At 62.2% G+C, this 102,555-nt stretch carries 78 protein-coding genes, 1 other RNA gene and 2 pseudogenes (1 of these 81 running past the window's edge); 33 read left to right on the forward strand and 48 right to left on the reverse strand.

Going from position 1 to position 102,555, the window contains the following annotated elements:
* Positions 1-515: the start of an NCS2 family permease gene (locus ACFY68_RS13290; RefSeq protein ID WP_387527806.1), read on the reverse strand. It extends 835 nt beyond the left edge of the window; the window shows 515 of its 1,350 coding nt (coding positions 1-515); its start codon is at positions 513-515; its stop codon lies beyond the left edge, outside the window.
* Positions 516-797: 282 nt separating this feature from the next.
* On the opposite strand from ACFY68_RS13290, the gene ACFY68_RS13295 reads away from it, so the two are divergent.
* Together ACFY68_RS13295 and aqpZ are read left to right on the forward strand one after the other, a co-directional pair.
* A complete protein-coding gene (locus ACFY68_RS13295) occupies positions 798-1,553 on the forward strand; it encodes a GntR family transcriptional regulator (RefSeq protein WP_054899986.1) in 756 nt (251 codons plus the stop codon).
* 248 nt (positions 1,554-1,801) lie between these two features.
* Complete coding sequence (gene aqpZ, locus ACFY68_RS13300; protein WP_387527809.1) at positions 1,802-2,500, forward strand: aquaporin Z; 699 nt, start codon at positions 1,802-1,804, stop codon at positions 2,498-2,500.
* Here aqpZ and guaD read toward each other — a convergent pair.
* The 4 genes from guaD to xdhA form a co-directional block, all read right to left on the reverse strand.
* Positions 2,497-3,801: a guanine deaminase gene (gene guaD, locus ACFY68_RS13305; protein ID WP_387527811.1), complete on the reverse strand. Its 1,305-nt coding sequence runs from the start codon at positions 3,799-3,801 to the stop codon at positions 2,497-2,499. The two genes, aqpZ and guaD, sit on opposite strands and share 4 nt — an antisense overlap.
* 10 nt (positions 3,802-3,811) lie before the next feature.
* Positions 3,812-4,657: a xanthine dehydrogenase accessory protein XdhC gene (gene xdhC, locus ACFY68_RS13310; protein WP_387527814.1), complete on the reverse strand. Its 846-nt coding sequence runs from the start codon at positions 4,655-4,657 to the stop codon at positions 3,812-3,814.
* Between the two features lie 165 nt (positions 4,658-4,822).
* Positions 4,823-7,222, reverse strand: coding sequence for a xanthine dehydrogenase molybdopterin binding subunit (gene xdhB, locus ACFY68_RS13315; protein WP_387527817.1), 2,400 nt, complete (start codon positions 7,220-7,222; stop codon positions 4,823-4,825).
* A complete protein-coding gene (xdhA, locus tag ACFY68_RS13320; RefSeq protein WP_387527820.1) occupies positions 7,215-8,669 on the reverse strand; it encodes a xanthine dehydrogenase small subunit in 1,455 nt (484 codons plus the stop codon). Before xdhA ends, xdhB begins: the two co-directional genes overlap by 8 nt.
* 268 nt (positions 8,670-8,937) lie before the next feature.
* Between xdhA and ACFY68_RS13325 the strand changes: the two genes are divergently transcribed.
* The 7 genes from ACFY68_RS13325 to ACFY68_RS13355 all read left to right on the forward strand — a co-directional run bounded on the left by ACFY68_RS13325 (position 8,938) and on the right by ACFY68_RS13355 (position 19,007).
* Positions 8,938-9,597, forward strand: a complete 660-nt coding sequence (locus tag ACFY68_RS13325) for a GntR family transcriptional regulator (protein ID WP_387527822.1) — start codon at positions 8,938-8,940, stop codon at positions 9,595-9,597.
* Between the two features lie 3 nt (positions 9,598-9,600).
* Positions 9,601-13,089 carry a chromosome segregation protein SMC gene (gene smc / locus ACFY68_RS13330; protein ID WP_387527825.1) on the forward strand — a complete coding sequence of 1,163 codons (3,489 nt, stop codon included), beginning with the start codon at positions 9,601-9,603 and terminating at the stop codon, positions 13,087-13,089.
* Between the two features lie 204 nt (positions 13,090-13,293).
* Positions 13,294-14,187, forward strand: coding sequence for a cell division protein ZipA (gene zipA / locus ACFY68_RS13335; RefSeq protein WP_387527828.1), 894 nt, complete (start codon positions 13,294-13,296; stop codon positions 14,185-14,187).
* A gap of 100 nt (positions 14,188-14,287) precedes the next feature.
* A complete protein-coding gene (ligA, locus tag ACFY68_RS13340; RefSeq protein WP_387527831.1) occupies positions 14,288-16,618 on the forward strand; it encodes an NAD-dependent DNA ligase LigA in 2,331 nt (776 codons plus the stop codon).
* Between the two features lie 231 nt (positions 16,619-16,849).
* Positions 16,850-16,946, forward strand: an RNA gene (gene ffs / locus ACFY68_RS13345) — signal recognition particle sRNA small type.
* A gap of 340 nt (positions 16,947-17,286) precedes the next feature.
* The gene (locus ACFY68_RS13350; protein ID WP_387527834.1) at positions 17,287-18,096 is read left to right on the forward strand and encodes a hypothetical protein; all 810 of its coding nucleotides are present in this window, start codon (positions 17,287-17,289) and stop codon (positions 18,094-18,096) included.
* Between the two features lie 131 nt (positions 18,097-18,227).
* A complete protein-coding gene (locus ACFY68_RS13355; protein WP_387527837.1) occupies positions 18,228-19,007 on the forward strand; it encodes a hypothetical protein in 780 nt (259 codons plus the stop codon).
* Positions 19,008-19,251: 244 nt separating this feature from the next.
* Here the strand turns inward: ACFY68_RS13355 and ACFY68_RS13360 are convergent, their stop codons facing one another.
* From ACFY68_RS13360 to ACFY68_RS13385, 6 genes are all read right to left on the reverse strand, one after another.
* Entirely contained in the window at positions 19,252-19,806 is a 555-nt protein-coding gene (locus tag ACFY68_RS13360) for a hypothetical protein (RefSeq protein WP_387527839.1), read from the reverse strand.
* Between the two features lie 58 nt (positions 19,807-19,864).
* On the reverse strand, positions 19,865-20,593 hold the full coding sequence (locus tag ACFY68_RS13365) for a hypothetical protein (protein ID WP_387527841.1): 729 nt from the start codon (positions 20,591-20,593) through the stop codon (positions 19,865-19,867).
* A 52-nt stretch (positions 20,594-20,645) separates the two neighbouring features.
* Complete coding sequence (locus tag ACFY68_RS13370; protein ID WP_387527844.1) at positions 20,646-20,843, reverse strand: hypothetical protein; 198 nt, start codon at positions 20,841-20,843, stop codon at positions 20,646-20,648.
* 368 nt (positions 20,844-21,211) lie between these two features.
* On the reverse strand, positions 21,212-21,757 hold the full coding sequence (locus ACFY68_RS13375) for a recombinase family protein (protein WP_387527847.1): 546 nt from the start codon (positions 21,755-21,757) through the stop codon (positions 21,212-21,214).
* A gap of 159 nt (positions 21,758-21,916) precedes the next feature.
* Complete coding sequence (locus ACFY68_RS13380) at positions 21,917-22,120, reverse strand: hypothetical protein (RefSeq protein ID WP_387527850.1); 204 nt, start codon at positions 22,118-22,120, stop codon at positions 21,917-21,919.
* Between the two features lie 29 nt (positions 22,121-22,149).
* Positions 22,150-22,401 carry a helix-turn-helix domain-containing protein gene (locus ACFY68_RS13385; protein ID WP_387527853.1) on the reverse strand — a complete coding sequence of 84 codons (252 nt, stop codon included), beginning with the start codon at positions 22,399-22,401 and terminating at the stop codon, positions 22,150-22,152.
* Positions 22,402-22,516: 115 nt separating this feature from the next.
* Between ACFY68_RS13385 and ACFY68_RS13390 the strand changes: the two genes are divergently transcribed.
* Positions 22,517-22,831, forward strand: coding sequence for a hypothetical protein (locus ACFY68_RS13390; RefSeq protein ID WP_387527856.1), 315 nt, complete (start codon positions 22,517-22,519; stop codon positions 22,829-22,831).
* Positions 22,832-23,424: 593 nt separating this feature from the next.
* Here the strand turns inward: ACFY68_RS13390 and ACFY68_RS13395 are convergent.
* From ACFY68_RS13395 to ACFY68_RS13415, 5 genes are all read right to left on the reverse strand, one after another.
* Complete coding sequence (locus ACFY68_RS13395) at positions 23,425-24,087, reverse strand: hypothetical protein (protein WP_387527859.1); 663 nt, start codon at positions 24,085-24,087, stop codon at positions 23,425-23,427.
* Between the two features lie 119 nt (positions 24,088-24,206).
* Positions 24,207-24,908 carry a hypothetical protein gene (locus tag ACFY68_RS13400; RefSeq protein WP_387527862.1) on the reverse strand — a complete coding sequence of 234 codons (702 nt, stop codon included), beginning with the start codon at positions 24,906-24,908 and terminating at the stop codon, positions 24,207-24,209.
* A 547-nt stretch (positions 24,909-25,455) separates the two neighbouring features.
* Positions 25,456-26,748, reverse strand: coding sequence for a site-specific integrase (locus ACFY68_RS13405; protein WP_387527865.1), 1,293 nt, complete (start codon positions 26,746-26,748; stop codon positions 25,456-25,458).
* A gap of 317 nt (positions 26,749-27,065) precedes the next feature.
* Entirely contained in the window at positions 27,066-27,245 is a 180-nt protein-coding gene (locus tag ACFY68_RS13410; protein ID WP_387527867.1) for a hypothetical protein, read from the reverse strand.
* A 21-nt stretch (positions 27,246-27,266) separates the two neighbouring features.
* Complete coding sequence (locus ACFY68_RS13415; RefSeq protein WP_387527870.1) at positions 27,267-27,461, reverse strand: hypothetical protein; 195 nt, start codon at positions 27,459-27,461, stop codon at positions 27,267-27,269.
* A gap of 383 nt (positions 27,462-27,844) precedes the next feature.
* Between ACFY68_RS13415 and ACFY68_RS13420 the strand changes: the two genes are divergently transcribed.
* The gene (locus ACFY68_RS13420; protein WP_387527873.1) at positions 27,845-28,117 is read left to right on the forward strand and encodes a hypothetical protein; all 273 of its coding nucleotides are present in this window, start codon (positions 27,845-27,847) and stop codon (positions 28,115-28,117) included.
* Positions 28,118-28,192: 75 nt separating this feature from the next.
* Here the strand turns inward: ACFY68_RS13420 and ACFY68_RS13425 are convergent, their stop codons facing one another.
* Positions 28,193-28,615, reverse strand: coding sequence for a helix-turn-helix domain-containing protein (locus tag ACFY68_RS13425; RefSeq protein ID WP_387527876.1), 423 nt, complete (start codon positions 28,613-28,615; stop codon positions 28,193-28,195).
* A gap of 82 nt (positions 28,616-28,697) precedes the next feature.
* Here ACFY68_RS13425 and ACFY68_RS13430 point away from each other — a divergent pair, with 82 nt between their 5' ends.
* The 3 genes from ACFY68_RS13430 to ACFY68_RS13440 all read left to right on the forward strand — a co-directional run bounded on the left by ACFY68_RS13430 (position 28,698) and on the right by ACFY68_RS13440 (position 31,034).
* Positions 28,698-29,186: a DUF2938 domain-containing protein gene (locus ACFY68_RS13430; RefSeq protein WP_387527878.1), complete on the forward strand. Its 489-nt coding sequence runs from the start codon at positions 28,698-28,700 to the stop codon at positions 29,184-29,186.
* Between the two features lie 215 nt (positions 29,187-29,401).
* Positions 29,402-30,298 carry an EamA family transporter gene (locus tag ACFY68_RS13435; RefSeq protein WP_387527881.1) on the forward strand — a complete coding sequence of 299 codons (897 nt, stop codon included), beginning with the start codon at positions 29,402-29,404 and terminating at the stop codon, positions 30,296-30,298.
* Positions 30,299-30,332: 34 nt separating this feature from the next.
* Entirely contained in the window at positions 30,333-31,034 is a 702-nt protein-coding gene (locus tag ACFY68_RS13440) for a hypothetical protein (protein ID WP_387527884.1), read from the forward strand.
* A 140-nt stretch (positions 31,035-31,174) separates the two neighbouring features.
* Here the strand turns inward: ACFY68_RS13440 and ACFY68_RS13445 are convergent, their stop codons facing one another.
* Positions 31,175-31,942: a substrate-binding periplasmic protein gene (locus ACFY68_RS13445; RefSeq protein ID WP_387527887.1), complete on the reverse strand. Its 768-nt coding sequence runs from the start codon at positions 31,940-31,942 to the stop codon at positions 31,175-31,177.
* Positions 31,943-32,067: 125 nt separating this feature from the next.
* Between ACFY68_RS13445 and dnaX the strand changes: the two genes are divergently transcribed.
* Positions 32,068-34,110 (forward strand): DNA polymerase III subunit gamma/tau, encoded by a 2,043-nt coding sequence (gene dnaX / locus ACFY68_RS13450; protein WP_387527889.1) that lies wholly within the window; start codon positions 32,068-32,070, stop codon positions 34,108-34,110.
* A gap of 64 nt (positions 34,111-34,174) precedes the next feature.
* Entirely contained in the window at positions 34,175-34,510 is a 336-nt protein-coding gene (locus ACFY68_RS13455; RefSeq protein ID WP_008093501.1) for a YbaB/EbfC family nucleoid-associated protein, read from the forward strand.
* 90 nt (positions 34,511-34,600) lie between these two features.
* On the opposite strand, the gene proC is transcribed toward ACFY68_RS13455, so the two are convergent.
* The gene (proC, locus tag ACFY68_RS13460) at positions 34,601-35,395 is read right to left on the reverse strand and encodes a pyrroline-5-carboxylate reductase (protein ID WP_387527892.1); all 795 of its coding nucleotides are present in this window, start codon (positions 35,393-35,395) and stop codon (positions 34,601-34,603) included.
* Between the two features lie 347 nt (positions 35,396-35,742).
* On the opposite strand from proC, the gene ACFY68_RS13465 reads away from it, so the two are divergent.
* A complete protein-coding gene (locus tag ACFY68_RS13465) occupies positions 35,743-37,068 on the forward strand; it encodes an MFS transporter (RefSeq protein ID WP_387527895.1) in 1,326 nt (441 codons plus the stop codon).
* A 193-nt stretch (positions 37,069-37,261) separates the two neighbouring features.
* Complete coding sequence (recR, locus tag ACFY68_RS13470) at positions 37,262-37,864, forward strand: recombination mediator RecR (protein ID WP_346615961.1); 603 nt, start codon at positions 37,262-37,264, stop codon at positions 37,862-37,864.
* A gap of 115 nt (positions 37,865-37,979) precedes the next feature.
* On the opposite strand, the gene ACFY68_RS13475 is transcribed toward recR, so the two are convergent.
* The 16 genes from ACFY68_RS13475 to ccoN (ACFY68_RS13550) all read right to left on the reverse strand — a co-directional run bounded on the left by ACFY68_RS13475 (position 37,980) and on the right by ccoN (ACFY68_RS13550) (position 53,619).
* Entirely contained in the window at positions 37,980-38,528 is a 549-nt protein-coding gene (locus ACFY68_RS13475; RefSeq protein ID WP_003254303.1) for an adenine phosphoribosyltransferase, read from the reverse strand.
* A 56-nt stretch (positions 38,529-38,584) separates the two neighbouring features.
* A complete protein-coding gene (fnrA, locus tag ACFY68_RS13480) occupies positions 38,585-39,319 on the reverse strand; it encodes a Crp/Fnr family transcriptional regulator FnrA (protein ID WP_054884113.1) in 735 nt (244 codons plus the stop codon).
* 186 nt (positions 39,320-39,505) lie between these two features.
* A complete protein-coding gene (hemN, locus tag ACFY68_RS13485; RefSeq protein ID WP_387527900.1) occupies positions 39,506-40,888 on the reverse strand; it encodes an oxygen-independent coproporphyrinogen III oxidase in 1,383 nt (460 codons plus the stop codon).
* A gap of 204 nt (positions 40,889-41,092) precedes the next feature.
* Positions 41,093-41,776, reverse strand: coding sequence for a sulfite exporter TauE/SafE family protein (locus ACFY68_RS13490; RefSeq protein ID WP_346615963.1), 684 nt, complete (start codon positions 41,774-41,776; stop codon positions 41,093-41,095).
* On the reverse strand, positions 41,769-41,981 hold the full coding sequence (gene ccoS, locus ACFY68_RS13495) for a cbb3-type cytochrome oxidase assembly protein CcoS (RefSeq protein ID WP_387527903.1): 213 nt from the start codon (positions 41,979-41,981) through the stop codon (positions 41,769-41,771). The genes ACFY68_RS13490 and ccoS overlap by 8 nt, the downstream gene beginning before the upstream one ends.
* 13 nt (positions 41,982-41,994) lie before the next feature.
* Positions 41,995-44,439 carry a heavy metal translocating P-type ATPase gene (locus ACFY68_RS13500; RefSeq protein WP_387527906.1) on the reverse strand — a complete coding sequence of 815 codons (2,445 nt, stop codon included), beginning with the start codon at positions 44,437-44,439 and terminating at the stop codon, positions 41,995-41,997.
* A 58-nt stretch (positions 44,440-44,497) separates the two neighbouring features.
* Positions 44,498-45,025 (reverse strand): FixH family protein, encoded by a 528-nt coding sequence (locus ACFY68_RS13505; RefSeq protein ID WP_387527909.1) that lies wholly within the window; start codon positions 45,023-45,025, stop codon positions 44,498-44,500.
* Between the two features lie 15 nt (positions 45,026-45,040).
* Positions 45,041-46,456 carry a cytochrome c oxidase accessory protein CcoG gene (ccoG, locus tag ACFY68_RS13510; protein WP_387527912.1) on the reverse strand — a complete coding sequence of 472 codons (1,416 nt, stop codon included), beginning with the start codon at positions 46,454-46,456 and terminating at the stop codon, positions 45,041-45,043.
* Between the two features lie 291 nt (positions 46,457-46,747).
* Positions 46,748-47,728, reverse strand: a complete 981-nt coding sequence (gene ccoP / locus ACFY68_RS13515) for a cytochrome-c oxidase, cbb3-type subunit III (RefSeq protein WP_387527915.1) — start codon at positions 47,726-47,728, stop codon at positions 46,748-46,750.
* Entirely contained in the window at positions 47,725-47,922 is a 198-nt protein-coding gene (locus ACFY68_RS13520) for a cbb3-type cytochrome oxidase subunit 3 (RefSeq protein WP_387527918.1), read from the reverse strand. Before ACFY68_RS13520 ends, ccoP (ACFY68_RS13515) begins: the two co-directional genes overlap by 4 nt.
* 5 nt (positions 47,923-47,927) lie before the next feature.
* Positions 47,928-48,536, reverse strand: coding sequence for a cytochrome-c oxidase, cbb3-type subunit II (gene ccoO / locus ACFY68_RS13525; RefSeq protein ID WP_346615969.1), 609 nt, complete (start codon positions 48,534-48,536; stop codon positions 47,928-47,930).
* The gene (gene ccoN / locus ACFY68_RS13530) at positions 48,536-49,978 is read right to left on the reverse strand and encodes a cytochrome-c oxidase, cbb3-type subunit I (RefSeq protein ID WP_346615970.1); all 1,443 of its coding nucleotides are present in this window, start codon (positions 49,976-49,978) and stop codon (positions 48,536-48,538) included. Before ccoN (ACFY68_RS13530) ends, ccoO (ACFY68_RS13525) begins: the two co-directional genes overlap by 1 nt.
* Before the next feature lie 456 nt (positions 49,979-50,434).
* Entirely contained in the window at positions 50,435-51,376 is a 942-nt protein-coding gene (gene ccoP, locus ACFY68_RS13535) for a cytochrome-c oxidase, cbb3-type subunit III (protein ID WP_387527922.1), read from the reverse strand.
* Entirely contained in the window at positions 51,373-51,567 is a 195-nt protein-coding gene (locus ACFY68_RS13540; protein WP_346615984.1) for a CcoQ/FixQ family Cbb3-type cytochrome c oxidase assembly chaperone, read from the reverse strand. The genes ccoP (ACFY68_RS13535) and ACFY68_RS13540 overlap by 4 nt, the downstream gene beginning before the upstream one ends.
* Before the next feature lie 5 nt (positions 51,568-51,572).
* The gene (gene ccoO / locus ACFY68_RS13545) at positions 51,573-52,181 is read right to left on the reverse strand and encodes a cytochrome-c oxidase, cbb3-type subunit II (protein WP_346615972.1); all 609 of its coding nucleotides are present in this window, start codon (positions 52,179-52,181) and stop codon (positions 51,573-51,575) included.
* A 13-nt stretch (positions 52,182-52,194) separates the two neighbouring features.
* The gene (gene ccoN / locus ACFY68_RS13550; protein WP_387527926.1) at positions 52,195-53,619 is read right to left on the reverse strand and encodes a cytochrome-c oxidase, cbb3-type subunit I; all 1,425 of its coding nucleotides are present in this window, start codon (positions 53,617-53,619) and stop codon (positions 52,195-52,197) included.
* 49 nt (positions 53,620-53,668) lie between these two features.
* Between ccoN (ACFY68_RS13550) and ACFY68_RS13555 the strand changes: the two genes are divergently transcribed.
* A complete protein-coding gene (locus ACFY68_RS13555) occupies positions 53,669-54,361 on the forward strand; it encodes an alpha/beta family hydrolase (protein ID WP_387527929.1) in 693 nt (230 codons plus the stop codon).
* A 112-nt stretch (positions 54,362-54,473) separates the two neighbouring features.
* On the opposite strand, the gene ACFY68_RS13560 is transcribed toward ACFY68_RS13555, so the two are convergent.
* Positions 54,474-54,758 (reverse strand): pyrimidine/purine nucleoside phosphorylase, encoded by a 285-nt coding sequence (locus ACFY68_RS13560; RefSeq protein WP_012315400.1) that lies wholly within the window; start codon positions 54,756-54,758, stop codon positions 54,474-54,476.
* Positions 54,759-54,847: 89 nt separating this feature from the next.
* Positions 54,848-55,393, reverse strand: a complete 546-nt coding sequence (locus ACFY68_RS13565; RefSeq protein WP_346615975.1) for an exonuclease domain-containing protein — start codon at positions 55,391-55,393, stop codon at positions 54,848-54,850.
* A 164-nt stretch (positions 55,394-55,557) separates the two neighbouring features.
* Between ACFY68_RS13565 and ACFY68_RS13570 the strand changes: the two genes are divergently transcribed.
* Together ACFY68_RS13570 and ACFY68_RS13575 are read left to right on the forward strand one after the other, a co-directional pair.
* Positions 55,558-56,358, forward strand: coding sequence for a substrate-binding periplasmic protein (locus ACFY68_RS13570; RefSeq protein ID WP_387527988.1), 801 nt, complete (start codon positions 55,558-55,560; stop codon positions 56,356-56,358).
* Positions 56,359-56,421: 63 nt separating this feature from the next.
* Positions 56,422-57,435: a GNAT family N-acetyltransferase gene (locus ACFY68_RS13575; RefSeq protein WP_387527933.1), complete on the forward strand. Its 1,014-nt coding sequence runs from the start codon at positions 56,422-56,424 to the stop codon at positions 57,433-57,435.
* A 68-nt stretch (positions 57,436-57,503) separates the two neighbouring features.
* Here ACFY68_RS13575 and ACFY68_RS13580 read toward each other — a convergent pair whose 3' ends face one another.
* A complete protein-coding gene (locus tag ACFY68_RS13580) occupies positions 57,504-58,034 on the reverse strand; it encodes an RNA polymerase factor sigma-70 (RefSeq protein WP_387527936.1) in 531 nt (176 codons plus the stop codon).
* Positions 58,035-58,339: 305 nt separating this feature from the next.
* Here ACFY68_RS13580 and ACFY68_RS13585 point away from each other — a divergent pair, with 305 nt between their 5' ends.
* On the forward strand, positions 58,340-71,293 hold the full coding sequence (locus tag ACFY68_RS13585; RefSeq protein WP_387527939.1) for a non-ribosomal peptide synthetase: 12,954 nt from the start codon (positions 58,340-58,342) through the stop codon (positions 71,291-71,293).
* A gap of 44 nt (positions 71,294-71,337) precedes the next feature.
* Here ACFY68_RS13585 and ACFY68_RS13590 read toward each other — a convergent pair whose 3' ends face one another.
* Genes ACFY68_RS13590 through ACFY68_RS13610 form a run of 5 tightly spaced genes read right to left on the reverse strand, consistent with a single transcriptional unit; the run spans position 71,338 to position 75,656 of the window.
* The gene (locus ACFY68_RS13590; RefSeq protein ID WP_387527942.1) at positions 71,338-72,039 is read right to left on the reverse strand and encodes an ATP-binding cassette domain-containing protein; all 702 of its coding nucleotides are present in this window, start codon (positions 72,037-72,039) and stop codon (positions 71,338-71,340) included.
* On the reverse strand, positions 72,040-72,798 hold the full coding sequence (locus ACFY68_RS13595; RefSeq protein WP_387527945.1) for a hypothetical protein: 759 nt from the start codon (positions 72,796-72,798) through the stop codon (positions 72,040-72,042).
* Positions 72,795-73,997, reverse strand: coding sequence for a YcaO-like family protein (locus ACFY68_RS13600; protein ID WP_387527948.1), 1,203 nt, complete (start codon positions 73,995-73,997; stop codon positions 72,795-72,797). The genes ACFY68_RS13595 and ACFY68_RS13600 overlap by 4 nt, the downstream gene beginning before the upstream one ends.
* A 4-nt stretch (positions 73,998-74,001) precedes the next feature.
* The gene (locus ACFY68_RS13605) at positions 74,002-74,793 is read right to left on the reverse strand and encodes a SagB/ThcOx family dehydrogenase (RefSeq protein WP_346615982.1); all 792 of its coding nucleotides are present in this window, start codon (positions 74,791-74,793) and stop codon (positions 74,002-74,004) included.
* Positions 74,793-75,656, reverse strand: a complete 864-nt coding sequence (locus tag ACFY68_RS13610) for an McbB family protein (RefSeq protein ID WP_387527951.1) — start codon at positions 75,654-75,656, stop codon at positions 74,793-74,795. The genes ACFY68_RS13605 and ACFY68_RS13610 overlap by 1 nt, the downstream gene beginning before the upstream one ends.
* A 691-nt stretch (positions 75,657-76,347) precedes the next feature.
* Between ACFY68_RS13610 and ACFY68_RS13615 the strand changes: the two are divergent.
* A pseudogene (locus ACFY68_RS13615) lies at positions 76,348-76,545 on the forward strand (phosphopantetheine-binding protein); the annotation flags it as partial.
* Positions 76,546-76,890: 345 nt separating this feature from the next.
* Here ACFY68_RS13615 and dsbG read toward each other — a convergent pair.
* The 3 genes from dsbG to dsbD are packed head-to-tail and all read right to left on the reverse strand — an operon-like array spanning position 76,891 to position 80,202.
* On the reverse strand, positions 76,891-77,649 hold the full coding sequence (gene dsbG / locus ACFY68_RS13620; protein WP_387527954.1) for a thiol:disulfide interchange protein DsbG: 759 nt from the start codon (positions 77,647-77,649) through the stop codon (positions 76,891-76,893).
* A 1-nt stretch (position 77,650) separates the two neighbouring features.
* A complete protein-coding gene (locus ACFY68_RS13625) occupies positions 77,651-78,487 on the reverse strand; it encodes a prolipoprotein diacylglyceryl transferase family protein (protein WP_387527956.1) in 837 nt (278 codons plus the stop codon).
* Positions 78,487-80,202: a protein-disulfide reductase DsbD gene (gene dsbD, locus ACFY68_RS13630; RefSeq protein ID WP_387527959.1), complete on the reverse strand. Its 1,716-nt coding sequence runs from the start codon at positions 80,200-80,202 to the stop codon at positions 78,487-78,489. Before dsbD ends, ACFY68_RS13625 begins: the two co-directional genes overlap by 1 nt.
* A 278-nt stretch (positions 80,203-80,480) precedes the next feature.
* On the opposite strand from dsbD, the gene ACFY68_RS13635 reads away from it, so the two are divergent.
* The 8 genes from ACFY68_RS13635 to ACFY68_RS13670 all read left to right on the forward strand — a co-directional run bounded on the left by ACFY68_RS13635 (position 80,481) and on the right by ACFY68_RS13670 (position 90,542).
* Positions 80,481-83,312: a xanthine dehydrogenase family protein molybdopterin-binding subunit gene (locus ACFY68_RS13635; protein WP_387527962.1), complete on the forward strand. Its 2,832-nt coding sequence runs from the start codon at positions 80,481-80,483 to the stop codon at positions 83,310-83,312.
* On the forward strand, positions 83,305-83,841 hold the full coding sequence (locus ACFY68_RS13640; RefSeq protein WP_241804480.1) for a (2Fe-2S)-binding protein: 537 nt from the start codon (positions 83,305-83,307) through the stop codon (positions 83,839-83,841). The genes ACFY68_RS13635 and ACFY68_RS13640 overlap by 8 nt, the downstream gene beginning before the upstream one ends.
* A 2-nt stretch (positions 83,842-83,843) precedes the next feature.
* Positions 83,844-85,055, forward strand: coding sequence for a cytochrome c (locus ACFY68_RS13645; RefSeq protein WP_387527965.1), 1,212 nt, complete (start codon positions 83,844-83,846; stop codon positions 85,053-85,055).
* Positions 85,056-85,058: 3 nt separating this feature from the next.
* Positions 85,059-86,030 (forward strand): XdhC family protein, encoded by a 972-nt coding sequence (locus ACFY68_RS13650; RefSeq protein ID WP_387527968.1) that lies wholly within the window; start codon positions 85,059-85,061, stop codon positions 86,028-86,030.
* Positions 86,027-86,593 carry an NTP transferase domain-containing protein gene (locus ACFY68_RS13655; protein ID WP_387527971.1) on the forward strand — a complete coding sequence of 189 codons (567 nt, stop codon included), beginning with the start codon at positions 86,027-86,029 and terminating at the stop codon, positions 86,591-86,593. The genes ACFY68_RS13650 and ACFY68_RS13655 overlap by 4 nt, the downstream gene beginning before the upstream one ends.
* A 418-nt stretch (positions 86,594-87,011) precedes the next feature.
* Positions 87,012-87,695, forward strand: a complete 684-nt coding sequence (locus ACFY68_RS13660) for a response regulator transcription factor (protein ID WP_346615606.1) — start codon at positions 87,012-87,014, stop codon at positions 87,693-87,695.
* Positions 87,692-89,014 carry an ATP-binding protein gene (locus ACFY68_RS13665; protein ID WP_387527974.1) on the forward strand — a complete coding sequence of 441 codons (1,323 nt, stop codon included), beginning with the start codon at positions 87,692-87,694 and terminating at the stop codon, positions 89,012-89,014. Before ACFY68_RS13660 ends, ACFY68_RS13665 begins: the two co-directional genes overlap by 4 nt.
* A 136-nt stretch (positions 89,015-89,150) precedes the next feature.
* Positions 89,151-90,542 carry an aspartate aminotransferase family protein gene (locus ACFY68_RS13670; protein ID WP_387527977.1) on the forward strand — a complete coding sequence of 464 codons (1,392 nt, stop codon included), beginning with the start codon at positions 89,151-89,153 and terminating at the stop codon, positions 90,540-90,542.
* Between the two features lie 44 nt (positions 90,543-90,586).
* Here the strand turns inward: ACFY68_RS13670 and ACFY68_RS13675 are convergent, their stop codons facing one another.
* Complete coding sequence (locus ACFY68_RS13675) at positions 90,587-91,555, reverse strand: siderophore-interacting protein (protein ID WP_387527980.1); 969 nt, start codon at positions 91,553-91,555, stop codon at positions 90,587-90,589.
* Between the two features lie 80 nt (positions 91,556-91,635).
* Positions 91,636-92,766, reverse strand: coding sequence for a cupin-like domain-containing protein (locus tag ACFY68_RS13680; RefSeq protein WP_387527983.1), 1,131 nt, complete (start codon positions 92,764-92,766; stop codon positions 91,636-91,638).
* A gap of 192 nt (positions 92,767-92,958) precedes the next feature.
* On the opposite strand from ACFY68_RS13680, the pseudogene ACFY68_RS13685 reads away from it, so the two are divergent.
* Both ACFY68_RS13685 and ACFY68_RS13690 read left to right on the forward strand, forming a co-directional pair.
* A pseudogene (locus ACFY68_RS13685) lies at positions 92,959-100,623 on the forward strand (amino acid adenylation domain-containing protein); the annotation flags it as partial.
* Between the two features lie 76 nt (positions 100,624-100,699).
* Positions 100,700-102,555, forward strand: a 1,856-nt coding sequence (locus ACFY68_RS13690; RefSeq protein ID WP_387527986.1) for a condensation domain-containing protein, incomplete at its 3' end; no start/stop codon positions are given.

The raw sequence follows: 102,555 nt of genomic DNA on the forward strand, positions 1-102,555 counted from the left end.
CCAGCAGTCTTCAGGCCGATCAGCCCGAGAAACAATCCGACGCCAGCCCCCATTGCATGGCGCAGGCTGACTGGAATGCTGTTGAGCAGCCATTCGCGCACTTTCGACAAGGTCAGGAACATGAACAGCACGCCCGAGACGAACACCGCGCCCAGGGCTGTTTCCCAGTTGTAGCCCATGGTGCCGACCACGGTATAGGTGAAGAAGGCGTTCAGCCCCATGCCCGGCGCCAGGCCCACCGGCCAGTTGGCGTACAGGCCCATCAGCAGGCAGCCGAGCGCGGCGGCGATGCAGGTGGCGACGAACGCCGCGCCGTGATCGATGCCGGCGTCGGCCATGATGTTGGGGTTGACGAAGATGATGTAGGCCATGGTGATGAACGTGGTCACCCCGGCAATCAGTTCGGTTTTGACCGTGCTGCCGTGTTGCTTGAGTTTGAAAATCCGTTCCAGCCAACTCGTTTCGAGCGGTGGAGCGAGATCCAGCGTAGGTGCGTCGGATTTGCGGCTTTCCACAGCGATACTCCTCAAGTCTTTCTTGTTGTTCTTGGAGCCAGTGACCTGCGCAATGCACTTGGTGGCTCCGCGAGGGATGGCAGACGTCTGACGCGTTTGTTGACTCACGGGTCAAGATGTTGCTCGATGGATTATGCTTTTGTGTACAAAGAAAGCAAATAATGTTTTATGTTTTGTGCGCACAATCCGCCGCGCATCGGCTATATAGGTAAAAGCCCACCTGCAGAAACGGCTCAGCCTGTGTACAATGGCGCCATACTTTCCTTCGTGCTTCGAGAGCTCATGAACGAACAGCTGCAACCTCTGAAGAAACCTGCACGCGTCGGCAAGGCTGGCCGCAGTGGTACCCAGGACGACATCGTCTATGCGCATATCTTCGAGGCGATACTCGAGCAGCGCCTCGCGCCGGGCACCAAGTTGAGCGAGGAAGCGCTGGGCGAGATTTTTGGCGTCAGCCGCACCATCATTCGTCGTGCCTTGTCGCGCCTGGCGCATGAAAGCGTGGTGCTGCTGCGGCCCAATCGCGGGGCGGTGGTGGCAAGCCCCACGGTTGAAGAGGCGCGCCAGGTGTTCTTCTCGCGGCGTATGGTCGAGCGCGCCATCACCGAGCTGGCCGTGCAGCACGCCACACTGGAGCAGCTCAACGAACTGCGGCAGATGGTGCGTGAAGAGCGCGACAGCTTCTCGCGTGGCGACCGTGGCGCCGGCATCCGGCTTTCCGGCGAGTTCCACCTGAAGCTTGCCGAGGCGGCTGGCAACGCACCGCTGGTCAGCTTCCAGCGTAGCCTGGTCTCGCAAACGTCACTGATCATTGCCCAGTACGAAAGCGGCAACCGCTCGCACTGCTCGTACGACGAGCACATGCAATTGATCGATGCCATCGAGGCGCGTGACGCGGAGCAGGCGGTGAGCCTGATGATGCACCACATGGACCACATCGACAGCAAGCTGAACCTGGACGAGGAGAGCGCCTCGGACGACCTGCATGCGGTGTTCTCGCACCTGCTGAAAAAGCCGAAGGTGTCGGCCAAGGGTTGATCGTTTGCCTGGCTAAATAAGGGGCCGCTTCGCGCCCCATCGCCGGCAAGCCGGCTCCCACAAGTACCGCGCCGCCCATGAGGCTGGCGCTGTCCCTGTGGGAGCCGGCTTGCCGGCGATGGGGCGCGAAGCGGCCCTTCGTTATTACTGGCCATTGTTCCCGCGTCTGCTAAATTTTTGTGGGCAAACCTTCATCAAGTAGTTGGGCTTGCGCAGTCCCCTGCGTTCAACTACATGAGGAAAGGTTCATGTCGACGTCTTTGGGTGTGCGCATGGGTGCCGAGCTGGTCGGCACCTTCTGGTTGGTACTTGGCGGCTGCGGCAGTGCGGTAATCGCAGCGAGTTCCCCGCTCGGCATCGGCGTTCTCGGTGTCGCTTTCGCTTTCGGCCTCACTGTCCTGACCATGGCATTCGCCATCGGCCATATCTCCGGCTGCCATCTCAACCCTGCGGTCTCCTTCGGGTTGGTGGTAGGCGGGCGCTTCCCGGCCAAAGAGTTGCTGCCCTACGTCATCGCCCAAGTGATCGGCGCGGTCATTGCCGCAGCGGTGATCTACTTCATAGCCAGCGGCAAGGCGGGTTTCGAGTTGTCGGCGGGGTTGGCGTCCAACGGCTATGCCGACCATTCCCCCGGGGGCTATTCGCTGGGCGCCGGCTTTGTCAGTGAAGTGGTGATGACGGCGATGTTCCTGGTGGTGATCATGGGCGCCACCGACGCCCGTGCCCCGGCAGGCTTCGCGCCAATCGCCATTGGCCTGGCGCTGACGCTGATCCACCTGATCTCGATCCCGGTGACCAACACCTCGGTCAACCCCGCGCGCAGCACGGGGCCGGCATTGTTTGTCGGTGGCTGGGCGTTGCAGCAGCTTTGGCTATTCTGGCTGGCGCCGCTGATCGGGGCTGCGATCGGCGGCGCGCTGTACCGTGGCCTGGCGAAACAGCCTTAGCGCTGGTGCACGCAACGCCCGGCAGCGTAGGTTTCACGCACCGTGCGGTCGTCGCCCAAGGTGGTCAGCACGAACAGGGTCTCTTCGATGCTGCTGGACTGCTGGATGCGGTAGTCCAGCAGCGGCGTCGCCTTGTAGTCGAGGACCACGAAGTCGGCATCGTTGCCAGGGCGCAGGCTGCCGATGCGGTCGTCCAGGCGCAGTGCGCGGGCGCCACCGAGGGTGGCCAGGTACAGTGACTTGTACGGGTGCAGGCGTGCGCCCTGCAATTGCATCACCTTGTACGCTTCGTTCAGGGTGTTGAGCAGCGAGAAGCTGGTGCCGGCCCCCACGTCGGTGCCCAGGCCAACGTTGACCTTGAACTTCTCGGCTTGCGGCAGGTTGAACAGGCCGCTGCCGAGGAACAGGTTGGAGGTAGGGCAGAAGGCAATGGCCGAGCCGGTTTCCGACAGGCGCTGGCATTCGTCGTCACACAGGTGCACGCCGTGGGCGAACACCGAGCGCTCACCGAGCAGCTCGAAGTGGTCGTACACGTCCAGGTAACCCTTCTGCTCGGGGAACAGCTCCTTGACCCAGTCGATTTCCTTGAGGTTCTCGGACAGGTGGGTGTGCATGTACACGCCCGGGTGCTCCTTGAGCAGTTGGCCGGCCAGTGCCAGTTGCTCCGGGGTGCTGGTCGGCGCGAAGCGTGGGGTTACCGCATAGTGCAACCGGCCTTTGCCGTGCCAGCGCTCGATCAGCGCCTTGCTCTCGGTGTAGGAGGTTTCGGCAGTATCGGTCAGGTAGTCCGGTGCGTTGCGGTCCATCATCACTTTGCCGGCGATCAGGCGCAGGTCCAGGCGCTCGGCCTCTTCGAACAAGGCATTGACCGACTGCGGGTGCACGCTGCCGAACACCAGCGCAGTGGTGGTGCCGTTGCGCAGCAGTTCTTGCAAGAAGATCTTCGCCACCTTGTCGGCGTGATCCTTGTCGGCGAACTGCTTTTCGCAGGGGAAGGTGTAGGTATTGAGCCAATCCAGCAGCTGTTCGCCGTAGGAACCGATCATGCCGGTTTGCGGGAAGTGGATGTGGGTGTCGATGAAGCCTGGGGTGATCAGGGCGTCCTGATAATGCACCACGTCAATGTCGGCATCGAGGGTCGGCAGCAGCTCGCTGGCGTGGCCTAGGGCGCTGATGCGGCCGTTGTCGATCACCAGCAGGCCGTCCTCGTAGTACTCATGGGAAGCGTCCAGGCCCACCTCGGCCGGGTCGGCGATGCTGTGCAGGATGGCGGCACGGTAGGCTTTGCGGGTAACAGTCATAACTCACTCGTCAAATGGCTTGGCTGCGCCGGGAAGGCGGCAGCAACTGGGCAATGGGGCCGGCAGTTACGCCAGCGTCGTGCTGGCCGAAGCAGGCGTTGTAGGTGGCGATGATTTCGGCGGCGATGGACACGGCGATCTCGATCGGCAGCTTGCCCTTGACCTCGGCGAGGCCCATCGGGCAGCGCATGCGCGCCATCACGGCGTCATCGAAACCGCGCTCGCGCAGGCGGTGCTCGAATTTGACCCGTTTGGTCTTCGAGCCGATCAGCCCGAACCAGGTGAAATCGTTGCGCTTGAGAATGGCGGCGGTCAGCTCCAGGTCGAGCTGGTGGTTGTGGGTCATGACGATGCAGTAGCAACCGGCAGGCAGCTCGGCCACTTCGTCGACCGGCTCCTCGCTGACCACCTTGGTCACCCCGTTGGGGATGAGCTCGGGGAATTCCTGCTCACGCGAATCGATCCAGCGCACCCGGCAGGGCAGCGCGGCGAGCAAGGGTACCAGAGCCCGGCCGACATGGCCCGCGCCGAACACTGCGATCTGTGCCTGCACGGCAGTCATCGGCTCGAACAGCAGCACGGTCACGCCGCCACAGCACTGGCCCAGGCTGGCCCCGAGGCTGAAGCGCTCCAGGTGTGGGGTGGTGCGGTGTTCTTCCAGCATCTGCCTGGCGATGTGCAGCGCCTTGAACTCCAGGTGGCCACCGCCGATGGTGTCGTACAGGCCGCTGGTGCTGACGACCATTTTCGAGCCGGCGTTACGCGGGGTCGAGCCGCGTTCCTCGATGATGGTCACCAGCACGCAGGGTTCGCCGCGGGACTGGTGGTCGGCGAGGGCGTTGATCCATTGGTGCATGATTCAATTCCTCTTCAGGGCAGTGCAGTCCGTTTTTTGTGGAGGCGGCCTTGTGTCGCGAAAGGGCTGCTCAGCAGCCTTACAATCTTCTTTGCTGCACACATTCTGGGGCCGCTAGGCGACCCTTTCGCGACACAAGGCCGCTCCCTCGAACGGGCCCCGCTGTCAGTGAGTGACGGTTTCCAGTACCGGCGCAGGCGATTGCGCCGCAGCCACGTCCTTGCGCATCTGCTCACACCCCCACAACACCCGCTCCGGCGTCGCCGGGGCGTCGATGTTCGGCTGCACGCGGTAGTCGGCAATGCTGGCCACGGCATCCTTGATTGCACACCAGGCAGCGATGCCAAGCATGAACGGCGGCTCACCGACGGCCTTGGAGTGGAACACGGTGTCTTCCGGGTTCTTGCGGTTTTCCACCAGCTTCACCCGCAGGTCCAGCGGCATGTCGGCCACGGCCGGGATCTTGTAGCTGGCCGGGCCGTTGGTCATCAGCTTGCCCTTGGCGTTCCACACCAGCTCTTCGGTGGTCAGCCAACCCATGCCCTGAATGAAGCCGCCTTCCACCTGGCCGATATCGATGGCTGGGTTCAGCGAGTCGCCAACGTCATGCAGGATATCGGCGCGCAGCATCTTGTACTCGCCGGTCAGGGTGTCGACGATCACTTCCACGCAGGCGGCGCCGAATGCGTAGTAGTAGAACGGCCGGCCACGTGCCTGGCTACGGTCGTAGAAGATCTTCGGCGTGCGGTAGAAGCCGGTGGTCGACAGCGACACCTGGGCAAAATACGCCTGCTGCACCAACTGCTCGAAGCTGACGATCTGGTCGCGCACGCGCACATGGCCGTTGCGGAATTCGACGTCTTCTTCAGTCACCTGATAGTGCCGCGCGGCGAACTCGGTGAGGCGCTTCTTGAGAATCTCGGCCGCATTTTGCGCGGCCTTGCCGTTCAGGTCGGCACCGCTGGACGCTGCCGTTGGCGAGGTGTTGGGCACCTTGTCAGTATTGGTGGCGGTAATCTGGATGCGGTTGAAGTCGACCTGGAACACCTGCGCCACCACCTGCGCGACCTTGGTATTCAGGCCTTGGCCCATTTCGGTACCGCCATGGTTCAGGTGGATGCTGCCGTCGGTGTAGATATGGATCAGCGCACCGGCCTGGTTGAGGAAGGTGGCGGTGAACGAAATGCCGAACTTGACCGGGGTCAGCGCCAGGCCCTTCTTGAGCACCGGGCTGTTGGCGTTGAAGCGGCGGATCGACTCACGGCGCTCGGCGTAGTCGCTGCTGGCTTCCAGGTCTGCGGTCATTTCGTCGAGCATGTTGTGCTCGACGGTCTGGTAGTAGTGGGTGACGTTGCGCTCGGCCTTGCCGTAGTAGTTGGCCTTGCGCACAGCCAGCGGGTCACGGCCCAGATGGCGGGCGATGTGGTCCATGACCTGCTCGATGGCGACCATGCCCTGCGGGCCGCCAAAGCCACGGTAGGCGGTGTTGGAAGCGGTATTGGTCTTGCAGCGGTGGCCATGCACGGTGGCATCGCCCAGGTAGTAGGCGTTGTCGGAGTGGAACATTGCGCGGTCGACTATCGAACCCGACAGGTCGGGCGAGTAGCCGCAGTTGCCGGCCAGGTCGAAGTTGATGCCGTGCAGGCGGCCCGTGTCATCGAAACCAACGTCGTACTCGACATAGAACGGGTGACGTTTGCCGGTCATCATCATGTCTTCGACACGCGGCAGGCGCATCTTGGTCGGCTGGCCGGTCAGGCGTGCAACCACCGCGCACAGGCAGGCAGGGCTTGCGGCCTGGGTTTCCTTGCCACCAAAACCGCCGCCCATGCGGCGCATGTCCAGCACCACCTTGTTCATCGGCACGTCGAGCACTTCGGCGACCAGCTTCTGCACTTCAGTGGGGTTTTGCGTGGAGCAGAAGACGATCATGCCGCCATCTTCGGTGGGCATCACCGACGAGATCTGCGTCTCCAGGTAGAAGTGCTCCTGGCCACCGATGTGCAAGGTGCCTTGCAGCCGGTGTGGGGCGCTGGCCAGCGCTGCAGCGGAATCACCCCGCTGGTGGGTGTGGCTGTCGAGCACGAAGTGCTTCTTGCGCAACGCCTCGACCACGTCCAGTACCGGCTCCAGGTCTTCGTATTCGACGATTGCGGCCATCGCCGCACGGCGTGCGGTGTCGAGGTCGCGAGCGGCCACTGCGAGCACTGGCTGGCCGAAGAACTCGACCTTGTCGATGGCCAGCAGCGGGTCACCGGCGACCACTGGGCCGATGTCTTTCAGGCCTGGTATGTCTTCGTGGGTGATGGCGATACGCACACCGTCGAAGGCATAGCATGGCGTGGTGTCGATGCGCAGAATGCGCGCGTGGGCGCGGTCGGCGGTGCGCGCGTAGACATGCAGCTGGTTGGGGAAATCCAAGCGGTCGTCGATGTACACGGCCTCACCGGCCACGTGCTTGTCGGCGCTGTCGTGCTTGACGCTGCGGCCGACCCCGGTGGTCAGGTCCTGGCTGAACAATTCGGCCATCTCGGCCTGGCTCTTGACGGCGTGATGGTTAGACATAGTCGGTCACCCGGGTTTCGATGTGCGGCGTTTGCAGTTCGATGAAGTACTTGCGCAGCAGGTTCTGCGCGGTCAGCAGGCGGTATTCCTTGCTGGCGCGGAAGTCGCTGAGTGGGGTGAAGTCTTCGGCCAAGGCCTGGCAGGCACGCTCGATGCTGGCCTGGTTCCACGGTTTGCCGCGCAGGGCTGCTTCACAGGCGCGGGCACGTTTGGGGATGGCGGCCATGCCGCCGAAGGCGATGCGCACGCCGCTAACCACGCCGTCTTCGATGCTCAGGTTGAAGGCTGCACATACCGCGGAAATGTCGTCATCCAGGCGTTTGGACACCTTGTAGGCGCGGAAGGCCCAGTCGTTGCTGGCACGTGGCACGATGATCTTCTCGATGAACTCGCTGTCCTGGCGGGCAGTGATGCGGTAGTCGATGAAGTAATCCTCCAGCGCCATGCTGCGCTGGCGGTCGCCCTGGCGCAGGACGATCTGCGCATCCAGTGCGATCAGCAAGGGTGGCGAGTCGCCGATCGGCGAGGCGTTGCCGATGTTGCCGCCCAGAGTGCCCTGGTTGCGGATCTGCAGCGAGGCGAAGCGGTGCAGCAGGTCGCCGAAGTCGGGGTATTCCTCGTTCAGTGCGCCGTAGCAGTCGGTCAGCGGGGTGGCGGCGCCGATTTCCAGGTGGCTGGCGGTCTTGTCGATGCGCTTGAGTTCAGCCACATGCCCGACGTAGATCATCACCGGCAAGGTCTTGTGGAACTGCGTGACTTCCAGCGCCAGGTCAGTGCCCCCGGCCAGCAGGCGTGCCTCGGGGTGCGAGCTGTACAGGTCGGCCAGGTCGGCGACGGTCAGCGGTACCAGGCAGCGCTTGTCACCGCTGTTGAGTTCGCCGGTTTGGGTCGGTGCGATAGCCTTGAGGCGGCTGATGGTCTGCGCCTGCTGGGCGTCGAACTGGTCGCGGCAGGGCAGGCGGCAGCTCTGTTCGGCGGCGTCGAGAATCGGCCGATAGCCAGTGCAGCGGCACAGGTTGCCAGCAAGGGCTTCCTGCGCTTGGTGCAGGTCGTGGCCCTGGCTGTTCTTCTGCAGGGCGAACAGCGACATTACAAAACCTGGCGTGCAGAACCCGCATTGGGAGCCGTGGCAGTCGGCCATGGCTTGTTGCACGCTGTGCAGTGCACCCTGGTGCTTGAGGCCCTCGACACTGATCAGTTGCTTGCCGTGCAGTGACGAGACGAAGGTCAGGCAGGAGTTGAGGCTGCGGTAACGCAAGCTGTCCTGGCCGTCGTCATCCTGGGTCAGCTCGCCGACCACCACGGTGCAGGCGCCGCAGTCGCCGCTGGCGCAGCCTTCTTTGGTGCCGGGTTTGCCCAGGTGCTCGCGCAGGTACTGCAGCACCGTCATGTTCGGGTCCAGGGCGTGCTCGTTACGCAGCTCCTGGTTGACGAGAAACTGGATCACGGGGGATGGCCTCGCAATGGTTTTATTGTTGTTGGGCGGACAATAAGCAGAGCTGACACGCTGGTCAATAATTTTCTGACTTAAGGGTCAAGAAATTCTTCGTGGGTAAATCTGGCCGCCCAGGTTGCCCATATTCAAAGCATAGATCGGGCCGCGCACGCGGCTATCTGGCGAGTCAAATAAAGCCTGCTGCCCCTCTGCGCGTGGGCTGATCAAGTGCGCTACAATCGCCAACTTGTGCCCAGTTCAATGATTTTGAAGGAAAACCATGACGTTCAAGGCGCCGGACAGCCTCTCCGAGCAAATTGCCGACTACCTGGCCGAACGCATCATCCGCGGCGAGCTAGTGCCGGGTGAGCGCATCCAGGAGCAGAAGGTCACCCAGGCGCTGAACGTCAGCCGTGGGTCGGTGCGCGAGGCGCTGTTGATCCTCGAACGTCGCCATCTGGTCGCGATCTTGCCGCGCCGTGGCGCTCATGTGACCAGGCTGGACGAACGCAGCGTGCGCAGCCTGTGCACCCTGATGGGCGAGTTCTACATTCTATTGGGCAATGCCGTTGCGCAAAAATGGCGCACCGACAACGACCTGCGCCCGTTCCTGGACATCCAGCAGCGGCTGCAGCAGGCCCGCGAACAGGGGGACATCAAGGCGTTTGTCGGCGACAGTTTTGCGGTGATGCGCGCCGCCTATCCGTTCGCCGACAACCCCTACCTGCAGGAGACCGTCGAAAACCTGCAGCCGGCCATGAGCCGTGCCTACTACCTGGCCCTGGACCAGCGCCAGGCCAACATGCTCGATTACCTGGACCTGTTCGCCCGCCTGCTCGACGCCGTGGTCGCCCGCGACCTGCCGCGCATCCGCGAGGTACTCACCGCCTATTGCCAGCGCAGTTGCGAGCTGGTGCTGGCGGCGCTGGCCCGAGGCTGACCGATGCGCCTCAAGTGCATTCGCCTGGCTGGGTTCAAGTCGTTCGTCGACCCCACCACGGTCAACTTCCCCAGCAACATGGCGGCCGTGGTCGGCCCCAATGGCTGTGGCAAGTCCAACATCATCGATGCCGTGCGCTGGGTGATGGGCGAAAGCTCGGCCAAAAACCTGCGCGGCGAGTCGATGACCGACGTCATCTTCAACGGCTCTACAAGCCGCAAGCCAGTGAGCCAGGCCAGCATCGAGCTGGTCTTCGACAACAGCGAAACCACGCTGCTGGGCGAGTATGCCGCCTATGCGGAAATTTCCATCCGGCGCAAGGTCACCCGCGACGGGCAGAACACCTATTACCTCAACGGCACCAAGTGTCGCCGGCGTGACATCACCGACATCTTCCTCGGCACCGGCCTGGGGCCGCGCAGCTACTCGATCATCGAACAGGGCATGATCTCCAAGCTGATCGAAGCCAAGCCCGAAGAGCTGCGCAACTTCATCGAAGAGGCGGCGGGTATCTCCAAGTACAAGGAGCGCCGCCGCGAGACCGAGAACCGCATCCGCCGTACCCAAGAGAACCTGGCGCGCCTGACCGACCTGCGCGAAGAGCTGGAGCGCCAGCTCGAACGCCTGCACCGCCAGGCCCAGGCAGCCGAAAAATACCGTGAGTACAAGGCCCTGGAGCGCCAGCTGAAGGCGCGCTTGTCGGCCCTGCGCTGGCGCGACCTGGATGAGCGCGTGCGTCAACGCGAGTCGGTGATCGGCGACCAGGATGTCGCCCATGAGGCGCTGGTCGCCGAGCAGCGCAATGCCGATGCCAGCATCGAGCGCCTGCGGGATGGCCATCACGAACTGTCCGAACGTTTCAACCAGGTTCAAGGCCGCTTTTATTCGGTGGCCGGTGATATCGCGCGCGTCGAGCAGAGCATCCAGCACGGCCAGCAGCGCCTGCGCCAGTTGCAGGATGACCTCAAGGAAGCCGAACGCACGCGCCTCGAGACCGAGTCGCACCTGGGGCACGACCGTACCCTGCTGGCCACCCTTGGCGAAGAGCTGGCCATGCTCGAGCCGGAGCAGGAAATGACCCTGGCCGCTGCCGAAGAGGCCGCTGCCACCCTCGAAGAAGCGGAACTGAGCATGCACGGCTGGCAAGAGCAATGGGACAGCTTCAACACCCGCTCCGCTGAGCCGCGCCGCCAGGCCGAAGTGCAGCAATCGCGCCTGCAGCAGCTTGAAGCCAGCCTGGAGCGCATGGCCGAGCGCCAGCGCAAGCTTGGCGAGGAGCGCGACCAGCTCGGCGCCGGCCCGCAGGATGACGCGATGCTCGAGCTCTCCGAGCAGTTGGCCGCCAGCGAGATGCAGCTGGAGGCGTTGCAGCTGTCGGAAGAACAGGTGGTCGAGGGCCTTGAAGGCCTGCGCGCGCAGCTGCAGCAGGCGGCCCACGCGCAACAGCAACAGCAGGGCGACCTGCAGCGCCTCGGTGGCCGCCTGGCCTCGCTGGAGGCGCTTCAGCAAGCCGCGCTGGAGCCGGGCGCAGGTACCGCCGACTGGCTGCGCGGGCAAGGCCTGGAGCAACGGCCGCGGCTGGCTGAAGGGCTGCGGGTGGAGCCGGGTTGGGAGCTGGCAGTGGAAACGGTGCTGGGCGCCGACCTGCAGGCCGTGCTGGTGGATGAATTCAACAGTCTCGACTTTGCCGGCCTGGAACAGGGGGAATTGCGCTTGCTGCTGGCCGGCGGGGAAGGGCCGCGCCAGCCGGGCAGCCTGCTCGACAAGGTCGAGGGGCCTGTCGACCTGGCGCCGTGGCTGGCCCAAGTAAAACCGGTCGAAGACCTCGCCCAGGCGCTGGCCCTGCGCGCCGCGCTCGCCGATGGGCAGAGCTTGGTCAGCCGTGACGGCTATTGGGTGGGCCGGCATTTCCTGCGCGTTAGCCGTGGTGGCGACGCCCAGGGCGGCGTGCTGGCCCGCGGGCAGGAAATCGAGCGTCTTGGCCAGGAGCAGCTGGAGCTGGAGGCCGCGCTGGAGCAGCTGGAGCAACAGCTGCAGGTACTGCGCGAGCAGCAGTCGGGCCTTGAAGAGCAGCGCGAACAGCTGCGCCGGCGCACCCAGGACGAAAGCCGTCAGCATGGCGAACTCAAGGCCAGCCTCAGTGCCAGCCGTGCCCGCGCCGAGCAGGTCGAGCTGCGCCGCCGCCGTCTGCATGAAGAATTGAGCGAACTCCAGGAACAGCGCGCTCTTGAGCATGAACAGCTGGGCGAGGCGCGCCTGATATTGCAGGACGCCCTGGACCTGATGGCCCAGGACACCGAGCAGCGCGAGCAGTTGATGGCCCGGCGCGACACGTTGCGCGAAGGCCTCGACCGCATCCGCCAGGAAGCTCGCCAGCACAAAGATCACGCCCACCAGTTGGCGGTGCGCCTGGGCTCGCTGCGCGCCCAGCACGACTCCACGCGCCAGGCCCTGGAGCGCCTGGAGCAACAGGCCGCGCGCCTCAGCGAGCGTCAGGAGCAACTGAGCCTGAACCTGGAAGAGGGCGAGGCGCCGCAAGAAGAACTGCGCCTTAAGCTTGAAGAACTGCTGGAGCGGCGCATGAGCGTCGACGAGGAAATGCGCCTGGCCCGCCTGCACATGGACGAAGCCGACCGCGCGCTGCGCGAGGCCGAAAAGCGCCGCACCCAGGCCGAGCAACAGGCGCAACTGCTGCGCGGGCAACTGGAGCAGCTGCGCCTGGAAAACCAGGGGTTGGATGTGCGACGTAAAACCCTGCAAGAACAATTGCTGGCCGACGGCTACGATTTGCAAGGGGTACTCGCCACTGTCGAACCCGATGCCAGCGAGCAGGGCACCGAGCAGGAACTGGAGCAGATTGATGCGCGCATCCAGCGCCTCGGTGCTATCAACCTGGCGGCGATCGAGGAATACGAACAGCAGTCCGAGCGCAAGCGCTACCTCGACGCTCAGGATGCCGATCTGGTGGAGGCGCTGGACACCCTTGAAAACGTCATCCGCAAGATCGACAAGGAAACCCGAAACCGCTTCAAGGATACCTTTGATCAGATAAATGCCGGATTACAGGCACTTTTCCCAAAAGTTTTCGGTGGTGGCAGCGCTTATCTGGAACTGACGGGCGAAGATCTACTCGATACAGGGGTGACGATCATGGCGCGCCCGCCGGGCAAGAAGAACAGCACCATCCATTTGCTGTCCGGCGGCGAGAAAGCCCTGACCGCCTTGGCGCTGGTGTTTGCCATCTTCAAGCTGAACCCCGCACCGTTCTGCATGCTCGACGAGGTCGATGCTCCGCTGGACGATGCCAACGTCGGTCGTTACGCGCGGCTGGTGAAGGAAATGAGTGAAACGGTGCAGTTCATCTACATCACCCATAACAAGATCGCCATGGAGATGGCGGATCAGTTGATGGGGGTGACCATGCACGAGCCCGGTTGCTCACGTCTTGTTGCAGTTGATGTGGAGGAGGCCCTGGCCATGGTTGATGCCTGATGATGGAAGATTGGGCGGATTCTGTAGGTAAATGCCCCCGTCATGTGCGACAGACGGTGTAAAGTTGTCTTTGGTCGTGCTAGCTTAATGTCACTCGTTTTTTGCGTGGGTAAAACGCCTGTCAGAACATAGAGTTGGCGCCACGTGTTAAAGGGCTTTGAAGCCTTTGTTTTCAAGCATATTTTTATAGAGGCACGGGATTACATGGAAATCGGTCTGCGCGAGTGGCTGATCCTCATCGGCATCATTGTCATTGCCGGTATTCTTTTCGACGGCTGGCGGCGCATGCGCGGCGGGAAGGGCAAGTTGAAATTCCGTCTGGACCGCAGCTACGCCAACGTGCCCGACGAAGAGGGCAGCGCTGAAGTGCTCGGCCCGTCGCGGGTGCTGGATAACCACAAGGAGCCAGAGCTGGACGAAAGCGATCTGCCGTCGCTCAGTGCACCTGCGCGTGAACGCGAGCGCGAGCGCGAGCAAAAGCCGGCCAAAGCCAGCAAGCGAGCCAAGCGTGCCGCCGAAGTGCAGCCGCAGGGCGACCTGGACCTGGTGGCCGAGCAGCGTGAGCCAGACCTGTTCGCCGACAGCGATGAAAACTTTGCCGCCGACAACAACCGCAACAACGGTTTCACGGCCAATGGCAATGCCGCCGCCAAAGAGCTGCCGCCGGTCGAGGAAGTGCTGGTAATCAGCGTCATTTCCCGCGACGAAGGTGGCTTCAAGGGCCCAGCGCTGCTGCAGAACATTCTTGAAAGCGGCTTGCGTTTCGGGGAGATGGACATCTTCCACCGTCACGAGAGCATGGCCGGCCACGGCGAAGTGCTGTTCTCCATGGCCAACGCGGTCAAGCCGGGCATCTTCGACCTGGACGACATCGACCATTTCAGCACCCGTGCGGTGAGCTTCTTCCTCGGCCTGCCTGGCCCGCGTCATCCGAAGCAGGCCTTCGACGTGATGGTGGCCTCGGCACGCAAACTGGCGCACGAGCTCAATGGCGAGCTCAAGGACGACCAGCGCAGCGTGCTGACCGCCCAGACCATCGAGCATTACCGCCAGCGCATCGTTGAGTTCGAGCGCCGTGCGCTGACCCAGAAACGCTGATGTCATTGAGCGAGCGGACCTTGCCCCGGTCCTGCTCGCTTCGTTTCAAGCGCAAGAGCAGCCTAGGGCTGCTCTTTTGCTTTGCAAGAGAACCTGAAGAATGAACGCCGAATCCCGAATCCACGCCTTGCGTGCTGAGCTCGACCAGCACAACTACCGCTACTACGTGCTCGACGAGCCGAGTGTGCCGGACGCCGAATACGACCGCCTGTTCAACGAGCTCAAGGCCCTCGAAGCCGAGCACCCGCACCTGGTGACGCCAGACTCGCCGACCCAGCGTGTCGGCGGCGCCGCCTTGGCCGCCTTCAGCCAGGTGCGTCACGAAGTGCCCATGCTCAGCCTCGGTAACGCCTTCGAGGAAGCCGACCTGCGCGAGTTCGGCCGCCGTGTGGTGGAGGGGCTCGACCAACCCGGTGCGGTGGACTACAGCTGTGAGCCCAAGCTCGATGGCTTGGCGGTAAGCCTGCTGTACCGCGATGGCCAGTTGGTGCAGGGCGCCACCCGTGGCGATGGCACCACCGGCGAAGACATCAGCGCCAACGTGCGCACCGTGCGCAACATCCCGCTCAAGCTGCAAGGCGAGGGCTGGCCTGCGGTGCTCGAAGTGCGGGGTGAAGTATTCATGAGCAAGGCCGGTTTCGACCGCCTCAACGCCTCCCAGGCCGCAGCCGGTGGCAAGACGTTCGCCAACCCACGCAACGCCGCAGCTGGCAGCTTGCGCCAGCTGGACTCGAAGATCACCGCCAGCCGCCCGCTGGAATTCTGCTGCTACGGCGTAGGGCAGGTCTCGGCCAGCATCGGCGAAAGCCACATCGGTATCCTCGAACAGCTCAGGGCGTGGGGCCTGCCAATCAGTCGCGAGCTCAGGCACGCCGCCGGTATCGAAGAGTGCCTGGAGTACTACCGTGACATCGGCGAGCGGCGTAACAGCCTGCCGTACGAAATCGATGGCGTGGTGTTCAAGGTCAACAGCCTGGCGTCCCAGCGCGAATTGGGTTTCCGCGCCCGCGAACCGCGCTGGGCCATCGCCCACAAGTTCCCGGCCATGGAAGAACTCACCGAGGTGCTGGACGTCGAGTTCCAGGTCGGCCGCACCGGTGCGGTAACGCCGGTGGCGCGCCTCAAGCCGGTCAAGGTGGCGGGTGTGACTGTGTCCAACGCCACGTTGCACAACATGGACGAAATTGCCCGCCTGGGCCTGCGCATTGGCGATACGGTTATCATCCGTCGGGCCGGTGACGTGATCCCGCAGGTGATGCAGGTGGTGGTCGAGCGCCGCCCTGAAGCGGCCCGCCCGGTGCAGGTGCCAAGCGAATGCCCGGTGTGTGGCTCGCAAGTCGAGCGTACACAGCTGGTCAAGCGCAGCAAGGGCAAGGAGACCACCAGCGAAGGCGCGGTGTACCGCTGCGTCGGCCGCCTGGCCTGTGGCGCCCAACTCAAGCAGGCGATCATCCACTATGTGTCGCGCCGGGCCATGGACATCGACGGCCTGGGCGAGAAGAGCGTCGAGCAACTGGTGGACGAAGGCCTGATCCGTTCGCCGGCGGACCTCTACAAGCTGGAGTTCGATCAGATCGTCGGCCTGGAAGGCTTCGCCGAAGTCTCTAGCAAGAAACTGCTGGATGCCATCGAAACCAGCAAGCGCCCGAGCCTGGCGCGTTTCATCTACGCCCTGGGTATCCCGGATGTAGGCGAGGAGACCGCCAAGGTTCTGGCCCGCTCGTTGGGCAGCCTGGCGCGGGTGCAGCAAGCATTGCCGCAAGTACTGACCTACCTGCCGGACATCGGCCTGGAAGTGGCGTACGAGATCCACAATTTCTTCGAAGACGAGCACAACCAGCAGGTGATCGAGCAGTTGTTGGCCAGCGGCATGCAGCTGCAGGACGAAGGGGAGCTGGCCGCCGAATTTGCCGCCAGTGCCACCTTGGCCGGGATGATCGCCAAGCTCGACATTGCCTCGGTGGGGCCTACCGGTGCACAAAAGCTGGTGGCCAAGCTCGACAGCCTGGACAAGATCATCGCCGCCGACGGTATCGACTTGCGCCAGGCGCTGGCGGCCAAGCAGGCTGATGCGGTGCGTGAGTTCTTCAAGGACGAGGCCAACCAGAAGCTGGCCCGGGACATCGAGGCGCAGTTGCTGGCGTTCGGCATGCACTGGAACAGCGAAAAGAAAGTGGCCGAAGGTTTGCCGCTGGCCGGCCAGACCTGGGTGCTGACCGGCACCCTGGAACGCATGAGCCGCGACATCGCCAAGGAGAAGCTGGAAGGCCTGGGTGCCAAAGTGGCCGGTTCGGTGTCCGGCAAGACCCACTGCGTAGTCGCTGGCCCCGGTGCCGGCTCCAAGTTGGCGAAGGCGAGCGAGCTGGGGGTGAAGGTGCTGGACGAGGATGCGTTTGTGGTGTTCCTGGGCGAGCAGGGCATCACCGTCTGACAGTTCCGGCCTCATCGCCGGCAAGCCGGCTCCCACGGGTATTGCACTGCCCTCAGGCTCAGTGAGGTCCCTGTGGGAGCGGGCTTGCCCGCGAAGAGGCCGGCCCAGACACCCTCGATTTGGACAAGTCATTGAGAAATGATGACTTTTTCTCCCCCAGAGGTTGTATCTGCTCCCCAGACCGGTACAATGGCGCCACTCGCTGTTCAGCGAGCCGCGTAGTGGTGGCCCCACCGGTCCCCCCGCATTGATTACCCGTTAACCTGGTCAGGCCCGGAAGGGAGCAGCCATAGCGGGAACATCGAGTGCCGGGGTGTGGCTGGTGGGGCCGCCTCCATTTACGCAATTCCTTGAATTCTCAAGGATTTCTCTCTCAAAAATCTCGAAGTGTGACAGCGTTTAGGTACACCTGAGTGGTGCACTGAGCTGGGTATTCTAGTTCCCTTTACTCATTTTACCAAGACTGCTCCTGCGTCTTACGCCCTCGTATCGGTGGTGGGGTGTATGCTCGGGCTGCGCTATGGCTCAATCTCTGAAGCAATTTGAGAGATTTTTGCGCTTGTCCGGCTTTCGGCATGGCGACCAATGTACCTAGCAGCCGTGGGTGGCGTAGCATGACATTCGCGGCGGCGAGGGAATGATGCTTGCGAGCAACTTGGAGGTAAAGAATGCGCATGGTAGTGGATAGCAACCAGCTTCAAAGTCCTCGGCTGAGGGCATTCCTTCAAGCTTCGACCTCCAATCGAGCAGTGCTGACAGACTATTCAGCTATGGAAGCTCTTCAAGGCGATGCGGTAAAGAGTATCTGCAATGCCATGAAAATACTGGGGGACTATCCTGAGCAAGTCATTGTTCTTAGAAACACACAGTTGATCTGTCAGCTCAGCGGCAGGGCTGCTGGTTTGCAAAGACGCTTGATTCACGATGGTCAGACCTCTGGTTTCCCTGACTATATTCGAAAGATCAAAGAAGCCGAGCGTGGTCATGGTGCTTTGATAGGGGAAATTTTGAAGATGGCTGTGGATGCAAGATGGCAGCTAGAGAGGATGCTGACTGATGCGGCGGATTTAGCACAAATCTTTGATAGGCTAGCAATCGATTTCGACAAGGAGGAGCGTCGAAAGATAAGAGACGGTGAGTTTTTCACTGCAAAAATGGTAGATACCCTTATCAAGGCGGTCATGGAAGTCTCCATGAGATTGTTTAGAAGCCATCCACGATCCCCGAGAGTGCCAGTTTTCAGGGAGTTGCACAATACATTTATTTTTCGAAATTCCCTGTGCTGCTACCTTCTTGCCCTTGAGTGGATAGCTATTGGCGGGGCCAAGACTGCAAAGAATCATAAAATACGAAATGATATAGTGGATTCTCATTTTATTACCTATGCCACCTATTTTGATGGTCTGCTGACTGAGGATGCCAAAGCATTTCGGATCTACAAAAGAGCGAAGGAGATTTTGGTCGGAGCATTTGGTTGATTTGAATTGTTGAGGTAGAACCATTTTCGTGGGCTGAGGCTTATATTCATACTAGTGTATATGTGTATGCCGAATTATGGATGTTTTCCATGGGGTGAGCCAGTGGATAAATGAGGAGTGGTGGTCATAAAATGAAAAGGGACTGGTTGATTCTCATTGGTTGCGTTGGGTTGTTTTTTTCTGGATTCGTTTTTGCTGGGTTATTAGCGCAGTTTGGTGTTCTGCAAGCAGTGTTCATTGTCTGGGAAGAAAAGCTTGATATAGGAACAATTTTCAATATTGTGGCCGCAATCGCTACAGCGTTAGCAGCATATGCGGCCTTCAGGTCTGCTGATATCGCTCGGGCAGCAGCGATGGATAGCAGGTCCGCCACGCGCATTCAGGCGTATATTCAGCATCAGCAACAATTCGACAGACTGCTAGATGAATCCCAAGCGGAAATGGGCATAGCATTCTTTCGACGTATTGAACTATATGACAATTTGTTTCCTGAGAATCGATACGCTGACAAGCCTTTCACATTGAAAGCTGAGCCTGCTGTCGTTCTTGCGTGGGGCAATCGCTATGATCAACTCAAAGGTGTGGCTGAGAGCGAGTTGCCTCCGCTTGAGGAAGATTTTCCGAAGTGGATGATCGGTTGTATGGAACTCGCTAACAAGATGAACTTTACTCATAAGGAACCTGAGGTTGGACAGGTTTACATCAATGGAAGGAGCTACTCATATTTCGATAGTGATCCTGCGAAACCACTCCATAATCTAGCTGAAGTGATACATCGGTTGGCAAGATTTGGTTTGATAGATAGGAAGCCTGATATCTTATTCCATCGTCATATGCCGGGTTTTATAGTGGCGTACAATAACTTCTATTGTAATATTCAGCAGGGAAAGACCCCGCACAAAATTATATGATGTGGTTCGCCTGCTTGTGCCAGTAGTCACGTCTGCATTGCCACTCAAAGCCATTTCAGTGTGCGTCAGCTATGCGAGTAATGATGATTTTCCCTGTGATTGCTCTCGATCGTGGCCCAAAGACTATGATGTTGTGCATGCGCTGCAGGCGCTTTAAATTGATGTAGAGTATGGGGTGGGCAGTGCGTTGGGAGATATGCTCTTCCATGGCTTCTATAGTAGATGCCGCTTTGTTTATTACCGATCATGCTCTTCTTAGATTCTCTGGGTGGAGCACATACGAGCGTCCGTCAGCGGTCAAGTCCCAGAAGTAGTACCCAGCGGTATCCCTGCATTGATGTATCAGGGATGTGCCGTATATCTCGTCTAAGGCAGATTCTACCGCGAGCTTGGAGATGCTCAGATGCCTCAGAATCTCTTCGCTGCTGGGGTACTGATTGTTTTCAATAAACCCTGCAATAGTCATGACAACTCTGTGGGCATTGTCACTCAGCTTGAGCATAGATGGATTCTTCAGTTCTTGAATTTCAAGCAAAACTTTGACCAGTTGGTGCGAGTGTCGCACGTTCAAGCAGAAGAAAATAACTGCGAATAATGCCAGTGCACAAAGTTGCCAAAGTGGAGTCGGAATCTCTTCTCCTAGGAGGTCAGCAGCTGTTGATAAGGCACTCCAAATGGTGGAGAGGATCGAGAGATCAAAATACGAATCTAGCAATTTCGAGGCGAGCCAAGAAACGAAGAAGAGTAGCGAGGGCCATCCGAGTCTTTTGAGCATCGGTGCGTTTCCTTGAGGTTTCATTTGTTCTTCCTTTTCTGCGTTATTGAGTGCGACAGAAATATTGATTTCGTATCAGCGATCAAAATACTGGGTAGTTGATCTGATACCACTTGAACAGCGCCACACCGATGCTCACGCATCCCAGCAAAAAGGGCGTGATATGATCGAAGAACCAAGGGGAGACAATCGCACCACGGGCGAACACATACCACTTGACCAGCTTCGTTACCCAGATAGAAGGTGAAGTGACAAATCCCTGTCCGCCTTGTTGATGATGTTCGCTGCTACCCACGTTGTAGCGAACATAGAAGCCATAACCGATTTCATTTCTGTATGCGGGTGGCATGCTCCGAATGGCAGTTAGCCTATCTGGCGCCTCTCTGCCCGGGGGAGTAGGGCGTGTGAGATAGGTCATTCTCCCTTTTGGAGTGAAGTATACAAGCTTGACTTCTCCCTGCACGGTTTCGGGCGCCTCTTCAATCTGCTCCAGAACATGTTTACGCATCTGCTTCTTCTGTAGATGCTTCATCACTTCAATAAGCGTCTTCTCATACAGATCGTGCATTGCAATATCAAAACGAAAACTGCCCTCGGGGGTGCGCTGATAGAGCCTCACCCACAGATAGGCGTTGATTCCAGCCAGAACCATCCAGACGTTTTGCACGTTCTCCTTGAGCTTGATCTCATTTCCGAGCAGCTTGAAGGCCGAAAGGTCTGCACCGAAATACCACAGCAGAAGCACTACAGAGGAAAATCCTATCAGGTAGCTTCGTGCTTTGTTGAAATCTGGTGTATCTGTATCGCCCACTCTACATCCCTCAAAAATGCCCACGGGTCAGCGTGGGCATAGCACCTATGCGTTAGCCAGCAGGCTGGCCGAGATTCTGTGTAATTTTCTTGAGCACCGATTGTGGTGCATTGAATACAAGGTTGCCATCCACAACCTTCACTTCTGTCTGGGCTAGCTCTTCCTCGCTGAGGAAGCCTGCCAACCTGCCTTGCATGAGCTTCACTACACCGGCACTTACATCGAGATTTCCAGTCCTGCGGATGGGCATATTCGACACTCCACGATGAATGAGCCATCACTGTAGCATTACAAGCCACTTGTAGTTCAAGTGAACTTTGTAAAAAATTCACCCCGCCGAAAAATTTGGGGATGGACTTCAAGAGTGAATAGAATATCCAGCCCGAAAAATAATGCGGATGGAAAACTGAATTTCCACGACAGGCACTTAACACAGCACAAGACGCCTAGTGAGAAGCGTTCTTAATATGAAAATAATGATATGCGGTCTTGTACTTGCTTGTGTTCATAGACCGTGGTGCACAAACCAAAACACCTCACTACAGCCCCGGAGAGAACCATAGCAAGGTGTTTGATTGCAATGCACCAGCACCTCTCAGAGGGATTGTTGGCGCTCCTTCATGCGGCTGCTTTCTTGGCTCGCTGGACTGTAGACGGGTTGACGTTCAGCTCAGCAGCTACTGCACGAATGCTCTTACCTTCGTTCAATAGGGCCAGGATTGCATTGTCATCCACGGTTTTCACTCGCCCTTTGTAAACGCCACGCTCCTTGGCTTTAGCAATCCCCTCCCGCTGGCGCTCTTTCATCACTTCCCGCTCAAACTGAGCAAAGCTACCCATCATGTTCAACATGAGTTTCTGCATGGGCGAATCTTCGCCGGTGAAGGTGAGCGATTCCTTATGGAAAGCGACAGCCACGCCCTTGGCGTTCATATCGTCAATGAGCTTGAGCAGATCGACCATAGAGCGTGCAAGGCGGTCGATGCTGTGTACGTGGATGGTGTCGCCCATGCGAACGTACTTGAGCATTGCTTGCAGTTGAGGGCGGTCTGTATTGGCACCAGTGAGCTTGTCCTCAAAGCGTTCGTCCAGATGTACGCCATCCAACTGACGGTCTGTGTTCTGGTCTGCTGTCGAAACTCGAATGTAGCCAACGTGTGCCATGACTATGTGCCTTGTGTGCTTTTGCCTCTAGATGTAGCCATTGTGCCTGTGTGCTTTTTAGAAAGCAACTCTATTGCACACGGATTCCGGCCAAATTCTGTATGCACTGGGTGTATGGGCTGGAGCAGGGTCATATGCACACAACAGTCTTTGGGATGTTTACCGTAGAGATTCGATACCTGACGCTATGGCTTCTGCGTTGGTGTCGAGGGTGTGCATGATGCTCAAGATGTTGTCATGCACGTTGGTGGACCCACGTTGACTGATCCACAGGCTCAGCTCTTCCAAAGCTGCACGTATGGCCATCTGGTTGAGGTGCAGCAGTTCCAGCGTATCGGCGGTGACTGACTTGTGGTCATCCATGTATGTAGTCCTATGAGGTTGGTTCGGTCTCATTGGTTTGCAGTGATTGCGTTTTCAAGCTCTTGCACCAGCTCTGGGAGGGTGATTCCCAGCACCTTACACAAGTCACGAAGCTGCACAATGTCTAGCCTACGTGTCCCATTCTCAACGTCACTCATGAACGACTGAGGGCGGTCTAGCGCCTTTGAGCATTCCACTTGAGTGAGTCCTGCCGCTTTCCGGTAGGTCTTTAAAAGGTGCAGAAGGGCAGTGTGCTCTGGTCGATAGATCGTCTTGGGCATAGTCGCTAGCTACTTGAGGGTAGCTGCCCAACCTATATCTGCTTTTCGGATATCTGAATTTCAGATAAATTCTGCTCATTGCCGCTCTCTGCGGTCTATCGCTGATGGAGAATTTATGAACGAGAAGCTTTTTGTATTGGCTAGTCAGAAGAAGACGACCAACCACGTGCTGCATCTGCTTCTATGCATACCAACGTTCGGCCTGTGGTTGATCGTCTGGCTGCTGCTTGCAGGTAGTAACAGCAAGCACAATGCAAGGATACAGAAACAGATGAGCCATGTGCTCGACTACAAGGTGCAGGGTCTGAGCGATGTTGAAACCTTTCAACGGGTAGCAGCTGACGAAGCAGCCAGCAAACGTAGAAACGACCAGATTTTCGTCCTCACAGTTATTGCAGTGACTGTGGGGTTGTTCCTGCTCATGAAGTAGCTTTTACCAAATGAGGTGTAGCCGATGCTCCGCACCGAAAGCGGCAGCTTTCAGCTGATTGCACTGTGCATGACCGTAGGTCAGGATGGTGATCACCTAACGGTGTAGAGGGGGTGAAACAACCAACACCCCCAAACCTATTAATCCGTACTATCCACAGCTGACGCTGTTCCCGTGCACAATATCCGATCCGCAGGATTGAGTTTTTGCACGATCAGAGCGTAGCTCTGGTAGCTGCTCGCATTCTTGTTGTCCAACCATGTTATTGGTTGGTTGGACTGGTACGCTTGGCTGTTAGTGTCAGCTAGCAATGATAGTTGTTTTCATTTGAGGCAACCTTGTTATTTGTTGTCCCTGTGTACGACTCATTGCTTGCTCAATAGGGGAGGGGTTTTTACACCTGAGCCAACGCATACGCATACAGCTTAGACTTGACGGTTTAATGAGTGTTTGTGAACGGTGCAAGAAAATCCTTGTATATAATAGGAATTTCCTCAACCCCCTTGAATTGCGTGGCTTGTAGCAAGATTCTTGCGTAGTTTTTTTAAAAAAGTGATGTGAAACTACGCAAGGTCAACAACCAGCATTTCGGGTCAAGCGGCAAGTGCTGCTGCGGAAATGGTACTGTCATCCCACCCACTTTTATTCATGCTCGATGCCGATTGAGGGTGGAGAGTTGTCCAGTCACGATACCAATGCTCGATGTACTCATCCCGTTTGGCATCATCACCCCGGAAGATCAGCCGTGGATTTACTGTCAGCTTGATTTCACCCGTGCGAATGCCACCCTGCCTTGAGGTGCTCACGCGCACCATATTGCTGTTGATCAACGTGCCCAGCTTCTTCATCAGGTTTGACTCCGTCGTGCCCAATGCCTTCGCCAGTTCGGCTTGAGGCATGATGATCATGTTCCGGTACTGAACTAGCCCGTGCAGTTTGCTCAGGGTGTTCATCATCGGGACAGTGATACGAAAGTCCACGCCTGTCCGGCGCCATAGGCCATGGGCGTAGTCCTGTGCGTCGGTCAGTGAGTGCAGCGTATGCGTTGGCAGCTTGCGGCGGTCGACGTGCTTCAGATGCGCGTGCAGGTCGTCAGCACTGCGGCACTTGCTCAGTTCTGGCCGGTAGTCAGGGCGTTTGCTGAAGACAGAAGGCTTGTCATCGTAGCCAAAGATTTCGCCGGTTGTTGGGCTGATCAGCAGTCCATCGATGTTAAGGAAGGGTGATGCGGTAAAAGCTGGGCACTCGTAAGCCATTGTACGTTCTCCTCTTCAGGTTCATTTCATAGGCAGTTCCTCTCGGTTGTGCCGGGTTGTTGTTAAGTTGGTACTCCGCAGGCTTGGACGTTGGCCTGCGGTGGTGTGAAGTCAGTTCGTCAGTCGTGAATGTGAAGCTGGCAAGTGCGAAGTTTATCAATTACACGTTGATCAATCTTGCCCTCATACTCGTCAGCAACCTCGCAGCAGTAGGTCGAGTATGCTGCCTTCACGGCCGCGAAGGCACTAAATACGTCACCAAATGTTCCAAGATGAACTTTCTTGCCATATTTGGAAATGCGAGCTGTGAACCCTTTTTGCCTTGGTCCTTCCTTCACGCCGATGGGCAGTTTACCGCGTTGGCTGCGGGTGTCGCGATGCATTTGATTGATCAACCTTGGCACGAGCGAGCAGTGCTCAGGTGAGTAGACAGTATTCAGCGGATCAAGAATGTCTTTGTCGAGTTCCATGTCTTCAGCGTTCGCATAAGGCTGGGCGACGAACCAGTCGGCAAATTCTTGGAAGTCGTGCCATTTCCTGCACACTGTACAGCCCGCATAGGCTGGGGCGTCTGATCCGTAGCACCGACGCAGCATGTCACGCCAGCGCAAGTAGGCGCGGCATGTTGTCTCGTGATAAGGCAGGCCCAGTGCCTTTCGTCTCTCCTCCGAGTTGTATCCGACACCGAACAGCAGTGTCTCGTGAACCATGGGGCCAAACAGCGGAAATTCTTCCCCGAGGCTGTAGTCAAGGTGAATTCCGGCCACGCAAGGTGCTACAAGGATGGTCTGGATGATGTCGTTGGTGCTGTGTTGATGCATGTTGTTACCTCCGTTCAGTTGAAAAATGGGCAATAAAAAACCGACTCAAGGTCGGCATCGGGCTAGTCATTCTTCTCGTTACAGAGGAGTGGGAACTCAGCTATTCGATGTCGTAGACCTCAAGGTTGGAGTTGCTGCGATTGCATTTGTCATGGGTAGTTCTCATGAGCTGCATAGACCGTCGGTGGTGGTCAGCCAAAATTCAGGCGTTAAAAAACCTCCTGCGATTTTCGGGTGGCTTGTACACACCATGGTCGCGTAGAGGTTTCTCGGTAATCTGTTCTGCCGCTGAGCAGGATCGTATAGTCTCACAATGGGCGACCGTTTGTCAATAGGTGTTGACAGGGTGCTCGGGGCCTGATCTATCTCTTGCCTCTCGCAATCTTGGAGAAAAAAGCGAAAAACCTTTTTGTAGGGAGAGGGAAGGGCTTTGTTTAGTTCCGCCCCCCTTTTCGCCCCGTAAACACTGGGTTTGACAAAGGACGGAGGATGGCTAGCGTCGTTCGAGAGCGAGGTTTTGGCAAGGTTTCCGGCAGGTTATTCGAGGTTATTTGATGTGCTTCAAGGCCTCGACCATTGCCTTAATTGGCGTCCTGCTGCCGTAGATGCCAAAGGTCACGGAGTTATCTTCATGACCCACCATCCGTTTGATCAGTGAGTCTTGCACACCAGCATCACGCAGGTCATCAATGAAGGTATGACGGAAGCTGTGAAAGGTTTTACGTGGGTCGGTAATACCCAGTTTAGCCTTGAAACGGCCAAACCATTTGGATGGTGCGTGGCCCAGCTTCCCACGAACCGCTTCCAGTTCAGGGAATACTCGATCTGCACCTGTAGTCCTTATCGACTCAACATGCTGGAGTAAGCACAGGTCAAGCAGAGTAGGGTGCAAAGGAAGCACGCGTCGGCTGCTGGCGTTTTTCAGGTTCTGGCCTTCACGGCTGTCATCGATGCGGATGCACTGGACGCCCTGTTGCTCAATGAAGTCATCGACACGCAGTTGGCACAGTTCTTCCAGTCGTGCCCCGGTAGTTCGTCCAAGGAGTGGCAGCCAGTAACGCCACGGGTACTTGCGGGCTTCCCTTCGCAGTACATCGTGGTTCAGCAGGGCATTTAGGTCGTGTCGTTCAAAAGAAAGCCGGGCTTCCTTCGCTGATCCTGCCATGACTTTTATGCCCGTCAGTGGGTTGTCTGTGACGTACCCATTCCCTTTGCACCAGTTCAGGAAAGCGGTGAGTTTGCGTAGCCGGTTGTTCACTGTGACAGCAGTAATGGTCTTGTAGGTGCTGCCTGAGTCGACCACCTGCCTCAGAGTCTTCCCCTTGAACTCGGGGCGTAAGCCGAAGTATTGCGGGCATAGGCTGAGCCGTTCCTTTAGCAGGCGTGCTTGGTGCGCATCGAAGGCTTTGACGGGCATGTCACCCACCAACTCGAAAAGGTCTGATAAGGCTCGCTCGACTTCCTCGGTGCTGACCTGTCGCCATGTGCCTCCCCGTTTCCCTTCCTCTATATAAAGCTTGGAAAGTGCAGCGAGGGTAGGGCTGTCGCTATTCCGTTTCGCTGAGACTGCCGTAGCGATCCGTGGAGCGGTTTGGATAGTGGGCGTGGGTGTAGAGTCCCGCCACTGTGAACACAACGTACGAAGCGTCTGGAGGTCTGCAAGAGGGTGCTCGCTAAGGTGGTGATGCAACCGCTGAACCAGTGATGTGGCAATGAAAATGGCGCTTTGACGATGCCGAATGTTCAGGCTCAAACGCAAAGTGTTACACCTCGGGAATAGGTGCTTTGGCAGCTTGAGATTGAGGTAGTAGAGCGCCCCGCGCTTGATGATGTAGGCCATGGGTGTGACACCAAAGTGTTACAGCAAAGTGTGACAGTGCTGGCTACACCCCAAGTTTTGAGCACCCATGCTGGGTGTGCGTACCGGTAGAACTCTGGTTGCCTCATCAGCCTGAAACCCTTGCCCCATAAGGTCTGCATTGATTACCAGCATGCTCGCATGCGACCTAGGCATGGCCCGGAAGGGAGCAGCCATAGCGGGAACATCGAGTGCCGGGGTGTGGCTGGTGGGGCCGCCTCCATTTACGCCAGTCTCTCTCCCGAGAATCCCCAGCACTGCCCCCTTTCAGATACTCACTATTTTGCCAGTTCATGGCGCTATAGCATTTTCATCACCAGAATAACCGCCACAAGTCCAGCCAGCCCTAGGCCCATGCCCAAGGTAAAAGGTATCAGGACCTGCCAGGGTGAACTCATTCTGGCTTTGCGCAGGTCTTCGTCGAGCGCTTCCAGTTCGCGTTGAAACCTGATCGCGCTTTCCTCGTTCAGCCGGGACATCGTCGTTCCTCATTTAAAAATTCAGAGCTTTATTAGAAGGCTCAGGATACCTGCGACCGCCACCATAAAAGCGGTTCCGACTGTTAAGGGGTAGCAGAATGCCTCTTTTCTGAGCTTGCATTCTTCGGCTGCGAACTTTCGTGCCTCCGCTGCCAGCTTGCGATTTGCAAGGTGGAGTTTGTCGAGTTCCAGATTGATTCGATCATCGTGCAGCATGGCATCTTCCCTGGTGGCAGCGAGCGCGACATGATTGGCTATTGTCCGATGATGTGGGTCGTTTGGAAATCGTTCGCCTCGTTCGCCGTTGGTTTTTAGGAAAGGTCCTACTGCTATTTGACTGGTGTGGAAATATCCTACGCAGCCTGTCGACACCCGTCTGATTGTTCCTGGAAGCCTCGCCCTATAGCCTTTTGCGGTCGCTGTCGGTTCAGCGATCGGGTGTGGAAGCCTGGGGGTCGGTTTTTGTCGTTATGACAGTTGTGCGCGGGAGGCCTTCGGGCCTGCCGGGCTCACCGTACCCCTGGTCTTCCACCCCGCGTACAACTGTCACCCTAAAGTGTGGAAGCGAATGGGTGCCCTCAATCAGGTACGGTGCTTTCATGAAAAAAATTGTCCCTGATCCACCTCACACCTTTGACCTACCTGCAGGAAAATCCCTCTCCCGCGTCATCAGCGAAGGCATCGTGCCGATGGAATTCGTGCTGATGAATGTCTCCTATTACCTGATGTTCGCCTACAGCGACAGCCGGCGGGCGCTGGAGCGGATCGAGGATGAAGAGGCGCGGCAGCAGCTGGAGCATGGGTTGCGGGCGATGCAGATTGCCTGGGGGCAGGCGGATGCTTTGGCCCTGGCGGTTGAGCGGCAGCGGTAGATGCTTAAGAAATACCGGAGATATATCTGTCGGGCGCTCCAACTACGTCCCAACTTCTCTCCGGTGTTCACTGGTTTATGCAGAGCGCTTCAACGTATGCGCTGATTTGTTCTGTTTTTTCCCATGCACCGCCGCCGAAAGCTTCATCAGCCGCTGGAATTTCGGGCAGGCCAGATGATCCTCCTCAGGGCACTGCGCCGCATGTCGCAGCCCCTTGCTCATCGCCTGCAGCTGCCTGATCCGCGCATCTAGTTCATCCGCCTTGGCTATCAGCATCTGCCGGTCAACCTGCAGGTTGACCAGCATCGCTCCCACTTCATCCAGAGAAAACCCAGCCGCCTGGCCCAATGCGATCAGCGCAAGCCGGTCTTCAACGTCAGTTGCAAACTGTCGGCGTTGCCCCTGCCTGGCGAGTGATTCGAGCAAGCCTATCTTCTCGTAATAACGCAGCGTTGATGCAGGTACACCTGTGCGTTTGGTGACATCGGCAATGTCCATTTCAGGCCCTTGACTTGAAGTTGACTTCAACTTCTATGCTGCGGGGCATGACGATGACCGTCAATCTTCGAGGGCTTGTTCAATGACGTTTTCCGCGATGTTTCTTGCTGCGTTGCCAATAGGCATAGGTGCCACGATGGTCATGGACTTGTGGGGCCTGCTGCTGAGGAGGTTGGGGGTGGGCACGTTGAACTTCGCCATGGTCGGGCGTTGGGCAGGGCACGCGCTTGAGGGGCGCATGTGGCACCAGGCGATTGCCAAGGCCGAACCGGTGCGGCACGAGCTGGCGTGGGGTTGGGTGATTCATTACGGCATCGGTGTGCTGTTCGCCATGCTGCTGGTCGTGATTGTAGGGGAAGGCTGGTTGCAGGCACCTACGTTGTGGTCTGCGCTTGGTGTCGGTATGGGCACAGTGGTGGCGCCGTTATGTTTCATGCAGCCGGTGATGGGGGCAGGGTTCTTTGCGTTGAAAACGCCGGCGCCTGCGCGTAACTGTTTGAAGAGCCTGCTTACGCATTTGGTGTTCGGGGTGGGTTTGTTCTTGAGTTCGGCGCTGATCACGCTCTTTTAGCTATGGGTCACTCCTCGTGCTGCGGGATGTGGCGATCTAGAAGCTACTGGGGCAGGGGGGGACTGTGCTTACGCCGGCTTCATGCTTTAAACACTGATGTTTACAGCGAGCGGATTTTATCGGACCGAGCCCACGGGGCGTGGAGGTCGCGTCCTGCATCTTTGCGCAGCAAGCATCATTACAGTGATGCAAGCCGCAATAAAAGGAGCGCAGGTATGAAAATGAGCAAGCGGGATCTGGTCGCCGGTGTGTTGGTGACCGTGCTGTGGGGTTGTAACTTCTCGGTCATCGAGCTGGGTTTGAGAAGCCTCGACCCCTATCTAATGACACTGTTGCGCTTCTCTTTCTGCGTGATTCCTCTGGTTTTCTTTATTCGCCGTCCATCCGGCATATCGTTCGGCGTACTGGCACTTTACGGCGTGCTTTTCGGCGCCGGGTTGTGGTGGTTGGTCAACTTCTCGATGTACCAGGGTTTGTCTCCAGGCATGTCCTCCGTATTCTTGCAATTCAGTGCCTTCTTCACAATTTTGCTGAGCAGTGCGGTGCTGGGCGAGCGTATCAACGTGGCTCATCTTTGCGGCATGGCCTTCGCAGCCTGCGGTTTGATGATCTTGCTGTCGAACGCTGAGTCATCGACATTGATGGGCGTGATTCTGGTATTGGTCGCGGCGTTGGCCTGGGCGTTATGCAACCTGCTGGTAAAGCTGAAGCGTCCATCCGAAATGATGGCTTTCATCATATGGTCGAGCCTGTTCTCGGTGCCGGCCATCTTCGTTCTGACCTTGGCAGTCAAGGGTTGGGCACCATTCAGGGCCCTGACTAAGGGGGTGGCACCGGAGGCGGCGTTCTCGATTCTCTTCCAGAGCTATATCACGACCATCCTGGGGTATTGGGTGTGGAACAACCTCATGAAGAAGTATCCCGCTGCCCAGGTTGCGCCTTTGTCGCTACTTGTCCCAGTGTCGGGGGTGGTTGCCTCGTATGTCTTCTTTGGTGAGCAAATGAATGCATTCAAGACAATAGCCATTGTTTTTGTTCTCCTGGGTCTTTTGATTTTTGTCAACGCCCAGAGCCTGGCGGGTTTCCTGCGTACAGGCCGCCGAAATTGCTAATTTACAACGTGGATATAAAGCGCATGGATGCCCTTTGTCAGAAGATGATGAAATGTTTGATGTGAACAAACACAGGCGTGAATACTTCTACGATCTGTTGACGGTAATAACAAGTGTGCTGCCTGATGAGTTGTGCGATGGCCTGGCGAATAGGGTGCAGCAGGTGATCGCGGAAGATGGCGTGGACCTTGTTGAGCACAGGGATCTTGGGACTGATGCGGTGTCAGACCTCGGTGGCGAATACAAACACCACATTTTTAAAGGCGCGGATGTGCGAAAGCACCTGCCAGAGCTGACGGCGGTTTATCACGCCCTGCTGCCGCTGATCAGCATCATTACCCATACCCATACTGTGGTTTCGCCTTATCCGGCTTCGGATGTGAATATCAAGGCTGACCCTCCAGGTGGAGGAGCCTTGGGGCTGCATTACGATACGAACGGGATCACGGTGCTGCTCTTTCTCACCACAAACCAAGAGGCGCCATTGCGCTATCAGATCGAGCGGTCTCACCCGAGTAGAAAAAAACCTTGGGTTGAACATGGCAAGATTCATGCTCGCAAGGGAGCGCTGTTGATCATGCAGGGTCGCAAAGTGTTGCATGATTGTGAGCCCACAGTGGAAGAGCAGAAGCTTTCAGTGGTTTACAACTACTATGAGCGGCATGACACTTATCGGCATCCGGACTTCGACAACTTCGTGTACTACGGGGCGCGGCCAAGCCAGTTCGGGGGTTGATTGCGGTTGTTCGGCGTATCCGAATCCTGTGACTTCTCGTGTGCCTTGAACAATGTGTAACTGTCGAAATCGAGCGCAGCGCGGGCGGCGCTCGATCTCAAATGAGCCACATTAATCTAGGCGGACCCGCAGCCGCCTGTTCAGGGACGGGCCGCCGAAACCCCCTCCCTATACCCAGTAACCCCATACCGCCGCGTAATCCGCTCGATTTCCCCCGACTCCTTCATCCGCACCAGTGCCCTCAACACCCCCTGCGTCGGCAGCGCCGGGTCGTTGCGCACCATGCACCCCAGCGCCTGTTCTTCCAGCACCGCCAGTATCTGGAGGCGCTGCTCGGCCGGTAACCGGTGGTTGAACCACTGCAATGACAGTTCATTGCTCACCGCATGCCGATACCGCCCGATATGCAACTTCTGCAGCGCCAGTTCCTGGCTACGGCTGTCTTCGCGGCGCAATTGCCCTTGCTCGAACAAGGGTGCCAGCGTCGTATAGGTGTACCCCAGCACCGTGCCAATCGCCTGCTGCGGCAACTGCTCCGGCCGGGTCAGGGCGCTGTCATTTGGCTGCCCGACCAGCACATCGCGCTGATGGAACAACGGTATGCTCCAGACAAAATGCCCTGGCCGGTCATTGAACCACTGCGCGCTCACATAGCAGCGCACATCGATGTCGCCATCATCCATCGCCTGTTGCAGGCGCAGGCGGGCCAGCACGTGGTATTCGGGGCGGGCGCCGACTTCGCGGGCAATCGCTTGCATCAGGTCGAACAGCAGCCCTTCGACCGGCTGCTCGCCCTCCACGCGCATCAGCGGCATGCTCCAGCTTTCAGCGACGGAAAAGCGCAGCACCGGTGGATCGGCCAGGCTGCAGGTGGTCCAGAGCAATAACAGGGCCAGCAGTCTTCGCAAAGCACATCCTCCATGAACAACGTGCGCCAGTTACTTAGCGTAGACGAACCATGCAGGGTGCAATTTCGGCCCCGCTCCGCTAGCATTAGCGATCTTCCGCTCGATCAGGCTGCGATGGTTTTTCGATGAGTTATCAGGTTCTTGCACGTAAATGGCGTCCGCGCTCGTTCCGCGAAATGGTCGGCCAGACCCATGTGCTCAAGGCCTTGATCAATGCCTTGGACAACCAGCGCCTGCACCATGCCTACCTGTTCACCGGTACGCGTGGCGTGGGCAAGACCACGATTGCGCGGATCATCGCCAAATGTCTCAATTGCGAGACCGGTATCACCTCCACACCCTGCGGCACCTGCTCGGTGTGCCGGGAGATCGACGAAGGCCGCTTCGTCGACCTGATCGAGATCGACGCCGCCAGCCGCACCAAGGTCGAGGACACCCGCGAGCTGCTCGATAACGTGCAGTACGCGCCGAGCCGTGGGCGCTTCAAGGTCTACCTGATCGACGAAGTGCACATGCTCTCCACCCACTCGTTCAACGCCTTGCTCAAGACGTTGGAAGAGCCGCCGCCCTACGTCAAGTTCATCCTCGCCACCACCGACCCGCAGAAGCTGCCGGCCACCATCCTGTCGCGCTGCCTGCAGTTCTCGCTGAAGAACATGAGCCCCGAGCGGGTGGTTGAACATTTGAGCCACGTGCTGGCCGCCGAAAACGTGCCGTTCGAGCCGGATGCCCTGTGGCTGCTCGGCCGCGCTGCCGATGGTTCGATGCGTGATGCCATGAGCCTCACCGACCAGGCTATCGCCTTTGGCGAAGGCAAGGTGCTGGCCGCCGATGTGCGTGCCATGCTCGGTAGCCTCGATCACGGCCAGGTCTACGGTGTGCTGCAGGCGCTGCTGGAAGGGGATGCGCGGGCGCTGCTGGAGGCGGTGCGCAACCTCGCCGAGCAGGGGCCGGACTGGAGTGGCGTGCTGGCCGAAATGCTCAATGTGCTGCACCGGGTGGCCATCGCCCAGGCCCTGCCGGAAGCCGTGGACAACGGCCAGGGCGACCGCGAGCGGGTGCTGGCGCTGGCGTCGGCCTTGCCGGCCGAAGATGTGCAGTTCTACTACCAGATGGGCCTGATCGGCCGTCGCGACCTGCCATTGGCGCCGGACCCGCGAGGCGGTTTCGAAATGGTCCTGTTGCGCATGCTGGCGTTCCGCCCAGCCGATACCGACGATGCGCCGAAGCCGGTACTAAAGCCGGTGGGGATCAGCCAGGCCACAGCTGATCCTGCAACACCGGTGGCAGCGCCAGCGGTGGTTGCGCCCCCGCCAGTCGAGGTGGCTGCCGTTGTCGAGGCAGCGCCTGCGCAACAGCCACAAGCCGAGCCTGAGGCCAGCGTCGCTGACCCAGAGCCAGAACCGGCCCCGGTAGAGGAGGTCATCGACCTGCCCTGGGAAGAGCCGGCAGCCAAGCCTGAGCCTGAACCTGAGCCTGTTCCCGTGGCCGTCGAGCCAGAGCCGGCCCCGGTTGCCGAGCCCCAGCCTTCGGTAGCCGAACCGCCCGTTGCTCAGCCCATCCATGACGAGCCCCCGTTCGACCCCTCTGCCTACGCCCCGGCGGGCATGGACCGTGATGACGAGCCGCCGATGGATGAGGATTACTACGGCGGCGAAAGTGACCCGGTTGGCTTCAGTTACCTGGACGAACTGGTCGAACACGTCCAGGAAGAGGCGCCCATCGCTGCGCCCGAGCCGCTGCCGGCCGCCAAGCCTGCCACTGGCCTGGCCCTGCAATGGCTGGAATTATTCCCGCAGTTGCCTGTCTCCGGTATGACAGGCAACATCGCCGCAAACTGTACGTTGATCGCTGCAGACGGTGACGATTGGCTGCTGCACCTGGACCCGGGCCAGGGCGCGCTGTTCAACGCCACCCAGCAACGCCGCCTGAACGAGGCGCTCAACCAGCACCTGGGGCGCACCCTGAACCTGCGGATCGAGCTGATCCTCCCGGAGCAGGAAACCCCGGCCCAGGCGGGGGCGCGCAAGCGCGCCGAGCGCCAGCAGGATGCCGTGACGTCGATCGAGCAGGATCCGTTGATCCAGCAGATGATCAAGCAGTTCGGTGCCACCGTGCGGCAGGATACTATTGAGCCTGTAGAAGCCCTGGCCAGCCAGGGCCAGTAATCGATAACCATGCGGCCGGGCCTGCGCCGGGCTGCATCACGCGAACCAATCGAGGTATACCCCCATGATGAAAGGTGGCATGGCCGGCCTGATGAAGCAGGCCCAGCAGATGCAGGAAAAAATGGCCAAGATGCAGGAAGAGCTGGCCAACGCCGAAGTGACTGGCCAATCCGGTGGCGGCCTGGTCAGCGTGGTGATGACCGGTCGCCATGACGTCAAGCGCGTCAGCATCGACCAGAGCCTGATGTCGACCGACGAAGACGACAAGGAAGTGCTCGAAGACCTGATCGCTGCCGCGCTGAACGACGCTGTGCGCAAGGTCGAGCAGAGCAGCCAGGAAAAAATGGGTGGCATGACCGCCGGCATGCAACTGCCGCCGGGCTTCAAGATGCCGTTCTAAGGCATTTGCACCGAAAACCGCCACTGGGAAACCGTGGCGGTTTTTTATTGGGTTTGCTGATTGAATGGTTCAAACAATCAACCTCGGCCCTCACTCGCCTTTGGACAATTCCACTGATCGCCGATGTGCAGCAAAGGCAGCCGCACCCACCAGTTCGCGAAGTTTGCCGTCCCCTTCAAATACTTCAATGGCAGCCGCCGTCGTGCCGTTCGGTGAAGTTACCGCTGCTCGAAGTTCGGTGAAATCGGCATGTGGCTGATGTTGCAAAGTGGCAGCGCCCCACGCAGTTTGCGCTGCCAGCTTGCGCGCCAGCTCCGCTTCCAGGCCTAACTTCACACCGGCCTGTGCCAACGCTTCGCTAAACAGGTGATAGTACGCCGGCCCGCTTCCACTGATAGCTGTGACTGCGTCAAGTTGCTCTTCTTCGGCAACCCAATGTGCGGCGCCGACTGCTTCGAACAGTTGACTGATGGCTGCCTTGCGCGCCATATCCAGCTCCCCGCTCGCATAGAGCCCGGTGCAACCCGCTGCCACGAGTACCGGAGTATTAGGCATGGCCCTGACCACCGGGCAGCGCTGCCTCAGCGCGCAGTTCAGTGTGGCTTCGGTAACACCAGCGGCAACCGATATCACGATGGCCTGGCTGCACTGGTGGTCGCTCAGACCCCCAAGTGCATCATTCACATAGGCGGGTTTCACGGCCAGGACGATTAGCTGAAACGCCTGGTCGTGAGGGACCTCTTCAAGCCGTGCATAGCAGCCAGCCCCGGCATCCTTAGCCAAACCCGGATCGACAATGGTCAAGCGCTCTACCAGCCCAGCTTTAAGCCAGGCATTACCCAGCGCGCCGCCCATGCGCCCATAGCCGATAAATAGCACATTCATTGGATGCTCTCCGTGTAGTTGTTGTTGTGTCATTTTTAGATTAAGAGCATTTCCCTGTTGGGTGCAACCCGGTGCAACTTTGAATGTTCATTCAATTAAAACCTTGCGGTGGGGTTTTTTCTTCCCAGGCACCATTATGGTGAGCTCGATGTTTTTTTCTGTGAAAACGAATCAAAACAGGGCATTTCCTTAATAATTTAAAAAAATTTAAAGATTAAACGTTTAATCTGGGTTGCACCTTTTTCCACAGTTTGAATACCATCCGCTCGCAACGGTGCAACCTGGTTGCTCTTTGTCACACTTCACACAGTGCTCGCCGACATAACATCAAAAAAACGGAGACTCGAATGATGCCGTCCAGTGCAACTCCCCCAGCAACCCAGGGGCGTGGCCGAGCCTTGGTCGCCAGCCTTACCGGCAGCTCCATCGAATGGTTCGACTACTTCCTCTACGGCACCGCCGCCGCCCTTGTATTCAACAAGCTGTTCTTCCCGACCTTCGACCCGGTGGTCGGCCTGCTGCTGGCGTACCTATCGTTTTCCCTGACCTTCTTCGTGCGGCCAATCGGCGGCGTGCTGTTCGCGCACATTGGCGACCGTATCGGCCGCAAGAAAACCCTGGTCATTACCCTGTCGCTGATGGGCGGCGCTACGGTGCTGATCGGCTGCTTGCCCACCTATGAGCATATCGGCGTCTGGGCACCCATCCTGCTCATCAGCCTGCGTGTGATCCAAGGCTTGGGCATCGGTGGCGAATGGGGCGGCGCGCTGCTGCTGGCCTACGAGTACGCACCGGCCAAACGCAAGGGCCTGTTCGGCAGCGTTCCGCAGGTGGGGGTGACGGTTGGCATGCTGTTGGCAACCATGGCCGTGAGCTTGATGGCCATGTTGCCGGAAGACCAGTTCATGAGCTGGGGCTGGCGTGTGCCCTTCGTGCTGAGCGCGGGCCTGGTGTTCCTTGGCCTGTGGATTCGACATGGCCTGGACGAAACCCCGGACTTCAAGAAAGCCAAGGAAACCGGCAACGTGGCCAAGATGCCGCTGGTTGAAACCCTGCGCGACCACTGGCGCGAAGTGCTGATCGCCGCCGGCCTGAAAGTGGTGGAAACGGCGCCTTTCTATATCTTCTCCACGTTCGTGGTCAGTTATGCGGTGACCACTCTGGGTTACAGCAAGGTCAGTACCCTGAATGCGGTGATGATCGGTGCGGCAGTCGCCTCGCTGATGATTCCGCTGATGGGCTGGCTGTCGGACAAGGTCGGGCGCAAGGTGGTCTACATTGCCGGTATTCTGCTGATCGCCGCGTTCATCGTGCCGTACTTCATGTTGCTTGATACCCGCACCACCTGGGGCCTGATGCTGGCCACGGTGATTGCCTTCGGCGTACTGTGGGCGCCGGTGACCGCCGTGCTGGGTACCATGAGTTCGGAGATCTTCTCAACCCGTGTGCGCTACACCGGCATCACCCTGGGCTATCAGCTGGGCGCCGCCCTGGCTGGCGGTACCGCGCCGCTGATCGCGACTTTCTTGCTCAGCCGTTACAACGGCAGCTGGCAACCGGTCGCCCTGTACTTGCTGGGTACGGTGCTGATCTCGCTGGTCGCAGTACTGGCCGTGCGCACTGGCCGGCGCGACGACCAGCAAACGCCGCTGCGCGGGGCGGTCGAGTCCTGAGCCCCTGGCTATCGCTGCAAGCGAAGGCCTGCGGCGATAGCCGGATTCAGTGAGGCGCGGGTGAACGCGTGCTGGGCAGCCGGGGTCAACTGCAACGCTGGGTCAGTTGTTTTTACCCGTGACGTGGGAGATTTGACGCTGCCAGCCCGCGCCGGTATAAACCGCCTCTCATTGATTTATCAGGCCATCCCCCATGAGCTTCAGCCCCCTCATCCGCCAACTGATCGACGCCCTGCGTACTCTGCCCGGTGTTGGCCAGAAAACCGCCCAGCGCATGGCGCTGCAGCTGCTCGAGCGTGACCGCAGTGGTGGTGTGCGCCTGGCCCAGGCGCTGAGCCAAGCCATGGAAGGGGTTGGCCATTGCCGCCAGTGCCGCACCCTGACCGAGCAGGAGTTGTGCCCGCAGTGCGCCGATACGCGCCGTGACGACACCCAGTTGTGCGTGGTGGAAGGGCCGATGGACGTATATGCGGTGGAGCAGACCGGTTATCGCGGCCGCTACTTCGTGCTCAAGGGGCACCTGTCGCCGCTCGATGGCCTGGGGCCTGAGGCGATTGGTGTGCCGCAACTGATGGCGCGGATCGAAGAGCAGGGCAGCTTTACCGAAGTTATCCTGGCGACCAACCCGACTGTGGAAGGGGAGGCGACGGCGCATTACATCGCGCAGTTGCTGGCGGAGAAGGGCTTGGTGGCATCGCGGATTGCCCACGGCGTGCCGCTGGGTGGCGAGCTGGAGCTGGTCGATGGCGGAACCTTGGCGCATGCCTTTGCGGGGCGTCGGCCGATTTCCCTTTGAATTGAATCGTCCGGGGCCGCTGTGCGGCCCTTTCCGACCGGTCCCACATGAGTACGCAAATCTGTAGGAGCCGGCTTGCCGGCGATTGGGCCGCAATGCGGCCCACGAGGCTGACTCAGTACTCGCTCAGCGAAAACTCGGTCAGGCAGAAGGTCGGCACACCCGCCGCCTGCAACCGGCGCGAACCATCCAGCTCCGGCAGGTCGATGATTGCCGCCGCCTCGAATACCTGAGCACCGGTTCTGCGCACCAGGTTGGCCGCAGCCAGCAGCGTGCCGCCGGTAGCGATCAGGTCATCGAAGATCAGTACCGAATCCCCTTCGCACAGGCTGTCGGCATGCACTTCAAGGAAGGCTTCGCCGTATTCGGTCTGGTAACCCTCCGACAATACATCGGCCGGCAGCTTACCTTGCTTGCGGAACAGGATCAGCGGCTTGTTCAGCTGGTGGGCGATGATCGAGCCGATCAGGAAACCCCGCGCGTCCATGGCGCCGATGTGGCTGAACTCAGCCTCGACGTAACGCTCGATGAACTGGTCGGCGACATAGCGCAGCCCGCGCGGCGACTGGAACAGCGGAGTGATGTCGCGGAAGATGACGCCCGGTTTGGGGAAGTCCACTACCGGGCGGATCAGGGCTTTGAGGTCGAAGGCTTCGCTGTGCATTGTTGCGGGTATCCTGGGAAAACGAATGCGCCAGTATACCTATTTCAGCCAGGCTTTCAGGCCTCCATTGCTCCGCCGGCCAGCGCACACAGCTGGATCGGGTCGAGAATGTGCACTTCCTTGCCTTCGGCGCGGATCAGGCCGTTCTGCTGGAAGCGGGTGAACACCCGCGACACGGTTTCCACCGCCAGGCCAAGGTAGTTGCCGATTTCGTTGCGCGACATGCTCAGGCGGAACTGATTGGCCGAATAGCCGCGGGCACGGAAGCGCGCGGACAGGTTGACCAGGAAGGTGGCAATGCGTTCGTCGGCGGTCTTTTTCGACAGCAGCAGCATCATTTGCTGGTCATCGCGGATTTCGCGGCTCATTACCCGCATCAGTTGGCGGCGCAGCTGCGGCAGTTGCACCGAGAGCTCGTCCAGGCGCTCGAAGGGGATTTCGCACACCGAGGTGGTCTCCTGGGCCTGGGCCGAGACCGGGTAGGCTTCGGTGTCCATGCCGGACAGGCCGACCAGTTCGCTCGGCAGGTGGAAGCCGGTGATCTGCTCTTCGCCGCTGTCGCTCAGGCTGAAGGTCTTGAGCGCGCCGGAACGTACCGCGTAGACCGAGCCGAAATTGTCACCCTGGCGGAACAGAAACTCGCCTTTTTTCAGCGGTCGCCCGCGTTTGACGATTTCATCCAGTGCATCCATGTCTTCCAGGTTGAGGGAAAGAGGCAGGCACAGGGGGGCCAGGCTGCAATCCTTGCAATGGGCCTGGTTGTGAGCGCGCAGTTTGACTGGCTCGGACATTTGAATCGATCCTTGTGGGAAAGCACACATAAGTCGTAAGGGTAACCTACGGCATAGGGTGTAGGCCAGCGTGCGCTATTGTGGTGCGCCGTGGCCGAACCCCAGCTGCATGATGCCGGGGGTCCGTTGGTGCCCATAGTGTGCCTGGCCGGCAGGCTTGTCCATGCGGTGAATCGACTCGCTAATCTAGATAACGCGAGAGAAACGCTGGTGATTGTGCATCGCCAGGTAGGCATCGAACACCATGCACACCGAGCGGGCCAGCAGGCGCCCGGCTGGCAGAATGCGAATGCCTTTGTCGTCGAGGCGGATCAGGCCGTCGCGTTGCAGGGTAAGCAACTCCGGCCACAGCTCGTTGAAGTAGCCGCGAAAATCGACGGTGAAGGCTTGTTCCATCGGCTCGAAAGCCAGCTCGAAGTGGCAGATCAGTTGCTGGATGACGGCCCGGCGCAGGCGGTCGTCATGGGTGCACACCAGCCCGCGCTGGGTGGGCAGCTGGGCATTGGCAAGCGTGTCCTGGTAGGTATTGAGGTCGCTGCTGTTCTGGCAATACAGGTCACCGATCTGGCTGATCGCCGAAACCCCGAGGCCGATCAGGTCGCAGTGACCGTGGGTGGTGTAGCCCTGGAAATTGCGTTGCAGCGTGCCTTCTTCCTGGGCCACGGCGAGTTCGTCGTCGGGCAGGGCAAAATGGTCCATGCCGATGTAGCGGTAGCCGGCAGCGGTGAGCTGTTCGATGGTGGTGTGGAGCATCTCCAGCTTGGCTGCCGGGGCCGGCAGGTCGTTGTTGTCGATGCGCCGCTGCGGCATGAAGCGTTCCGGCAAGTGGGCGTAGTTGAACACCGACAGGCGGTCTGGCTGCAGGCGGATCACCTCTTCGACGGTGCGCGCGAAGCCTTCGGGTGTCTGCTTGGGCAGGCCGTAGATCAGGTCAAGGTTCACCGAGCGGAACTGTAAGGTGCGCGCCGCCTCGATCAGGGTGCGGGTCTGTTCCAGGCTCTGCAGGCGGTTGACCGCGCGCTGCACCGCCGGGTCCAGGTCCTGCACGCCGAGGCTGACACGGTTGAAGCCCAGTTCGCGAAGCAGGCCCATGGTCGACCAGTCGGCCTCGCGTGGGTCGAGTTCGATGCCGTAGTCACCGGAATCGTCGTCCAGCAGGTTGAAATGCTGGCGCAGAGTGGCCATCAGCTGGCGCAGTTCCACATGGCTGAGGAAGGTCGGCGTGCCGCCGCCAAAATGCAGCTGTTCAACACGTTGTTTAGGGTCCAGGTGGCAGGCGATCAACTGGATCTCCTGCTCCAGGCGCTGAAGATAGGGCGCGGCGCGGCCGCGATCCTTGGTGATGACCTTGTTGCAGGCGCAGTAGTAGCAGATGTTGGCGCAGAACGGCACGTGCACGTACAGCGACAGCGGGCGCACCGCCCGGCGGCTTTCCCGCAGGGCGTGAAGCAGGTCGAACGAGCCCACTTCGCTGTGCAGTTGCACGGCGGTGGGGTAGGAGGTGTAGCGCGGGCCGGCCAGATCGTAGCGGCGGATCAGGTCGGCATCCCAGCGTAGATCTTCGAGCATGTGGGCGGTCCCCGGAAAGAGCAGCAGTGCCCCGGAGTCTATGGCCGTCTGTAGGAATCTGTGTTGATTTGTATCAACAGCAAAGGGGCCGCTGCGCAGCGCTGCGGTCCGCCGCCACGGCAAGCCGGGCCCCACATTTACTTTGGCGCTGCATAACGCTGTGGGAGCCGGCTTGCCGGCGATTGGGCTGTGCAGCAGCCCCTGTCAGTGCCCCATCAACCAGTGCTGGTGCGGCCCAGGCAAGGTCCACACGCCGAACAGGATCACCAGCAGGCCGCCCGCCATCCGCACGCTACGCCGGCGCAACAGGCTGTTCACTTGCTCTGCCGCCAACCCGGTCGCTAACAATACCGGCCAGGTACCCAACCCGAACGCCAGCATCAGCGCTGCGCTATACCCCGCATTGCCCTGGCTGGCCGCCCACAGCAAGGTGCTGTACACCAGCCCGCACGGCAGCCAGCCCCACAGGGCGCCGAGCAGCAGGGCACGGGGCAGGCTGGAGACTGGCAGCAAGCGTGAGGCCATGGGCTGGATATGCCGCCACAGCCCTCTGCCCAGCGCTTCGATCCGCGTCAGCCCGCTCCACCAGCCGGCCAGGTACAGCCCCATGGCGATCAGCAGCAGCGCGGCGACCACCCGTAGCGCCAGGGCCGCCGGGCTACTGGCAACGGCCCAGCCGGCCAGGCCGAGCAGCAGGCCAGCGCAGGCGTAACTGAGGATGCGCCCCAGGTTGTACGCCAGCAGCAGGCGCGCGCGCCGGCCGCGTTGCTCTGGCGGGATGGCCAGGGTCAGGGCGCCCATCAGGCCGCCGCACATGCCCAGGCAGTGGCCACCGCCCAGCAAACCGAGGACCAGCGCCGAGCCGAGCAGGGGGAGCAGGTCAGGCACGGGGCGTTGGGTCCTTGTCTTGCGGCTGGTCGGCTTCGGGCTTTACGGCGGCCTGGTGGCGCGGGTCCTGGTCGTCGAACAGGATGCTGTGGGCAGGGCCTTCGAGGTCGTCATACTGGCCGCTGTCCACCGCCCAGAAGAAGATGTACACGGCCACGCCGACGAGCAGCAGGGCGGCCGGGATCATGACATAGAGGGCTGGCATGGGCGGCTCCTGATCAGGCAATGGCAGGTTGTGCGGGACTGCTGACGGCCGCCGTGCCCGGCAGCCGGGTCAGGCGCAGGGCGTTGAGGACGACGATCAGCGAGCTGACCGACATGCCGACGGCGGCCCACACCGGGGTGATCCAGCCGAGCGCGGCAAACGGCAACATGAGGCCATTATACAGGGTCGCCCAGAGCAGGTTCTCGAGGATATTGCGGCGGGTACGGCGGGCCAGGTCGAACGCCTGTACCAGCGCCTGCAGGCGGTTGCTCAACAGCACTGCATCGGCGCTGGTTTTCGCAAGGTCGGTGGCGCTGCCCATGGCGATGCTGATGTCGGCGGCGGCCAGCACCGGCACATCATTGACCCCGTCGCCGAGCATCAATACCTTGCGCCCAGCGGTCTGTAGCGCTTTTAGCCGGTCCAGCTTGTCGTCCGGGCGCAGGCCGCCAATGGCCTGGTCGATGCCCAGTTGCGCGGCCACTTCAGCGACCATCGGTGAGCTGTCGCCCGACAACAGCAGCGTGCGCCAGCCACGTGCCTTGCAGGCTGCCAGCAGGGCAGGGGCGTCATCGCGCAGGCGGTCATCCAGGCCGAACCAGGCCAACGGGCCTTCGCGGTCCCCCAGCAACAGCCACTGGCCGCGAGGTTCTGGTACAGGGGGTATTTCGGCGCCGCTGAGGGCGCAGACGAAAGTGGCCTGGCCGATGCGCAGCGGCTGGCCGTCTACCCGCCCTTCCAGGCCCAGGCCAGGCACCGTTTGCACATCGTCTGCAGCTGCAGCGTTGCGCCCGAAGGCCCGGGCGATGGGGTGTTCGGAGCGGTTTTCCAGTGCGGCAGCCAGGGCCAGGCAACGGTCGGGGGGGAGTGCACCCAGCGGGCGAATGCTGCGTAGGGTCAGGCGGCCTTCGGTGAGGGTGCCGGTCTTGTCGAAAATGACCGTGTCGATCTGGTTGAGGCCTTCCAGCACATGCCCCCGGGTGATCAGCAGGCCGCGTTTGTGCAAGGTGCCGGTGGCGGCTGTGAGCGCCGTTGGCGTGGCCAGGGACAGCGCGCACGGGCAGGTCGCCACGAGCATGGCCAGGACGATCCAGAAGGCCCGGGCCGGGTCCAGCTGCCACCACCACAAGCCGATCACCACGGCGGCCACCAGGCTCAACAGCAAGAACAACTGCGAGGCCCGGTCAGCGATCTCGGCCAGGCGCGGCTTTTCGGTTTGCGCGCGTTCAAGCAGGCGGACAATGGCAGACAGCCGTGATTGCTGGCCGAGGGCTTCGACTTCGATGTTCAGGGTGCTTTCGACATTCAGAGTGCCGCCGGTAACCCGTTCGCCCACCCGCCGAGGTTGCGGCAGGTACTCGCCGGTCAGCAGCGATTCGTCGACACTGGAGCGGCCCTCGACGATGCGCCCGTCGGCCGGGATCACTGCCCCGGGCAGCACTTGCACGGTGTCGCCGCGCTGCAGTTCGCTGAGCAGGATGCGCTCGGCGCGGCCGATGACGTCCAGGCGCAGGCACGAGGCCGGCAGCAGGTTGACCAGCTGTGCGGTGGCCGCAGCCGTGCGCTCGCGGGCGCGACGTTCGAGGTAGCGGCCGGTGAGCAGGAACAGCGCGAACATGCCCACGGTGTCGAAATACAGCTCGCCGCTGCCGGTGATCGCCGTCCAGATACCTGCACCGAAGGCCAGTGCGATAGCCAGCGATACCGACACATCCATGGTCAGGTGGCGCGTTCGCAGGTCGCGCGCGGCCCCCTTGAAAAACGGTGCGCAGCTGTAGAAGACGATGGGGATGGTCAGAAACAGCGCCACCCAGCGCAGGATGGTGTGCAGCTCGGGCGACAGGTCGATGTTGAATTCCGGCCAGGTTGCCATGGTTGCCATCATCGCCTGGAACCACAGCAGCCCGGCCACGCCGAGCCGGCGCAGGGCCCTGCGGTTTTCGCCGGCCAGCTGTTCGGCGGCCTGGTCGGGCTGGTACGGGTGCGCGGCATAGCCGATCTGGCGCAGCTCGGCCAGCAGCCGGGACAGCGGCAGCTGATGGTCCTCCCAGCTGATCAGTAGCCGGTGGTTGGACAAGTTGAGCCGGGCCTCGGCAACGCCGGGCACATTACGCAGGTGTTTCTCGATCAGCCAGCCGCAGGCGGCGCAACTGATGCCCTCGACCAGCAAGGTGGCTTCGGCCAGCTCGCCGGCGTGGTGGACGAAGGCCTGCTGTACGTCACTGCGGTCATAGAGGGCCAGCTCATCCTGCACCTGCCTGGGCAGGGCTTCGGGGTTGGCGCTGCTGTCGCTGCGGTGCTGGTAATAGTGCTCCAGGCCGCCGGCGACGATGGCTTCGGCCACCGCCTGGCAGCCAGGGCAGCAGAATTGTCGTGGCTCATCGAGTACCACGGCAGTGAAGCGGCTACCGGCAGGGACGGGCAGGGCGCAGTGGTAGCAGGGGGTGGGCTGGGTCATAAGGCGAGTACGTATCGGCAGTGAGGAACGGATCCTGTGGGAAATGAATGTGATGCGGCTATTGGTGCTCGGCACCCTGCAGCGCTTCATCGCCCAGCTGCAAGGTCACGCCATGCTCGACCTTCTCCTCCTCGAACAACCGCCACACATGCTCACCCTGGCTGCCCAGCAGCTCGACGAAGCGCCGGCCATCGACCTTGTCATCCAGCTGGCCGACATACCGCCCGGGTTCAGCAAGGCTCAGCAACACCTTGCGGTCCTTGCCCGGCTGGGTCGGTGAAATCAGGTTCAGTTCCAGGCTTTGTGGGTTGCTGTTGCCGGTCAGGCGCACGTCCACTTCGCCGGTCAGCTCGTCCAGGTGCACGCTGGCCTTGAGGTTCAGGGTTTGCGCCAGCAGTTCGCGGTCCAGCGAGCGGTTGATGCCCTTGCCGGCCTCGTAGTAGTTGTCGTTGACCAGGTTGTCCGGGTTGCGCACGGCGATGCTGACCATCGTCAGGCTCAGGCACACCGACGTGGTGAGGATGCCGATGATGATCCAGGGCCAGAGGTGCTTGTACCAGGGGCTGGTGGCGGTGGCGGCAGGCATTGTGCGAATTCTCTCTCAGCGGATCTGTGGGCCGATGAAGCGGCTCTTGGCTTCGACCTCGGCGGCGCTGTCGTCGGCGCTTTTGAGGATGAAGGTGATTTCGTTGGTGGTCGAGGGCAGTTTCTCGGGGGCGACCGACAACTGCACCGGCAGGCTGACGATGTCGCCGGCGGCCACGCGGATTTCGCGCTGGCCTTCCAGGCGCAGGTCGGGCAGGCCGGCTGCGTCGAGCACGTACACGTGGTCGCGTTGGTCCTTGTTCATGACCTTGAGGCTGTACACGTTCTCGATCCGGCCCTGGGCGTTTTCGCGGTACAGCACGCGGTCCTTGCTGACGTCGAAGCCGACCAGCGAGCGGGTGGCGAAAGCGGTGGCCAGGGCGCCAATCATCACCAGCAGCACCAGGGCATAGCCGATCAGCCGTGGGCGCAGCATGTGGGTCTTCTGCCCCGACAGGTTGTGCTCGGTGGTGTAGCTGATCAGGCCTTTGGGGTAGTTCATCTTCTCCATGATGCTGTCACAGGCATCGATGCACGCGGCGCAGCCGATGCACTCGATCTGCAGGCCGTCGCGGATGTCGATGCCGGTGGGGCAGACCTGCACGCACATGGTGCAGTCGATGCAGTCGCCCAGGCCCTGGGCCTTGTAGTCGGTGTCCTTTTTACGCGGGCCGCGGGTTTCGCCGCGACGCGGGTCGTAGGAAACGATCAGTGTGTCCTTGTCGAACATCACGCTCTGGAAGCGCGCATAGGGGCACATGTACACACACACCTGCTCGCGCAACCAGCCGGCGTTGCCGTAGGTGGCGAGGGTGAAGAAACCGACCCAGAAGTACGCCCAGCCATCGGCTTGGCCGGTGAAGAATTCGATGACCAGCTCACGGATCGGAGAGAAATAGCCGACGAAGGTCATGCCGGTGACGAACCCGATCAGCAGCCACAGGCTGTGCTTGACGAACTTGCGCAGGAACTTGTTGCCGCTCATGGGGGCTCTGTCGAGCTTCATGCGTTGGTTGCGGTCACCCTCGGTGACTTTTTCGCACCACATGAAAATCCACGTCCACACGCTTTGCGGGCAGGTGTAGCCGCACCAGACGCGGCCGGCGTACACCGTGACGAAGAACAGGCCGAAAGCGGCAACGATGAGGATGCCCGAAAGCAGGATGAAGTCTTGTGGCCAGATGGTGGCGCCGAAGATATAGAACTTGCGTTCGGGCAGGTTCCACCACACGGCCTGGTGGCCGCCCCAGTTCAGCCACACGGTGCCGAAGTAGAGCAGAAACAGCACCGCCCCGCCGACCATCCGCAGCCTGCGGAAGATGCCGGTGAAGGCGCGGGTGTAGATTTTCTCGCGGGAGGCGTAGAGGTCGACGGAGTCCTTCCCTTTGCTGGCAGGCGGGGTGACATCATGTACCGGAATTTGCTTGCTCATCATCAAGTCCCACGGCAGTGGAAAAACGCCGCGGCCAGTGCGTGCCGGCCACAGTCTCGCGCATTCTGCTAGCGCTCTGCGGCCCATGATACGCCGGTGATGGCACTTCGGGGACGCGCTGCGACCTTTAGCCGCATTGGGTTCGTGGTGTGAATCGTGATATGGCGGGTGTCAATTGATCCAGGTCATCTTGTGCTGAATTGCCCGGCCTCTTCGCGGGTAAACCCGCTCCTACAAAGGGCGCGCAATCCTTGTAGGAGCGGATTCATCCGCGAAGAGGCCTGGCCTGCCTTACTCAGCCTTTTCAGGCTCCTGCTGCTGATGCGAAAGGCTGTACACATAAGCCGCCAGCAGGTGCACCTTGTCGTTACCCTGCAGCTGCTCCTGCGCTGGCATCTGCCCCTGGCGCCCGTAGCGGATGGTCTGCTGCAACTGGGCGAAGCTCGACCCATAGATGAACGCCTGCGGATGGGTCAGGTTGGGCGCGCCCATTGCCGGCGTACCCTTGCCTTCCGGCCCGTGGCAGGCCACGCAGTTGGCAGCGAAGATCTTCTGGCCGTTCTCGGCATCGGCCTTGACGCCTTCAGGCAGGGTACGGCCATCGAGCTTACTCACCACGAACGCCGCGACATCGGCCACGCCTTGTTCACCGATCACTTCCGACCAGGCCGGCATCACGCCATGACGACCGCCCATGATGGAGGTCTTGATGGTTTCCGGCTCGCCGCCCCAGCGCCAGTCGTTGTCGGTCAGGTTGGGGAAGCCGTAGGCACCCTTGGCGTCGGAGCCGTGGCACACCGAGCAGTTGGAGGCGAACAGCCGGGCGCCCATCTTCAGCGCTTGCGGCTGCTGGGCTACCTCTTCGATCGGCATGGCCGCGTACTTGGCGAAGATCGGCCCGAAGCGGGCATCGGCCTTGGCCATTTCCTTTTCCCACTCGTGCACGCCGGTCCAGCCTGGCTGGCCATTGGTGAACTCGGTCTGCTTATCGTTATCCAGGTACGAATACCCCGGTAACACACCTTTCCAGTTGCCCAGGCCCGGGTACAGCACCAGGTAGCCGAGGGCGAAGATGATGGTGCCGACGAACAGCCAGAACCACCACTTGGGCAGTGGGTTGTCGTATTCCTCGATGCCATCGAAAGCATGCCCGACGGTTTCGTCGGTGGCCTCTTCGCGCTGGCCCTTGCGGGTGGACAGCAGCAGCCAGGTCAACGCGAAGATGGTGCCCAGGGTCAGGACGGTGACGTACAGACTCCAGAAGGTTGTCATTGTTGTTTGCTCCCAGAAGCTTTTGCTTGCGCTTGCTCGACGTGCGTTTTGGCCTCGGGGTCATCGGCGAACGGCAGTTGGGTCGCCTCGTCGAACGCCTGCTTGCGCCGTGGGTTGAACACCCACAACGCCAGGCCCACGAAGGCCACCATCACCACGACGGTACCCAGGCCGCGAATCATCCCGATATCCATCAGCGTCACCGTTTGCTTTTGATGATGGTGCCAAGACCTTGCAGGTACGCCACCAGGGCGTCCATTTCGGTCTTGCCCTTGACCGCGTCAGCGGCACCGGCGATGTCCGCATCGGTGTACGGCGTGCCCAGGGTACGCAGCACCTCGAGCTTCTTGGCGGTGTCCTTGCCGTCGAGCTTGTTCTCTACCAGCCACGGGTAGGACGGCATCTTCGACTCCGGCACCACGTTGCGCGGGTTGTAAAGGTGCGCACGGTGCCAGTCATCGGAGTAGCGGCCACCGACGCGGGCCAGGTCCGGCCCGGTGCGCTTGGAACCCCACAGGAACGGGTGGTCCCAGACGCTTTCACCGGCCACCGAATAGTGGCCGTAGCGCTCGGTTTCGGCGCGGAACGGGCGGATCATCTGCGAGTGGCAGCCCACGCAGCCTTCGCGGATATAGATGTCGCGGCCTTCGACTTCCAGCGCGGTGCGCGGCTTCATGCCTTCGACGGGTTTGTTGGTGACGTCCTGGAAAAACAGCGGGACGATCTGGGTGAGGCCACCGACGCTCACGGCGATGACCATGAAGAAGGCCAGCAGGCCTATGTTCTTCTCGACAGCTTCATGCTTCATCAGTGCGCTCCCACGACGACGATCTTGGCCGCTTCATCCGCTTCTACCGGGTTGGCCGCGCGTACGGTACGCAACACGTTGTAGGCCATCAGCAGCATGCCGGAGGCGAAGAACGCACCGCCCAGTGCCCGCACGATGTAGCCCGGATGGCTGGCCTGCAGGGCTTCGACGAAGGAGTAGGTGAGCGTGCCGTCATCGTTGATGGCGCGCCACATCAGGCCCTGGGTAATGCCGTTGACCCACATCGAGGCGATGTACAGCACGGTGCCGATGGTTGCCAGCCAGAAGTGCGCGTTGATCAAGCCGACGCTGTGCATCTGTGCCCGCCCATACAACCGGGGAATCATGTGGTAGACCGCGCCGATCGAGATCATCGCCACCCAGCCGAGCGCGCCGGCATGGACGTGGCCGATGGTCCAGTCGGTGTAGTGCGACAGCGAGTTGACCGTCTTGATGGCCATCATCGGGCCTTCGAAGGTGGACATGCCGTAGAATGCCAGGGACACCACGAGGAAGCGCAGGATCGGGTCGGTGCGCAGTTTGTGCCAGGCACCGGACAGGGTCATCATGCCGTTGATCATGCCGCCCCAGCTTGGCGCCAGCAGGATGATCGACATCACCATGCCCAGCGACTGGGCCCAGTCGGGCAGTGCGGTGTAGTGCAGGTGGTGCGGGCCGGCCCAGATGTACAGGGTGATCAGCGCCCAGAAGTGAACGATCGACAGGCGATACGAGTAGATCGGTCGCTCGGCTTGCTTGGGTACGAAGTAGTACATCATCCCCAGGAAGCCGGTGGTGAGGAAGAAGCCTACGGCGTTGTGCCCGTACCACCACTGGATCATCGCGTCGGTGGCGCCGGCATAGGCCGAGTACGACTTGAACAGGCTCACCGGCAGCGAGATGTGGTTGACGATGTGCAGCATCGCGGTGACCACGATGAAGGCGCCGTAGAACCAGTTGCCGACGTAGATGTGCTTGGTCTTGCGCTTGACGATGGTGCCGAAGAACACCAGCCCGTAGGTAACCCAGACGATGGCCAGCAAGATCGCCAGTGGCCATTCGAGCTCGGCGTATTCCTTGGTGGTGGTGTAGCCCATCGGCAAGGTGATCAGAGCACCGACGATGACTGCCTGCCAACCCCAGAAGGTGAAGGCGGCCATGCTGTCGGAGATCAGCCGGGTCTGGCAGGTTCGCTGCACCACGTAGTAGCTGGTGCCGAACAACGCACAGCCGCCGAAGGCGAAGATGACCAGGTTGGTGTGCAGCGGGCGCAGGCGGCCGAAACTGGTCCAGGGCAGGTCCAGGTTCAGTTGCGGCCACACCAGCTGCGAGGCGATGAAGACGCCGAGGCCCATGCCAAGGATCCCCCAGACCACCGTCATGATGGCGAACTGGCGGACGACCTTATAGTTATAAGCAGTCGGACTGAGTGCTGTGCTCATTCTAAGGTTCCACGGTTTTGGTGTTCTTGTTGGTTGAAAAATCGGCGCCAGTATCGATAACCACCAGGGTTATGGCAACGCAAGGAGACTTGCGCCGACCCGTGTCCGGGCCCTTTTGCCGGTGTCCCGAGGCACTAGGGTCTGGGAGATTGTACACAAATAAATATTTGTAATGTGTACCGTTTTTCGCCTTTTTCTGATCGTTCGGTCAAGCTTTTTTTGGGCGGCGTCAGGCGATGCGCCGCGTCTGCTCCGCTGGATTGGCAGCGAAGCCCACTGTGGCAACAAGCTTAGTTCTGTTCGGAGGGGGTGCAAGGGGAGGGGCGAGGCGGGGAAGTGCAGGGGTTGCTTTGCAGCCCAATCGCCGGCAAGCCGGCTCCCACAGGAGTTTGCAACGCTGCGATAACTGTGGGAGCCGGCTTGCCGGCGATTGGGCCGCAAAGCGGCCCCGGGGTATTACTTGGCGGTCACGGTTTCGGCAACATCACCCTGCGACAGGCTGTACACATAAGCCGCCAGCAGGTGCACCTTGTCATTCCCCTGAATATCCACCTGGGCCGGCATCTGCCCCTGGCGGCCATAGCGAATGGTCTGCTGCAACTGGGCAAAGCTCGAACCGTAGATGAACGCCTGCGGGTGGTTCAGGTTCGGCGCGCCCATGGCTGGGGTACCGTTGCCTTCAGGGCCATGGCAGGCCACGCAGTTGCCAGCGAAGATTTCCTTGCCTTTGGCCACGTCAGCCTTGGTGCCTTCGGGCAGGCTGCGGCCATCGAGGTTGGTCAGCACGTAGGCGGCCACATCCGCCACGCCCTGCTCGCCGATCACTTCAGCCCAGGCCGGCATCACGCCGTGGCGGCCATTCATGATCGACGCCTTGATGGTCTCCGGCTCGCCACCCCAGCGCCAGTCGTTGTCGGTCAGGTTGGGGAAGCCATAGGCGCCCTTGGCGTCGGAGCCGTGGCACACCGAGCAGTTGGAGGCAAACAGACGGCCGCCCATCTTCAACGCCTGTGGGTCCTTTGCCACCTCCTCGACGGGCATGGCGGCGTACTTGGCGAAGATCGGCCCGAACCTGGCGTCGGCCTTGTCCATTTCCTTCTGCCATTCGTTCACGCCGGTCCAGCCATTCTCGTAGCCGGGCAGGATGCCTTTCCAGTTGCCCAGGCCCGGGTAGAGGATCAGGTAGCCCACCGCAAACACCAAAGTGCCGACGAACAGCCAGAACCACCACTTGGGCAGCGGGTTGTCATACTCCTCGATGCCATCGAAGCTGTGGCCCATGGTCTGGTCGGTGGTATCGCTACTCTGGCCCTTGCGGGTCGACAGCAACAGCCAGGTCAGGCCAATCAGACTGCCGATGGTCAGTACGCTGATGTACGTACTCCAGAAGGTGGTCATTGCCCGGAACTCCTCTTGGCAGCAGGTTCCTGCCCGGCAGGGGGCAGGCGGTCGTCGACGAAGGGCAGCAGGCGCGCTTCGGCGAAATCATGGTCGCGGCGGCGGTTGAAAACCCACAGCGAAAGGCCGATGAAGGCGACCATCACCACCAGGGTGCCCAGGCCGCGGATCATGCCGATGTCCATTTCCATCGCACTCACCTCTTGTTCTTGATGGCGGTGCCGAGCACCTGCAGGTAGGCGACCAGGGCGTCCATTTCGGTCTTGCCCTTGACCGCGTCGCGGGCGCCGGCGATGTCTTCGTCGCTGTACGGCACGCCCAGGGTGCGCAGGGTGCGCATCTTGGTGTCGGTGTGGCTGTTGTCCACTTGCGCTGCGACCAGCCACGGGTAGGACGGCATCTTCGACTCCGGCACCACGTTGCGCGGGTTGTAGAGGTGCGCACGGTGCCAGTCATCGGAGTAGCGGCCACCGACACGCGCCAGGTCCGGCCCGGTGCGCTTTGAGCCCCACAGGAACGGGTGGTCCCACACGCTTTCACCGGCCACCGAATAGTGGCCGTAGCGCTCGGTTTCGGCGCGGAACGGGCGGATCATCTGCGAGTGGCAGCCCACGCAGCCTTCGCGGATGTAGATATCGCGGCCTTCCAACTGCAGCGCGGTGTAGGGCTTCATGCCTTCGACCGGCTTGTTGGTGACGTCCTGGAAGAACAGCGGGACGATCTGGGTAAGGCCACCGATGCTGACGGCGAACACCATCAGCAGCGCCATCAGGCCGACGTTTTTCTCGATCACTTCATGTTTCATCAGGCAGGTCTCCTCAGGCCAGCTGGGCGTTGGCAGGGGCGGCTTCGGTGGCCGGTGCACGCACGGTGCGCCAGGTGTTCCAGGCCATCAGGAACATGCCACTGAGGAAGATCGCGCCACCGACGAAGCGCACCACGAAGCCCGGGTGGCTGGCCACCAGGGTTTCCACGAACGAGTAGGTGAGCGTGCCGTCGCTGTTGACCGCGCGCCACATCAGGCCCTGGGCGATGCCGTTGACCCACATCGAGGCGATGTACAGCACGGTGCCAATGGTCGCCAGCCAGAAGTGCGCGTTGATCAGCCCAAGGCTGTACATGCGCGCTTTGCCGAACACTTGCGGGATGGTGTGGTACAGCGCGCCGATGGAGATCATCGCCACCCAGCCGAGGGCACCGGCGTGCACGTGGCCGATGGTCCAGTCGGTGTAATGCGACAGGGCGTTGACGGTCTTGATGGCCATCATCGGGCCTTCGAAGGTGGACATGCCGTAGAACGCCAGGGACACCACGAGGAAGCGCAGGATCGGGTCGCTGCGCAGTTTGTGCCAGGCGCCGGACAAGGTCATCATGCCGTTGATCATGCCGCCCCAGCTCGGTGCCAGCAGGATCAGCGACATCACCATGCCCAGCGACTGCGCCCAGTCAGGCAGCGCGGTGTAGTGCAGGTGGTGCGGGCCGGCCCAGATGTACAGGGTGATCAGTGCCCAGAAGTGGACGATCGACAGGCGATACGAATACACCGGGCGCTCGGCCTGCTTGGGCACGTAGTAGTACATCATCCCCAGGAAGCCTGCGGTGAGGAAGAAGCCCACGGCGTTGTGGCCATACCACCACTGCACCATGGCATCGGTGGCGCCGGCATAAACCGAGTACGACTTGGTCAGGCTGACCGGCAGCTCCAGGTTGTTGACGATGTGCAGCAGCGCCACGGTCAGGATGAAAGCGCCGAAGAACCAGTTACCCACATAGATGTGCTTGGTATTGCGTTTCATCAGCGTGCCGAAGAACACGATGGCGTAGCAGACCCAGACGATGGTGATCAGGATGTCGATCGGCCATTCCAGCTCGGCGTATTCCTTGGAGCTGGTGTAGCCCAGCGGCAGGGTGATGGCCGCCAGCAGGATCACCAGTTGCCAGCCCCAGAAGGTGAACGCGGCCAGGCCCGGTGCAAACAGGGTGGTCTGGCAGGTGCGTTGCACCGAATAATAGGAGGTGGCGAACAGTGCACAGCCGCCGAACGCAAAGATCACCGCATTGGTATGCAGTGGGCGCAGGCGGCCGAAGCTGGTCCAGGGGAGGTCGAAGTTGAGGGAAGGCCAGGCGAGCTGGGCGGCGATGAAGACGCCGAGCCCCATCCCGACGATTCCCCACACCACCGTCATGATGGCGAATTGGCGGACCACCTTGTAGTTATAGGCGGTACTGCTGGTTGTGTTCATGTATGGGTTCCCATCCACGGTTATTGGCAGGCTTTACAGCGAGGCAAGCATGAGTAATGGGCAAAGTGCCGGTATTGACGGGGATCAATGGGCGAAGGTCGCAAATGTCCCAGGCTTGCGCTGCGATCCCCCGCAAAATCAGGGGGATAGCAGCCCGTCCGCGTGCCTGATCCTGGCCCACGGCGCGGGTGCGCCGATGGACAGCGGGTTCATGGACGAGATGGCGCAAAGGCTGGCGGCGCTTGGGGTCGGCGTGGTCCGCTTCGAGTTCCCGTACATGGCCGAGCGCAGGGTCGGGGGCGGCAAGCGGCCACCCAACCCGCAAAAGGTATTGCTGGAATGCTGGCGCGAGGTGTACCGGCAGGTGCGACCTTTGGTCACGGGTAGGCTGGCGATTGGTGGCAAGTCGATGGGCGGGCGCATGGCCAGCCTGCTGGCTGACGAACTGGGCGCGGACGCGCTGGTGTGCCTGGGGTATCCGTTCTATGCCGTGGGCAAGCCGGAAAAGCCACGGGTCGAGCACCTGGCCGGGCTGCAGACGCCGACATTGATCGTGCAGGGCGAACGCGATGCGCTGGGTAATCGCGAGGCCGTGCAGGGTTATGCGCTGTCACCGTCGATCGAGGTGAGCTGGCTGGTGGCGGGGGATCATGACCTTAAGCCGCTGAAGGCTTCGGGGTTCAGCCATGAGCAGCACTTGCAGGCGGCGGCTGAGAAGGTGGCGGGGTTTCTTGTGAAATAGTGTTGCCTTCATCGCCGGCAAGCCGGCTCCCACAGGCGTATCACAGCGTCGAGCACTGCGGGGTTCCTGTAGGAGCCGGCTTGCCGGCGATGAGGCCGGAGCAGGCTACCGCTTAGTCGCGATACTCGCACAGGTAAGCAGTATCCACCGCCACCTTCAGCTGGAACTTGCTGTCAGCGGCCACGTTGAACTTGTCGCCAGCGTTGAAGGTTTCCCAGTTGTCGCTGCCCGGCAGCTTCACGGTCAGCGCACCGGAAACCACGTGCATGATTTCGCGCTTGGCGGTACCGAACTCGTATTCGCCCGGTGCCATGACGCCGACGGTGGCCGGGCCTTCAGTGCCTTCGAAGGCGATCGACTTGACGGTACCATCGAAGTATTCATTGACCTTGAACATGGGGCGACTCCTGAAAAGGGGGATGAAAAAGGGCTGGCCAGTATGCCCAAGCCCATCCGCCCCGTCATCTGCTTTCACGGGCCCTGGTTTCAGACGCTCGGCAGGCTCAAGGGCAGCAACCGGGCGGTATTGCGCGCATCTTCCAGCGCCCGGTGTTGTTGCCCGCAAAAGTGCATGCCGGCCAGTTGCAGTGCGCCGTTGAGCCCGGCCGGGCGCTGCAGGTGGCGGGCCTTGGCGAAGCGCTGCTTGAGGTTGATGTGCGGCAGGTTGCGCAACAGGCTGTCGAGGTGATGCTGCCGCCATTCCTGCAGCAATTGCTGGCGGTCGTAATCGCCCCAGCTCACCCACGCCTGCAACTGACCGCGGTGGTGGCCCAGCCAGCGTTCGAAGCACCCCCACACCTCGGGCAAGGCCGCCGCGCTGTCGACGTTGGCCTGGCTGATATGGGTGAGCTCACGGCAGAACGGCGTCAGTTGCGGCCGCCGCCGTGGCCGCACGAAGCGCTGGAAGTGGTCCACTTCCCGGCCGTCACGGGTCACCAGGCTGGCGCCGATTTCTATGATTTCCATCTCTGTGACCGGCCAGCCACCTTCATCGGTGGTGGCTTCCAGGTCGATCACCAACCAGTGGCCCATACCAGGCTCCCTCGCCATACATGCTAGAGCAGCGTAGCCAATGTCTGGCCACACGGCATCCCCTGGCAAAATGCCGTTGTTTTGGCATAACCAGCGGTTGTGCGCTGCCGGGAAAACGCCTAGCTTAAGGCGCATCCAGGTATGAACCGTGATGAGTGTCCGTGTTGACCCCAGCGCCCGGCCTGAAGGCTTTGTCCACCCTGTTGATGCTGGCCGCGGTATGGCTGGCGGTGCCGGCCTGGGCTGCCGAAGCCATTGATGTGAGGATCGGCGCCGCGCACTTTCCGCCTTACACGGTGCGCCCGGAGCAGGGCGCCGACACCGGCCTGCTGCCGCAACTGGTCGAAGCATTGAACCGCCTACAGCAGGACTACCGCTTCGTGCTGGTGCCCACGTCCATCCAGCGGCGTTTCGGCGATTTCCAGCAAGGCCGCACCGACATGGCAATCTTCGAAAACCCGGCGTGGGGCTGGCAGCAGATTCCGCATCATGCCGTGGACATGGGCCTGGAAGACGCCGAGGTGTTCGTCGCCAAGCAGGTCGACAACCGCGACCAGCACTATTTCGATGACCTCGCCGGCAAGCGCTTGGCGCTGTTCAATGGCTATCACTATGCTTTCGCCGGTTTCAACTCCGACCCCAACTACCTGCGCAAGACCTACAGCGCGACCCTGACCTATTCCCACGACAGCAACCTGCTGATGGTTCAGGCCGGGCGTGCCGACATTGCGCTGGTAACCCGCTCGTACCTCAGCGATTTCCTGGTGCGCAACCCCGCCAGCGGCAACCAGTTGATGGCCTCCACGCGCATTGACCAGGTGTATCACCACTTCGCGTTGTTGCGCCCAGGTGCCCCCATCAGCGATCAGCAACTGACTGCGCTGTTGCGCCAACTGCGCGACAACGGCGAGCTGGCCCGGATCTTCCAGCCCTATCGAATCGCCGTTGACGCCCCACGCGACTAAATTCCCGGGTTGCAGCCACGTTTTCAGGGGGGAGCCTTTCTTTCATTTCAGTGAGCCCTGCCCATGCCGTTCGATGCCGCTTCGCAGCCCCTGTCACAACCCCGCTGGCGCAGCCTGAGTGCCGACGAAGGTGACTGCTGGTTGAGCCTGACCCTCGAGGACAGGCCGTTGATCCAGGTGCGCCTGGAAACCGCCGATACCTTGGCCATCCACCTCGAGAGCCTTTGCCCAGAGCGCCCGCACCAGGCGCTGTGGGCTGCCTGCTATTGGCTGCTGTCACGTGACCAGGGCCGCCAGCGCCTGGCCTGGCACCTGCCAGAGGCGCTACCGCAGGCACTCGCCAGCGGCTTGTTGCTGGCCACCGAGCAGCCCGGCGTCTACCTGTGCGAGCGCACCTTGTTCTGGCAGTTGCCACAGCCTTGGCTCGGTCAGCCCGTGGGCGACGCTTACCCGCAACAGATGCAGATCAGCAACGGCAAGCGCCACCCGCGCCGTGCGCCCAAGCCCCGTGGTGAGGTATACCGGCGCTTCGACGCGCGCCTGGGTAGCTGGGTATCACTGCGCACCCTGGAGATCGACCAGGACCTGGAGCGCTTCAATCGTTGGCAGAACAACCCGCGGGTGGAGCAGTTCTGGCAAGAGGGCGGGTCGCTGGAGCAGCACCGCGAGTACCTGGCCAAGCTGGAGGCCGACCCGCATACCGTGACCCTGATCGGCTGTTTTGACGATCAGCCGTTCGCCTACTTCGAGGCGTACTGGGCCAAGGAAGACCGCATCGCCCCGTTCTACCAGGCCGACGACTACGATCGCGGCATCCACATGCTGGTGGGGGAGGAGGCGCACCGCGGCCCGCACAAGGTCGCCAGCTGGTTGTCGGCGCTGGTTCACTACCTGTTCCTGGATGACCCACGCACCCAGCGGGTGGTGGCTGAGCCGCGTGCCGACAACGGCAAGATGATCGGCTACATGCACGACCAGTGCTTCCATTGCGACAAGGAATTCGACTTCCCGCACAAGCGCGCGGCGCTGATGATTCTGGGTCGGGAGCGGTTTTTCGAGCGTTGCAGGCTCGCCTAGGGGCGAGAGCTTCAAGCTGCAAGAGAAGGGCGCATCGCCGCTGATCCATCTTGCAGCTTGCAGCTGCTTCAGGCCTGCCGGCTGGCCGTCTTGCGGCAATGCACCAGCGCATCGCGAATCATGAAGTTGACCAGCGTCGGCGACACGCCAAGCTCCTTGGCGATGTCCTTCTGCGGCACGCCGTGCAGGCGGTACATTTCGAACGCATAGCGGGTGCGCTGCGGCAGTTCGTTGAGCGCATCGGCAATGTGCTCGAGTGCCGCCAGGTTGATGTGCGTGGCTTCGGGCGAGGCGTTCGGGATGACCACGTTCATGCCTTCCTCTTCGCTGCCCGAATACCTCAGCTCCATGGCCTGTTTGCGGTAATGGTCGATGGCCAGGTTGCGCACGATCTGGAACAGATAGCTGAGCTGGGCTTTGAATGACGAAGTGATCTGCGGGGCGGCGCTGAGCCGGAAGAAGGCATCTTGCACGACGTCTTCGGCACGCGACCGGCAGCCGGTAATGCGCGCCGCGATCTTGACCAGGATGCTGCGGTTGTCGACGAATGCCTGGAGTAACGGTGAATCGCACTTACTTGTGGATAGTTGTTCCGCCATGGAAATCACCTTGTCTCAGAGGGGAATAGGAGCACCCAAGACAGGGAAGCTTCCTACGACGTGCGACAAGCTATTCAGAATGATAATGATTGTCAAATACGAAAGGTAATTAGTAACCGTTGGTTTCGGTTCTAAGCAGGTGAGCGTGACGCGCTTCACCTTTTGCCGGTTTCATGGCAGCGTCCTCGCGGTAATTTCTTCCGCTGCCCATCCGTTCCCCTCTGTACATCCGGCCGCCGAACGCTGCCCGCCAACCCGTGCGGGGCAACCGGCCCGACTTACCCAGACACTGGCAGGAACACCCCATGACGGACGCCTTCGAACTCCCGCTCTCGCTGGTCCAGGCCCTGGCGCAACGCGCTGCGCAAACCCCAGACCGCATCGCCTTGCGCTTTCTGGCCGATGCCCCCGCCGAGCAGGCCGTGCTCAGCTATCGGGACCTGGACCTGCGTGCGCGCACCATCGCCGCCGCCTTGCAGGCGCGCGCCGGGTTCGGTGAGCGTGCCGTGCTGCTGTTCCCCAGCGGCCCGGACTACGTGGCGGCGTTCTTCGGCTGCCTGTATGCCGGTGTGATTGCCGTGCCGGCCTATCCGCCGGAGTCATCGCGCCAGCATCACCAGGAGCGCCTGCTGTCGATCATCGACGACGCCGAGCCGCGCCTGCTGCTGACCGTGACGGCGCTGCACGACAGCCTCCAGGGCCTGGACGCCCTGGCCGCCGACAATGCCCCTGAACTGCTGGCGGTGGATGGCCTGGACCCGGCGCTGGCCAGCGCCTGGCGCGAACCCGCGTTGGCCGGCGACGACATCGCCTTCCTGCAGTACACCTCAGGCTCCACCGCGTTGCCCAAAGGCGTGCAGGTCAGCCATGGCAACCTGGTGGCCAACGAACAACTGATCCGTCATGGCTTCGGCATCGACCTCAACCCTGATGACGTGATCGTCAGCTGGCTGCCGCTGTACCACGACATGGGCCTGATCGGCGGGCTGCTGCAGCCGATTTTCAGCGGTGTGCCGTGCGTGCTGATGTCGCCAGGTTACTTCCTCGCCCGGCCGCAGCGTTGGCTGCAGGCGATCAGCGAGTACGGCGGCACCATCAGTGGTGGCCCGGACTTCGCCTACCGCCTGTGCAGCGAACGGGTCAGCGAGGCGGCCCTTGCCGGCCTCGACCTGAGCCGCTGGCGCGTGGCCTACTCCGGCTCCGAGCCCATCCGCCAGGACAGCCTGGCCACCTTCGCCGAAAAGTTCGCCGCGTGCGGCTTCACACCCGACAGCTTCTTTGCCAGCTACGGCCTGGCCGAGGCGACCTTGTTCGTCAGCGGCAGCCGGCGTGGTCAGGGTATCGGCGCGCTGGAACTGGATGCCGAAGCGTTCGCTGCCAACCGCGCCGAAGCCGGCCAGGGCAGTGTGCTGATGAGCTGCGGCTACCCGCAGCCAGGCCATGCGGTGCGCATTGTCGAGCCGCAGCGCCAGGAGGTGCTGGGTGACAACCGGGTCGGCGAGATCTGGGCCGGCGGCCCGAGCATCGCCCTGGGCTACTGGCGCAACCCCGAGGCCAGTGCGCGCACCTTCGTCGAAATGGACGGCCAGACCTGGCTGCGCACCGGGGACCTGGGCTTCATGCGCGAGGGCGAAGTGTTCGTCACCGGGCGCCTGAAGGACATGCTGATCGTGCGCGGCCAGAACCTCTACCCGCAGGACCTGGAAAAAACCCTGGAGCGTGAAGTCGATGTGCTGCGCAAGGGCCGGGTGGCGGTGTTTGCCGTCGACGACCAAGGCGAAGAGGGCGTTGGCGTGGCGGTGGAAATCAGCCGCAACGTGCAGAAGACGGTCAAGCCCGAAGCGCTGATCAAGACACTGCGCCAGGTCATCGCCGATGCCTGCCGCCAGGCGCCTGCCGTGGTCCTGCTGCTGAACCCGGGCGCGCTGCCCAAGACGTCCAGCGGCAAGCTGCAGCGTACTGCATGCCGCTTGCGCATGAACGACGGCAGCCTGGATTGCTATGCTCGTTTCCCGGCCGCTACCGAGCCGGCCGCGGCCGCCGCCGCCAGCGATGGCCTGCAGGCACGCATTGCCGGCATCTGGCGCGAGGTTCTGAAGGCCGAGTCGGTCGCCGCCGATGACCACTTCCTGCTGCTGGGCGGCAACTCCATCGCCGCCACCCAGGCTACCGCGCGCCTGTCCGATGAGCTCGGTATCCAGCTGGGCCTGCGCGTGTTGTTCGAAGCGCCGGTGCTGAGCGATTACTGCGCCGCAGTGGCGGCAGCCCTCGCCAGAGGCGGCCGAGAAACGGCAGCCATCGCCACCTTGAACCGTGGCAAGGCCCTGCCGCAGTCGCTGGCGCAAAACCGCCTGTGGCTGCTGTGGCAGTTGGAGCCGCACTCGGCGGCCTACAACATTCCTGCCGGCCTGCAGCTGCGCGGCGAGCTGGATCCTGCCGCGCTGGAAGCCGCGTTCCAGGCGCTGGTGGCGCGCCACGAAGCGCTGCGCACGGTGTTCAGCGAAGCAGACGGCCAGGCCCTGCAGCGTATCCTGCCCGAGCAGCCATTCACCTTGCACCGCCTCGACCTGCAAGGGCTGGCTGATGCGCAAGTAGCCGAGCGCCGCGAAGCAGAAGCGCAGCAACCGTTCGACCTGACCCAAGGCCCCCTGCTGCGCGTGACCCTGGCGCAGCTGGACGATGAAGACCATCAGCTGTGGGTGACCTTGCACCACATCGTCGCCGACGGCTGGTCGCTGAACATTCTGCTCGACGAGTTCGGCAAACTCTATGCCGCCCGCTGCCAGGGCCTGGAAGCCTCGCTGGCGCCGCTGCCACTGGGCTATGCCGACTACGGCAACTGGCAGCGCCAGTGGCTGGCCGAGGGCGAAAGTTCGCGCCAACTGGCCTACTGGAAGGCCCGGCTCGGCGATGCATCGCCCGTGCTCGACCTGCACCCTGACCAGCCACGCACCAGCCAGCAGCACAACCGTGCCGCACGCCTGAACCTGAAAGTGCCAGCCAGGCTCACCGACGCCCTCAAAGGGCTGGCCCGCGAACAGCAGGCCAGCCTGTTCATGGTCCTGCTGGCGGCCTGGCAAGGCCTGCTGCACCGCTACACCGGCCAGGGCGACATCCGCGTCGGCGTGCCCAACGCCAACCGCCCGCGCCAGGAAACCCAAGGCATGGTCGGCTTCTTCATCAACACCCAGGTGCTGCGTGCGCAACTGGACGGCCGCCTGCCGTTCAGCGAACTGCTGGCCCAAGTGCGCCAGGCCACCCTCGATGCCCAGGCCCATCAGGACCTACCCTTCGAGCAATTGCTCGAAGCGCTACCTGACGCCCGTGAGCAAGGCCTGTTCCAGGTCATGTTCAACCACCAGCAACGCGACCTCTCGGCCTTGCGCCGCCTGCCAGGGCTGCTGGCCGAAGAGCTGCCATGGCACAGCCGTGAAGCCAAGTTCGACCTGCAACTGCACAGCGAAGAAGACCACCTGGGCCGCCTGAGCCTGGCCTTCGACTACGCCGCCGAGCTGTTCGCCGAAAGCACCGTCAAACGCCTGGCCCAGCACCTGCTGGCACTGCTCGAGCAGGTGTGCGCTCAGCCGCAATTGGCCGTGGGTGATGTCGACTTGCTGGATGAGCCAAGCCGCCAGCAATTGCTCGCCTGGGGCCAGGCACCGGCGCCGGCGCCGCAGCGTCTGGTGGTCGAGCAACTCAACGAACAGGCGCGCCAGACCCCGGAACGCACCGCACTGGCCTGGCAAGGTGGCAGCCTGGATTACGCCGAACTGCACCAGCAAGCCAACCGCCTGGCCCATTACCTGCGCGACAAGGGCGTTGGCCCCGACACCTGCGTGGCCATCGCCATCGAGCGCTCGCCGCAGCTGCTGGTGGGCCTGCTGGCCATCCTCAAGGCGGGCGGCGCCTACGTGCCGCTGGACGTCGACTACCCGGCCGAGCGCCTGGCCTACATGCTGCGCGACTGCCAGGCCAGCCTGCTGCTAAGCAATAGCGGCACGCTCGCCAGCTTGCCGCAGGTCGACGGCGTCAGCGCCATCGCCCTCGACCAGTTGCACCTGGACAGCTGGCCAAGCCAGGCGCCAGGCCTGCACCTGCACGGTGACAACCTGGCCTACGTGATCTACACCTCCGGCTCCACCGGCCAGCCAAAAGGCGTGGGCAATACCCATGCCGCGTTGGCCGAGCGCCTGCAGTGGATGCAGGCTACTTATGCGCTGGATGACCGCGACGTGCTGATGCAGAAGGCACCGATCAGCTTTGACGTGTCGGTGTGGGAGTGTTTCTGGCCGCTGATCACCGGCTGCAAGCTGGTGCTGGCCGGCCCCGGCGAACACCGTGACCCGCAACGCATCGCCGCGCTGGTGCAGCAGCATCAGGTAACCACGCTGCACTTCGTGCCGCCGCTGTTGCAGGTGTTCGTGCAAGAGCCGTTGGCTGCGGGCTGCAGCAGCTTGCGCCGGCTGTTCTCGGGCGGTGAGGCGTTGCCTGCGAGCCTGCGTGACCGCGTGCTGCAATTGCTGCCGCAGGTACAGTTGCACAACCGCTATGGCCCGACCGAAACCGCCATCAACGTCACCCACTGGCACTGCCAGGCTGCTGATGGCGAGCGCTCGCCCATCGGCCGCCCGCTGGGCAACGTGCTCTGCCGTGTGCTGGATCCCGACCTGCAACTGGCGGCACCGGGCGTGCCGGGTGAACTGTACCTGGGTGGCGCCGGCGTTGCCCGTGGCTACCTGGGCCGCCCAGGCCTGACCGCCGAGCGCTTCGTGCCCCAGGCCGATGGCAACGGCGAGCGCGTGTACCGCAGTGGCGACCGTGCCCGCTGGCAGGTGCAGGCCGAAGCCCTGGAGTACCTTGGCCGCCTGGATCAACAGGTGAAGGTGCGGGGCTTTCGGGTCGAACCTGAAGAAGTGCAGGCTTGCCTGCTCGGCCAGCCGGGCGTCGAACAGGCACTGGTGTTGATCCACCAGGACGCTGTCGGCGCCCAGTTGGTCGGCTACTACAGCGGCGCCGCACCGGCGGATAAGCTGCTGGCCAACCTGGCAGAGCGCCTGCCGGCCTACATGGTGCCGGCGCAGCTGATTGCGCTCGACTACATGCCACTTGGCCCCAGCGGCAAGGTCGATCGCAAGGCGCTGCCGGCACCGGTCTGGCAGCAGCGCGAGCACGTCGAGCCGCAGACCGCGCTGCAACAGCAGGTCGCCGCGATCTGGCGCGAAGTACTCAACCTGCCGCGCATCGGCCTGCACGACGACTTCTTCGCCCTCGGCGGCCACTCGCTGCTGGCTACCCAGATCGTTTCGCGCACCCGCCAGGCGTGTGACGTAGAACTGCCGCTCAAGGTGCTGTTTGAGGCCAGTGAGCTGGCTGCCTTCTGCAGCGAGATCGCCCGCATCCGCGATGCCGGCGAGCGTAACCTGCACGGCGAGATCTCCCGGGTCGACCGCCGCCAGGCCGTGCCGCTGTCTTACGCACAGCAGCGCATGTGGTTCCTCTGGCAGATGGAGCCGGACAGCCCGGCGTACAACGTCGGCGGCATGGCGCGCCTGCGCGGCGCGCTGCATGTGGATGCCTTCGAGCGTGCGCTGCAGGCGCTGATCGTGCGCCACGAAACCCTGCGCACCACGTTCCCCGCCATCGATGGCGTGGCCTACCAGTGCGTGGCGGATGACAGCGCCGTGAAGCTGGACTGGCAAGACCTCAGCGCCTTGCCTGCCCCAACCCGCCAGCAGCGCCTGCAGCAACTGGCCGACGAGCAGGCGCACCAGCCCTTCAACCTTGAGCGCGGCCCGCTGCTGCGCGCCTGCCTGGTGAAGGCCGAGGAGCGTGAGCATTACTTCGTGCTGACCCTGCACCACATCGTCACCGAAGGCTGGGCCATGGACATCTTTGCCCGCGAATTGGGCGAACTGTACGAAGCGTTCGTCGACGAACGCGAGTCGCCGCTCGAACCACTGCCGGTGCAGTACCTGGACTACAGCGTATGGCAGCGCCAGTGGCTGGAAGGCGGCGAGGGCGCACGCCAGCTGGCCTACTGGAAAGCCCGCCTCGGCGATGAGCACCCGGTGTTGGCATTGCCCGCCGACCGCCCACGCCCGGCGGTACAGAGCCACCGTGGCGAGCTGTACCGCTTCGACCTCGACCCGGCGCTGGTCGCCCGGGTGCATGCGTTCAACAGCCAGCGCGGGCTGACCCTGTTCATGACCATGACCGCCACCCTGGCGGCATTGCTGCACCGCTACAGCGGCCAGCGCGACCTGCGCATCGGCGCGCCGGTGGCCAACCGCATTCGCCCCGAAAGCGAAGGGCTGATTGGCGCCTTCCTCAACACCCAGGTGCTGCGCTGCGAGCTGGACGGGCAAATGACTGCCGCCGCACTGCTCGACCAGGTGCGCCAGGCCGCCATCGAAGGCCAGTCGCACCAGGACCTGCCCTTCGATCAACTGGTCGAAGCCTTGCAGCCGCCACGCAGCAGTGCATACAACCCGCTGTTCCAGGTCATGTGCAACGTGCAGCGCTGGGCCTTCCAGCAAAGCCGCGACCTGGCCGGCATGCGCGTGGATTATCTGGTCAATGACGCCAGCGCCACCAAGTTCGACCTGTACCTGGAAGTAACCGACCTCGATGGCCGCCTGGGCTGCTGCCTGACCTACAGCCGGGACCTGTTCGACGCGCCGCGTATCGCGCGCATGGCCGAGCACTGGCAGCAATTGCTGGTCGGCCTGCTGGATGACCCGCAGCAGCGCCTGTGCGAGCTGCCGATGCTGGCCGAGGCCGAGCAGCAGGTAATGATCGGCCAGTTGCAGGGCCAACCTCACTACGCCCTCGACCAGACGCTTCATGGCCTGTTCGCCGCCCAGGCTGCGCGCACGCCGCAAGCCGGCGCGCTGACCTTCGCCGGCCAGCACCTGAGCTATGCCGAGCTCGACCAGCAGGCCAACCGCCTGGCCCGTGCCCTGCGCGATCGCGGTGTCGGCCCGCAGGTGCGCGTGGGCCTGGCGCTGGAGCGTTCGCTGGAAATGGTCGTCGGCCTGCTGGCCATTCTCAAGGCGGGCGGCGCCTACGTGCCGCTCGACCCGGAATACCCGCTCGACCGCCTGCGCTACATGATCGAGGACAGCCGCATCGGCCTGCTGCTGAGCCAGCGCGCGCTGCTCGAAACCCTGGGCGAATTGCCCGAAGGCGTGGCGCGCTGGAGCCTGGAGGACGACGCCCCGAGTTTGTGCGCTTACAGTGACGCGGCGTTGGACAACCTCAACCTGCCGCAACACCAGGCCTACCTGATCTACACCTCCGGCTCCACCGGCAAGCCCAAGGGGGTGGTGGTCAGCCACGGTGAAATCGCCATGCACTGCCAGGCCGTGATCGACGCCTTCGGCATGCGCAGCGACGATTGCGAGCTGCACTTCTATTCGATCAACTTCGACGCGGCCAGCGAACGCCTGCTGGTGCCGCTGCTGTGCGGCGCCCGTGTGGTGCTGCGCGCCCAGGGCCAATGGGGCGCCGAAGACATCTGCCAGCTGGTGCGCGAGCAACGGGTGAGTATCCTCGGTTTCACCCCAAGCTATGGCAGCCAGCTGGCCCAGTACCTCGCCGGGCAAGGCGAGCAACTGCCGGTGCGCCTGGTCATCACCGGCGGCGAAGCGCTGACGGGCGAGCACCTGACACGCATCCGCCAGGCTTTCACCCCGCAACAGTTCTTCAACGCCTACGGCCCGACCGAAACCGTGGTCATGCCGCTGGCCTGTCTGGCGCCAGACACGTTGCCCGCCGACGCCGGCAGTGTGCCGATCGGCCAGGTTCTGGGTGCCCGCAGCGCCTATATCCTCGATGACGACCTGGTGTTGCTGCCACAAGGTGGCATCGGCGAGCTGTACGTCGGCGGTGCCGGCCTGGCCCAGGGTTATCACGACCGCCCGGGCCTCAGCGCCGAGCGCTTCGTCGCCGACCCGTTCAGCCATGACGGTGGCCGCCTGTACCGCACCGGCGACCTGGTGCGCCTGCGCGCCGACGGCCTGGTGGAGTACGTCGGGCGTGCCGACCAACAGGTGAAGATCCGTGGTTTCCGCATCGAACTCGGCGAAATCGAAAGCCGCCTGCAGGACCATGCCGACGTCGATGAGGCCGTGGTCCTGGCCCTCGACCTGCCAGGTGGCAAGCAACTGGTGGGTTACCTGGTGTGCAAGCAGGCCGGCGCCGACAGCGAGACCCAGGCCCTGCTGCGCGAAGCGGTCAAGGCCAATGCCCGCCAGCACCTGCCGGACTACATGGTGCCGGCGCACCTGGTGCTGCTGGGCAGCCTGCCGCTGATGGGCAACGGCAAGCTCGACCGCCGTGCCCTGCCTATGCCAGACCTTGAGCAGGCGCGCCAGCATTATCAGGCGCCAGCCAATGAGCTCGAAGAGCAGCTGGCGCAGATCTGGCGCGATGTGCTCAACGTTTCCCGGGTGGGGGTGCAGGACAACTTCTTCGAACTGGGCGGCGACTCTATCCTGTCTATCCAGGTGGTCAGCCGTGCCCGCCAGCTGGGCCTGCAGTTCACCCCGCGCGACCTGTTCCAGCACCAGACCATCCAGACCCTCGCCGCCGTGGTCAGCCGTAGCGCGGCAGCGAGCAGCATTGAGCAGGGCCCGCGCCAGGGGCGCAGCGGCCTGACGCCGATCCAGCATTGGTTCTTCGACAGTGACGTGGCCCAGCCGCAGCACTGGAACCAGGCGGTATTGCTGGAGGCCCGGCAGCCGCTGGACAGCACCACCCTTGAACAGGCCCTGGCCGCGCTGGTGGCGCACCATGACAGCCTGCGCCTGCGCTTCACCCAGCGCAGTGGCCGCTGGCAGGGCGAATTCGCCGCCGCCACCGGCGAGCAGCTGCTGTGGACCGCCACAGTGGCCGACTTCAATGACTGTCAGGCCCTGTACACCGACGTGCAACGCAGCCTGGACCTGGCGCAAGGCCCGTTGCTGCGAGCCTTGCTGGTCAGCGACGGTCAGGGCGCCCAGCGCCTGCTGCTGGCGGTTCATCACCTGGTGGTTGACGGTGTGTCCTGGCGGGTGCTGCTCGAAGACCTGCAGGCGCTGTACCGTGGCCAGCCGCTAGCGGCCAAGACCCACGCCATGGCCGACTGGGCGGCGCGCCTGGCCAGCTATGCCGGCAGCGATTCGCTGCGCGACGAACTTGGCTGGTGGCAAGCCCAGTTGGGCGATGTGCGCCATGAACTGCCGTGCGATCACCCGCAGGGCGGCAATCTGCATCGGCATGCCGACACCCTGGCCGCCGGCCTGGACGTGGAGCAGACCCGTCAGTTGCTGCAACAGGCCCCGGCGGCCTATCACACGCAGGTCAACGACCTGCTCCTGACCGCCCTGGCGCGCACCCTGTGCCGCTGGACCGGTGACGACGAAGTACTGGTGCAGCTCGAAGGCCACGGGCGCGACGGCCTGTTCGAAGACATGGACCTGACCCGCAGCGTCGGCTGGTTCACCAATGCCTACCCGCTGCGCCTGAACCCGCAGGCCGGTGACGGCGACAGTGCCCGCGCCACCTCGATCAAACGGATCAAGGAACAGCTGCGCCAGGTGCCGCACAAAGGCCAGGGCTACGGGGTGCTGCGCTACCTGGCTGACGACGCCGGGCGCGAAAGCATGGCCGCACTGCCGCAGGCACGCATCACCTTCAACTACCTGGGCCAGTTCGATCAGCAGTTCGACGCTGCAGCGTTGTTCCAGCCGCTGGATGCCCCGGCAGGCCTGGCCCATGACCTGGATGCGCCACTGCCAAACTGGCTCAGTGTCGACGGCCAGGTCTACGGCGGTGCCCTGCAACTGCGCTGGACCTACAGCCGCGAGCGCTTCGACGAACGGACCATCGCCCAGCTGGCCGAGGCCTATCGCCAGGAGCTGCTGGCCCTGGTCGGCCACTGCCTGGCCGATGGCAACGGCAGCTTCACGCCGTCGGACTTCCCGCTGGCGCACCTGAGCCAGGAGCAGATCGACGCGCTGCCGATCCCGGCCGCGCAGATCGAAGACGTCTACCCACTGACCCCGATGCAGGAGGGCCTGCTGCTGCACACCCTGCTGGAGCCGGGCACCGGTATCTACTACATGCAGGACCGCTACCGCATCAACAGCGGCCTCGACCCGCAGCGCTTCACCCAGGCCTGGCAGGCCGTGGTGGCACGCCATGAGGCCCTGCGTGCGTCGTTCAGCTGGAGCGCCGGCGAAGCGATGCTGCAGATCATTCACAAGCCGGGCAACACACTGGTGGACTACCAGGATTGGCGCGGCCTCGACGACGCGGCCCAGGAACAGCGCCTGCAGGCCCTGCACAAGCAGGAGCGTGAGGCCGGCTTCGAGCTGCTGCACGAGGCGCCGTTCCACCTGCGCCTGGTGCGCGTGGCGGACGAGCGCTACTGGTTCATGATGAGCAACCACCACATCCTCATCGATGCCTGGTGCCGTTCGCTGCTGATGAACGACTTCTTCGAGCTCTACCAGGCCCTTGGCGAAGGCCGCCAGGCGCAGCTGCCGGTACCGCCGCGCTACCGCGACTACATCGGCTGGCTGCAACGCCAGAACCTCGACGAAGCGCGTGGCTGGTGGCAGGCTAACCTGGCCGGTTTCGAACGCGCCACGGCGCTCCCCAGTGACCGCCCGCTGCGCAATGATCACGCCGGCGACGGCATGGTCGTCGGCGACTGCTACACCCGCCTGGCGGTTAGTGACGGCGTACGTCTACGTGAACTGGCCCAGGCCCATCAGCTGACCATCAACACGTTTGCCCAGGCGGCTTGGGCCCTGGTGCTGGCCTGTTACAGCGGCGAGCGCGACGTGGCGTTTGGCGTGACCGTGGCCGGGCGCCCGGTGAGCATGCCGCAGATGCAGCGCACGGTCGGCCTGTTCATCAACAGTGTCGCCCTGCGTGTGCAACTGCCCGAGCCGGGCCAACGCCGCAGCGTGCGCCAGTGGCTGCAAGGCCTGCTGGAACGCAACATGGAGCTGCGCGAGTACGAGTTCCTGCCATTGGTGACGATCCAGGAATGCAGCGAACTGCCCAAGGGCCAGCCGCTGTTCAACAGCCTGTTCGTGTTCGAGAACGCCCCGGTGGAAACCGCGGTGCTCGACCATGCCCAGCAGCTGAACGCCAGCTCCGACTCGGGCCGTACCCACACCAACTTCCCGTTGACGGCGGTGTGCTACCCGGGCGACGACCTGGGCCTGCACCTGTCGTATGACCAGCGTTACTTCGACCATGCCACCGTCGAGCGCCTGCTGGCCGAGTTCAAACGCCTGCTGCTGGCGCTGGTGCAGGGCTTTGAAGGGGAGGTCAGCGATTTGCCGTTGCTGGGTGAGGATGAACAGCGCTTCCTGCTCGACGACTGCAACCGCACCGCGCGTGCCTACGCTTTGGAGCAGAGCTACGTGGCGCAGTTCGAAGCGCAGGTCGCCGCGCACCCCGAGCGCACCGTGGCCCGTTGCCTGGAGGCAAGCTACGACTATGCCGGGCTGAACCTGGCGGCCAACCGCCTGGGCCACGCCCTGTTGGCTGCGGGCGTTACCCTTGACCAGCCGGTGGCGCTGCTGGCCGAGCGCGGCTTGCCGCTGTTGGGCATGATCGTCGGCAGCTTCAAGGCCGGCGCTGGTTACCTGCCGCTGGACCCAGGCCTGCCGTCGGCGCGCCTGCAGCGCATCGTCGAGCTCAGCCGTACGCCGGTGCTGGTGTGCAGCGCGGCCTGTGCCGGGCAAGCGCGCCAGTTGCTGGACGAGTTGGCGGGGGTGGCGCGCCCGCAGTTGCTGGTATGGGAAGAAGTGCAGGCGAGCAGCATCGCCAGCCACAACCCAGGCATCCACAGCGGGCCGGACAACCTCGCCTACGTGATCTACACCTCCGGCTCGACCGGTTTGCCGAAGGGCGTGATGGTCGAGCAGCGCGGCATGCTCAACAACCAGCTGAGCAAGGTGCCGTACCTGGCGCTGAGCGAGCACGACGTGATCGCCCAGACGGCTTCGCAGAGCTTCGACATCTCGGTCTGGCAGTTCCTCGCCGCGCCGCTGTTCGGCGCCAAGGTAGAGATCGTGCCGAACGCTATCGCCCATGATCCACAAGGCCTGCTGGCGCATGTGCAGGCCACTGGCATCACCGTGCTGGAAAGCGTGCCGTCGCTGATCCAGGGCATGCTGGCCAACGATCACCAGGCCCTGGACGGCTTGCGCTGGATGCTGCCCACTGGCGAGGCCATGCCGCCGGAGCTGGCCGCGCAATGGCTGCAGCGTTACCCGGGCATCGGCCTGGTCAACGCCTACGGGCCGGCTGAATGTTCGGACGACGTGGCGTTCTTCCGCGTAGACCCCGCCTCGACCCGCGGCAGCTACCTGCCGATTGGCACGCCGACCGACAATAATCGGCTGTACCTGTACGGCGAGGATCAGGCCCTGGTGCCGCTGGGCGCAGTTGGCGAGCTGTGCGTCGCCGGCACCGGCGTAGGCCGCGGTTATGTGGGAGACCCGGTGCGCACTGCCCTGGCATTCATTCCGCACCCGCATGGTTCGCCGGGCGAGCGCCTGTACCGCACCGGTGACCTGGCGCGGCAGCGCCCGGATGGCGTGCTCGAATATGTCGGGCGCATCGACCACCAGGTAAAGATCCGCGGCTACCGCATCGAGCTGGGCGAGATCGAAGCCCGCCTGCACGAGCAGGTCGAGATCCGCGATGCCGCCGTAGGCGTGCAGGATGGCGTCAATGGCAAGCACTTGGTCGGCTACCTGGTGGCTCACCAGGGTATTTCGGCCGACGCCGCCCTGCTGGAGCAGATAAAGCTACGCCTGCGCGCCGAGCTGCCGGAGTACATGGTGCCGCTGCACTGGGGCTGGTTCGACAGCCTGCCGCACAACGCCAACGGCAAGCTCGACCGCAAGGCCCTGCCAGCCATCGACATCGGCGGCCAGCACAGCCAGGCCTACCTGGCCCCGCGTGACGAGCTGGAAACGGTGCTCGTCGGCATCTGGGCCGACGTGCTCAAGGCCGAGCGGGTAGGGGTGCACGACAACTTCTTCGAGCTGGGCGGGCATTCGCTTTTGGCCACGCAGATCGCTTCGCGGGTGCAGAAGCAGCTGCAGCTTAACGTGCCGCTGCGGGCGATGTTCGAGTGCAGCACGGTGGAGGAGTTGGCTGAGTACGTGCGCGGGCTGCAGGGCAGTGCGCTGGATGAGGGCAAGGTGGATCGGTTGAGTGACCTGATGGCCGAGCTTGAAGGGCTCTAGAAAAGCGGGGGGCGCTTTGCGCCCCTTTTTCGTGGCTGAGAGTGTCAGAACGAGGCATTGATGAACGCTTCATCAAGCGATCTGGCGCGGTGGCGGGCCATGAACTCTTCGCCGCTATTGAAGGCCTCCAGGCGCCTGTTAGCAAGCATGTAAAAGCGGTGGCAATTTGCCGTTATTTCCTCTGTGTAATGCGAAGAAACGAGCACGCAAGTACCTTCTCGGCATGCGTTATGGATGCCAACCCATATGAAATGGCGAAATTCAGGGTCCACGCCAGCCGTGGGTTCATCGAGGATGATCAAGTCACTGTCCTGCAGCAGCAGGGTTAAAGTAAAAAAACTGCGAATTTCTCCATAACTGCAAGTGGAGGCTTTTTTTTGGGAGATATCAGTGTATCGCTTGGACAGTGACGGCGACCATTGCGTTAATCTTGATAGAATTTCAGCGTCACTGGGTGGGGTGTTAGCGTTCAGGCTGCTGATCAGTCTGCCGATCTCGTTCATTCGTAGTAAAGGTGGTGGCGTGATAATTTGGGTGAGATAAGCCGTTCTTTGGGAGGCGTTGAGGATTGTCCCGTTCGTGGGTTTCCTTATTCCGCAAATGAGGTCGAAGAGCGTTGTTTTTCCTGCGCCATTGCAGCCTAGTATGCCTATTACTTCGCCCTGTTTGGCGTGCAGTGCCAGGCTGTCAATCAAGGTGTTACTGTCATGGCCAAAGCTTAAATTTTGTGTTTCTAGGATGATCATTTAATAGCGGCTCCAGATGGGCTGTATTCTGAAATATCGTCCTGTGAAGTAGAGTGCGCTCAGTGCAGCGGCCAGTGTTGCCACAAAACTGCTGAGCAAGGGGAGTTCGTTATTAAATAGCCGCGTGCTCAAGTATAGGGGGTTGAGCAGGATCAGCGAGTGCGAGGTCATGAAGCTTTGCGTCGCCCCTGAGTATCCCGATATCAGCATTAGAAATGACATCAGCGAAAACAGCGTGCTGGCCGTACTGAATTTGATAGGCAGTGCCGCTATGCCGAGTCCGATGCAGGTGAACAGCAGGTAGCTGGTGTAAAAGCATGCCAGTAAATGCAGTAGCTCAACGACCGAGTAATTTCCGTAAAAAGGTTTGGTTATAAGGTAGAAGAGTGATGCATAGGTAATGCTTATTATTGAGTAGCTGAAAGAGTGCGCTAGCAAAAAGCGCAGGATTGAATTGTGCTCATAAATGAAGGATCGAACAAAGCCGCTTTCTCTTCTGCCGATCAAGTAAAAGCTGAATCCAAAAAAAGCGACGCTGGCGGAAATGTACGAATAAAACCATGCGGCCGATGCGGCATACGACTGCGTAGTCACGTCGGGGGTTGGGTGTTGCAGGGTGGTTAATACGAACAGTAGGCAGGGTGCGATGGCTGACCATAAAAGTGCTGTGGGTTCTCGGGTGTGCTCGGTGATCAATATTTTTGTGATGGACATGATTTTTTTGGTGTTCAAGTATAAGGTGGCTGAATGTGGGTTCATGGGAAAGGCACCATACTGAGTGACTGGGTGGGGATAATGTCATTGCGGAAAGGCTTCGAGTAGATGTTGTGAGTGTTGAAATTTTTAGCATTGTTCATATGGAGGAATAGGTTGGGTGAGAAATATTTGCAGAGGTGCAGGTGTGATTGTTTGAAAGGTGTAGATGATAAATATAGATAGCCATTGAATCCCAGGTCTCTGATAGTGTGAATGAGGCTTTGAGTCGTTAAAGGTGTGGTGCAGCGCTTACTGTGTTTAGGATTTTCTAATTCACTGCAGGTAGTGATGTTGCGGTAGGTGTCGTATCGGTTGCAGGCTAGAAAGTGTTTGAGGTAGGGGTCTTGCAGACCGCTTTCACTCTCGTGGTTGCTATCGACTGAGAGCATGAAGCGGAACGTCTGCCATAGTTCTATAATCGATTTTTCCAAGGCTAAGCCTGCGGTCGCGGCATAAGCCATGCCAGCGCAATATTTTACCTTCGCGTCCGCCGTTTGATTGCCGTAGCACAGGAGTATGCAATTTCCTGGAAACCGTTTATCTGTCAAGTCAAGAATGCAAAGTTCGCCGGTTCTCTTGAGCTCTTTGAATAGTGTCAAGCTGGCGCTGTGGGCAAGTATGGAACATGCTGCGTTGTATCCAATTTGTTCAGTGCAAGTCTTAGTGAGCCAGCATCGGAGAAGGAACTGTCGCTCTAAATTCTCCTTGAGCGCGCCCAGCATTGCTTTTTCGACTGACACGTGTGCGCTACACCCGCAAGTATCCCTCATTGGGTAAAATCCATTATCAATGGGGTCCCTGCATTCCGAAATCGAAATGCAAGCAGTTGGGACCTTGCATTGAGTAAAGTCGGTAATCCTGTAAACAGTCGTGCGATCAAAAAGATGCAGATGCAATGGGGTCTTGAGGCCCCCTGTAGAAGTTTGAGATAGCGCCTCTTCGAATGCTCCACATTCTTGGGGCGTAAGGCTGTCACTCAGTCGATTCTTATCATTCACGGGAATGTCAAGATAGAAGTGTTTGCGCTCAAAGTGCTCACCCAGTGCGGATTGTTGAACATCTGATGACCACCCGCTGCTCGAGCCGTACGTGCGCCAGCGGCTGCCACACTCTACGCTGTAGGGCAGTTGGGTTATCGCATTGGGTCTGATTAACTGAAAGTCTGCCTGGCTGGCGTGATATATTTCGTTATAGGTATTCATCGATTCAACCTATCAATTGGATGCAAGCGGGGAGAAACAGTGTTGGGTTAAGGTTAAGGTTTTTTGTTATTTGGTGGTCCGTGAAACCTGACCAAGGTCTGCTGCGTAGATCCAGCTCTTTGCAGCGCAGGTCCGTGAGCATATACATGGAGCCTGCCTCCATTAAGCTGAGGCGGTATCCTCGGTATCGGTACTTGAAAAGCGCTTTGGGTAAGTAGATGCAGAAAATCAATGCCAAAGCGGGTGAGCCAATGGCAGTGTTTTGCGCGGTGATTGCACGGGAGAGTGTCTGGATGTTGATCGTGGAGCTGTGAGCTTCGAGGGTTCTGGATGAAGAAAGTAGATGCAATGCACTTGTTTCTGCGGGCCATGCTTCAATAGTGTCGTCCAGGTTTATACAGAACACCTCTATTGGGAAAAGAGCCCCGCCACTTGGGTAGCCTCTCTTGTAAGTGGAGTCGCTTTTCACCAAGAGGGGTGCTAGAAGCAATCGAACAGTGTCGAAGTGCATGGGGCGTCCGCCAAAGTGGTCGCATGAATTGTTCCGTTGCAGGGGGTGGGAGGCTGGAAGCGGGGTCAGATTTATCGCAGAGCGCTCGCTCTCGTTGGCGAGTGTGTTGAGAATTAGTTCGTTTCCGCTCAGTTTTTCCAGATCATGAGATGGTATATGGTGCAGCGTGCTCAGGTGCTGGGTGGCTTTATGAATCGTATAATTGCCCTTGGCATGAAACGCTAAGGTCTCATCAATGACGTTAGGGGATGTGAATTTAAGGTACTCGTCATGACTTATGAGCATTATTTGAATTCCAGGCATTGGCAAAGCGGCCAGTGGACGCTGATGTCTTCAGTGATCGCCCCAGTGTCTAAATTAATTGTCTTTGATAGGAGAATCTGGTCTTGAGTGCTCTTGCGTATGGGGGCGCCTAGAAGTTTTGTTGCGAAGCTAACAATCGAACCGAAAACTAACGATAATTGGAGTTCGTCGATCTCTGCCTTGGGCAGGTCAATCTTGTTGTTGCGGCAAAATGCCCATACCTTGCTCCAGTGATGCTGGCTCGTTCGAAGGGTTTCATAGTGAGCAACCCGATCAAGCGTGCAAAAGGCACACGGGTTTCCGATCGATGGCAGGTAGGCCTCTGTCAGGTGGAAGTGGTTGGCACTGATAAATCCTATGCTGGCCCCGCTTTCAGGGTTAAGTGCTAACACCTCGTTATACATCGATCTGATCGATACAGGGCGAAGCTTCAGGCAGGCAAGCACGAACAAAGTCGGTGCACCTGTGTACTGTGGTTTATAGCGTGAGAGGCTTTTAATCTCCAATTTCCCATGAAATCTTTTTTCTAAGTGGTTCTTTAAATCACCTGAGAGGTCGAAGTCGTGGCAAATAATTATTTTTTCAAAATATGGGGCTTCTGCTGTGTCTCCAATGATTGACGCTTTTTCCAAAAACGCCATGACGGATTGGGGGTCCAGATTCTCTTCCGTAAGAATTAGTGTCAGTTCGTCTTGCGTGATGTATTTTGCTTGTCTTTCTTCAAGGCGTCGTAGGGCTTGTGTTAGTTGGGGGTTTGTGATTTTAGTGAATCCTTTGGCGGAAAAGACCAAAGGGTCAGCGTCGAAATTGAGTATTTCGTAGTTATAAATTCTAAGTGTTTTCATTTCGCACCAGGCGCAATAGTGCGGGCGTCCTTTAATAGATCGTCTGGGACGCCCGCGTTTTAGTTAAAGGTTAGCAGAATCGTTGGTGTCAATAGCGTTCCCCCCGCTGCCGCCGGAGCCCCCGCTACCGCCACTACATCCACCGCCGCCTCCACACCCGCCGCTGCCGCCACAACCACCGGCGCCACCTGACCCTCCGAAGAATTCCGCCTCCATATCGCAGTTGTTATCGGATGGTAGTGCCATGACGTTGATACCTAACTGAGTTTCCATAATGTCTCCTTGTTTTTGTTGTTGCCCGCGATGTGTGGGCATATGTAGGTGTAGAAGTGTGAATTAATTGTGTCAATGAATGGTTGAGGTTGGGTTGGTGTTGTTGTGGTTTTTCGCTGTTTATTTGAAGGATTCGTTGTAGGAGAGTTCTTCGGAGTTTTCCTGCTTAATGGCTGGCCTTGATTTTCTGGTGCGTCGATGCCGTTATTCATGTAAGAATCTTCTGATTTGCAGGTCGGGCAGAGCTTTAATTGCTTAAAGGCATTTCTTATATGGGCGGAGTGTGATTTTTTCATCGTCACGGGCTTGAGGTGGTGTTTAAATGCGGGGGGCGTCAGAGGAGTGTTGCGAGATGTGTAACTTAGCAAATCACTTTTTGGATTCGCCTATAGCGAGGCTGGCGTTTCTAGCGTAGGCGGGCAATCCGCTGCAGACCACGCGGATGGCCTCGAGCGAGCAGAAACAGCTGCTGCTCAACCTGCCGCTGCGGGCGATGTTCGAGTGCAGCACGGTGGAGGAGTTGGCTGAGTACGTGCGCGGGCTGCAGGGCAGTGCGCTGGATGAGGGCAAGGTGGATCGGTTGAGTGACCTGATGGCCGAGCTTGAAGGGCTCTAGAAGAGCCGGGGGGGGAGCTTTGCGCCCCTTTTTCACGGCGGGCGGGCTGTTGCGCCCATGAGATCGAGCGCCGCCCGCGCGGCGCATCGCGGATAAATCCGCTCCTACATTTGTTGCAACGTGCCGTTCCAGTCAGGCCATAGTTGCTCGCCTTGACGCATGGCTGAAGATAAGTGGGGCAGTGGCTGCGCCAGCCGAAACATCGCGTCGAGCCAATGAGGTTTACAACCATGGCCTATCGGTCGTGGCCACGTTGCAACAAATGTAGGAGCGGATTTATCCGCGATGCGCCGCGCGGGCGGCGCTCGATCTCATGGGCGCTTGATAACTCAAGACCTGCACCCTTTACCGTTTACCCAGAATCTTCCCCAGCATCTCCGGCCGCGGTGCCCCTTGCTGGCTCTGCAGGTTGCCCTGTTCATCCTGATAGAAGATAGCCGGGGTTGCCTGCAAGCCCATTTCTTCCATCAAGGCCATGTTCCCCGCCAGCTTCTGCTGTACCGCTTCCGGCACCGTGGCGAGCGCCTTTAGTGTGCTCGCCTTGCCGGCCTTTTCATGCTGCTCCAGCGCTTTGGCCGGGTCTTTGGCGGCCAGCAATGCCGCCGACTTGCCCGGGCTGTCCTCGCGGATGATGCCGACCATGATATGGCGCAGCTGCACCTTGCCCGATTCCACCCACGGCCGCGCCTGTTGCCAGAACATGTTGCAGTATGGGCAGTTCGGGTCGCTGAACAGGTACACCTTGCGCGGTGCATCGGCCTTGCCGTCGGCGATCCAGCTGGTCTTTTCCAGCTTGGCCCAGATGGCCTTGGACATCGGCCCGTACACCAGTTTTTCCAGCGGTTCGGCACTCAGGTCCTGGCCCTGTTCGTCGAACAGGCTGCCGACCAGCACGTGCTTGCCGTCGGGTGTGAGGTACAGGGCAATGCCGTTGTTATGGTACTCGGCGGCATAGCCGCGCAGGCCGTTGGGGGCGTCGAAGCTGCCCTTGATCACGGCGCCCTTGGCTTGCAGTTGCTGGACCGCCTTGGGCAGGTCTTCAGCCTGTACCCATGGGGCGGCCAGCAGGGCCAGGGAGAGGGGCAGCAGTGCAGTCAATCGCATGTCAGTTTCCTTGTGCGGCAGGGGCGGGCGCGGCGGCCCGGTCGAAAGGTTCCAGCGCATGGCGCAGGCTGGCCCTGGACAGCTCGCCCAGGTGGCTGCCGACCAGCCGCCCGTTGGCGTCGTAGAACAGTGTGGTGGGCAAGGCCATAGAGCCGACCCGCTGGGCCAGCACGCCGGTGCCGTCGAACAGCACATGGGTCAGGCTCAGGCCGGTGGTGGCCAGGAAGGTGCTGACGTTTTCTGGCGTCTCACCCTGGTTGACAAACAGGAAGGTCACATGGGGATAGTCGCCCTGGGCCTGTTGCAGCACTGGCATTTCCCGCCGGCACGGCGGGCACCAGGTGGCCCAGATATTGATGACCAGCGGCTTACCGCGGTAGCTGTGCAGCGCGATCGATTGCCCGCCAGCATTGCGCAGGCTCAACTCGGGCAGCTCGGTGCCCTTGCTGTACAGGTGGCTGCCCAGGCTGGCGAGGCCCCAGAACAGCGCACCACTGAACAAGGCCCAGCCCAGGGGGCGGCGCAGGCCGGGGTGGCGCCAGCCCTGCCAGAGGCTAGCGAGCACGATGCCGATCAGCCCCGACCAGAGCAGAAAACCGCCGTCACGGATGTCGATGACCTGCAGCAGGTCGTCCCGGTACATCGGCCAGTAGGTCACCACAAAGCCGATACGGGCGCAAAGCAGGCCGATCAGGAACAAGTTGAACAGCGCCGATTCCGGGCTCTCGCCGCCGCGCCGCGCGACCCACCAGCCGACCACACTGGCAATGCCGAGGGCGGCCAGCATCAACAGATGATTGAGGGCCATGGTCAGTGGCCCCAGCGTTACTGTCAGCATCAACCTTGGCTCCTGGTCTGCGCCCAGTGTTGCAGGAACGCGGCCGCATCCACCTCACCGGTGATGCGCCGCGCGCGACGTTCCTCGCCGTCCGGGCCGAGCCAGAGAATGCTGGGCGGGCCGGGTACCTGGTAGCGTTGCAGCAGTGCGCGGCTGGCCGGCGCGTCGGCGGTTACGTCCAGGCGCAGCAAGTGCACGCCGGCAAGGCTCGCCTGCACATCGCCACGGGCGAACACCTGCTTTTCCATGACCTTGCACGACACGCACCAGTCGGCATAGTAGTCGATCATTATCCACTGGCCACGGGCCTTGGCCGCGTCCAGCTCACGTTGCAGGTCCTCCGGGCGGCTGACGGTGAGAAACGCGTCTTCTACATGTTGCTGCGGGGCCGCCGTTGCGCCGCCGCCGGCGAATGGGCGCAGCGGCTGCCACAGGTCATCGCCGCCGGCGGCAGCGCCGACCAGCAGCAGGCCACCCCACAGCGCGGCCAGCAGCGGCACTGCGCGCAGGGCAGGCAAGCGCTGCAGCGCTGGCCACATGGCCCAGCCCAGGGCAATCAGCCAGGCGCCACTCAAGGCCAGCAGCAGTGGCGCGGCCAGCAGACTGCGTACGGTGTACAGCGCCATGGCCAGGAACACGAAGCCGAACACGCCCTTGACACGGTTCATCCAGGCGCCCGGGCGCGGCAGGTAGCGGTTGCCGACGGTTACCAGCAACAGCAGCGGCAAGCCCATGCCCAGGCCGAGGCTGAACAGCACCAGTGCGCCTTGCAGCACATCGCCACTTTGCCCGATGTACAACAGCGCGCCGGCCAGCGGCGCGGTCATGCATGGGCCCAGCAGCAGCCCGGACAGCGCGCCCAACAGCGCCGCACCGTACAGGTTGCCGCCCCGGGTCGCCTGCCCGGCGCGGTCCAGGCGATCACGCAGGGCGGCGGGCAGTTGCAATTCGAAGGCGCCAAACATGGGCAAGGCCAGCAACACGAACAGCGCCGCCAGGCTGCCCAGCAACCACGGCTGCTGCAACCAGGCCTGCAGGCTGGCGCCCAGCAGCGCGGCGACTACGCCCAGCGCTGCATAAACCAGCGCCATGCTCAGCACGTACACCCCGGCCAGCACCCACCCACGGCGCGCGCTGGCGCCATTGCCGAGCACCAGGCCGGCAAGGATCGGCAGCATCGGCAGCGAGCAGGGGGTAAAGGCCAGCAGCAAGCCAAGGCCGAAGAACGCCAGTAGGCTCCAGCCCAGGCTGGCGCTCTGCAGGCCACTGGCCAAGGCCTGGTCGCTGGCCTGGTCAGCCACCGGTACGTTGCTGCCACCGAGGTCGATCACGTTAGTTTGCGGCGGGTAGCACAGGCCGGCATCGGCGCAGCCCTGCCAACCCAGGCGCAACTGGCCCTGAGCGTTGGCAGGCAGCAGCAGTTCCAGCTGATCACGGTACACCGCGCTGTCGCCGAAGAACTCGTCGTGGTGGTTCAGGGCAGGGGGCAGTTGCGGCTGCTGGTCGGCCGGCAGGCCGTCGAACTTCAGGCGCTTCTGGTAGATGTAGTAGCCCTGCTTGATCTGGAAGTACAGGCGCATCTGGCCGTCGGCCTGGCGGTCATGGGTGAGGACGAAAGCCTGGTTGACCGGCAGGAAGTCGGGTTTGGCCTCGAACGGGTTGGCTTGCAACGGGCCGGCCAGCAGCAATGTCAGGAAGAGCAGGAGGACGCGCATGTCTTCGCCTTGGCAGATGTGAACGCAGGCCATGCTGGCCTCAGACGATTAACCCAAGGTTAACCGTTGGTGCAGACAGTGCTGCCGGGCCAGGGCCGGCTTTGACACACCGCGACATACTGTCAGGTTGACTTTGCCAACACCTGGCAAATTGCTGTAAAGTTGACGTGAAAGTCAGTTTTTTGTGGGCGCCCCGCCAAGCCGCTCACCGCCCCCCTTAGTTTCCCTGCACAAGAATCAAAAGATGGGCAGGCATCGTTCTGCCCAGAGGATCAAGCATGTCCAACCGTGATATATCCCGGCGCTCCTTCCTGCAAGGTGGCCTGATCGCCGGTGTCGGCGTGACCATGGCGCCGCTCGGCAGCCAGGCGTTCGCCGCGCTGATGGAGGACCGTGTCACCACCTCGCCGCAGAAGTGGATGAACCATGACGGCAAGGCGCGTTTCCGTAACGACGCGTTGTCCAAGGTATGCGGCAACAAGGTCTTCGCCCGCGACATTCGCGCCAAAGACATGCCCGGCTGGCCCGCCCAGCAAGGCCACGCCATGCTGCTCAAGACCACCAAGGCCGACCGCATCTACGAAGGTTACGACCTGGGCTGGCTGGGCGCCGAGCTGCAGCCGGACCGCATCGTCACCGCCGCCGACCTGGAAAAGGACGGTATCGCCTGGCCTGAAGCCCATTCACCCGACCCGCTGTTGCCGCCCGGCAAGGTGCCGATGTTCATCGGCCACCCGGTGGCGATCCTGATCTGGAGCGACTTCGAGCGCTTCCGCCAGGCCAAGCGCAAGCTGCAGTTCAACGACAAGGCGATCCGCTATGGCGCCCAGGCCCCGTTGTACCAGCGTGACCCTTATGGCAGCTTCCGTTTCGTGCGCGTTGGCGGTGCCACGCCGTTCGACGAGGACGCGTTCTCCAGCCTGAAGAACACCATGCTGTTCCCGACCATCCTCAACCGCAAACCGGTGTGGTCCAAGGCGCCCAACCAGCATGGCGACCTCACCGAGCAAGGCCTGTTCCACGCCAAGCGCATCGATGAGCAACTGGGCAACCCGCCGCAGGACTGGCTGGTGTTCGACGAGCGCTACAAGACGCCGTCCATCGAGCCGGCCGCGCTGGAACCCGACAACGGCAACGGCTGGTACGACGCGGCAACCGGCACGCTGCACTTCGTGGTCGCTACCCAGTGCCCGTTCGAAGTGGCGCAGGAATGCGTGCACATGATCAAACCGTCGCGCTTCGGCCTGAAGCAGCTCAACGTGCACCCGGGCTACACCGTAGGTTACGGCTCCAAGGACAACAACATCTTCGTGTTCTATGCCGCAGTGGCCGCGTTGTATGGCGCCGGTGTGCCGATCCGCCTGGCTAACGACCGCTACGAGCAGTTCCAGAGCGGCATCAAGCGCCATGCCTTCGATATTCGCTATCAGCTAGCAGTGGACAAGAAGGACAACAGCTTCAAGATCTTCCGCGCCGACATGAGCTGCGACGGCGGTGGCCGCATCAACTACAGCCCGTCGGTGGCTGCGGTGGGCGCCACGGCGGCGCAGTCGATCTACTACATGCCGCAGAACGACCTGTCCGTCACCGCGTATCACTCGCGTGGCGTCGAGGCCGGCTCGATGCGTGGCTACGGCACCCTGCAGACCATGGCTGCCACCGAGATGATGGTCGACGAAGTGGCCGGGCGCCTGGGCGTCGATGCCATCGACCTGCGCCGCGCCAATGCGCTGAAGTCGGGCATGAAGAACACCCAGGGCGCAGTGCCCGCGGGTGCCCTGCGCCTGCACGAGATTCTCGACAAGGCCGCTGCCCATGAATGGTGGCGCAACCGTGATGCGCGCAAGCGCGAGATGGACGCCAAGGACCAGGACCACTGGTACGGTGTCGGTTTCGCCATCTGCCAGAAGGACTTCGGCACCGGTTCCGAAGCGCCGATGGCCAGCATCGAGTTCACTGCCGATGGCCGCATCAGCCTGCGCCACATCGGCACCGAGTTGGGCACTGGCATGTCGACCTCCCAGGCGCTGGTGGTAAGTGACTTCCTCGGCCGCTCGGCCGATGAGGTCAAGACCGCCGCCACCGAATGGCCGGAGTTGCAACTGACCACCAGCGGCAATCCGTACCTGATCAGCCAGGCCGAGCAGGACGCTGCGCTGCGCGACCCGCGCTGGGTCGGCAAGCTGGCATCGCCATCGTCGGCCACCAACTCGGCCTTCTACTTCAGCCACGCCACCCGTGAAGCGGCGCGTGTGCTGTTCAATCACGGCTTGTGGCCAGCCGCCATGGCCCTGTGGCGCCAAGGCCCGTTCGGTGGCCAGGCCAACCCGTTGGTGGTGCGCCGCGAGAACGCGGTGTGGGTCAACGGTGAGCTGACTGGCAACGGCCTGGCGCCGATTCCGTTCGCTGAACTGGCGAAGAAAGCCCACGAAATGGGCCTGGTCACCGGCGTCAGCGTGCACGGTTTCAACCGCTGGAGCTGGGCCGAGGCCGACTTCGTCATCGACGGCGTGCGCGAGCGCTTCCCGCTCGATGCCGTGGCCGTGAAATACGGCGACGGTGCGCCGAATGCCAAGAAAGCACAGATGACCAGCAACGGCTTCCACCTGCTCGACCGGCAGAACGCGGCCTACCCGGCCACCCAGCTGAACAACGCCATGGTCACTTACTACAGCCCGGTGGCGACCATCGTCGAAGTGAAGGTCAACAAGGGCAGCGGTGAAGTCCAGGTGCTCAACCACCACAGCTGGGTCGAGTGCGGCCGCGTGCTGGTGCCGGAACTGGTCAAAGGCCAGCTCGAAGGCGGTATCGCCATGGGCATCGGCCATGCGCTGACCGAAGAGATGCCGTTGCATGAAGGCGGCCCGGGGGAGGGCGACTGGAACTTCAACCGCTATCGCCTGCCGCGTGCCAAAGACGTGGCGGTGTGGAAGCAGACGTCCGAGATCCTCCCGCCGCTGTCGCCAACCGACCCGTCCAAGGGCATCGCCGAGGTGGTGATGATCCCGGTGGTCGGTGCCATCGGCAACGCCGTGGCCCATGCCATTGGCAAGCGCGTGCGCGACCTTCCGATTACTCCAGCCCGCATCAAGGAGGCCCTCAATGGCTAACCGTCCGCTTCAACTGACCCTCAACGGTCAACCTGTCGGTCCGGTCGAGGTCCCCGATGACCTGGCGATGATCGACTACCTGCACGAACACCAGAACCTCACCGGCTCGCGCCTGGGCTGCGGCCAGGGCATCTGCCACGCCTGCGTGGTGATCGTCGACAACCCCGATGGCACCAGCGAAGAAGTGCGCACCTGCATCACCGGCGCGCATTACTTTACCGGCAAGAAGGTCCGCACCATCGAGAGCCATGCCAAGCAGGACGAGGCCGGCAACTTCACGCTGAACCCGATCCAGCAGAAGTTCGTCGACCTGTTCGCCTTCCAGTGCAGCTACTGCGCACCCGGCTTCGTCAACGCCGCCACCGTGCTGGTAGAAAATGCCCAGCGCCAGCCTGTGAAGAAGAGCGAGCTGGAAGACCGCATCGAAGAGAGCCTGGGGCATCACATCTGCCGCTGCACTGGCTACGTGCGTTACTACGACGCTACCCGCACGGTCCTCAACGACCTCGGCCTGGTCAAGGAGGGTTGAGCATGGCGTTCGTTCGTTCCGGTCTGGCGCTGGCGCTCGGCCTTGTCGTATCGATGGCCGCCCAGGCGGATGACCAGGCGCTGGTCAAGCGCGGGGAATACCTCGCCCGCGCCGCCGACTGCATGGCCTGCCACACTGCCGAGGGCGGCGCGCCCTACGCGGGTGGCCTGCCTATCCATTCACCGTTCGGTACCATCTACGGCAGCAACATCACCCCGGACAAGCAGTACGGCATCGGCAACTACACGGCCGACGAGTTCTTCGCCGCCGTCACCGAAGGCAAGCGCAAGGACGGTGCCAACCTGTACCCGGCCATGCCTTACACCTCTTACCACCTGATCAGCCGGGAAGACTCCGATGCGATCCTGGCGTACCTGATGACCGTGCCGCCGATCAATCGCCCGGCGCCGGAGACCAAGCTCAGCTTCCCGTTCAACGTGCGCATGGGCCTGGCCGGCTGGAACATGCTGTACGGCAAGAGCGTGCAGCTGCAGCCCACGCAGGGCAAGAGCCCGGCCTGGCAGCGCGGCCAGTACATGGTCGAAGTCATGGGCCACTGCGGCGAGTGCCACACCCCGCGTAACCCGATTGGTGCCTTGCAGCAGGACCAGCGCCTGACCGGCGGCCTGCTCAACGGCTACCTGGCGCCGAGCCTGCTGGCCCAGGACCTGGCCGAGCGCGGCTGGACCCAGCCAGACCTCACCACCTTCCTCAAACACGGCATCAGTGCCCAGGGCAGCATGTTCAACGAGATGTTCCCGGTGGTGCACCACAGCACCCAGCACCTGGAAGACGCAGACCTGGCCGCCATGGCCACCTACCTGCTGGGCGACCAGCCGCCGGCGGCCAAGGTAATCGAGGAGGTGCCACTGGAGCAGTTGACCGACAGCGCCAAGCGCGGCCGCCAGCAGTACCTCAATGTCTGCGCCGGCTGCCACGGCGTCGATGGCGAGGGCAAGCCGCATATCGCCGTGGCCATGCAGGGCAACACGGTGCTGCGCCAGGGTGACTCGCGCAACCTGGTCAAGGCGATTGTCGACGGTATCCGCGAACAGCAGTTCACCGGCTTCGAGCGCATGCAGCCGATGCCAGGTTTCGCCGACAAGCTCAATGACCAGCAGATCACCGACATGGTCAATTACCTGCGTCAGGCCTGGGGTGGTTTGCCCGGTGACCTGAACGTGCAGCTGCTCGCCGAGCTGAAGGCGGAGTGACGCGTGCAGCATCTTGATCTGCAGGTCGTGCACCAGGCGTTGCAGTGGTCGTGTAACGGCCAGCGGGTATGGTTGTGCACGGTGCTCGCCACCTACGGCTCGGCGCCGCGTGCGCCGGGCTCGTTGCTGGCGGTGAACGACGGCGGGCAGTGGGTGGGCTCGCTGTCGGGCGGTTGCGTCGAGGAAGATTTCCTCGAGCGCGTCGCCCAGGGCGAATTCCCCGAGCCAGTGGCGCTCGTGCGCTATGGCGATGGCAGTGACCGGCGTTCGAGCATTCGCCTGCCCTGTGGCGGCGTGCTTGAGGTGCTGGTGGAAAACCTGCCGGCCGATTGCCAGGTGCAGGGGCACCTGCGTGAGCTGCACAGTGCGCTGCAGGGGCAGCGCCGCCTGCTGCGCGAGGTGAGCCTGCCGGATGGGGCTCGCCAGCTCAGCAACGACACCGCCCAGGGCCCGCGCGTCGAACGTGAAAGCAGCCGCGTTCGGCTGCGCGTCGGCGCTGCTCAGCGCCTGCTCTTGGCAGGCTATTCCAGCGTGGCGCAGTACTGCGCCGAGTTCGGCAAGGGCATGGGCTTTGAAGTCATCCTCTGTGACCCGCGTGACGAAGTGCTCGAAGGCGTGGAGCTCGAGGGCATCGAAGTACGCCGTGAACTGCCGTCGGAATTCATCGCCAACGGGGGTTGCCATGCCGACACCGCAGTGGTTGCATTGACCCATGATCCTAAAATCGATGACCTGGCCATGCTTGAAGCGGTGCGCACAGAGGCGTTCTACATTGGCGTGATGGGCTCGAAGGCCACTTCCGACAAGCGCCGCGAACGCCTGCAGCGGATCGGTGGCCTGGGTGACGACGAGCTGGCGCGTATCCACGCGCCAATCGGCCTCAACCTGGGCAGCAAGACCCCGGCGGAGATCGCATTGGCGGTGTTGGCCGATATCCTGCGGATGCGCAACGGCATCACCCGGGCGGCGCTGTGAAGGTCGTTGCGCTGGTGCTGGCGGCAGGTCGCAGCGTGCGCTTCGGTAGCGACAAGCGCCGCGCCACCCTGGCCGATGGGCGCAGCTTGCTGGTGCACAGCGTCGAGCGGGCTTGCTCGGTGTTCGGTGATGTACGGGTGGTGTTGCGCGAAGGTGAGCGGGCAGAGGACCTTGGGTTGCCTGCGGGTTGCCGGGTCATTGCCAGCCCGCAGGCCAGGCTGGGGATGGGGCGCAGCTTGGCGGCCGGTGTTGCATCGTTGGCCGACAGCGATGCACAGGCCGTGGCTATTCTGCTGGGCGACATGCCCTGGATCGAACCGGCAACGCTACGCCTACTGGCTGAAACGGCCACCGCCTCGACCATCGTGCTGCCACGGCATGCCGGTCAGCAGGGGCATCCGGTGCTGTTCGGCCGTGAATTCTGGCCGGAGATGGCGCAGTTGTCGGGTGATGAAGGGGCGCGTTCGTTGGTAAAAGGGCATCGGGAACGCTGTGTGGTGCTGGAATGTGAAGATTCTGGGGTGTTGCTGGATGTCGACACGCCAGAGGTGGCGTTGAAATAGCGGGTGCATGGCTTGAAGTTTTTGGCGCTCATGAGATCGAGCGCCGCCCGCGCGGCGCTTCGCGGGGCAAGCCCGCTCCCACTGTCTACCTTTGGCCAGTTATGCCTGTTACATCTTCACTGTCCGCCTTGGCGCTCGACCCGATATTGAGGCGGGCAGCTGTCCGATTCACTTGAATCTCAAACCATGCACCAAGGCTGGCAGTGGAGATGCAACTGACATAACTGGCCGAAGGTAGATAGTGGGAGCGGGCTTGCCCCGCGAAGCGCCGCGCGGGCGGCGCTCGATCTCATGAGCGCAAAACACCTGAAGCCATGCGCCTGGTTCCCCACCTCCCATTCCCCACAAAAAGGCCCATAATCCCCCCTTAATCCCCCCATAGTGCAATGCCAGCCACACCACTCCGGGAGCTCCAACCATGCACGTTCTGCTCTGCGAGGACGACGACCTGATCGCCAGCGGCATCTGCGCCGGCCTCACCGCCCAGGGCCTGACCGTCGACCGCGTGGCCAACGCCGCCAGCGCCCGGGCCATTCTCCAGGCCGCGCAGTTCGACGTGATGATCCTCGACCTGGGCCTGCCCGACGAAGACGGCCTCAAGCTGCTGCGCCGCCTGCGCCAGCAAGGCGTGGACCTACCAGTGCTGGTGCTGACGGCACGCGATGCGGTCACCGACCGGGTGGATGGCTTGCAGGCCGGCGCCGATGACTACCTGCTCAAACCTTTCGACCTGCGCGAGCTGGCCGCGCGCCTGCATACCCTGCTGCGCCGGGTGGCCGGGCGGGCGGTCAACGTGATCGAGCATGGGCCGCTGCGCTATGACCCCAGCAGCTGCGAAGCAAGCCTGGCCGGCCAACCCGTCGACCTGTCGCGCCGCGAGCAGGCCTTGCTCCAGGCGCTGCTGCAAAACCCCGGCCGTGTGCTCTCCAGCGAGCAGCTCAAGGACTGCGTGTACGGTTTCAGCGACGAAGTCGAAAGCAACGCCCTCAACGTGCACATCCACCACCTGCGCCGCAAGCTGGGCAACAGCATCGTCGAGACCGTGCGCGGCCTGGGTTACCGCCTTGGCCCGGCGCAGGCCCCGGAGGAAGCGGCATCATGAGCCTGCGTGTGCGCCTGAGCCTGATCCTCGGCAGTGCCTTCATCATCATCTGGGTGCTGGCCGCCGCGTGGATGCTACGCGACCTGCGCCAGCAAATGATGTTTTCCCTCGACCAGCGCCTGGTTGCCTCGGCGCGCATGGTTGCCGGGCTGATCGACCAGCTGCCGCAGCCGCTGGCCGCCAAGGGTGAAGATGCGCACTTTTCCGCTGACCAGTTCAGCGTGCCCGACGGTATGGCCTGCCAGGTGAGTTCGCTGCGGGGTGAAATCCTTGCCAGCAACCACAAGCACGATGGCGCCATGGACGATGAGCACAGCGGCTTCCGCGACCAGACCATCGACGGCGCGTCGTGGCGTACCTTCACCTACAACCATGGCGATGTGCGCATTACTACCGCCGACCGCCACATGGAACGCGAGGCGCTGAACCAGTCGATCCTGCTGGCCGCCTCGGCACCGGTGCTGATGGCCTTGCTCGGCAGCCTGGGGCTGGTGTGGATCGGCCTGGGCAAAGGCCTGGAGCCGCTCAACCGCATGCGCGATGCCCTGCGCAGGCGGCGTGCCGACAGCGTCGAGCCGTTGCAGGTGGCAGGCTTGCCCACTGAGCTGCAGCCGCTGCTGGATACCCAGAACCAGCTGTTCCTGCGTATCGCCCAGACCCTCGAGCGTGAACGCCGCCTGACTGACGACGCCGCCCACGAACTGCGCAGCCCGCTGACCGCGATCAAGACCCACCTGCAGGTGGCCCGCATGACCGACGGCGCAGTGCGCGAGCAGGCGCTGGAACATGCCGAGCAGGGCACCGACCGTATGCACCGCACGCTGGAGCAACTGCTGATGCTGGCGCGTGTCGAGGGCAGCTTGTCGTTCGAGGATGGCCTGCAGTGCAGCGCCGAGCAGGTCGCCCGTCAGGCGGTGCAGGATGCCGGTGGCGGTGACAACCGGCGCATCGTCGTGCGCCTGCCTGAGGACGCCACCCGCATCTACCTCGGCATGCCCGCACCTCTGGCAGTGGCGGCCTTGCGCAACCTGCTGGACAACGCCCTGCGCCATGGCGGTGACACCGAGGTGGAGCTGGACGTGCAGATGGCCGATGGGCAGGTGGGCTTCATGGTCCGCGACCATGGCCCAGGCATTGCCGCGGACGACCTGCAACACCTGACCGAGCGCTTCTGGCGCAATGGCCAGAGCGGTGGGTGCGGGTTGGGGCTGGCGATTGTCCAGGCGATCGTGCAGCGCTGTGCCGGCAGCCTGCGCTTCGACAGCCAGAGCGATGGTTTGCGGGTTGTGCTGCAAGTGCCGGCGCGATCGGGCGCTTGATCTTCTTAGCCTGTACCGGCCCCAGCGCCGGCAACGACCACAAAAAATCCCACAACAACCGCTAAATCCTCCCCGCAGCCAAGCGTTTTCCAAGCGACAACTACCCGCACATTCGCTTGCTTGCGAGGATTCACCCATGTCCACCGCTTCCAGCCTTGCCCAGGTCCCGCCGGCCAGCGCGCCGCAGCCACTTTACGAGTTCACCGACTCGCCCTTGCTGCAACGCCAGCAGCAACAGGAATCCAACGCCCGCAGCTACCCCCGGCGCATCCCGCTGGCGCTCAAGCGCGCCCGTGGCATTCATGTCGAAGATGTCGAAGGCCGCCAGTTCATCGACTGCCTGGCCGGTGCCGGTACCTTGGCCCTGGGCCACAACCACCCTGTGGTGATCGAGGCGATCCAGCGTGTGCTGGCCGATGAAATACCGCTGCACACCCTCGACCTGACCACGCCGGTCAAGGACCGCTTCGTCCAGGACCTGTTCGGCATCCTGCCCGAAGCGCTGCGCCGTGAAGCCAAGGTGCAGTTCTGCGGCCCCACCGGTACCGACGCCGTTGAAGCAGCGCTGAAACTGGTGCGCAGCGCCACCGGGCGCAGCACCGTGCTGGCCTTCCAGGGTGCCTATCACGGCATGAGCCAGGGCGCGCTGAGCCTGATGGGCAGCCATGGCCCCAAGCAGCCGCTGGGTGCGCTGCTGGGCAACGGTGTGCAGTTCATGCCATACCCCTACGATTACCGCTGCCCGTTCGGCCTGGGTGGCGAAGCCGGGATCAAGGCCAACCTGCATTACCTGGAAAACCTGCTGCTCGATCCGGAAAGCGGCGTGCCGTTGCCTGCAGCGGTGATACTGGAAGTGGTGCAAGGCGAGGGTGGCGTGGTGCCTGCCGATATCGAATGGCTCAAGGGTGTGCGCCGCATCACCGAACAGGCCGGTGTGGCGCTGATCGTCGATGAGATCCAGAGCGGCTTCGCCCGCACCGGGCGGATGTTCGCCTTCGAGCACGCCGGCATCGTGCCGGATGTAGTTACCCTGTCCAAAGCCATTGGTGGCAGCCTGCCGCTGGCGGTGGTGGTCTACCGCGACTGGCTCGACACCTGGAAGCCCGGCGCCCATGCCGGCACCTTCCGCGGCAACCAGATGGCCATGGCCGCAGGCTCTGCGGTCATCAACTACCTGGTCGAACACCGCCTGGCCGAGCATGCCGAGGCCATGGGCCAGCGCCTGCGTGGTCATTTGCAATCGTTGCAGAAAAACTATCCGCAGCTGGGTGATATCCGCGGCCGTGGCTTGATGCTCGGGGTGGAGCTGGTCGACCCGCACGGCCCGCGCGACGTGCTGGGCCACCCGCTGGCCAACCGTGAACTGGCACCCAAGGTGCAGCGGGAATGCCTCAAACGCGGCCTCATCCTCGAGCTGGGTGGGCGCCATGGCGCGGTGGTGCGCTTCCTGCCGCCGCTGATCATCACTGCGCCGCAGATCGATGACGTCGCGCAGCGTTTTGCCGAGGCGCTGGCCGCGGCAGTCTGACAATAACCGGGGGCGCGCAAGGCGGCCCCCGGTAACGCTACAGGTCAGTCGAACGTTCGCCCGACCCGCCAGTAGCCCATCAGCGTCAGGCACTCACGTTGCAGCCCGCGCTCCTTGATCAGGTGCCGACGGATATCCATCACCGCCGCCGATTCCCCGGCCACCCAGGCGTAGAACTCGCTGCGGGTGGTGCTGGAGCGGTCCCAGAGAATGCGCTTGTCGACATCCACGTCTTCCAGCCGTGCGCCCGGCGCAGCTTGCCCGCGCGGCAAATTGGCCAGCTCGCGCACGGCATGCTGCATGGCCTGGCCATGGTCGCACTGCAGCGTGTCACGCGGCAGCCAGTGCACACGGGTGGCCGGGCTGTGGTGCAGGGCTACGCAGTCGGCCTCAAGCGGCACCTCGATGAACGCTTCGACCGCAAGGTCGGGTTGTTCATCGGCCAGTTGTTCAAGGATGCCGGCGATGGCGGGCAATGCCGTTTCGTCCCCGGCCAGCAGCACGTTGCGCGCGCCCTGGGGCGGCTTCCATTCATACCCGCCGGGGTCGCCGGCATGGGCCTGGTTTGGCGCAAGCATCTGCAGCGGGTCGCCGACCCGGGCCGCGGTCGCCCAGGCCGATGCGGGGCCATTCACGCCATGCAGGACGAAGTCGACGTCTACTTCCATGGCTTCCGGGCGCAGGGCGCGGATGGTGTAGGTACGCATGGGCGGCCGCTGCTGGGGTGGCAGGGCGCTGTGCGCGGCTTTCCAGTGGGTACCGTCGGGCAGCACCGGTAGCGAGCCGTCAGGGGCAGGGAAAAACAGCTTTACCCGCTGGTCGGGCGCCAGGCTGTTCATGTCGGCCACGTCCGGGCCGGTGAATACCAGGCGGCTCAGTGAAGGTGAAAGGGTGATGCGCTGCTTGAGTTGCAGGTCGAACAGGCGATAGGGGGTGGTGACCGGCGTGTGGTCGCCAACCAGGCGGCGCAAGCCTTGCTGAATCGCCTGGGTGATGCGGGAAGGGTTGGACATGCGGAGGTCCTCTTTGCAGGGGCGGCTTTCTTGGTGGACGAGCCGCCGCCGCCGCAAATTACCGCCGCACGCTGCTCCGCTTACCAGCCGCGCCCGGAGTTGACCCAGAAGTTGACCGACAACGACGTCGACACCGACTCCACCTGGTGGAACCAGCCTTCGGGCAGGAACAACAGGTCGCCGGCTTCCAGCAGCACGCGCAGAAAGGTGACCGCGCGCGCGTCCGGGAAGCGTTGGTAATCCGGCGCGTCCGGGTTGAAGTCGCAGCCATCGAGCCCGCCCTTGGGGGCCGTGGACCAGGTGCCTAATGCTGGCCGGTGGTGGGGCGCGGCCAGGATGAACGATTTGTGCCCCCAGACCTGGGCGAACAGGTTGTCGCTGTCATCGCGGTGCAGGGGCGTGAGGGTGCCTTTGGGGCCGATCCAGATTCGCGGCGCGATGTACAGCGACCGGTCGAAGTACGGCGGATGCTGGATGAGCTCGAGCAACTGGGCCGGCACGATGTTGTTGCCCATGTAGGCGGGCGGTGCGCTTTGCTCGGTGGGTGGCGGCGGGTTGTCCAGCGAATTGATGAAGTCGGCCATGGAGGTGGAGCGGAAGTCGCGATCGGTCGAGAAGGTCTTCTTCACGTAGTCGCCATGGCGGGTAATGCCCTGTAGTTCGGCGAAGTGTTCCAGTGAGGCCTGGCGATCGAGGTTGAACAGCTTCCACTCGCGCAAGGCGTCACGGATCACCAGCGGCGTGCCGTTGGGCAGGTAGTCGCGGCGAAACCCCTCGACCGTCAGTTGCGCCGCAGCGATGCGCTGCACCTCGGTGAGCTGCGGCAGGCTCGCCGACACCTGTTCGCTATAGCGAGGTGGCGTGACGTAGCGCTGGTTCATTTCGGTCTTCTGCGCTGCACCGCCTCGGCGCGCCTGGTCGATGATCTGTGGCAGCAAGGTGGCCAGGCCAAGATTGCCGCCGATCTTCAGCTGCCCGCTGGCGAACAGCTCTTCGACGTTGGCGCTGCCGGCCATGATCCCGAGCAGGTCCTGCTGGCTGACCTCGATGGTCACGTCCGGCGCGGCATGCCGGCCAGGCTCGGCATGGGCCTTGTCGCCGGCTTCGCACCAGTAGGCCTGCTGCGGGCCGAACACGAATTGGAAGATACCTTTAACGCCGACGGCAGCGGCATTGGCGAACAGTTTCGCCAGCGAGGTTTGCAGATCCATGGCAAGGCCTCTTCATAGGGGGATGGATGTGAGAAGTGAACGAAGGGCCGTGCGTGGAATTTAGCGCGCCGTTGGCAGGCCCTGATGCCGCGCCCAGGGTGTTGCGCACGCTTAATTTTTTGCAGGTTGTATCCGTTTCGTAGGGATAGCCGGGCACTGCCCGTGGTACCTCACTCGTACGGAAGCAATCTGATGAATGCCGAAAAGTCCCTGCAACTGGCCCGCCGTTTCATCGAACTGCCGCTGGAAAAGCGCCGCCTGTTCCTTGATGGCCTGGCCAGAGAGGGCATCGACTTTTCCCAGTTCCCTATCCCTGCGGGCGTGGCGGCCGAGGACCGCCTGGCGCCTTCCTACGCCCAGCAACGCATGTGGGTGCTCTGGCAGCTCGACCCAGAGGGTGGCGCCTACAACCTGCCGGGTGCGGTAAGGCTCAAGGGCAAGCTGGACGAGCCGGCCCTGCAGCAGGCATTCGTGACGTTGCTTGACCGCCACCAGAGCCTGGCTTGTGTGTTTGAGCAGCAAGCTGATGAAAGCCTGGCGCAAGTGCTGCGCCCCGCCGAGCCGCAGGTGCAGCGCCTGGACCTGAGCGCGTTCGCCGAGGAAGCCCGCGAGGCCCGGGTACAGGCTGAAGTGGAGGCCGAATCGCTGCGCCCGTTCGACCTGGAGCACGGGCCGCTGCTGCGCATTCGCCTGTTGCACCTGGCGGAGCAGGAGCACGTGCTGCTGCTCACCTTGCACCATATCGTCTCCGATGGCTGGTCGATGAACGTGCTGATCGACGAGTTCAGCCGCTGCTACGACGCGTTCGCCGCGGGCGAACAGCCACGCCTGCCGGCGTTGCCGATCCAGTACGTCGATTACGCCTTGTGGCAGCGCCGCTGGCTGGAAGCCGGTGAGCTGGAGCGCCAGCTGGCCTACTGGCAGGCCACGCTGGGTGACGAGCAGCCCGTGCTGGAGCTGCCGCTTGACCATGCGCGGCCTGCCACCCCGAGCTTTCGCGGCAACCGCCTTGAGTTCGCTGTCGATGCCGCCCTGGCCGAACAGCTGCGCAGCTTTGCCCGCCAGCACAACCTGACGTTGTTCATGCTGCTGTTGGCGGGGTTCGGCCTGTTGCTGCAGCGCCACACCGGCCAGGCCGACCTGCGCATCGGCAGCCCGGTGGCCAACCGCAACCGCAGCGAAATCGAGGGGCTGATCGGCCTGTTCGTCAATACCCAGGTGTTGCGCCTGCAACCGGATGCCCAAGCCGATGTACTCGATTATCTGCAGGCCGTGCGCCAGACCGTGCTCGGTGCCCAGGCACACCAGGACTTGCCGTTCGAGCGCCTGGTCGATGCGCTGAAGGTCGAACGCAGCCTGGCGCACGCGCCGCTGTTCCAGGTGATGTACAACCATCAGCCGCAGGTGGCCGACCTGGCCGCAGTCACCCTGAGCTCGGGGCTGGAGCTGTGCCCCCTGCAATGGCGCAGCCGCACCACCCAGTTCGACCTGAGCCTGGACACCTATGAGAAGGGCGGGGTGCTGCATGCCGCCTTCACGTACGCCTGCGACCTGTTCGACGCGGCCACCGTGCAGCGCATGGCCGAGCATTGGCAGACCCTGCTGCGCGCCCTGGTCGCGCAGCCACAAGCTGCCCTGTGGCAGCTGCCGATGCTCGACCAGGCGACCCTGCGCACGGTACTGCACGACTGGAACGCAACCGCCACGGATTATCCGCTGCACACCGCCGTGCACCAGCTGATCGAAGACCAGGTGCAGCGCACGCCGCAGGCACCGGCGCTGGTGTTCGGCGATACGGCACTGAGCTACGCCGAGCTGGATGCGCAGGCCAATCGCCTGGCCCATTACCTGCGCGCGCAGGGCGCCGGCGCCGACCGGCTGGTCGGCATCAGCGTGCAGCGCAGCGTCGAAATGGTGGTAGGCCTGCTGGCCACCCTCAAGGCCGGCGCCGCCTATGTGCCGCTGGACCCGGAATACCCTGCAGAGCGCCTGGCCTACATGATCGAGGACAGCGGCATCGCGCTGCTGCTCACCCAGCAGGCGTTGCTGGAAACCCTGCCGGTGCCGGCGGGCGTGCGCTGCGTGGCCCTCGACCAGTTGGCGCTGGACGCACTGCCGGCCACGGCGCTGAACCTGCCGGTGGTGGCCAGCCAGCTGGCCTACGTGATTTACACCTCCGGTTCAACCGGCCGCCCGAAAGGCGCGGGCAACAGCCATGCAGCCCTGACCAACCGGCTGTGCTGGATGCAGCAGGCCTATGGCCTGGATGGCAGCGACACGGTGCTGCAGAAGACCCCGTTCAGTTTCGACGTGTCGGTGTGGGAGTTCTTCTGGCCACTGATGACCGGCGCCCGCCTGGCGGTGGCGGCACCGGGCGAGCATCGTGACCCGGCGCGGCTGATCGCGACCCTGCAGCGCCATCAGGTGAGTACCCTGCATTTCGTCCCATCAATGCTCCAGGCCTTCATCCATGAGCCTGGCGTCGAGGCCTGCGCCAGCCTGCGGCGTATCGTCTGCAGTGGCGAGGCGCTGCCGGTGGATGCCCAGCAGCAAGTGTTCGCCAAGCTGCCGCAGGCAGGCCTGTACAACTTGTACGGCCCTACCGAGGCGGCCATCGACGTCACCCACTGGACCTGCGCCGAAGAGGGCCGCGACAGCGTGCCGATTGGCCTGCCCATCGCCAACCTGCGCACCTATGTGCTGGATGCCGGGCTGGAACCGGTCGCGCCCGGCGTGGCCGGCGAACTGTACCTGGGCGGTGTCGGCCTGGCCCGCGGTTACCATCGCCGCCCGGGGCTGACGGCCGAGCGCTTCGTCGCCGACCCGTTCGCCAGCGGCGAGCGCCTGTACCGCACCGGCGACCGTGTGCGCCAGCGCGGCGACGGCGTCATCGAATACCTGGGGCGCTTCGACCATCAAGTTAAGATCCGCGGTCTGCGCATCGAACTGGGCGAAATCGAAGCACGCCTGGCCCAGCATCCGAGTGTTCGCGAGGCGGTGGTGCTGGCCGTTGATGGCAAGCAGCTGGTTGCTTACCTGGTGCTCAACCAGCAGGACCAAGGCTGGCAGCAGGTGCTCAAGGACTGGCTGCTGCAGGCCCTGCCCGAGTTCATGGTGCCCACCCATCTGCTGCCACTGGCCAGCCTGCCGCTGACACCCAACGGCAAGCTCGACCGCAAAGCCCTGCCGCAACCGCAGGCCAGCGCCCGCGGCGCCCATGTCGCACCAGGCAATGAAACCCAGCGCACCCTGGCCGACATCTGGTGCGCCGTACTCGGGGTGGAAAAGGTCGGCATCGACGACAACTTCTTCGAGCTGGGCGGCGATTCGATCATCGCCATCCAGGTGGTCAGCCGCGCCCGTCGCCAAGGCCTGCAGTTCAGCCCGCGTGATCTGTTCCAGTACCAGACCGTGCGCAGCCTGGCGGGCGCGGCGGGGCAGGCGGTGCAGGTCGAGGCGCAGCAGGGCCAGGTGCAGGGTGCGGCGCTGCTGAGCCCGATTCAATTGCAGTTCTTTGCCCAGGCCATGCCTGTGCGCGGCCACTGGAACCAGTCGCTGCTGTTGACCCCGCGCCAGGCGTTGGTGCCTGAGCGCCTGGCGGCGGCCGTGGCGCAGTTGCTGCGTCAGCACGACGCCCTGAACCTGCGTTTCAGTGAACGGGACGGCGACTGGCAGGCGTGGCATGCCGAAGGTGAGCAGGGGTTGCCGTTCGCCCAGCACCAAGTCGCCGATGAGCACGCACTGGCCGAGCTGTGCGAGGCCACCCAGCGCAGCCTCGACCTGGCCAACGGGCCGCTGCTGCGCGCCGCCCTGGTCCAGTTGGCGGATGGCAGCCAGCGCCTGTTGCTGGTGATCCACCACCTGGTGGTCGATGGCGTATCCTGGCGGGTACTGCTCGAAGACCTGCAACAGGCTTACCAGCAAGCCCCATTACCGGCCAAGACCAGCGCCTGGCAGGCCTGGGCGGCGCGGCTGCCGGGATTGGCCGAGCGCCACGCCGACGAGCTTGACTACTGGTGCGCGCAGACCGTGGCCGCCGAGCTGCCCTGCGACAACCCGCAAGGGCTGGCGAGCAACCGCCAGGGCCGCAAGCTTGAAGCCCGATTTGACGCAGCCTTCACCCGCCAGCTGTTGCAGGAGGCCCCGGCGGCCTACCGCACCCAGGCCAACGACCTGCTGCTGACCGCCCTGGCCCAGGCCGTGGCCGACTGGAGCGGCCAGGCCGAGGTGCTGGTGCAACTGGAGGGGCATGGCCGCGAAGAGGTGTTCGAGGACATCGACCTGTCGCGCACGGTGGGCTGGTTCACTACGCTGTTCCCGGTCCGCCTGACCCCGACACAGGCGCCGGGCAGCGCCATAAAGGCCATCAAGGAACAGCTGCGCAGCGTGCCGAACAAGGGCCTCGGCCACGGCCTGCTGCAACAGCTCGGCACCCCGGCGCAGCGCCAGGCCCTCGCCGCGCTGGCAACGCCACGCATCACCTTCAACTACCTGGGGCAGTTCGACCGCCAGTTCGACGACCAGGCCCTGTGGATCCCAGCCGTCGAGAGCAGCGGCCTGGCCCAGGATACCGATGCGCCGCTGGCCAACTGGTTGACCGTCGAAGGTCAGGTTTATGGTGGTGAGCTGGCGCTTCAGTTCGGTTTTAGTAGCCAGATGTATCAGCAGGCGACCATTGCCGAACTGCTGGCGCGCTTCAAGGCCCGCCTGAGCGAGCTGGTAGCTCACTGCTGCGCCCTGCAAGTGCCACAGGCCACTCCATCGGACTTCCCGCTCGCCGGCCTGGACCAGGCGGGGCTCGATGCGCTACCGCTGGGCTGTGCCGGGCTTGACGACTTGTTGCCACTGGCGCCGATGCAGCAAGGGCTTCTGTACCACAGCTTGCTCGGACAACAGAGCGCTAGCTATATCAACCAGATGCGTCTGGCGATCGAGGGCCTGGAGCCTGAACGTTTTCGTGATGCCTGGCAGGCCACCCTGCAGGCCCATCCCATGCTGCGTAGCGGGTTCGCCTGGGACGGTGAGTTGCAACAGCCGTTGCAGCGCGTGCAGCGCCAGGCGAGCCTGCCGTTCAGTTGTCTGGACTGGCGTGCCCGGACAGACCACCAGAAGGCGCTCGAGGCGTTGGCCCTCGAAGAGCGCGAACGTGGCTTCGACCTGCGCCAGGCGCCGTTGCTGCGCGTGGTGCTGGTGCGCCTCGGCCAGGCGCAGTGGGAGATGATCTACACCCACCATCATCTGTTGATGGACGGCTGGAGCAACGGCCTGCTGCTGGCGGAGGTGCTGCGTCGTTATAGTGGCCTGGCGGTGGCCGCGCCGGTTTCCAGCCAGCGTGATTACATTGCCTGGTTGCAGGCACAGGATGCAGTGGCCAGCGAAGCATTCTGGCGAGAGCGCCTGGCGTGCCTCGAAGCACCCACACTGCTGGCTAGCCAGTTGGCGGGCGGGGGTCAGGCTGGGCAGCGTGCGGATCTGCACCTGTCGCTCGATGCACAGCAGGTTGCCCGGCTGGAGGCTTTTGCCAAAGCCCGCAAGGTCACCTTCAACACCTTGGTGCAAGCCGCCTGGCTGCTCTTGCTGCAGCGCTATACCGGGCAGGCTTCGCCATGCTTCGGTGCCACCGTCGCCGGTCGCCCGTCCGCGCTGCCGGGGGCCGAGCAGCAGATTGGCTTGTTCATCAATACGTTGCCGGTGATCGCCTCGGCACCGCCGCAGGCTTCACTGGGGCAGTGGCTGGAGCACGTCCAGGTGCAGAACCTGGCCCTGCGCGAGCACGAACACACGCCGCTGGCCGACATCCAGCGTTGGGCCGGGCATGCCGGTGACGCCCTGTTCGATACCTTGCTGGTGTTCGAGAACTACCCGGTAGAACAGGTGCTCGAACAGGCGGCCGCCGAGGGGCTGCGGTTCGGCGAGGTGCGCAACCTGGAGCAGACCCATTATTCGCTGACCTTGATGCTGACCCTTGGGAGTACGCTGGCACTGCACTTCAACTACGACCGTGGCCAGATTGCCGACGCGCAATTGGCTCGCGTCGCCGAACACCTGATCAACCTTCTGCTGCAATTGCCGGCGCAGGCCGACAGGCCGCTTGCCGAGCTGTCGATGCTTGGCGCCGACGAATGCCAGCACCTGTTGGTGGATTGGAATGACGATCAGCCTGGCCTGGCGGATGCACGTTGCATTCACGAGATGATCGAGCAGCGTGTGCGCACGCAGGGTGATGCGCTGGCGCTGATCGCCGGCACGCAACGCCTGAGCTACGCGCAACTCGATCGCCAGGCCAATCAGGTCGCCCATTGCCTGATCGAGCTGGGGGTAGGGCCAGAGGTGCGAGTTGGCGTGGCACTGCGCCGCGATGCGCAACTGCCGGTCGCCCTGCTGGGCGTACTGAAGGCCGGGGGTGCGTACGTTCCGTTGGACCCGGACTACCCGGCCGAACGGGTCGCCTACATGCTTGAAGACAGCCAGGCCAGCGTGTTGCTGACCGAGGACGGGGTACTCACACAGTTGCACGGCAGTTTACCCACCGTCCGAATGGGGCAGTTGGCCGATTACCCACAGCACTCTCCGTGCACGCAGGTCACTGCGGGCAATCTTGCCTACGTGATCTATACCTCTGGCTCCACCGGCCGGCCCAAAGGTGTGGCCATTACTCACCGCAACGTGCAGGCGCTGGTCGAGTGGACCGCTCAGGTCTTCAGTCCGCAGGACTTGCAAGGCGTGCTGGCATCGACCTCGGTGTGCTTCGACCTGTCGGTGTGGGAGCTGTTCGTGACCCTGGCCCTGGGCGGTCAGGTGATTCTTGCGCGCAATGCCCTGGAGCTCCCGCAGCTTCCTGCCCGTGAGCACGTGCGGCTGATCAACAGCGTGCCTTCGGCGGTCGCCGCGCTGGCCCGTGCGGGGCAGATTCCTGACAGCGTGCAAATCGTCAACCTGGCGGGTGAGCCACTCAAGCAGGCGCTTGTCGACACCCTGTATGCCAGTGGTTCGATCAAGCACGTCAACGACCTGTACGGGCCCTCGGAAGACACCACCTATTCCACCTGGGTGCGCCGCAGCGCCAACGGCCAGGCCAGCATCGGCCGGCCACTGAGCAACAGCAGCGGTTTCGTGCTTGACGACCTGCTGCAGCCAGTGCCCGGCGGACTTCGCGGCGAGCTCTATCTGGGCGGCGCCGGCGTCACCCGAGGCTACCTGTTGCGCCCGGGGTTGACTGCCGAGCGTTTCGTGCCCGACCCGTTCGGCAGCGCGGGCGGGCGCCTGTACCGTACCGGCGACCTGGTGCGCCTGGGCGCACAGGACAACCTTGAATACCTGGGTCGAGTCGACCATCAGGTGAAAATCCGCGGCCTGCGTATCGAACTGGGCGAGATCGAAGCACAGTTGCTGGCTTTGGCCGGGGTTCGCGAGGCCGTTGTGCTGGCCAGCAATGAGCAACTGGTGGCCTACCTGGTCGGCGACGAACAGCTCGCCGCCGCCGATAGCGTGCGTGAACAGCTGCGCCGGGTGTTGCCGGAATACATGGTCCCAGCGCAGGTGGTCAGGCTTGAACAGCTACCGCTCACACCCAACGGCAAACTTGATCGCAAGGCGTTGCCGACTGTGGCAAACGCCCCCCGCAAAGCCCTTTACAGAGCACCGCAATCGAGCCTGGAACAACAGCTGGCGGCGCTGTGGTGCGATGTCCTGCAGCTTGAGCGGGCAGGGCTGGACGATGACTTTTTCGAACTCGGTGGCCACTCGCTGCAACTGGTGATGATGCAGACGCGGGTGCGCGGCCTGCTGGGTATCGACGTGACCCTCAAGCAACTGCAGGGGCTGCGCACGCTCGGTGATCTGGCTACCTATCTACAACAGATGCAGTCCGAGCAAGGACAAGATCTGGAGCTCGAGCTGATTTTCGGCGCGCTCGACGAACTGGAGGAAGACAATGCTTAAGCAAGGTGGCGCACGCCCGGAACAACTGGTCGCCCGGATCAGGGCGCTGAGCGGCGACAAGCGCCGGCAATTGTTTGCGCGTCTGCGAGACATGGGCGTCAACGTCGCGCACTTGCCCATCGTGCCGGCCCAGGACAGTGGCCCGGCACCGTTGTCCTATGCCCAGCAGCGCCAGCACTTCCTCTGGCAGCTTGACCCGCAGGGTTGTGCGTACAACATCCCGGTGGCACTACGCCTGCGCGGCGCGCTCGACATCGATGCGCTGCGCCAGGCCCTTGAAGCGCTGGTCGAACGCCAGGCGAGCCTGCGCACCCGTTTCGTCGAAGCGCAGGGTGAGGTTTACCAGGTTGTGGACGATGCGTCGGGCGCAGTCCCCCTGTCGATTGACACTTCGCCAGTTTTCGCTCACTTGCGGGATAGGCACATCCAGACGCTCGTCGAAACGGAATTGCGCACGCCGTTCGACCTGGCCAACGAACCGCTGTGGCGTGTGCGACTGGTGGGCTTGGCTGAAGACGACTTCGTACTGTTGATGACGCTGCATCACGCGATCAGTGATGGGTGGTCGATGGGCGTGGTGGTCGATGAACTGCTGGCCTGTTATAGCGCGGCAGCGCAGGGACAGGCAACCGGCCTGGCAGCGTTGTCGATCCAGTACCACGACTATGCACGCTGGCAACGCGAATGGATGGAATCGGGCGAACTGCAGCGGCAGTTGGACTACTGGACCACCACGCTTGGCGAACTGCCACCGGTGCTGGCGCTGCCCACCGACCATCCGCGGCCACAGCATCAAAGCCTGCGTGGCGCGCGGCTGGCATTGCCGCTGCCGCCGATGCTGAGCGAAGCCTTGCATGCACTTGCCCAGCGCCAGGGCGCTACGGTGTTCATGCTGCTTCTGGCGTCGTTCGCCGTAGTGCTGCAACGTTGCAGCGGCCAGCACGACCTGCGCATCGGCGTGCCCAATGCCAATCGAAACCGCAGCGAGACCGAGCGCCTGGTAGGCCTGTTCGTCAACACTCAGGTACTGCGTCTGCAGGTCGATGACAGCCTGCCATTCGCACAGTGGTTGCACCAGGTCGAGCAGACGGTCAATGACGCTCAGGCCCACAGCGAGTTGCCGTTCGAACAGCTGGTAGAGGCCCTGCAGCCCGAGCGCAGCCTGGGGCATAACCCGCTGTTCCAGGTCATGCACAACCACCAGGTGAGCAAAGGGCAGACGCTGAAGGCCAGCCTGGGTGGCTTGCAGATCGAAGGCCTGCCGCTGGAAGCCCAGACCGCTCAGCTTGACCTGACCCTGGAAACCCAGGATACCCCGGATGGCCTGTGTGCCAGCCTGGTCTATGCCACCGACCTGTTCAAGCCACAGACGGTGGCAAACCTGGGCCGCCACTGGCTGAACCTGCTGCAGTCCATTGTCTGCGCGCCGGAGACCCGAATCGGCGAACTGCCGATGCTGGACAACGACGAGCGCGTGCTGCTCGAGCAGTTCAACGCCACCACCACCCCCTACGACCTGACCCAGACCGTGCACGGCCTGTTCGAGCAGCAGGTGCAGGCCAACCCCGATGCGCCTGCCTTGCTGTTCGGCGAACAGCAACTGAGCTACGCCGAGCTCAACGCCCGGGCCAACCGCCTGGCGCACCGGCTGATCGCCGCCGGCGTAGGCGAAGACGTGCTGGTGGGCGTGGCTGCCGAGCGCAGCCTGGAACTGGTGGTGGGCCTGCTGGCGGTGCTCAAGGCCGGTGGCGCCTACGTGCCGCTGGACCCGGACTACCCGGCCGAACGCCTGGCCTACCTGTTCGAAGACAGTGGCGTCAGCCTGCTGCTGACCCAGCCACACCTGGC

This window comes from Pseudomonas sp. NPDC012596, assembly GCF_042902325.1.
Lineage (GTDB): Bacteria > Pseudomonadota > Gammaproteobacteria > Pseudomonadales > Pseudomonadaceae > Aquipseudomonas.

Coding starts and splice junctions, on each gene's coding strand:
- ACFY68_RS13295 (WP_054899986.1), top strand. CDS start 798: ATGAACGAACAGCTGCAACCTCTGAAGAAACCTGCACGCGTCGGCAAG.
- aqpZ (WP_387527809.1), top strand. CDS start 1,802: ATGTCGACGTCTTTGGGTGTGCGCATGGGTGCCGAGCTGGTCGGCACC.
- guaD (WP_387527811.1), bottom strand. CDS start 3,801: ATGACTGTTACCCGCAAAGCCTACCGTGCCGCCATCCTGCACAGCATC.
- xdhC (WP_387527814.1), bottom strand. CDS start 4,657: ATGCACCAATGGATCAACGCCCTCGCCGACCACCAGTCCCGCGGCGAA.
- xdhB (WP_387527817.1), bottom strand. CDS start 7,222: ATGTCTAACCATCACGCCGTCAAGAGCCAGGCCGAGATGGCCGAATTG.
- ACFY68_RS13325 (WP_387527822.1), top strand. CDS start 8,938: ATGACGTTCAAGGCGCCGGACAGCCTCTCCGAGCAAATTGCCGACTAC.
- smc (WP_387527825.1), top strand. CDS start 9,601: ATGCGCCTCAAGTGCATTCGCCTGGCTGGGTTCAAGTCGTTCGTCGAC.
- zipA (WP_387527828.1), top strand. CDS start 13,294: ATGGAAATCGGTCTGCGCGAGTGGCTGATCCTCATCGGCATCATTGTC.
- ligA (WP_387527831.1), top strand. CDS start 14,288: ATGAACGCCGAATCCCGAATCCACGCCTTGCGTGCTGAGCTCGACCAG.
- ACFY68_RS13350 (WP_387527834.1), top strand. CDS start 17,287: ATGCGCATGGTAGTGGATAGCAACCAGCTTCAAAGTCCTCGGCTGAGG.
- ACFY68_RS13355 (WP_387527837.1), top strand. CDS start 18,228: ATGAAAAGGGACTGGTTGATTCTCATTGGTTGCGTTGGGTTGTTTTTT.
- ACFY68_RS13360 (WP_387527839.1), bottom strand. CDS start 19,806: ATGAAACCTCAAGGAAACGCACCGATGCTCAAAAGACTCGGATGGCCC.
- ACFY68_RS13370 (WP_387527844.1), bottom strand. CDS start 20,843: ATGCCCATCCGCAGGACTGGAAATCTCGATGTAAGTGCCGGTGTAGTG.
- ACFY68_RS13375 (WP_387527847.1), bottom strand. CDS start 21,757: ATGGCACACGTTGGCTACATTCGAGTTTCGACAGCAGACCAGAACACA.
- ACFY68_RS13380 (WP_387527850.1), bottom strand. CDS start 22,120: ATGGATGACCACAAGTCAGTCACCGCCGATACGCTGGAACTGCTGCAC.
- ACFY68_RS13385 (WP_387527853.1), bottom strand. CDS start 22,401: ATGCCCAAGACGATCTATCGACCAGAGCACACTGCCCTTCTGCACCTT.
- ACFY68_RS13390 (WP_387527856.1), top strand. CDS start 22,517: ATGAACGAGAAGCTTTTTGTATTGGCTAGTCAGAAGAAGACGACCAAC.
- ACFY68_RS13395 (WP_387527859.1), bottom strand. CDS start 24,087: ATGGCTTACGAGTGCCCAGCTTTTACCGCATCACCCTTCCTTAACATC.
- ACFY68_RS13400 (WP_387527862.1), bottom strand. CDS start 24,908: ATGCATCAACACAGCACCAACGACATCATCCAGACCATCCTTGTAGCA.
- ACFY68_RS13405 (WP_387527865.1), bottom strand. CDS start 26,748: ATGGCCTACATCATCAAGCGCGGGGCGCTCTACTACCTCAATCTCAAG.
- ACFY68_RS13410 (WP_387527867.1), bottom strand. CDS start 27,245: ATGTCCCGGCTGAACGAGGAAAGCGCGATCAGGTTTCAACGCGAACTG.
- ACFY68_RS13415 (WP_387527870.1), bottom strand. CDS start 27,461: ATGCTGCACGATGATCGAATCAATCTGGAACTCGACAAACTCCACCTT.
- ACFY68_RS13420 (WP_387527873.1), top strand. CDS start 27,845: ATGAAAAAAATTGTCCCTGATCCACCTCACACCTTTGACCTACCTGCA.
- ACFY68_RS13425 (WP_387527876.1), bottom strand. CDS start 28,615: ATGGACATTGCCGATGTCACCAAACGCACAGGTGTACCTGCATCAACG.
- ACFY68_RS13430 (WP_387527878.1), top strand. CDS start 28,698: ATGACGTTTTCCGCGATGTTTCTTGCTGCGTTGCCAATAGGCATAGGT.
- ACFY68_RS13435 (WP_387527881.1), top strand. CDS start 29,402: ATGAAAATGAGCAAGCGGGATCTGGTCGCCGGTGTGTTGGTGACCGTG.
- dnaX (WP_387527889.1), top strand. CDS start 32,068: ATGAGTTATCAGGTTCTTGCACGTAAATGGCGTCCGCGCTCGTTCCGC.
- ACFY68_RS13455 (WP_008093501.1), top strand. CDS start 34,175: ATGATGAAAGGTGGCATGGCCGGCCTGATGAAGCAGGCCCAGCAGATG.
- proC (WP_387527892.1), bottom strand. CDS start 35,395: ATGAATGTGCTATTTATCGGCTATGGGCGCATGGGCGGCGCGCTGGGT.
- ACFY68_RS13465 (WP_387527895.1), top strand. CDS start 35,743: ATGATGCCGTCCAGTGCAACTCCCCCAGCAACCCAGGGGCGTGGCCGA.
- recR (WP_346615961.1), top strand. CDS start 37,262: ATGAGCTTCAGCCCCCTCATCCGCCAACTGATCGACGCCCTGCGTACT.
- ACFY68_RS13475 (WP_003254303.1), bottom strand. CDS start 38,528: ATGCACAGCGAAGCCTTCGACCTCAAAGCCCTGATCCGCCCGGTAGTG.
- fnrA (WP_054884113.1), bottom strand. CDS start 39,319: ATGTCCGAGCCAGTCAAACTGCGCGCTCACAACCAGGCCCATTGCAAG.
- hemN (WP_387527900.1), bottom strand. CDS start 40,888: ATGCTCGAAGATCTACGCTGGGATGCCGACCTGATCCGCCGCTACGAT.
- ccoS (WP_387527903.1), bottom strand. CDS start 41,981: ATGCCAGCCCTCTATGTCATGATCCCGGCCGCCCTGCTGCTCGTCGGC.
- ACFY68_RS13500 (WP_387527906.1), bottom strand. CDS start 44,439: ATGACCCAGCCCACCCCCTGCTACCACTGCGCCCTGCCCGTCCCTGCC.
- ACFY68_RS13505 (WP_387527909.1), bottom strand. CDS start 45,025: ATGCCTGCCGCCACCGCCACCAGCCCCTGGTACAAGCACCTCTGGCCC.
- ccoG (WP_387527912.1), bottom strand. CDS start 46,456: ATGAGCAAGCAAATTCCGGTACATGATGTCACCCCGCCTGCCAGCAAA.
- ccoP (WP_387527915.1), bottom strand. CDS start 47,728: ATGACAACCTTCTGGAGTCTGTACGTCACCGTCCTGACCCTGGGCACC.
- ACFY68_RS13520 (WP_387527918.1), bottom strand. CDS start 47,922: ATGGATATCGGGATGATTCGCGGCCTGGGTACCGTCGTGGTGATGGTG.
- ccoO (WP_346615969.1), bottom strand. CDS start 48,536: ATGAAGCATGAAGCTGTCGAGAAGAACATAGGCCTGCTGGCCTTCTTC.
- ccoN (WP_346615970.1), bottom strand. CDS start 49,978: ATGAGCACAGCACTCAGTCCGACTGCTTATAACTATAAGGTCGTCCGC.
- ccoP (WP_387527922.1), bottom strand. CDS start 51,376: ATGACCACCTTCTGGAGTACGTACATCAGCGTACTGACCATCGGCAGT.
- ACFY68_RS13540 (WP_346615984.1), bottom strand. CDS start 51,567: ATGGAAATGGACATCGGCATGATCCGCGGCCTGGGCACCCTGGTGGTG.
- ccoO (WP_346615972.1), bottom strand. CDS start 52,181: ATGAAACATGAAGTGATCGAGAAAAACGTCGGCCTGATGGCGCTGCTG.
- ccoN (WP_387527926.1), bottom strand. CDS start 53,619: ATGAACACAACCAGCAGTACCGCCTATAACTACAAGGTGGTCCGCCAA.
- ACFY68_RS13555 (WP_387527929.1), top strand. CDS start 53,669: ATGAGTAATGGGCAAAGTGCCGGTATTGACGGGGATCAATGGGCGAAG.
- ACFY68_RS13560 (WP_012315400.1), bottom strand. CDS start 54,758: ATGTTCAAGGTCAATGAATACTTCGATGGTACCGTCAAGTCGATCGCC.
- ACFY68_RS13565 (WP_346615975.1), bottom strand. CDS start 55,393: ATGGGCCACTGGTTGGTGATCGACCTGGAAGCCACCACCGATGAAGGT.
- ACFY68_RS13575 (WP_387527933.1), top strand. CDS start 56,422: ATGCCGTTCGATGCCGCTTCGCAGCCCCTGTCACAACCCCGCTGGCGC.
- ACFY68_RS13580 (WP_387527936.1), bottom strand. CDS start 58,034: ATGGCGGAACAACTATCCACAAGTAAGTGCGATTCACCGTTACTCCAG.
- ACFY68_RS13585 (WP_387527939.1), top strand. CDS start 58,340: ATGACGGACGCCTTCGAACTCCCGCTCTCGCTGGTCCAGGCCCTGGCG.
- ACFY68_RS13590 (WP_387527942.1), bottom strand. CDS start 72,039: ATGATCATCCTAGAAACACAAAATTTAAGCTTTGGCCATGACAGTAAC.
- ACFY68_RS13595 (WP_387527945.1), bottom strand. CDS start 72,798: ATGAACCCACATTCAGCCACCTTATACTTGAACACCAAAAAAATCATG.
- ACFY68_RS13600 (WP_387527948.1), bottom strand. CDS start 73,997: ATGAATACCTATAACGAAATATATCACGCCAGCCAGGCAGACTTTCAG.
- ACFY68_RS13605 (WP_346615982.1), bottom strand. CDS start 74,793: ATGCTCATAAGTCATGACGAGTACCTTAAATTCACATCCCCTAACGTC.
- ACFY68_RS13610 (WP_387527951.1), bottom strand. CDS start 75,656: ATGAAAACACTTAGAATTTATAACTACGAAATACTCAATTTCGACGCT.
- dsbG (WP_387527954.1), bottom strand. CDS start 77,649: ATGCGATTGACTGCACTGCTGCCCCTCTCCCTGGCCCTGCTGGCCGCC.
- ACFY68_RS13625 (WP_387527956.1), bottom strand. CDS start 78,487: ATGCTGACAGTAACGCTGGGGCCACTGACCATGGCCCTCAATCATCTG.
- dsbD (WP_387527959.1), bottom strand. CDS start 80,202: ATGCGCGTCCTCCTGCTCTTCCTGACATTGCTGCTGGCCGGCCCGTTG.
- ACFY68_RS13635 (WP_387527962.1), top strand. CDS start 80,481: ATGTCCAACCGTGATATATCCCGGCGCTCCTTCCTGCAAGGTGGCCTG.
- ACFY68_RS13640 (WP_241804480.1), top strand. CDS start 83,305: ATGGCTAACCGTCCGCTTCAACTGACCCTCAACGGTCAACCTGTCGGT.
- ACFY68_RS13645 (WP_387527965.1), top strand. CDS start 83,844: ATGGCGTTCGTTCGTTCCGGTCTGGCGCTGGCGCTCGGCCTTGTCGTA.
- ACFY68_RS13660 (WP_346615606.1), top strand. CDS start 87,012: ATGCACGTTCTGCTCTGCGAGGACGACGACCTGATCGCCAGCGGCATC.
- ACFY68_RS13665 (WP_387527974.1), top strand. CDS start 87,692: ATGAGCCTGCGTGTGCGCCTGAGCCTGATCCTCGGCAGTGCCTTCATC.
- ACFY68_RS13670 (WP_387527977.1), top strand. CDS start 89,151: ATGTCCACCGCTTCCAGCCTTGCCCAGGTCCCGCCGGCCAGCGCGCCG.
- ACFY68_RS13675 (WP_387527980.1), bottom strand. CDS start 91,555: ATGTCCAACCCTTCCCGCATCACCCAGGCGATTCAGCAAGGCTTGCGC.
- ACFY68_RS13680 (WP_387527983.1), bottom strand. CDS start 92,766: ATGGATCTGCAAACCTCGCTGGCGAAACTGTTCGCCAATGCCGCTGCC.